88 protein-coding genes, 1 tRNA gene and 3 pseudogenes are annotated in these 110,420 nt (G+C 54.5%); 32 read left to right on the top strand and 60 right to left on the bottom strand.

All coding sequences use genetic code 11. The annotated features are described in order from the left end of the window. From AU511_RS17535 to AU511_RS05460, 9 genes are all read left to right on the top strand, one after another. Positions 1-1,765, top strand: a 1,765-nt coding sequence (locus AU511_RS17535) for a chorismate mutase (RefSeq protein WP_205756426.1), incomplete at its 5' end; no start/stop codon positions are given. Beyond that, positions 1,755-2,939, top strand: coding sequence for an MFS transporter (locus AU511_RS05495; RefSeq protein WP_094109038.1), 1,185 nt, complete (start codon positions 1,755-1,757; stop codon positions 2,937-2,939). The genes AU511_RS17535 and AU511_RS05495, both read left to right, overlap by 11 nt. A 706-nt stretch (positions 2,940-3,645) precedes the next feature. Next, positions 3,646-4,668 carry an NAD-dependent epimerase/dehydratase family protein gene (locus tag AU511_RS05490; protein WP_094109037.1) on the top strand — a complete coding sequence of 341 codons (1,023 nt, stop codon included), beginning with the start codon at positions 3,646-3,648 and terminating at the stop codon, positions 4,666-4,668. 14 nt (positions 4,669-4,682) lie between these two features. Further along, positions 4,683-5,198, top strand: a complete 516-nt coding sequence (locus tag AU511_RS05485; protein WP_094109036.1) for a cupin domain-containing protein — start codon at positions 4,683-4,685, stop codon at positions 5,196-5,198. Beyond that, positions 5,195-5,692 (top strand): SDR family NAD(P)-dependent oxidoreductase, encoded by a 498-nt coding sequence (locus AU511_RS05480; protein WP_094109035.1) that lies wholly within the window; start codon positions 5,195-5,197, stop codon positions 5,690-5,692. The genes AU511_RS05485 and AU511_RS05480 overlap by 4 nt, the downstream gene beginning before the upstream one ends. Further along, positions 5,629-5,901: an SDR family NAD(P)-dependent oxidoreductase gene (locus AU511_RS17980; protein ID WP_176222596.1), complete on the top strand. Its 273-nt coding sequence runs from the start codon at positions 5,629-5,631 to the stop codon at positions 5,899-5,901. The genes AU511_RS05480 and AU511_RS17980 overlap by 64 nt, the downstream gene beginning before the upstream one ends. 234 nt (positions 5,902-6,135) lie before the next feature. After that, complete coding sequence (locus tag AU511_RS05470) at positions 6,136-7,557, top strand: cytochrome ubiquinol oxidase subunit I (RefSeq protein WP_094109034.1); 1,422 nt, start codon at positions 6,136-6,138, stop codon at positions 7,555-7,557. Position 7,558: 1 nt separating this feature from the next. Then, positions 7,559-8,566, top strand: coding sequence for a cytochrome d ubiquinol oxidase subunit II (gene cydB, locus AU511_RS05465; protein ID WP_094109033.1), 1,008 nt, complete (start codon positions 7,559-7,561; stop codon positions 8,564-8,566). Positions 8,567-8,584: 18 nt separating this feature from the next. Next, positions 8,585-8,737, top strand: coding sequence for a DUF2474 domain-containing protein (locus AU511_RS05460; RefSeq protein WP_072000241.1), 153 nt, complete (start codon positions 8,585-8,587; stop codon positions 8,735-8,737). 200 nt (positions 8,738-8,937) lie between these two features. Here the strand turns inward: AU511_RS05460 and AU511_RS05455 are convergent, their stop codons facing one another. Further along, positions 8,938-12,804 (bottom strand): non-ribosomal peptide synthetase, encoded by a 3,867-nt coding sequence (locus AU511_RS05455; RefSeq protein ID WP_094109032.1) that lies wholly within the window; start codon positions 12,802-12,804, stop codon positions 8,938-8,940. Positions 12,805-13,571: 767 nt separating this feature from the next. On the opposite strand from AU511_RS05455, the gene AU511_RS05450 reads away from it, so the two are divergent. From AU511_RS05450 to AU511_RS05435, 4 genes are all read left to right on the top strand, one after another. Further along, positions 13,572-13,757 carry a hypothetical protein gene (locus tag AU511_RS05450; RefSeq protein ID WP_094109031.1) on the top strand — a complete coding sequence of 62 codons (186 nt, stop codon included), beginning with the start codon at positions 13,572-13,574 and terminating at the stop codon, positions 13,755-13,757. A gap of 838 nt (positions 13,758-14,595) precedes the next feature. Next, positions 14,596-15,594 carry an ABC transporter substrate-binding protein gene (locus AU511_RS05445; protein WP_240503768.1) on the top strand — a complete coding sequence of 333 codons (999 nt, stop codon included), beginning with the start codon at positions 14,596-14,598 and terminating at the stop codon, positions 15,592-15,594. Positions 15,595-15,712: 118 nt separating this feature from the next. Continuing rightward, positions 15,713-16,588 carry an ABC transporter ATP-binding protein gene (locus AU511_RS05440; RefSeq protein ID WP_094109029.1) on the top strand — a complete coding sequence of 292 codons (876 nt, stop codon included), beginning with the start codon at positions 15,713-15,715 and terminating at the stop codon, positions 16,586-16,588. 28 nt (positions 16,589-16,616) lie between these two features. Next, positions 16,617-17,483, top strand: coding sequence for an ABC transporter permease (locus tag AU511_RS05435; RefSeq protein ID WP_094109028.1), 867 nt, complete (start codon positions 16,617-16,619; stop codon positions 17,481-17,483). 428 nt (positions 17,484-17,911) lie between these two features. Here AU511_RS05435 and AU511_RS05430 read toward each other — a convergent pair whose 3' ends face one another. Then, positions 17,912-18,472: a helix-turn-helix domain-containing protein gene (locus AU511_RS05430; protein ID WP_094099809.1), complete on the bottom strand. Its 561-nt coding sequence runs from the start codon at positions 18,470-18,472 to the stop codon at positions 17,912-17,914. A 550-nt stretch (positions 18,473-19,022) separates the two neighbouring features. Between AU511_RS05430 and AU511_RS05425 the strand changes: the two genes are divergently transcribed. Further along, positions 19,023-19,099: transfer RNA gene (locus AU511_RS05425), tRNA-Val, on the top strand. Between the two features lie 418 nt (positions 19,100-19,517). Here AU511_RS05425 and AU511_RS05420 read toward each other — a convergent pair. The 6 genes and pseudogenes from AU511_RS05420 to licT all read right to left on the bottom strand — a co-directional run bounded on the left by AU511_RS05420 (position 19,518) and on the right by licT (position 28,540). After that, positions 19,518-20,549, bottom strand: a complete 1,032-nt coding sequence (locus AU511_RS05420) for a nucleoside hydrolase (protein WP_094109027.1) — start codon at positions 20,547-20,549, stop codon at positions 19,518-19,520. A 46-nt stretch (positions 20,550-20,595) separates the two neighbouring features. Beyond that, positions 20,596-22,188 carry a carbohydrate porin gene (locus tag AU511_RS05415; protein WP_094109026.1) on the bottom strand — a complete coding sequence of 531 codons (1,593 nt, stop codon included), beginning with the start codon at positions 22,186-22,188 and terminating at the stop codon, positions 20,596-20,598. Between the two features lie 135 nt (positions 22,189-22,323). Continuing rightward, positions 22,324-24,018, bottom strand: coding sequence for an alpha-L-rhamnosidase-related protein (locus tag AU511_RS05410; RefSeq protein ID WP_205756424.1), 1,695 nt, complete (start codon positions 24,016-24,018; stop codon positions 22,324-22,326). Between the two features lie 95 nt (positions 24,019-24,113). Next, positions 24,114-25,506 (bottom strand): annotated as a pseudogene (locus AU511_RS05405) (glycoside hydrolase family 1 protein). Between the two features lie 27 nt (positions 25,507-25,533). Then, positions 25,534-27,420: a PTS beta-glucoside transporter subunit IIABC gene (gene bglF, locus AU511_RS05400; protein WP_094109025.1), complete on the bottom strand. Its 1,887-nt coding sequence runs from the start codon at positions 27,418-27,420 to the stop codon at positions 25,534-25,536. 265 nt (positions 27,421-27,685) lie between these two features. Beyond that, positions 27,686-28,540: a BglG family transcription antiterminator LicT gene (gene licT, locus AU511_RS05395; RefSeq protein ID WP_094109024.1), complete on the bottom strand. Its 855-nt coding sequence runs from the start codon at positions 28,538-28,540 to the stop codon at positions 27,686-27,688. Between the two features lie 647 nt (positions 28,541-29,187). On the opposite strand from licT, the gene pykF reads away from it, so the two are divergent. Beyond that, positions 29,188-30,600 (top strand): pyruvate kinase PykF, encoded by a 1,413-nt coding sequence (gene pykF, locus AU511_RS05390; protein ID WP_094099804.1) that lies wholly within the window; start codon positions 29,188-29,190, stop codon positions 30,598-30,600. A 334-nt stretch (positions 30,601-30,934) separates the two neighbouring features. After that, a complete protein-coding gene (locus AU511_RS05385) occupies positions 30,935-31,171 on the top strand; it encodes a major outer membrane lipoprotein (protein WP_026740320.1) in 237 nt (78 codons plus the stop codon). A 175-nt stretch (positions 31,172-31,346) separates the two neighbouring features. On the opposite strand, the gene AU511_RS05380 is transcribed toward AU511_RS05385, so the two are convergent. From AU511_RS05380 to sufA, 7 genes are all read right to left on the bottom strand, one after another. Then, positions 31,347-32,348 carry a L,D-transpeptidase family protein gene (locus AU511_RS05380; RefSeq protein WP_094109040.1) on the bottom strand — a complete coding sequence of 334 codons (1,002 nt, stop codon included), beginning with the start codon at positions 32,346-32,348 and terminating at the stop codon, positions 31,347-31,349. 248 nt (positions 32,349-32,596) lie between these two features. Further along, positions 32,597-33,013: a cysteine desulfuration protein SufE gene (gene sufE, locus AU511_RS05375; protein WP_094099803.1), complete on the bottom strand. Its 417-nt coding sequence runs from the start codon at positions 33,011-33,013 to the stop codon at positions 32,597-32,599. Between the two features lie 19 nt (positions 33,014-33,032). Continuing rightward, complete coding sequence (sufS, locus tag AU511_RS05370) at positions 33,033-34,259, bottom strand: cysteine desulfurase SufS (RefSeq protein ID WP_094109023.1); 1,227 nt, start codon at positions 34,257-34,259, stop codon at positions 33,033-33,035. Continuing rightward, positions 34,259-35,551, bottom strand: a complete 1,293-nt coding sequence (sufD, locus tag AU511_RS05365) for a Fe-S cluster assembly protein SufD (RefSeq protein ID WP_094099801.1) — start codon at positions 35,549-35,551, stop codon at positions 34,259-34,261. Before sufD ends, sufS begins: the two co-directional genes overlap by 1 nt. Beyond that, a complete protein-coding gene (sufC, locus tag AU511_RS05360; RefSeq protein ID WP_094109022.1) occupies positions 35,526-36,272 on the bottom strand; it encodes a Fe-S cluster assembly ATPase SufC in 747 nt (248 codons plus the stop codon). The genes sufD and sufC overlap by 26 nt, the downstream gene beginning before the upstream one ends. Before the next feature lie 93 nt (positions 36,273-36,365). Continuing rightward, complete coding sequence (gene sufB / locus AU511_RS05355) at positions 36,366-37,877, bottom strand: Fe-S cluster assembly protein SufB (protein ID WP_094099799.1); 1,512 nt, start codon at positions 37,875-37,877, stop codon at positions 36,366-36,368. Between the two features lie 14 nt (positions 37,878-37,891). Further along, positions 37,892-38,263, bottom strand: a complete 372-nt coding sequence (gene sufA, locus AU511_RS05350; protein WP_026740327.1) for a Fe-S cluster assembly scaffold SufA — start codon at positions 38,261-38,263, stop codon at positions 37,892-37,894. 419 nt (positions 38,264-38,682) lie between these two features. Between sufA and AU511_RS05345 the strand changes: the two genes are divergently transcribed. After that, entirely contained in the window at positions 38,683-39,084 is a 402-nt protein-coding gene (locus AU511_RS05345) for a hypothetical protein (protein WP_094099798.1), read from the top strand. Between the two features lie 15 nt (positions 39,085-39,099). Here the strand turns inward: AU511_RS05345 and AU511_RS05340 are convergent, their stop codons facing one another. Both AU511_RS05340 and ydiJ read right to left on the bottom strand, forming a co-directional pair. Further along, positions 39,100-39,525, bottom strand: coding sequence for a hotdog fold thioesterase (locus tag AU511_RS05340; protein ID WP_094099797.1), 426 nt, complete (start codon positions 39,523-39,525; stop codon positions 39,100-39,102). Continuing rightward, on the bottom strand, positions 39,522-42,575 hold the full coding sequence (ydiJ, locus tag AU511_RS05335; RefSeq protein ID WP_094109021.1) for a D-2-hydroxyglutarate dehydrogenase YdiJ: 3,054 nt from the start codon (positions 42,573-42,575) through the stop codon (positions 39,522-39,524). The genes AU511_RS05340 and ydiJ overlap by 4 nt, the downstream gene beginning before the upstream one ends. Before the next feature lie 300 nt (positions 42,576-42,875). On the opposite strand from ydiJ, the gene ydiK reads away from it, so the two are divergent. Beyond that, on the top strand, positions 42,876-43,982 hold the full coding sequence (gene ydiK / locus AU511_RS05330) for an AI-2E family transporter YdiK (protein ID WP_420843439.1): 1,107 nt from the start codon (positions 42,876-42,878) through the stop codon (positions 43,980-43,982). Positions 43,983-44,495: 513 nt separating this feature from the next. Here the strand turns inward: ydiK and ppsA are convergent. Further along, complete coding sequence (gene ppsA, locus AU511_RS05325; protein WP_094109019.1) at positions 44,496-46,874, bottom strand: phosphoenolpyruvate synthase; 2,379 nt, start codon at positions 46,872-46,874, stop codon at positions 44,496-44,498. A gap of 278 nt (positions 46,875-47,152) precedes the next feature. Here ppsA and ppsR point away from each other — a divergent pair, with 278 nt between their 5' ends. Both ppsR and AU511_RS05315 read left to right on the top strand, forming a co-directional pair. Then, complete coding sequence (gene ppsR, locus AU511_RS05320; RefSeq protein ID WP_094109018.1) at positions 47,153-47,980, top strand: posphoenolpyruvate synthetase regulatory kinase/phosphorylase PpsR; 828 nt, start codon at positions 47,153-47,155, stop codon at positions 47,978-47,980. A 133-nt stretch (positions 47,981-48,113) separates the two neighbouring features. Beyond that, a complete protein-coding gene (locus tag AU511_RS05315) occupies positions 48,114-49,160 on the top strand; it encodes a 3-deoxy-7-phosphoheptulonate synthase (protein WP_094109017.1) in 1,047 nt (348 codons plus the stop codon). A gap of 110 nt (positions 49,161-49,270) precedes the next feature. On the opposite strand, the gene rmf is transcribed toward AU511_RS05315, so the two are convergent. The 8 genes and pseudogenes from rmf to pyrD form a co-directional block, all read right to left on the bottom strand. Next, positions 49,271-49,438: a ribosome modulation factor gene (gene rmf, locus AU511_RS05310; RefSeq protein WP_071999766.1), complete on the bottom strand. Its 168-nt coding sequence runs from the start codon at positions 49,436-49,438 to the stop codon at positions 49,271-49,273. A gap of 254 nt (positions 49,439-49,692) precedes the next feature. Beyond that, positions 49,693-50,256 (bottom strand): membrane integrity-associated transporter subunit PqiC, encoded by a 564-nt coding sequence (pqiC, locus tag AU511_RS05305; protein ID WP_094099791.1) that lies wholly within the window; start codon positions 50,254-50,256, stop codon positions 49,693-49,695. A gap of 3 nt (positions 50,257-50,259) precedes the next feature. After that, a complete protein-coding gene (pqiB, locus tag AU511_RS05300; RefSeq protein ID WP_094109016.1) occupies positions 50,260-51,903 on the bottom strand; it encodes an intermembrane transport protein PqiB in 1,644 nt (547 codons plus the stop codon). 13 nt (positions 51,904-51,916) lie between these two features. Then, positions 51,917-53,157: pseudogene (gene pqiA / locus AU511_RS05295) on the bottom strand (membrane integrity-associated transporter subunit PqiA). 61 nt (positions 53,158-53,218) lie between these two features. Next, positions 53,219-55,138, bottom strand: a complete 1,920-nt coding sequence (locus tag AU511_RS05290) for an ABC transporter ATP-binding protein (protein WP_094109015.1) — start codon at positions 55,136-55,138, stop codon at positions 53,219-53,221. Between the two features lie 4 nt (positions 55,139-55,142). Then, positions 55,143-57,260, bottom strand: a complete 2,118-nt coding sequence (gene rlmKL, locus AU511_RS05285; RefSeq protein WP_094099789.1) for a bifunctional 23S rRNA (guanine(2069)-N(7))-methyltransferase RlmK/23S rRNA (guanine(2445)-N(2))-methyltransferase RlmL — start codon at positions 57,258-57,260, stop codon at positions 55,143-55,145. Positions 57,261-57,772: 512 nt separating this feature from the next. Beyond that, positions 57,773-58,333, bottom strand: a complete 561-nt coding sequence (locus AU511_RS05280) for a cell division protein ZapC (RefSeq protein WP_094109014.1) — start codon at positions 58,331-58,333, stop codon at positions 57,773-57,775. 158 nt (positions 58,334-58,491) lie between these two features. After that, positions 58,492-59,499, bottom strand: coding sequence for a quinone-dependent dihydroorotate dehydrogenase (gene pyrD / locus AU511_RS05275; RefSeq protein ID WP_094099787.1), 1,008 nt, complete (start codon positions 59,497-59,499; stop codon positions 58,492-58,494). A 249-nt stretch (positions 59,500-59,748) separates the two neighbouring features. On the opposite strand from pyrD, the gene ssuE reads away from it, so the two are divergent. Genes ssuE through ssuB form a run of 5 tightly spaced genes read left to right on the top strand, consistent with a single transcriptional unit; the run spans position 59,749 to position 64,029 of the window. Beyond that, entirely contained in the window at positions 59,749-60,306 is a 558-nt protein-coding gene (ssuE, locus tag AU511_RS05270; RefSeq protein ID WP_094109013.1) for an NADPH-dependent FMN reductase, read from the top strand. A gap of 9 nt (positions 60,307-60,315) precedes the next feature. Next, positions 60,316-61,272, top strand: a complete 957-nt coding sequence (locus AU511_RS05265; RefSeq protein ID WP_094109012.1) for a sulfonate ABC transporter substrate-binding protein — start codon at positions 60,316-60,318, stop codon at positions 61,270-61,272. Positions 61,273-61,291: 19 nt separating this feature from the next. Beyond that, entirely contained in the window at positions 61,292-62,437 is a 1,146-nt protein-coding gene (gene ssuD / locus AU511_RS05260) for an FMNH2-dependent alkanesulfonate monooxygenase (RefSeq protein WP_094109011.1), read from the top strand. Between the two features lie 9 nt (positions 62,438-62,446). Next, entirely contained in the window at positions 62,447-63,238 is a 792-nt protein-coding gene (gene ssuC, locus AU511_RS05255; protein ID WP_094109010.1) for an aliphatic sulfonate ABC transporter permease SsuC, read from the top strand. Continuing rightward, positions 63,235-64,029 (top strand): aliphatic sulfonates ABC transporter ATP-binding protein, encoded by a 795-nt coding sequence (ssuB, locus tag AU511_RS05250; protein ID WP_094109009.1) that lies wholly within the window; start codon positions 63,235-63,237, stop codon positions 64,027-64,029. The genes ssuC and ssuB overlap by 4 nt, the downstream gene beginning before the upstream one ends. 224 nt (positions 64,030-64,253) lie before the next feature. Here ssuB and pepN read toward each other — a convergent pair whose 3' ends face one another. Next, on the bottom strand, positions 64,254-66,869 hold the full coding sequence (pepN, locus tag AU511_RS05245; protein ID WP_094109008.1) for an aminopeptidase N: 2,616 nt from the start codon (positions 66,867-66,869) through the stop codon (positions 64,254-64,256). Between the two features lie 573 nt (positions 66,870-67,442). Between pepN and pncB the strand changes: the two genes are divergently transcribed. The 4 genes from pncB to AU511_RS05225 all read left to right on the top strand — a co-directional run bounded on the left by pncB (position 67,443) and on the right by AU511_RS05225 (position 73,022). Beyond that, positions 67,443-68,648 carry a nicotinate phosphoribosyltransferase gene (pncB, locus tag AU511_RS05240; RefSeq protein WP_094109007.1) on the top strand — a complete coding sequence of 402 codons (1,206 nt, stop codon included), beginning with the start codon at positions 67,443-67,445 and terminating at the stop codon, positions 68,646-68,648. A 180-nt stretch (positions 68,649-68,828) separates the two neighbouring features. Continuing rightward, positions 68,829-70,229, top strand: coding sequence for an asparagine--tRNA ligase (gene asnS / locus AU511_RS05235; RefSeq protein ID WP_094109006.1), 1,401 nt, complete (start codon positions 68,829-68,831; stop codon positions 70,227-70,229). Between the two features lie 292 nt (positions 70,230-70,521). Continuing rightward, positions 70,522-71,589: a porin gene (locus AU511_RS05230; RefSeq protein WP_094109005.1), complete on the top strand. Its 1,068-nt coding sequence runs from the start codon at positions 70,522-70,524 to the stop codon at positions 71,587-71,589. 242 nt (positions 71,590-71,831) lie between these two features. Then, complete coding sequence (locus AU511_RS05225; protein ID WP_094109004.1) at positions 71,832-73,022, top strand: amino acid aminotransferase; 1,191 nt, start codon at positions 71,832-71,834, stop codon at positions 73,020-73,022. 94 nt (positions 73,023-73,116) lie between these two features. Here the strand turns inward: AU511_RS05225 and AU511_RS05220 are convergent, their stop codons facing one another. The 11 genes from AU511_RS05220 to lolC form a co-directional block, all read right to left on the bottom strand. After that, positions 73,117-73,761, bottom strand: a complete 645-nt coding sequence (locus AU511_RS05220; protein WP_094109003.1) for an MBL fold metallo-hydrolase — start codon at positions 73,759-73,761, stop codon at positions 73,117-73,119. 64 nt (positions 73,762-73,825) lie between these two features. Next, positions 73,826-74,374: a peptidoglycan L,D-endopeptidase MepK gene (gene mepK, locus AU511_RS05215; RefSeq protein WP_026742703.1), complete on the bottom strand. Its 549-nt coding sequence runs from the start codon at positions 74,372-74,374 to the stop codon at positions 73,826-73,828. Positions 74,375-74,541: 167 nt separating this feature from the next. After that, positions 74,542-76,260 (bottom strand): L,D-transpeptidase, encoded by a 1,719-nt coding sequence (gene ldtD, locus AU511_RS05210; protein ID WP_094109002.1) that lies wholly within the window; start codon positions 76,258-76,260, stop codon positions 74,542-74,544. 344 nt (positions 76,261-76,604) lie between these two features. Beyond that, a complete protein-coding gene (locus AU511_RS05205) occupies positions 76,605-78,056 on the bottom strand; it encodes a protein adenylyltransferase SelO (RefSeq protein ID WP_094109001.1) in 1,452 nt (483 codons plus the stop codon). A 103-nt stretch (positions 78,057-78,159) separates the two neighbouring features. After that, on the bottom strand, positions 78,160-78,894 hold the full coding sequence (locus AU511_RS05200) for an EAL domain-containing protein (RefSeq protein ID WP_094109000.1): 735 nt from the start codon (positions 78,892-78,894) through the stop codon (positions 78,160-78,162). Positions 78,895-79,381: 487 nt separating this feature from the next. Then, entirely contained in the window at positions 79,382-79,858 is a 477-nt protein-coding gene (locus AU511_RS05195) for an NlpC/P60 family protein (protein ID WP_420843438.1), read from the bottom strand. A 426-nt stretch (positions 79,859-80,284) separates the two neighbouring features. After that, a complete protein-coding gene (gene cobB, locus AU511_RS05190; RefSeq protein ID WP_094108999.1) occupies positions 80,285-81,115 on the bottom strand; it encodes a Sir2 family NAD+-dependent deacetylase in 831 nt (276 codons plus the stop codon). Between the two features lie 9 nt (positions 81,116-81,124). Then, positions 81,125-82,039: an N-acetylglucosamine kinase gene (gene nagK / locus AU511_RS05185; protein ID WP_094108998.1), complete on the bottom strand. Its 915-nt coding sequence runs from the start codon at positions 82,037-82,039 to the stop codon at positions 81,125-81,127. Between the two features lie 74 nt (positions 82,040-82,113). After that, entirely contained in the window at positions 82,114-83,361 is a 1,248-nt protein-coding gene (gene lolE / locus AU511_RS05180; protein WP_094108997.1) for a lipoprotein-releasing ABC transporter permease subunit LolE, read from the bottom strand. Beyond that, positions 83,358-84,065, bottom strand: coding sequence for a lipoprotein-releasing ABC transporter ATP-binding protein LolD (gene lolD, locus AU511_RS05175; RefSeq protein WP_094099771.1), 708 nt, complete (start codon positions 84,063-84,065; stop codon positions 83,358-83,360). Before lolD ends, lolE begins: the two co-directional genes overlap by 4 nt. Continuing rightward, a complete protein-coding gene (gene lolC / locus AU511_RS05170) occupies positions 84,058-85,260 on the bottom strand; it encodes a lipoprotein-releasing ABC transporter permease subunit LolC (protein WP_094108996.1) in 1,203 nt (400 codons plus the stop codon). The genes lolD and lolC overlap by 8 nt, the downstream gene beginning before the upstream one ends. A gap of 136 nt (positions 85,261-85,396) precedes the next feature. Here lolC and mfd point away from each other — a divergent pair, with 136 nt between their 5' ends. Then, on the top strand, positions 85,397-88,846 hold the full coding sequence (gene mfd / locus AU511_RS05165) for a transcription-repair coupling factor (RefSeq protein WP_094108995.1): 3,450 nt from the start codon (positions 85,397-85,399) through the stop codon (positions 88,844-88,846). Positions 88,847-89,282: 436 nt separating this feature from the next. Continuing rightward, complete coding sequence (locus tag AU511_RS05160) at positions 89,283-90,185, top strand: glutamate/aspartate ABC transporter substrate-binding protein (protein WP_094108994.1); 903 nt, start codon at positions 89,283-89,285, stop codon at positions 90,183-90,185. 120 nt (positions 90,186-90,305) lie between these two features. Here AU511_RS05160 and AU511_RS05155 read toward each other — a convergent pair whose 3' ends face one another. From AU511_RS05155 to yceD, 21 genes are all read right to left on the bottom strand, one after another. Further along, positions 90,306-90,845, bottom strand: coding sequence for a glycine zipper 2TM domain-containing protein (locus AU511_RS05155; protein WP_036150315.1), 540 nt, complete (start codon positions 90,843-90,845; stop codon positions 90,306-90,308). 335 nt (positions 90,846-91,180) lie between these two features. Further along, a complete protein-coding gene (locus AU511_RS05150; RefSeq protein WP_094099766.1) occupies positions 91,181-92,488 on the bottom strand; it encodes an NAD(P)/FAD-dependent oxidoreductase in 1,308 nt (435 codons plus the stop codon). Positions 92,489-92,838: 350 nt separating this feature from the next. After that, the gene (nagZ, locus tag AU511_RS05145; RefSeq protein WP_094109039.1) at positions 92,839-93,864 is read right to left on the bottom strand and encodes a beta-N-acetylhexosaminidase; all 1,026 of its coding nucleotides are present in this window, start codon (positions 93,862-93,864) and stop codon (positions 92,839-92,841) included. A 38-nt stretch (positions 93,865-93,902) separates the two neighbouring features. Continuing rightward, positions 93,903-94,751: a phosphotransferase gene (locus AU511_RS05140; protein WP_094108993.1), complete on the bottom strand. Its 849-nt coding sequence runs from the start codon at positions 94,749-94,751 to the stop codon at positions 93,903-93,905. Between the two features lie 6 nt (positions 94,752-94,757). Further along, a complete protein-coding gene (gene lpoB, locus AU511_RS05135) occupies positions 94,758-95,342 on the bottom strand; it encodes a penicillin-binding protein activator LpoB (protein WP_094108992.1) in 585 nt (194 codons plus the stop codon). A 90-nt stretch (positions 95,343-95,432) separates the two neighbouring features. Then, a complete protein-coding gene (gene hinT / locus AU511_RS05130) occupies positions 95,433-95,783 on the bottom strand; it encodes a purine nucleoside phosphoramidase (protein WP_094108991.1) in 351 nt (116 codons plus the stop codon). Between the two features lie 108 nt (positions 95,784-95,891). Beyond that, a complete protein-coding gene (locus tag AU511_RS05125) occupies positions 95,892-96,953 on the bottom strand; it encodes a malate/lactate/ureidoglycolate dehydrogenase (protein WP_094108990.1) in 1,062 nt (353 codons plus the stop codon). A gap of 151 nt (positions 96,954-97,104) precedes the next feature. Continuing rightward, positions 97,105-98,538, bottom strand: a complete 1,434-nt coding sequence (gene ptsG, locus AU511_RS05120; protein WP_094099761.1) for a PTS glucose transporter subunit IIBC — start codon at positions 98,536-98,538, stop codon at positions 97,105-97,107. A 309-nt stretch (positions 98,539-98,847) separates the two neighbouring features. Next, the gene (locus AU511_RS05115; RefSeq protein ID WP_094108989.1) at positions 98,848-99,651 is read right to left on the bottom strand and encodes a metal-dependent hydrolase; all 804 of its coding nucleotides are present in this window, start codon (positions 99,649-99,651) and stop codon (positions 98,848-98,850) included. A gap of 18 nt (positions 99,652-99,669) precedes the next feature. Then, positions 99,670-100,683 (bottom strand): DNA polymerase III subunit delta', encoded by a 1,014-nt coding sequence (gene holB, locus AU511_RS05110; protein WP_094108988.1) that lies wholly within the window; start codon positions 100,681-100,683, stop codon positions 99,670-99,672. Then, the gene (gene tmk / locus AU511_RS05105) at positions 100,683-101,336 is read right to left on the bottom strand and encodes a dTMP kinase (RefSeq protein ID WP_094108987.1); all 654 of its coding nucleotides are present in this window, start codon (positions 101,334-101,336) and stop codon (positions 100,683-100,685) included. Before tmk ends, holB begins: the two co-directional genes overlap by 1 nt. Further along, positions 101,326-102,354: an endolytic transglycosylase MltG gene (gene mltG / locus AU511_RS05100; protein ID WP_094108986.1), complete on the bottom strand. Its 1,029-nt coding sequence runs from the start codon at positions 102,352-102,354 to the stop codon at positions 101,326-101,328. Before mltG ends, tmk begins: the two co-directional genes overlap by 11 nt. Positions 102,355-102,363: 9 nt before the next feature. Beyond that, positions 102,364-103,164 (bottom strand): aminodeoxychorismate lyase, encoded by an 801-nt coding sequence (gene pabC, locus AU511_RS05095; RefSeq protein WP_094108985.1) that lies wholly within the window; start codon positions 103,162-103,164, stop codon positions 102,364-102,366. Positions 103,165-103,289: 125 nt separating this feature from the next. Beyond that, complete coding sequence (gene fabF / locus AU511_RS05090; RefSeq protein WP_094099755.1) at positions 103,290-104,531, bottom strand: beta-ketoacyl-ACP synthase II; 1,242 nt, start codon at positions 104,529-104,531, stop codon at positions 103,290-103,292. 78 nt (positions 104,532-104,609) lie between these two features. Beyond that, entirely contained in the window at positions 104,610-104,846 is a 237-nt protein-coding gene (acpP, locus tag AU511_RS05085; RefSeq protein ID WP_012765204.1) for an acyl carrier protein, read from the bottom strand. Positions 104,847-104,999: 153 nt separating this feature from the next. After that, positions 105,000-105,734 (bottom strand): 3-oxoacyl-ACP reductase FabG, encoded by a 735-nt coding sequence (gene fabG / locus AU511_RS05080; protein WP_094099754.1) that lies wholly within the window; start codon positions 105,732-105,734, stop codon positions 105,000-105,002. Between the two features lie 12 nt (positions 105,735-105,746). Beyond that, a complete protein-coding gene (fabD, locus tag AU511_RS05075) occupies positions 105,747-106,676 on the bottom strand; it encodes an ACP S-malonyltransferase (RefSeq protein WP_094108984.1) in 930 nt (309 codons plus the stop codon). A 20-nt stretch (positions 106,677-106,696) separates the two neighbouring features. Beyond that, entirely contained in the window at positions 106,697-107,647 is a 951-nt protein-coding gene (locus tag AU511_RS05070; RefSeq protein ID WP_094108983.1) for a beta-ketoacyl-ACP synthase III, read from the bottom strand. A gap of 6 nt (positions 107,648-107,653) precedes the next feature. Further along, complete coding sequence (gene plsX, locus AU511_RS05065) at positions 107,654-108,697, bottom strand: phosphate acyltransferase PlsX (protein WP_094099751.1); 1,044 nt, start codon at positions 108,695-108,697, stop codon at positions 107,654-107,656. Between the two features lie 26 nt (positions 108,698-108,723). Continuing rightward, complete coding sequence (gene rpmF, locus AU511_RS05060; RefSeq protein WP_026740382.1) at positions 108,724-108,894, bottom strand: 50S ribosomal protein L32; 171 nt, start codon at positions 108,892-108,894, stop codon at positions 108,724-108,726. A gap of 17 nt (positions 108,895-108,911) precedes the next feature. Next, positions 108,912-109,433: a 23S rRNA accumulation protein YceD gene (gene yceD, locus AU511_RS05055; RefSeq protein WP_026740383.1), complete on the bottom strand. Its 522-nt coding sequence runs from the start codon at positions 109,431-109,433 to the stop codon at positions 108,912-108,914. A 138-nt stretch (positions 109,434-109,571) separates the two neighbouring features. On the opposite strand from yceD, the gene AU511_RS05050 reads away from it, so the two are divergent. Beyond that, the gene (locus AU511_RS05050) at positions 109,572-110,159 is read left to right on the top strand and encodes a Maf family protein (protein WP_094108982.1); all 588 of its coding nucleotides are present in this window, start codon (positions 109,572-109,574) and stop codon (positions 110,157-110,159) included. A 46-nt stretch (positions 110,160-110,205) separates the two neighbouring features. Here the strand turns inward: AU511_RS05050 and AU511_RS05045 are convergent. Beyond that, positions 110,206-110,420, bottom strand: a pseudogene (locus tag AU511_RS05045) (23S rRNA pseudouridine(955/2504/2580) synthase); the annotation flags it as partial.

Here is a 110,420-nt window from a genome sequence, read left to right as displayed (position 1 = left end):
GTCTCAGGACGAAGTGAAGGCGGCAAAAACGACGCTGACGGCTTTACTGCCGCGACTCCATCATCCTCATTACCTCAATGGACTTCGTCACGTCCAGCCGCCCCGGGATCCGGCCCATGCCCAGGCGATGGCGCAAAGCTACGCCGCGCCGGACATCGTGCAGAATACCCTACTGGACCCTGACTGTTATCCGCGGGCGGAGGCCTCAGCCGTGGTCAGCCTGCTTGCCGCGCGGGGTCTGACGCAACGTCAGGCCTACTATACTTACGCGCTCTGCCGCCCACCGGGCCACCATGCCGGGAAAGACTTTCTGGGCGGCTACTGTTATCTCAACAACGCGGCCCTCGCCGCACGCACGCTGGCCGACGAAGGACTCGGGCCAGTCAGCGTTATCGATATCGATCATCACGTCGGCAATGGCACAAGCGACGTCCTGTCGGATCATGCGGATATTCGTTTTTACAGTCTGCATGCGGTGAGCGAGAAGACCTTTCCGTATCGTCACGCCATCGCGCCAGCCCATCCTGCGCATCGTTATATCGGATTCGAGACCCCGCCCATGGCATCCGCCTATCTGGCCGCGCTGGACGACGTGCTCAACGACGCCCTCTCGGCGGGATCTCGCTCGCTGGTCGTCAGCGTCGGCTTCGATATCATCGACGGCGATCCTCATGGAATCTGGGGGCTTTCGCCCAAGATCTTCCACGCGATAGGCGAGCGGTTCGCCGCAGCTAACGTGCCGATTTGCTTCGTACAAGAAGGCGGATATCACATGAGCGCCCTGTCCGACTGCGCTTTCGCCCTGGCGGATGGCCTCTGCGGATCCCACACCCAAACCGACGCCTCTCATCCACACGACCCGCTTAAGGGACTGGAGCCTTTCCGCGTCCAAATCAACACGCTGGACGACGCCATTATCAACCTCATCGCCCAGCGTATTGATATCTGCGCACAGGTCGCCGCATACAAACGTACGCACAACATCCCGATGATGCAGCCGGGTCGGGTCGAGGCCGTGAAACAGCGGTGTGCGGAACGCGCGGCGAATCATGGCTCGCCCCTGAGTTTGCGATCGCTCTCTACGAACGCATTATCGACGAGGCCTGCCGGTTGGAAGACAACATCATTAACAATGATCGCGACGCGCAACCGCACTGAGAAGGAGATCTCACACATGTTACGGATTTACACCCTGGGGCCCACCGGCACCTGCCATGAGAACGCCCTGCGGCACTACCTGCGCTTCCAGAACGTGCCGGAGGCGGAGGCCGAGATCATTTTGGTCGATGACCTCGTGGCCGCAGGCCAACAGGCCGTCGATGATGGCGATGCCTACCTGCTGCAGTGCAGCGCCCATCATCAGGTTCACATCGTCACTGAGCGCTACCGCGAACGACTTCCGGTTGTGGATACCTTTATTTTCCCTACCCAGCCTCTGGCATTGCTCAAACGTCGCGACGTCGAACATCCGCGACAACTGGCGCTGCCGGAACCTACGCTGGGCTATATCAATGTCGATGACTGGGATGAAGTTATTTTTGAAACGTCCAAACCGGTCGTGGCGGCGAAACTGCTGGCGGGCGAGTACGATGCGGGACTGGCCTACACCTTCGTCGCCACCGAGAACCCCGATCGCATTGAACTTCTGGAGACCTTCGGCGAAGTCGTCACCACATGGCTGCTGTATGGTCCGCGAGCGCGCTATCGAGGGGAGATCATCGCCATGCCTTATCCCGAGTTGAACGCGCCGCAGCATGTTTCCTGACCCCCATGCGCGCGCCGTCGACGCGCTGCGCGCTCGGTTGATGCCGCTGGCGTTGACCTTCTGTGCGTTCGCCATCGGCCTGGATACCTTTGTCGCCATCGGCGCGCTGCATGACATCGCCGTCGACCTGGCGATCCCTGCCGCTACCGCAGGCAGGCTGGTGTTCGTTTCCGCTCTCTGCTACGCCGCGTTCGCACCGCTGAGCGCCTGGTGGCTTCGCGCGTGGCCGCCTCAATGGGTGCTGCTGCTATCACTGGCCTGCTTTATCGCAGGCAATGGGCTAAGCGCCCTGAGTACGACCTTCAACGTCTTGATGCTCGGGCGCATACTGTCCGCCTTGGGCGCGGCGATGTTCACGCCGACCGCGACCGCGCTGGCCGCTCAGCGCATGCCTTCGGGTCGAAAAGGCGTCGCGCTGGCGCTGATCTTCGGCGGCATGACGATGTCGCAGGCACTGGGCGTGCCGCTGATTGCCTGGATGTCACACGCCATGCACTGGCGCTGGGCGTTTTATAGCCTCGTGTTCGTCGGCACGCTGGCGTTGGCCCTGCTGTTCATGCTATTGGCCCCCACCGATGCCCGACATGGCGCCGCGCCGCGCTTCACGCAGGGATCGCGCCGTTTTCCCGCCGCCGTCTGGGGGCTGTTCTGCGTCACGTTGCTGGTCGTCACGTCGGAGTTTACCGTGTACGCCTACATCAGCGTCCTGCTGGCCCATACCCGTCTGGGCGATATGCCGGTGCTGCCTTTAGTGTTGATGGCCTACGGCATTGGCTCAGTGCTCGGTAACATCGCCACGGGGATATTGACCGATCGCTGGGGGCCGGAGGGCGTGCTTAACAGCGTCATCGCACTGCAAACGGCCGGGCTGGTCGCGCTGGTTGTGATGCGGGACTCGGCTGTCGCAGCGATCGCCCTCGGCGCGGGCTGGGGCATCGTCAGCTATATGTATCTGGTTCCCATCCAACACCGGCTGCTGGGACTGGCGGGCGCCGCGTCCCAGCAGGTGCTGGCGATCAACAGCGCGGTCATCTATATCGGCATCGGCGCCGGTAGCGCGCTGGGCGGTCTCCTCATCACGCAAGGCGGGTTTTCCCTGCTGGCGCTGATAGCGGGCATTATCGGGTTCGTAGCGCTGATCCCAGCAACGCGCGTGATGCGCAAGCCTCCCTAAGGACAGTATTTACGCGGGCGGTCGTAGGATGTTAAATCGCACCCATGCTTCCTGGCGTGAGATGACCGCCCTTGAGGCGGATAAGATGGTGAACAGGCTATGTCGGAGGTGATTCCCCCTCATGCCGTGAGGTCTTATTTTTTCATTCTCAAAAAATCGATCTGTTGAGCATATAATGGGGGCTGTGAAATATAAACAATGGCGGCGCTAATAACCAGGACATGGCGATAACATAACGACAGCGCCACACCAATCTGATGGAAATAAGAAAACCCCTCAACAAAAACGAATCACCTTACTTAGAATGGCAATATTTATTTTTATTATTCATCGCTTAATTACACCTATTTCACATAAGCTTTATCAATTAGCGAATAACAAGATCTTTCGCTCCATTCGCGATTTTCTTATTTCCACCCTATCGGTAATCAACCTCATGCTTAAAAGGGAGAATCCGGTAAGGACATAGCTTTAATGCTCCACCAACGCCCTGCCATACATGGGCTTCCAGCGTTCATTCAGATAAATCTCATACCCACAGAATACGAATCATACATAAGATAAACTTATCAACACATGGGAGACAGGATATCAATCCCTTGTTGCACCATGCATTCATTACGCCTTCATTTTTACCCTCCTGAAATGCGGCCCATTTTAGGAGTTCACTCTCGGCTATCGATAGAGAATTAAATTGAGGTTAAGCATGAATATTTTTGTTACGGGAAGTAGCGGGAATCTTGGTGCAGCCCTCTCCATGAAATGCAGGGAAAGAGGATTTAATGTTATTGGCTTTGACCGGCGACAACCCGAAAATACCAATATCATTGGTGACATCACGGATAAATCATTAATTGACCAATGCATGAAGGACGTGGATATCGTATTTCATACTGCGGCACTTCATAAGCCACATATCGCGACCCACCCCCACAGCGAATTTATCGAAACCAATACATTAGGCACGTACAATTTATTACAAAGCGCTAAAACCCATCGCGTCAAATCGTTCATCTTCTCCAGCACGACGAGCGTGTACGGTGACACGCTGTCACCCGCAGCCAGTTCGCCCGCCAGCTGGATTGATGAAAGCGAGCGCATCTTAAGCAAAAATATTTACGGCGTGACGAAGCTGGGTGGCGAAGAGCTGTGCCGCATTTTTTCGCGGAATTATCGGCTCAACTGCGTTGTACTTAGAGTCTCTCGTTTTTTCTATGAAGAGGACGATAACCCCGACGTCCGCAACACTTATGGCAACGACAACGCCAAAGTCAATGAATTGCTATATCGGCGCATAGATATCGAAAATGCGGTGAATGCCCATCTGGCCGCCGCCCTCGCCTATCAGCCCGAGGCGTACTTCGACACGTTTATCCTGAGCACCAGCACGCCTTTTAATAGAGCGCACTGCCTACGCCTCAATCAGGATGCGGACGCCGTCGTCGGCTCGCTGTTCCCGTATTATCGCGATATCTATGACTCGCTGGGCTGGCGCTTGTTTGATCGTATCGACCGGGTGTACGTCAATCAAAAAGCGGTCCGGCGGCTCAACTGGCAGCCCAGATATACGTTCTCGTATGCACTTGACTGCCTGGCGCACGGGCGCCCATTTCGTAGCGCTTTGGCCGAGAATATCGGGTGGCATCCTTACCACGAACAGGTGTTTGAAAACATGCCCTACCCGCTAGATGCGGCTTCGACCGACACGCGACAGCTACAGGCGCGCTAACCAGGAGAACAGGCATGTCCGCTATTACCACGAAAATGCTTATTAAAACGCTGTCGCTGAAAAAACATGCGGAAGGCGGCTACTACGACGAGACGCATCGCGCTCAGGATCTGATCAAGACCGACCGTGAGCACAACGATGGCCGAAGGCACCTGTCCACCTGCATTTACTATCTTTTGACCAAAGAGAGCCCCATTGGTTACTTCCATAAGAATCTGTCGCCAATCATGCACTTTTATCACTCGGGGGGACCGCTGATTTATCGATTCATCCATCCCGACGGCACGACCGAAGAACATATTCTCGGTCCCGATATTGAACAGGGACATCGGTTGCAACTCATCGCCGACGGCGGCGTATGGAAATCGACCGAACTTTCAGCCGATGCCGAGTTCGGCTTGGTCAGCGAGTTCGTGGTTCCCGGCTGGGAGATTTTTGACTCAGTCATCGCGCAGCAGGACGATTTGCTGACCACATTCCCTCTACTGCCATCTTGGATCCAGCGTTATAGCTACGGAGGCCGTTCATGACTTCATCTATCGTTATCACTGGCGCGTCGCGCGGAATTGGAAAAGCGCTGGCGACCCGATTTATTCAGCAAGGGAAATACGACCTCATCGCGATAGTACGCAACCGCGAAGCCGGTGAGCGCTTACAGCGCGAATGGGAACGTCTGTCTCCGACCTGCCGCATCACGCTGCTCGAGGCGGACTTGGCGAATAGCGAGGAAGTCGCGTCCCTCTGCCGAAAACTGGAGGACGAGCCCAGTATTGAAGTTTTTATCAATAACGCAGGAATATTCCACGGCGGAACCGAGGCGATTACGCCTTTGCCGTTGGCGCAACTGACCGCCGTCAATTTTCTTGCGCCGGTTCAGCTTATTCAAGCCGTACTGCCTGCCATGAAAAAAAACGGGCGGGGTACATCTTCAATATCGTCAGCAACGCAGCGCGAAGAGCCTTGCCCGGCATTGGCGCTTACAGCGCATCTAAGCGTGCGCTGCTCGGATTTTCCGAATCACTGAAGCTGGACCTGCTGTCGCATAACATCAAGGTCTCTAATATCAATCCCGCCTTTGTTGATACTGATATGGCGCGCGACTTTCCGGGCGTTATGGCGGTGGACAAAATTCAGACTGCCGATGTGGTGAATTGTGTCCAGTTCCTGCTCTCTCTCTCGCCTGGCGCCATTGTGCCCAATGTGGATCTGGAATGTTGTCGCTTTCTGCCCTAGTTTCCCACCCGCGTCGGCCAGGGGCTTCCCTCGCGTCCCTGACCGTACGCTTGCTCGCTGCTTGAAGACCCCTGTTTACGTCGAAATTTAAGCCTGTATTTGGACACTTGCCACTCTGGATACACAAATCCGGCCTAAGATTAGGCTATCCCTCTCTTTTGCCTTGCTGTTTGTCTGGGTATTGAGCGGCAAAAGGGGGGAAACGGAGATGTTCATTCAGTAATGAGGCGAGACATGTTTGGATTAGATGCATTTCATCTTGCAAGGATACAGTTCGCGTTCACGGTATCTTTTCATATTATTTTCCCCGCCATCACCATCGGCTTAGCCAGCTTTCTGGCCGTGCTGGAAGCGCTCTGGCTCAAAAGCCGCAACGAGGACTATCGAGATCTTTACCATTTCTGGTCGAAAGTCTTCGCCGTTAATTTTGGTATGGGCGTCGTCTCTGGGTTGGTCATGGCCTATCAGTTCGGCACCAACTGGAGCGGGTTTTCCGAGTATGCGGGTAGTATTACCGGCCCGCTGCTGACCTATGAGGTGCTGACCGCCTTTTTCCTGGAGGCCGGTTTCCTTGGCGTGATGCTGTTCGGCTGGAACCGCGTCGGACCGGGGCTGCACTTTTTCGCCACCTGCATGGTGGCGCTGGGGACGCTGATGTCCACGTTCTGGATACTGGCGTCGAACAGTTGGATGCATACGCCGCAGGGATACCAGATCATCAACAGCGTCGTCGTGCCGGTCGACTGGTTTGCCGTCGTCTTCAACCCTTCCTTCCCTTACCGTCTGCTGCATATGACCACGGCGGCTTTCCTCTCCACCGCCTTTTTCGTCGGCGCTTCGGCCGCATGGCATTTGCTGCGCGGCAACGATACCCCGGCTATCCGCACCATGCTGTCGATGGCGCTGTGGATGGCGCTGATTGTCGCGCCAATTCAGGCGATGCTGGGCGATATGCATGGTCTTAACACGCTGGAATATCAGCCTGCCAAGATCGCCGCCATCGAGGGTCACTGGGAAAATCGGGCAGGTGAAGCCACCCCGCTAATCTTGTTCGGTCTGCCGGACATGAACGAAGAACGGACGAAATATACGCTGGAAATTCCCTATCTGGGTAGCCTGATTTTGACGCACAGTCTGGACAAACAGGTGCCGGCGTTAAAAAGCTTTCCTAAAGCCGACCGCCCCAATTCCACGGTCGTTTTCTGGTCGTTTCGGATCATGGTCGCTCTGGGCCTGCTGATGATTCTGATGGGGCTAATCAGCCTGTGGCTGCGCATCAAACGCCGTCTTTATCAGTCACGTCCTTTTCTATGGTTTACGTTGCTGATGGGGCCCTCCGGATTGCTCGCCATTCTTGCCGGTTGGTTTACCACGGAGATCGGACGTCAGCCGTGGGTGGTCTACGGTCTCCAGCGCACTTCTGCGGCCGTTTCCGCGCACGGCGATCTGCATATGAGCATCAGCCTGCTCGCTTTTATCGCAGTCTATTGCTCCGTCTTCGGCATCGGCTACGTCTACATGATGCACCTGATCAAGAAAGGGCCGCAGACGGGTGAAGGCACCCACACGCCGGAAGGCGGACCAGGCAAACCGCAAACGCCGTCAAGACCGTTGTCGGCAAGTCGTGAACCGTTAACGACCGAAGAGGGGGAATAACGTGACTATCGATCTTCCATTTATCTGGTTCGCCATTATCGTGTTCGCCACCCTCATGTACATCGTGATGGATGGCTTCGATCTTGGCATTGGCATTCTGTTTCCCTTCAATCAGGATGCCGGGGAGCGCGACATGATGGTCAACACGGTCGCCCCGGTGTGGGACGGCAATGAAACCTGGCTGGTGCTGGGCGGGGCGGCGCTGTTCGGCGCATTCCCGCTGGCGTACGCCGTGATTACCGATGCGCTCGCCATCCCGTTGACGGCTATGCTGATCGGACTCATCTTTCGCGGCGTCGCCTTTGAGTTTCGCTTTAAGGCGACCCCCGCGCACCGCCCATTCTGGGATAAATCGTTTATCGCCGGTTCCCTGCTCGCGACCTTCAGTCAAGGGGTGGTCGTCGGCGCGTTTCTCAACGGTTTCGCCGTCACGGAACGCACCTACACCGGTCCGGCATTAGGCTGGCTGTCGCCATTTCCGCTGTTCTGCGGCGTCGGCCTGGTCGTGGCCTATGCGCTGCTGGGCTGCACGTGGCTAATTATGAAAACCGAGCATGAACTGCATCGTAAAATGTCCGCACTGGCGACCCCGCTGGTGGCCGCGCTGCTGGTCATTCTCGCCATCATCAGCTTGTGGACACCGCTTGAGCATCGCGCTATCGCCGAGCGTTGGTTCGTGATGCCGAACCTGCTCTATTTTGCGCCGGTGCCTCTGCTGGTACTGGCTTGTTCGTGGGGAATTGTCCGCGCGGTGAAAGGACATGCGCACTACGCGCCGTTTCTGCTGACGTTGGGGCTGATCTTTCTGGGCTTTAGCGGACTCGGCATCAGTATCTGGCCGCACCTCATTCCCCCGGCCATTACCTTGTGGGATGCCGCCGCTCCCCCACAGAGCCAGCGTTTTATGCTGGTCGGCGCGCTGGTCATCATCCCGATCATTTTGATCTATACCTTCTGGAGCTATTACGTCTTCCGGGGAAAAATCAAACCGGATGCGGGTTACCACTAACAAAAATGCGGAGGCAATATGGCTGAAATCAACACTGCCCCTCCCCGTGCGCCGTTGTGGCAGCGGCTGCTGTGGATGGTGCTTATCTGGTCAGGAAGTATTCTGGCGCTAGGCGTGGTCTCTCTACTGTTTCGCATGATGATGACCGCGGCAGGAATGAAGAGCCACTAATGAGAAAAGCCTCAGGCTCCGGCGGAAATCGTCGGAGCCTGAAGCTTTATTACGGTGCGATAACCTTATTCATTGAATGACGGAGAGGATAGCCGGTCCGTCGTGTTGTGTCTCTTTCCCTGGCGAACGATAAAAATTTCGCCGCTCAGGTCGCCCTGACCTGAACGACGATAACTAAAGTGACGCTTTACCCTAGAAGCTCAGGCGGTACAGTTCTGATGTTTCAACAGTTCCTCGGCGAACTGACGCCCAAATTGTTGTAGATACTGGCGTTGCAGCAAGCATTCATGCGTCGCATCAACGTCATACTGAATCAGTTTTCCCGTAACATAGGGGCGCCAAAGCTCCGGCTGTTGTTCCTGCGATCTCAGAATATCGGTCGAGGCGCGGATAAAGAGCAGATCGCCGTGGAAGGGCTGATATCGACATTTCTCCAGCAGATCCAACATCAGCGTGGAGTCTCCGATGAGACGCGTCAGGAACGTTTCACGAATGTTGCCATTCCCGAGCGCCTCCTCCATCGCACTCTTCAGCCCTTTCATTCCACCACGCGCCGCGCCCGAAATAGCCCGGGTCATCCGCGTGATGATGGTCTCGTCATCCAATCGTAGCGACGCCCTGCCGTGTTGCAGCGGGTAGCTGTCGAACATGGTTAGGAAGCTGACTTCCTCGCCCGCAGCCTGTAGCAGGTTGGCGGCGCGCAGGGCGACATTGCCGCCAACCGACCACCCTGCCAGCTGATACGGGCCGTGCGCCTGGATGGTCCGGATCCGTCGCAGATATTCAACCGCCATTTCATCGATGGAATGAATGACGCGCGTCGGATCCTGGAGGATCGGCGACTGTAATGCGTAGACCGGTTGGTCGTCCGGCAGATAAGGCAGCAGACCCGCAAACGCCCAGCCAATCCCGCCGCCGGGATGGAAGCAAAACAGCGGCGGACGATCGCCCGTCGTGCGCAACGGCAGAATAGGATCGAACGGGTCGGCGGCACAGCCTGCGATTCGGAGGCGTTGCGCCAGCTGTCGCGGCGTGGGCGAAGAGAGAAAATCGGTGATGCCCAACTGCACCCCGAACTCGTCCCGGATCAGGTTAATCAGCTGGAGGCCCAACAGCGAATGTCCCCCAAGCGTGAAGAAGTTCTGGTTGGCGTAGACTTTGTCACACTCAAGGATGGTGGCGAACAGGCGGCACAGCGACTCCTCTTCCTGCGTGCGCGGCGGCGACAGTTCCACTTTATCCTGCATGATTGGCGCAGGCAGTTCGCGAACGGCTAGCTTGCCGTTAGGCGTCAGCGGGAACGATTCGACCACCATAATCACGCTAGGCACCATGTACTGCGGCAGTTGACGGCCGACGGCCAGCTTCAGGGTTTCGCTGTCCAGCTCCAACTGGCTGTTGGCGACGTAGGCGACAATCGCCGGACCATAGGCAAGCTCCTTGAGCATCGCCACCGCATCTTCCACGCCTTGACAACTCAGCAGCGCATTCTTGATTTCATCCAGCTCGATGCGCAGACCGCGTAGTTTGACCTGATTATCTTTTCGGCCCTGATAGTGAATGAGTCCCTGATGATCGAAGAACACGCGGTCACCCGCCCGGTACATTCTGCGTTCGGAGTCCAGCAGGTCGGGGACAAAGCCTTCAGCCGTCAGATCCGGGCGGTTGCGGTAACCTCTGGCGACGCCCGGCCCCGCGATATACAGCTCCCCCCAGGCGCCCGGCGGCAGCAGGCGCTGATTCCGATCCACGACATAGAGACGCGTGTTGGCCGTGGGGGCGCCAATCGAGAGATCGGCGGCGCCGTAATGGGCGTTAATCGAGGTGGCGAACGAGGTTTCCGTCGGACCGTAGACGTTAAGCAAACGACAGTGGGAGAAGCGCGCCAACAGCGCCAACGTACAGGATTCGCCCCCTAGCAACAGCGTCATACCCTGCGGGAAATCCTCCGTCTGGTGATAAGCCAGTAGACTGGGCGTCATGACCAGCGCATGGATGTTTTTGCTTTTGATCAGCGAGGCCAACGCCCGGCCCGGCGTGGCGGATACCTTGTCCGCGATCACCAACGTCGCGCCGGAAAGCAGCGTCATGAAGATTTCCAATACCGACATATCGAAGCCCGCCGCGATAAACTGCAACACTCGAACGCCAGGCTGTAATTTCGCCGCCGCTATCGCCGAACCGGCAATCGACACCAGATTACGATGGGTGACTTCCACGCCTTTCGGTCTGCCGGTGGAGCCGGAGGTATAGATCAGGTAGGCCAGCGTGGACTGGTCGAAACGAGCCAGAGGATGCGTCGCGGGCGGCAGCGCAGCCAGACTCTCCGCCGTCAGGCGCAGCACGATGGACGGGTCGACGCCGGCGTTCAGCGGACTGTCCGAGACGACTATTACGGCGGCGGGTTTCGCATCGTCAAGAATGTAGCGGATACGGCCTTCCGGCAACTCGGGCACGATAGGAATGTAACAGGCCCCCAGTTTGAACAGGGCGGCCATCGTCACCACCCACTCAACGCTACGCGCGACAATAACGGCTACGTCGTCGCCGGAGCGGATGCCCCGCTCCCGCAAATGCGCCGCCAAGCGGTTAGAAGCCTCGTCCAACTCGGCGTAGCTGACCTGACGTTTATCTTGTACCAGCGCAATCTCATTGGCATAAGACCGTACCGACTCGGCAAACGTTGCGGGGAACAGCGGCAACGCATCCGGGCGAGGCGGCAACGGGTAAACACGTTCACGCTCTCCGGGCAATAACAGATCGAAATCCGCCACCCGCGATTCCGGCGCGTCCACAAACTGCTCCAGCAGAGAAATCAGCCGCTGGTAATACAACGCCAATCCGTCCATCGGATACAAATCTGCGTTGGCATCGAACCCGAAGTCCAGGTGACCGTCGCTGTTGCGGTCGAAAATATTGAAGCTTAAATGTTCTACCGGCCCGCAGGCCACATTATCCACCGACATCTCACAGCCGTCGAAGTGGGCGCTCTGGTCGTAGGCAATCACATTGATCAATGTGTTAAACAGTGGTTTGTGTCCGCGCTCGGCGTAAAGATCGCGGATCATCGATTCTGAACGGTAGTTCTGGTGCAACAAGTGGTGGCGCAGCTGCCGCTGGATAGCCGCCGCGACGGAAATTATCGTGGAATCGGCAGAGAAAGAGATGTGTAACGGAAGAATGTTGGCCACCATCGACAGGATGTTGCGCAGCGCTTTCGCTTTTCGCGCGGCGACGGGCATGCCCACAACCAGTTCGTCCTGCCCCGTCATTTTATGCAGGTAGGCGGCACACACTGCGATGAGGATGCTTGATAAACGTAATTCCGGATAGTTGACCGAGGCAAGGGTTCTAAGGCGCTCCAGATTTTCCCCGGAGTAACGCTGACGCAGGCGGTTGAGCTTAGTCAGCGGCACATTGCCCGGCACCAGCTGCGTGACTTCCGGCAAGGCCAGACAATAATCGCGCCAGTAGGCCTGATCCTTTATATAAGAAGGACTTTTACGGTAAACCTGCTCCACTTCATGCACCCGTTTCAACGGCTCCAGCACCAGTGGCGCGGGGGGTTCATTGCGCAGCAGCTGTCCGTAATGCTCCGCCAGCAGTCGGAATAATATCCCATGACTATAACCGTCCAGGATCAAGTGCGTTCCCATCTCTATCAGGCGATGCTGATCGTCAGCTATCTTGACCAGGCAGTAGCGGATTAGCGGTGCATGAGCCAGGTCCATATCTCGCCCCAGGAGCTTATCGAGCCGCGCCTGATAGGCTGGTTCAAAGTCGTGTTCGGCGGAAAGATCAACATACTGCACGTAAGCGTGCGTCTGGCAAGGCACGACATATTGCACGTATTGCCCAGACGCGGGGTCTACTTCAAATTGAGTGTGCGTGGTATCGACTTCGCGGCACACAGTGTTAATCGCTTGAATAAGCAAATCACGATTAAGCTGCCCTTTAAATTCAAGCACGTCACATAAATGATAATTCAGATTATGTTCAGCTTTTGCGATAGCGAAACAAACTTCCTGTTGGGCAGCGCTCAGTGGACAGGGTTCCTTTTCAGGCATAATACATTCCTCTTTCTCATTACCACGCAGATTTCACCCATTAATTTCGTCAAGAAATTAGATTTTAATGGGTCTCAATTTTCGCCACTGACGTAGCTTAATAACTTGGAGTTAAAATCCCGGTGTAATAATTTCACGAGGAAATCTCATAAAAAATAATACCCAAAGGGTAAGAAATAACGTTCATTCATTTTTATTTTTCTATGATAGATATAAAAAATTTATTTAATCAAGCGCAAATAAAATGCCTGACCAAATTATCATCAGATTTTATTTTTGATTGTTTTTAATAAAAGTACAAATTGCAAAACCATTAATTAACGGCGATGGTTCTATTACGAAAACACCTTTTTTTTTATATTGCCCACATCTGATTAATATCCGGATCAGCGTATATACCCGACCACAAGAATTGAAAAATAGACAAACAAATACAATTAGTTACATCAAAACCTCAGGTTTTCCCTCTCTCCCTCCCATCCGCTACAGCAGAGGCAAAAAAAACGCAAGCAACGGGATTAATCATATCCCCATGCATTTTTATTTTCCGAACAGTACATTTTCCTGTTTTCATATTTCATTTTCGCCTCACGCTTCTTATTTATATTGCGTTACACTTTCAAAGTTAGATAACCCTCCGAAACAATCCCCCTTGAGTAAAATAACTCTGTGCGATTTCCCGGCTCCTGTCATATGTCCTCGGGTTAAATTCCTATAAAAAAACGAGTTGGTTTAACTTTCGTTAAACGTGCACGTAGGAATAAAAGATGTTTACACATGGTTATTATTTCACTGTTATCGCTACGGCGGTGAAAAAAACACGAACTTATCCAGCCATGATTACTATTGAATTGTTGGAAGCATTATCTCCCCAGAGAGGGGTTTGGAAGGCGGGTGTTATTTTTTATCTGCAAACAAGGCTAGCGTATAAGGCGATTGCGGTGTCGGAGTAAATATTCGTCTGCATTTTTATTTATTCGCTTTTTCGACGAGTGGGAGGACGCCTATTGAAACAGCAGACAGTAGTCAGGGCGCAGGCGCATAAAGACCCGCGAGGCGGAAATGCATCGTTCAAACCTAAAATCCATTTTCATTATCGACGCTTAATATCTTCGCCTATCCCACCTTCGTTATTTCGCAGCAGACTTCAAGGCCGGTAAGTTTGACGTTGAGAATAGCTAGCTAAGCTCAATTGTATTTTATGGCAATTGTCTATGTCGAAATAGAGATAACTAAAAACAAAATAAGCAAATACCCTTATGACTGTCGATAAAAGTGAAATTAGCGACCGTCGCACAACCAGAATATTGACGCGTTGAGATCCCATAGCCATAAAAAACTTAAATTTCATATAGATACAATCAAATCTAAGGAGGGGGTTATGGATAAGATAGCGGGAGTGGTTCAAATAAAGCAGCGTATTAACGTATAAACACCCCTTTTCCGCAGGAAATAACCATTGCCTCTAGCTTATTACAAAATGCGATTTAGCCAGGAAGAGGCGGTCATTTATGCTGCGCCTTATACCTTAATTAAAACGGGGTATATTAAACTAAAGTAATAAAAAACATTTATTTAAAATCCTCAGATTGGTCAGAATCACAGAGTGAATAAAAAGACGGTCATTGACACGACGACTTAATAATGACTTTCGCCATCGCGATTTTACACCGCCTGTGCCGTTGAAAACGGAGAGATCTGGCCGAAGGGCATACACACTTTTAAGGGAAATTAAGTATGAGACACCAGAAGAGTCCCCCACGTCCCACCAGGCGGTTTCCCCGTATTGTTATGGGCTTGACGACCACTGCCGCGCTGTTGACGTCAGCCCTCACATTCCCAACGCAGGCTCAGGCGGAGGGCCAGCTGCGCATCGCACAGCAATTCGGCATCGTCTACCTGCTGCTGAACGTGGCGCAGGATAAGCAGCTGATAGAGAAACATGCCAAGGCCGAAGGACTGGACGTCAAAGTGGATTATCTTCAGCTCTCGGGCGGCGCGGCGGTGAATGATGCGTTGCTGTCCGGGTCCGTTGATATCGCAGGCGCGGGTATCGCCCCGCTGTTTACCCTGTGGGATCGCACTAAAGGTCGTCAGAATGTGAAGGCCGTGCTTGCCACCGGCAGTTTCCCCTACTATCTCATCAGCACGAATCCCAACGTCAAAACGATCGCCGACTTCACTGATAAAGACCGTATTGCCGTACCGGCCGTTGGCGTCTCGCTGCAATCGCGCTTCCTGCAGGCGGCTTCGGCAGCGCGTTGGGGCGACAAGGCGTTTAACCGTTTGGATAAGCTGCAAGTCGCGGTGCCGCATCCGGACGCCACTGCCGCCATTATCAGCGGCGGTACAGAAATTTCCGCTCACTTCGCCAACGCCCCTTTCCAAGAGCAGGAGCTGGCAGGCAACCCCAAGGCACATATCATCCTGAACTCCTATGACGTGCAGGGCGGCCCAACGTCGCCGGTAGTGCTTTACACCACAGAAAAATTCCGCCAAGAGAACCCCCGGACTTACAAAATCTTCGTCGATGCGCTAGCCGAAGCGGCGGACTTCACCACCAGGAATCCTGAAGCGGCGGCAGATGCCTTTATTCGCATCACCAAGTCGAAAATCGACCGTAAGCTGTTGCTGAGCATTCTCAAGAGTCCTGAATCCAAATTCAGCATCACGCCGCAAAACACGCTGTCGTTGGGCCAGTTCATGCACCGCGTCGGCGCGCTGAAAAACAATCCTGCCTCGGTTAAGGATTACTTCTTCGACGATCCACACGTCGATTCTGGCAGCTGAATGGCGCTGGCACGGAGATCCACGGCCTGCCGACCTTCGGGTTTGGCGGGCGTTCACGCGCCGTCGGAGCGCCATCGTCGTCCTCACTGGTGGTGGACAACAACGAGAGGAAACCAAGATGTCAGTACATGTATCGCACGATCGTGACGCCACGATCCGCCCCGACGTCCCACTGCTACAGGTGGAGGGCGTCGGCCTGGAATACGCCACTCGCGAACGGCGGGTGCGCGCCACCCATGATGTGAGCTTCGATATTTTCCCCGCTGAACGCTTTATCCTGCTCGGCCCTTCCGGCTGCGGAAAATCCAGCCTGTTAAAAGCCGTCGGCGGTTTTCTTCCGCCAGTCGATGGCCGCATTCTGCTGGAAGGCAAGGCCATCTCGCAGCCGGGTCCGGAACGGATGATGGTCTTTCAGGAGTTCGACCAACTGCCGCCATGGAAAACCGTGTTGGAAAATACGCAGTTCCCCCTTCTCGTGACCGGCAAGCTGTCCGCTGCCGAAGCGCGAGATCAGGCGATGTACTATCTGGAGAAAGTCGGACTGGCGGACTTCGCCAATGCCTGGCCGCATACGCTGTCCGGGGGGATGAAGCAGCGGGTCGCCATTGCGCGCGCCTTGGCGATGAAACCGAAGGTACTCCTGATGGACGAACCGTTTGCCGCGCTGGATGCGCTGACACGTCGCAAAATGCAGCAGGAGCTGCTGGAACTATGGGAGGAGGTGCGCTTCACGCTGCTGTTCGTCACGCACTCGATTGAAGAAGCGCTGGTGGTCGGGAACCGCATTCTCCTGCTGTCGCCCCATCCCGGACGCGTGCGCGCGGAGCTCAATTGTCATCAGTTCTCTCACCACGATGAAGGCGGCACAGCGTTTCAGGCAGCGGCGCGACGCATCCACGATCTGCTATTTCCGACGGGTCATCCCGTGGCCCCGGCGCCAACCTCTTCGGCGCCCTCGCCCATTCGTTCGCTGGCTGGACAACATTTGCGCTGAATTTTTCTCTTACATGAAAGGTTTTACGATGAGTCAACTTCCCCCTGTTCGTCCGGAGTACCAGAGAGAACTGGCTCCGCTGACCGATATTAACGTCGCCCAGCCATTACCGCGGCTAAACCGCCTGTGGAATCAGGGCGCCGTCCGCAAGTCACTATTGCTGATCTTGCTGGCATTGCTGTGGGAGGGCGCCGCCCGCTGGCAAAATAATGATTTGCTGCTGCCGACATTTACTCAGGCGGCGACGGCGTTTATTGAGGACATCCGTAACGGCGAACTGCCCGCCAAGATCGCCATCTCCATCAGCACGCTGGTGAAAGGCTATCTGATTGGAACCGCGTTGGCGCTGGCATTCAGCGCACTGGCGGTCTCCACTCGGCTGGGCCGCGATCTGCTGTCCACGCTGACCTCTATGCTAAACCCCCTGCCCGCTATCGCGCTGTTACCGCTGGCGCTGCTGTGGTTTGGGTTGGGCACGCAAAGTTTGATTTTCGTGCTGATTCATTCAGTACTGTGGCCAATGGCGTTAAATACCTATTCAGGCTTTCTCGGGGTTTCAGAGACGCTGAGGATGACCGGGCGGAATTACGGGCTTAAAGGGTTACGCTATGTTTGGCACATTCTGATCCCGGCGGCGCTGCCTTCTATTCTCTCCGGTCTCAAAATCGGCTGGGCATTTGCCTGGCGTACGCTCATCGCCGCCGAGCTGGTCTTTGGCGCGTCCAGCGGACAAGGCGGACTGGGCTGGTACATTTTCCAGAACCGCAACGAACTGTATACCGACCGGGTATTCGCCGGACTGGCTTCGGTCATCATCATTGGACTGCTCGTGGAAACGCTGATCTTCGCCACTATAGAACGGGTCACGATCAAACGCTGGGGAATGCAGCGCTAGCAATACGCAGTAGTGCCGACAAGGATATTTCGTCGGCACTACTGTCCCTTAAGACAGGCAGAAGGGTAAGCACGTTTTTTGTTGCATGAATAAGATGGGGAAGACTGACTGCATCGTCGTCACACCTTATAACCGGGCGTAGCTTTGAGGCTGAGAAGAACCCCTTAATATTGTTATTAGTTGATTATTTCAACATCGCCCATCTATCTTTCTCTCTAAGATAAAGATGAAAAACATCGATTTAAAATAGATAAGACAATATTTAACTCTATTAATATTCACACTTATAAAGATGTTGTAAATAAAATGTCACGTGAGACAAACAACCAGAGTTAACTGACACCCTAAGAAAAAGCACTTTATTTGCGTGTACATGAACATAAACAGTTATCGATTTAAATAATCAACTCTCGCAGCAACATGAATGGTTATCTACGCTGAGACGCTTCCATGATACTTTTGATATTGAGCTTTCTTAGCATGCTTTGCTTATGGCAGCTAATCGTTTTTTCACTCAAACATAAAAGGCCAGACACTTCCTTGTTGCTTTTCCCCTTCAAGAGATACTGAAGCACCAGTTGCTCTCTGGGAGAGAGCTTTTGCAGCTGGACATCCCAGGACGGGCCTGCGTCGTGGTGTGTGACGTCTTGTATTTTGGAGATAATTTCAACGATCGGACTTTTTAAATCGATAATCGCATCGTAATTGATATAGCGAAACATCCGGTCAGGCTGACTGTCTTTGAAGATAACAATCTTGTTGTTGCTATTGATGTATTTTATTACGTCAACCAACGAAGAGATGATGGAGGAGTCATGCAGTACTTCAATAAGAAATACCTGCTCTTTTTCCTGCTGTAGATTGTTAACTAAATCACAGATATCTGCGGCGACAAAACATTTATCGCTATCCGTCATTATTTTACTGATAATGATATTCTGCAAAGAATAAGAAATGATTTCATTCTCAACCAGGAACGCGTAGTCCATTATTTTACCACCCCCATACCGCAAGCAATAGAAGCCAAGTAAAGCCGTTTTAAATGCGGCTAAATCGAACAGTATGAATTTTTATCGTTTAAACAATTCTTATAAACCATAGCACTTAACAAAAATTATGGTAGGTTAAATCTGGTGTTTACTGGTCTGCTCTCTTATTACCCATCAAGTGAACTTTCTGGTCGCATATTAATTGTGCGTTTATCTATTGCTCAATCTGACTTTTATCTCACCCATCGATTCCCCCTTTCTATCAACGTATTGGGCAATGTCACGGGGTTGAAGTTGGTGAGCCCCCCACGCTCGTCCTGCGCCCGGTATGGGATGTCGACATTAGCGCATTTTTTACTCACCCCAGCCCTCTTTATGCGCTCTTAAGCGGAAAGTCGGCCAAACATTCGACACTTGAATAAGAGAAGGAACAAAGGGCTTGCCATCCATGCCGGAGCAGTCCATAATGACGTCCATTCCAGTTACTGGAACGCAAGAAAAAGCATTTTAATCAATGAGTTATCTCTAGATTTTATGCGCAACACCCTGTACGACCGTAGCTCAGTTGGTTAGAGCACCACCTTGACATGGTGGGGGTCGGTGGTTCGAGTCCACTCGGTCGTACCAATTCTTTTCTGCCTTAGGCAGCCCTGGTTCCCAGGCATCCCCACTATCGTTGAGTACCCCCCCATTTTCTGCTCGTGACTTTCTGAGTATTGCTGGTCCTGTCTGTTTGTTTCCCTGCTTTGCTCGCTTTCTAGATGGATCTACTGATGTTGCCGTTCGTCAATGAGCGACACGCCGCAAGTTCCTGCGTAACCACGCCGATAAAGAGCGCTGCCGCCAAAGTTTGAAGCACGCTTACGCGCCGTCTGTGTGATGGTTTGCCCTCCAGCCAGGGCCACATTGCACCACGAAAGGTTCTCTCCAGCCCAACACGTACCTAAACGAAAGCCGCCACATTTTTATGACGGCTTGCGCGTCTTTGCTGATGGTGTTCCAGTCAGGGAGATCAATCCCCACGAGTTAACCCGTTTAACCCGTCTTAATGTGCGTGTGTCCCCTCCCCTCCATACAGCAACGCGAGCTTGGCATAGAAATCCTCCAGCGTGAAACGAGTGTCCACCGCATGGTAAACCCGGATCTGTCGGGGGCTCTTCTGCTGACCATAGCTTAGGTCATCATTAATCCGCGGTGCCTCACGTAGCGTATATTGGTATTCGTGGTCATCCAGCAACAGCGCGACCGACGGATTATCACCCAATACCCACACTTCGCTTTTCGGCCAAGGCACGTCCTTTAAGGCCATCGAGATTTCCCGATTAAAGTCGATCAGCTGCTGCCACAGATACTCGCCGACCTTGCCTTGCGGTTTGACGCGCGCCGCCAGCTCCGCCAAAGACACCCTCACCGACATATAAACGTTATGCGGCACCTGCCATAGCGGAACACTGGACTGGAGCACCACATTCGCCGCCTGCGGATCGTTAAACAGATTGTATTCCCAGCCGCCTGTTGGATAAGGCATGCCGCCGATCCAAATCACGGTCATGTTTTTGGCAATCGTCGGATCCGCCTGTAGCGCAGCGGCAACATCGGTTAATGCGCCGAGCACCAACACAAACAGCGGCTGTGGATCATCCCTCTTGGCCTCGTTGATCAGCTGCTGCGCGCCTTCGCTCAGGGCGGGGTTTCCCTCAAGCGGACCGGTCGCTCCGCGATAAACCGGCACCGCCGTTTTTCCCATCACCTGTGTTAACCGCTGCAATTCACGATAGCTCTCCATCATGCTGTTGGCCCCCTCTCGTTTCATCATCGGCGCCGTACGTGCATAATGCGCGGCAATCAGACCGGTCACCTTCAGCGTGGGCGTCATCAACGCATGCGCCACGGCAAAATCGTCGTCCGCCTCGTTTTTAGCATCGCTGCTGATCATGACTCTGATGTGTTTATGATCTCCGACCTCAAACGGCAGCATGGCCGCCAGAGACGATGCGCTCCACAGGGCCAGGAAAACCAGAGCAATCCCCCGGTTCATCAGCGTCCATCCACGATTCTTGTTTCTACAGTTAATCATTAAAAGCTCCTCGTATGCGCAAAAGCCCAAACATCTCTACGCCGCATTACCACCAGACTTCAGCCTGCACGCCCAGGCTGAACTGGTCGTCTTTGTCGTCTTCGAAACTGAACTGAGAAATGCCGTTTTCCAGCGATTTCAGATAGCTGGCGTAAAAACGAATCTCCGGACGAGAGGTCAGCATGCTAGTGCTGACTTTAAGGGTGTGGAACAGCGTGGTTTTGTATCCCGACTCACGATAGTTGACCCCGCCGGCTTTGTTGGTTTGGCTAAAATAGGCCAGCTCGACGCCGGTCTGGTTGTATTGATCCCAGATATACGCGGGACGGACGACTGCACGGAACGTTTCGAAATCGGTATGCGCGCCGGTCTCATAGCTATACAGATCGTTGCCGCGGCCATAGACCAGCGCGTTGGCCATGATCACGTCGGGATGCAGGTAGGTTTCCCCCTGCGAGATCAGCCGGAAGGCGGTCCCCCCGGTATGTTCGCCATAATAATATCTGCCGTCGCCATAATCCGGATTGGCGTCGGATATCCGCATGAAGCCACTGGCGATCGAGTTACTGGCGTACTGAAGGGCGAATTCATTAAATCCGCCGTTGTCGAGTGTCTGCCGAAGCACGCCGGTTGCCAACCACGCGTCTTTCAATTCGAAATAATTGCTCGAATGCTGGCTGTCGCTTTCATTCGCGGTGTTGTATTTGCCATCAATTTCCAGCGTCGCCTTATCCCAGAGCGGAATTTCCCGGTAGCGAAGGTCAATCGCATTGGTATTCACCTGCGTGGTGGAGGTGTAGGCCTTATTGTAGAGATCCAGATCTTGGCGCAATAACGCCATATCCAGTTTCCCAACGCCCACATCAATATTCTCCAACCCCACGGCGCCAGCCGAATCCGCCTTATGCGCTTTCCAGTCCAGCATCTGGATTTCGTAGTTTTTCAGGTAGTGTTTCCCGACCCAGAACGTCGCCTCAGGTAGAAACGGAATAAAGCCCGTGGTGGTGAGGTACATGTCGGAAAATTGGAGCAAGTTGTCGCTGTTGGAATCAAAGACGCCGTTGCTGTATGACTGCCCCACATTGCCATCGAGCCATACGACGGCATGCGCCGTTTTGCCGTCCTGATCGTAGACGCGTTGGTTCAGGATCAAATCGAACCAACCGCTGTGCTCGTTGCCGAAACGGCCCAGAGACCCTACCGCATAAGACTTGGGTACGCCGCGCGATGAGGTGGCCCAACCAGATCGAAAATACCCCGAGTAGGTAAAGCCGATGTCGTTTTTCACGTAATGGCTAATGTCGCCGAGCGTCATCGACGTTGATGAAACGGTAGCGTTACTGGTGCTGGCGTTGGCCGCAGTGGAGGACGACGCAGGTGTCGCCTTCGCCGTGTTCTGGGCGTTCTTGTTCGCGACCGTCACGTTGACGTCGCGCTGCTTCGGCGCCGTATCTTGTTGGGCCTGACTGGCGGCGATTTTATATTCCTGCAACTCTTTTCGGGTGGCGTTTAATTCCTTTTCAAGCAGTTCGAGACGTTCCTCCACGGTTAATTTCGCGGCCAGCGCGTGATAAGGCACACCGGCGTAGAGCAGAGCCAGCGTGATGACTTTTACGGATACAGAGTTAATTTTTATCATTATGGTGGTTCCAATGTTGATTCGCGGTGGGCGCAAACTCGCCTGTCCGCTATTCCCGGTCAACGTGCGTTGCTCAACGTTTTTATTCGAAGCGGCGATACTCCGCCGCTCACCTTGAACGCTTTTTAAATCTGCTCATCCGCGCACGAAACCGCGGCGGATAAAGTAACTGGGGGTACAGCTCCAGGCATGGCAGTAACTGTCGATTTGTTTGCTGCCATAGGGAGACGACATCGGTTTTTTAGGATCAAACGCTTCCCAGAAGGTATTGGTCCCGATGTTGATCATTGCGCCCCAATACGCCTCCACCAGCGTTCGCGCTTCTTGGCTCAGCCCACAATGAATGAGCGCATCGACCATGTGGTGGTATAGGTAAGGCGTCAGCGGCCGAATGGCCTGGGGTAGCGACATAACGCGGGTCAAGGCTTGCGCCATCTGCGATTCAGGCAGCACGTCGGCCAGCGCCATCCATGCCTGAGATGCCCAGGAGATTTGTCGCTGCTCGCCGCTGACAAACACGCCCTGCTTTTCATCAAACAGCCCGCGTGCCGCCTGCTTCATCCGCGAAACGGTCTCCTCCAGATGCGCGACCTCGGCATCTCTTCCCAGCGATTTCGCCAGTTCGATGCCCTCCTGACAGCTGTAGATCAGTAGCCCCTGGATCGCCGCCTGTTTATCGAGACCGTTTAACGCCGCGCGTTGATCCGATCCCGGATTCCAGTCGATAAAGACATAATCCTTTTCCGGGGAGACAAACAGCCCTTGCGCGTTGACATTCTTCAGCGCCAACGCCAACTGTTGTTTCGCCACCGGCCACAGCTCTTGGGCCGTCGCGGTGTCACGGCTCGCCCGCAGATAGTCGCGCACGATGCTGCCGAACAAAGCGGCATAGTCGATCAGCACGACTTCGCCCCTACGCGGCTCCGGCTGTTCATAGACGCAGGCCGTGATATAACCATCGTCCCGCTGTAGCCCGGCGAACAAATACAGGCAGCGGCGAACCAGGGCGGTGTTGTTGAAGCTCACATAGTTGACCATCGCCTGCAGACGCAGATCGCCGACCCATAACCGCCGATCGCGCTTTGGTCCGTCCTCGAAGACGGTCTGCATACATTCGTGCAATGTCCGAATGCTGACGTGATCGATATTCCGCAGCAGGTCGCTGTCATAGCGCGCCGGCGCCAGCCGATCCTGACCGGCGGAAGAGACCGCCCTCACCTGTAGTTGGCTGAACGTGACGCTGAAATTCGTCGACGTGGAGACGATCTCGATGTTGACGAAGCGGAACGCGTGGCGGCGCTCAATCCTGACCTGCTGCGGCAGAAAATCGACATTCAGAATTTCATCCGGTAACCAGGAAGCGCTGATCCAGCCGTTGTAGGGGTAAAGCGGTTGCGTCACATCCGTGACGACCTCTCCGAAAATCAATCGCAAACGCACCGGCGCGTCACAGGAAATGCCCTGCCATCCCAATGAAAACGTAAGATAGCCGGTATAGTGCTCGCCAAAATCCACGATAAAACTGTCGCCGGTCTTGAAACGCTTGTTTGCTAATTCGCCCACGTCATACTGCTGCGTCATCGCCACGCCCAACAGGTGCTCGGGCGCTTCCCGAGGCGCGACGACGTTCAACGCGGAATAAGACACTTCGGACAGCGACGGTTTCAGCACTTCCGCCATCGCGACCCAATGCTGCTGTCGGGTCAGCGCCGTCGGCCGGTCGCCGCCCGTCTTCGCCGCACCTGGCGTCTTATCCGCCCCGCGTGACGGCGCGATATGGGCGCAGGCCGCGGCGACGGCCGCGTGGATCAACAACTCTCTTCTATTCATGGTTATCAGCCACCTTCTTGGACGGGCCTGCCGCCGCGGCCGCATAGCCCGTAGTCAGAGCTTAAGGCATGACGGACGCCATGCCCGCCCGTCGGTCACTTCAGCGCGTCACCGTTGCTACGAATGACCGATTGATACCAGTAGAAGCTCTTCTTGCGCTTACGCTCCAGCGTGCCCGTCCCCTGATCGTCCCGGTCCACATAAATGAAGCCATAGCGTTTGGACATTTCCGCCTTGGAGGCGCTCACCAGATCGATGGGTCCCCAACTGGTATATCCCAGTACGTCGACGCCGTCGGCGATCGCCTCGCCCACCTGCACCAGATGATCGTTGAGGTACTGAATGCGGTAGTCGTCGTTGATGGTGCCGTCGGCCTCCAGTTGATCTTTCGCTCCCAGCCCGTTTTCCACGATAAACAGCGGTTTCTGATAGCGGTCGTACAGAACGTTAAGCAAGTAGCGCAAACCTTCCGGGTCTATCTGCCAGCCCCATTCGGAGCTTTTCAGATGCGGGTTGGGGATCATGTTCAGGATGTTGCCGCGCGCTTTCTGGATTTCTTCATCGTCCTGAGTGACGCAGCCCGTCATGTAGTAGCTGAATGAAATGAAATCGACCGTTTCCTTCAGCGCCTGGATGTCGTCCTCTTCGATGTGCAGCGCAATTCCCTGCTCTTTGAAAAAGCGTTTCATATAGGCGGGATAGGCCCCGCGAGCCTGAACATCGCCGAAGAACAGCCATTCGCGGTTTTGGCGCAGGCTTTCCATGACGTCGTCCGGTTTGCAGGTCAGCGGGTAGAGCATCGCGCCCAACAACATGTTGCCAATCCGCGCATCGGGAATGATTTCATGGCAGGCTTTAACCGCCTTGGCGCTGGCGACCAGTTGATGATGGATAGCCTGGTAGATAGCGGCTTTGTCGCTGTCCGGCGGCAGACCGACGCCGGTAAACGGCGCATGTAGCGAGACGTTGATTTCGTTGAAGGTCAACCACAGCTTGACCTTGTTACGGTAGCGTTCGAAGACGGTGCGGGCGTAGCGCTCGAAACAGTCGATCGTTGCACGACTGCCCACCCCCGACACGCTTCACCAGTCCATAGGGCATTTCATAATGCGAGAGCGTGACCAGCGGCTGAATATCATGCCTCGCCAGTTCATCGAACAGCTTGTCGTAGTAGGCCAGTCCGGCTTCATTGGGCGTCAGCTCGTCGCCCTGCGGGAAAATACGCGTCCAGGCGATGGACACGCGCAGGCAACGAAACCCCATTTCAGCGAACAGCGCGATGTCCTGCGGATAACGGTGATAGAAGTCGATGGCGACATCCTTGATGCTGCTGTCGCCGGGTTGTCGCTCAACAATATCGCCGAAGATCCCGCGAGGCTGCAGATCCGACGTTGAGAGTCCTTTGCCATCGTCCTGATAGGCGCCTTCCACCTGATTGGCGGCAATTGCGCCGCCCCATAAAAAGTCTTTCGGAAAACGAGCGTTCATTAAGTTTCTCCTGTACACGAGTGTGAGTTAATGCACCAACGACAGCAGCGGCGCGCGTGCAACGACTGCGCCGCGGGCTAACGGCAGCACATCCAGATAGCTGTCGCTGTTGGAAATAATGACGGGGGTCGTCAGGTCATATCCGGCAGCCGCGATCGCCTCGGCGTCGAATGTCAGCAACAGATCGCCCTGCTTGACGATGTCGCCGATAGCGACATGCGGCGTGAAATGTAGACCGTCCAGTTTCACCGTATCCACACCAACGTGGATCAGCACTTCCGCCCCGTTATCTGCGGTCAGGCCGATGGCGTGATGCGTTTTGAATAGCGATGCTACCGTGCCGTCTACCGGCGCATATAGCTTGCCTTCTTCAGGCACAATCGCGATGCCTTTCCCCAGCAGCCCACTGGCGAAGGTGCTGTCGTTAACTTTTTCCAACGGGATTACCTGCCCCGTCAAAGGGCTGGCCAGCGTTTCCGTGCGGACGCCCGGCGCAGGGTCGACTGTCGCAACTGTCGGTGCATCTTCTTTGGGTGACAACGCTGCGGCCGGGATACCAAACAACCAGCTGGCTACAGCGGCAAAGAGGAAGGCCAACGCCGTGCCGACAATGGCCGCCCACACGCTGCTGTTGAAGCCTTCGGGGGGAATAATCAGAGTGAAAGTGAAGATACTGGGCAAGCCAAAGGAGTAAATGGCGGAGTGGAAATAGCCCATAATGCCCGCGCCGATGGCGCCGCCGATGCAGCCGAAGATGAACGGACGACGCAGCGGGAGCGTAACGCCGTACACGGCCGGTTCGGTGATCCCGAAGATCGACGCCGAAAAAGCAGAACCGGCAATACCTTTGAGTCTGGCATCCCGGGTACGCAGCAGCACGCCTAGCGTTGCCCCCGCCTGCGCCAGCACGGCCGGCGTCAACAGCGGCAGCAGCGTATCGTGTCCCAACACGCTGAGATTGTTCAACATCAGCGGCACCAGCCCCCAGTGCAGGCCGAAAATCACACAGATCTGCCAAATCGCCCCCATCACCGCGCCTGCAACGACCGAATTGAGGCTATAAAGCCACTGATAGCCGCTGGCCAGCAGCTCGCTGAGCCAGGTTGCGCAAGGGCCGATCACCAGAAAAGTCAGCGGCACCGTAATGCAGAGGCACAGCAGCGGCGTCAGAAAATTACGGACATTGGCATGCAGCAGCGCGTTGCATTTTTTTTCCAGTTTGGACGATACCCAGCAGGCGAAAATAATCGGGATGACCGACGAGCTGTAATTTAAAAACGTGATGGGGATGCCCAGAAATGTCATCGGCTGATAATCGACTGACTGCATGGCGTTAAATGCAGTGATCATCAAGGGATGCACCAGCGTTCCCCCAATAACCATCGTCGTGTACGGATTGCCGCCGAACTTTTTACCCGCGGTGTAGCCCAGAATCACCGGGAAGAAATAAAACAGCGCATCGCTGGCCGCGAACAAAATTTGATACGTGCCATGACTTGATTCCAGCCACCCCAGCGCCTGACATAACGCCAGCAGGCCTTTGAGTATGCCTGATGCTGCCATCACACCGATAAATGGCGTGAAAATACCCGCGATAAGGTCAATGAAACGGGAAAACAAACTGTCTGATCTGTTCTCTTCCTGCGAGGCGGCGCTTTCGCCGTTGTCCATTCCCGCCGCGGCCGCAACGTCGCGATAAACGTCGCTGACATGATTGCCGATGACGACCTGAAACTGACCGCCGCTTTCCACCACCATAATCACGCCGGGGTTGTTTTTCAGCGTAGCGGCATCAGCTTTGGCACTATCCTTGAGTTTAAAACGCAGGCGAGTGGCGCAATGCAGGACGCTGCTGATATTGTCCCGGCCACCAACACCCTCAACGATCTCACTGGCTAACATCTTATATTCCATAGGACATTCCTTAATGCGGGTCACACAGACAGAATAAATCCGACATGACTGGCGAGGCTGTTTTCAAGACGAAAAAAAACCTGAATCACTTCCCCGGCGGTCTCATGACCACTTAGGAAGCGATTCAGGTTTCGCCTGCATAGCCCAAAGGCAAATGCAGTAACAATCCAAATCTTGCGGGTCAGCTTGCGGGGTTTTGATCACCCAGGCAAGCGACTTTAATTAGCTGACAATGAATTTGTGATGCACGACACTCCTTTGTTTTTTACTCCTCGGGCTCTTGTCCGGAGATATCCGCACGCACTCTTTCAATATGAATAGTCAGGAACATCAGCTCCTCCTTCGTCAAAACATAATTATACTGCCGATGGATGTGTGTCTGGATCTTTTCCGCGCAGGCATAGGACTGAGCATACTTCTCTTTCACGACATCATGCAGCGACTCGTCATCGCTGGAGACCGGATCATGCCCAACCAGCCGCTGCGCAAAAAATTTGAGGTGAGTGACAAACCGGTGATAACTGAGCGCCTGCTCATTGTAGTCCACATCCAGGTGGTATTTGACGATATTGAGTATCTCCTGCATCACCTTGGTGATCTGAATCACCTCCGGCATCTGGCTGTCCAGCTGCGCGTTGACCAGATGCAGCGCGATAAACCCGGCTTCGTCTTCCGGCAGACGAACGCCAAGGCGGCGATGGATGATCTCCAGCGCCTCCAGCCCTACCGAAAACTCTTTTTGATATAACCGTTTGATTTCCCATAGCAGCACATTGCGAATATCCACGCCCTGTCGATGACGCTCAATGGCGAAGTGACAGTGGTCGGTCAGCGATACATAAATGCTGTTTTGCAGCTTCCCCGGGAGTTGTTCCCTTGCTAGCGCGATAATTTTGTCCGCGGTGGTGAACACCTCAAGCGGTATTCCCTGCAAAATCTCGCTCAGCCGCGAAGTGAGTTCGCTGCTGCGCAGTTCAAATACTTTCTCTACCAGCGCCTTATCGAGGCGATCGCCAATCTGTTTTTTGAAACCTAGCCCTCGCCCCATAACGACCTGTTCGTTATGGCGCTCATCCAAGACGGTTACGACATTATTATTGAGTATTTTGGCTATTTTCATTTTTTACGTACCCTGGAAACAAAAAGACCAGACACCCACTCTTCTACGAGCGAACATCTGGTCTTGCCTGCCGTCAGCAGTAACAACCCTGGTCCTCATCATCAACCTCCCCTCAGACTCTCTCAATATGCATCACCAAGAAACGTGACGGAGATCGACTCAAAGATTAAAATTTACACATTATTTGCTTCAATACCCACAGAGATAGCGAAATATGGCGCAGAATCATCGCATTGCATGATTTATATCTGCTAGAAAATATGATTGCAGAGAGATTGCGCAACACCAGTGCGCAAAAGTGAAAAATCACTTATTTTTTTGCGTAAACGCACTAAAATGTAGGTTATCATACTGCCTCACCGCTTGTTTCTCATCACTCAGCAACTATAATACGGGCGTTGTCTTATTGAATGGTTTCAGCAAACTACCGTGCCAAGATTAATAACAAGTTTTAAAACGGTATTACCTCGTTTCATCCACTCTTTTAGGATGATATCTGACCCTGAGTGCCTTCAAAATTTCGGTTGCTGTCACTCTCTGCACTCAACATGTTCTGTCTCTTTTTTCAGCAAATCCCTATCGGGGGTTAGCACCCTTAACCGCCGGTTCCCATTTTTATCCATCACAACTTGTAGAAATTAACCGTTATGAAAAAGACCAAAATCGTTTGTACTATCGGCCCTAAAACTGAGTCCGAGGAAATGCTGGCCAAGCTGTTGGACGCAGGCATGAACGTTATGCGCCTGAACTTTTCTCACGGTGACTACGCCGAACACGGTCAACGCATCACCAATCTGCGCGCCATCATGCAGAAAACCGGCCAGAAAGCCGCCATCCTGCTGGATACCAAAGGTCCGGAAATCCGTACCATGAAGCTGGAAAACGGCGCCGACGTTTCTCTGTCTGCCGGACAGACCTTCACCTTCACCACCGATCAGAGCGTCATCGGTAACAAAGATCGCGTAGCGGTCACCTATGCAGGGTTCCCAGAAGATCTGAGCGTCGGCAACACGGTGCTAGTAGATGACGGTCTGATTGGTATGGAAGTCACTGCCATCAACGGTAACGAAGTGGTTTGTAACGTACTGAACAACGGTGACCTGGGCGAAAACAAAGGCGTTAACCTACCGGGCGTTTCCATCCAGCTGCCGGCTCTGGCAGAAAAAGACAAACGCGACCTGGTCTTCGGTTGCGAGCAGGGTGTTGATTTCGTTGCCGCATCCTTTATCCGTAAACGTTCCGACGTTGAAGACATCCGTGCGCATCTGAAACAGCACGGCGGCGAACACATTCAGATCATCTCCAAAATCGAAAACCAGGAAGGTCTGAATAACTTCGACGAAATCCTGGAAGCTTCCGACGGCATCATGGTTGCTCGTGGCGATCTGGGCGTGGAAATCCCGGTTGAAGAAGTTATTTTCGCTCAGAAAATGATGATCGAAAAATGTAATCAGGCGCGCAAAGTCGTTATCACCGCGACGCAGATGCTGGATTCCATGATTAAAAACCCGCGTCCGACCCGTGCGGAAGCCGGTGACGTCGCCAACGCCATCATCGACGGCACCGACGCCGTTATGCTGTCTGGCGAAAGCGCCAAGGGTAAATACCCGCTGGAAGCGGTCAGCATCATGGCCACTATCTGTGAACGTACTGACAAAGTCATGAAACCGCGTCTGGAACGTGCAGCGAACACCGGTCGCCTGCGCATTACCGAGGCTGTATGCCGCGGCGCGGTAGAAACTGCCGAGAAACTGGAAGCGCCGCTGATCGTAGTAGCCACCAGCGGTGGTAAATCTGCCAAGTCCATCCGTAAATACTTCCCGGATGCACGTATCCTGGCGCTGACCACCAATGAAGTTACCGCGCGTCAGTTGATTCTGACCAAAGGCGTAGAAACGCAGCTGGTGAAAGAAATCGCTTCTACCGACGATTTCTACCGTATTGGTAAAGAAGCCGCGTTGGAAAGCGGTTTTGCCAAATCCGGCGACGTTGTCGTGATGGTTTCCGGCGCACTGGTACCGAGCGGCACCACCAACACCGCTTCCGTACACCGCCTGTAATACTCCACGGCGAAAAGTCACCAATGAGTAATAAGCGCCCCTCGGGGCGCTTTTTTTATGGGTGACTTTATTTTACTTTTTTCTGCATTTCGGGCAGGGAGCCCGCTAGTCAGTTATGCTGAAAATACACATCAGATAATGCCTATTCAGAGCAATCTGATAAAAATAAGCTGTTTTCCTTACTTATTTTTCCTCTTAAGTCAAAGGCGCTGCTTCTTTGAGCGAACAATCCAAATTAAGCATGTTCTCATCAAAAATTTATTCTCATTAGAAAAAAGTTTGTGTAATACTTGTATTGCTACATGGAGATTAACTCAATTAGAGGGTATTAATAATGAATCGTACTAAACTGGTACTGGGCGCGGTAATTCTGGGTTCTACTCTGCTGGCTGGCTGTTCTAGCAATGCTAAAATCGATCAACTGTCTTCTGACGTTCAGACTCTGAACAGCAAAGTTGATCAGCTGTCCAACGATGTAACTGCAATCCGCTCTGACGTACAGGCTGCTAAAGACGACGCAGCTCGTGCTAACCAGCGTCTGGACAACCAGGTTCGCACTTACAAAAAGTAATCGAATCTGTTGAATGAAAAATGGCGCACATTGTGCGCCATTTTTTTATCTGTAAAAAGACTACCGCTGACTTATTCTCGCCACTCCCTACTCTCCTTAACGCCGCCGCCTAAAAAGGCTCCCTTTTCGGCTTAGACAGCGCGACGCCCTAATATTGATTGCCCCTACGCCAATGTTACGGCTGATGCGACGTCGAATCAGTAATACTCGTCACTGGGGCTGCATCATTAGCCGTTTGCTGAGCCGGGATCGGTTCACCGGTATTTACCAGCACAGGCATGCCAGAGCGACGCTCAATGGCGCTTTCGACAACCGCCTTATTGGTCTCTTCGTTGTTGATAAAACCTTTCACTTTCTTGCTGAGCGCGATAGGCATCGTCTGCGGGTCATCTTTATCCGTGCGGGACAATGGCTGATGAACTTCGATATAGCGCTTACCATCAGGTTCCACGGCTACTTTAATCGGCTCGTTAACGACTTGTACCCGGGTTCCAGGTTCAACCGCGTTGAACAACGCTTCAATATCATCCGCCCGCAAGCGGATACAGCCGGAGCTGACGCGCATACCAATACCGAAATTTGCGTTAGTGCCGTGAATCAGATAGACCCCACCGCTCTTCGCCATACGCATCGCAAACAGTCCCATTGGATTATCCGGCCCCGCAGGCACGACGGCAGGCAGGTCGATGCCCTGCTCTTTATAGTGCTTACGGATATTCGGCGTCGGCGTCCAGGTCGGGTTTGGATGTTTAGAGATGATGGTAGTGGTCATCACCGGCGTATTGCGCCCCAGCTGGCCGATACCAATAGGATAAACGATCACCTTATTTTGACCTTTGGGGTAATAGAACATCCGAAGTTCAGCCAGGTTGATGACGATGCCCTCACGTGGTGTATCCGGCAGCAAGATTTGGGTGGGAATGGTGAGCGTCGTTTCAGGTTTGGGAAGATAGGGGTCGGTGCCGGGATTCGCTTCCAGCATCCCCAATAAACCTATCTTATAGTCGGCTGCAATCGCCTCCAGGGAACGACCATCGTGTGGAACGACATAGGTGGTGTTTTCACCGACTAGGCGGCTATCTGGCGGAGGCAGCGGATACTCGGTAGCTTGGCCTGCTGGCATACCGCTGATGTACGACACCAGAAGCAGCCCTATAAACGTCAACGCGCGTTTCATCATCAGTACCCTTTCCTTACGGCTTGAATATTGTGATCTATAAGGTGGTGGAAGAAACTCTCGTACAGCCCTATAGACCGCTTAATCGACTATTATCGATTGAATTGTTTAACATTCAGTTCGTTGCGAAGCTAATATTAAGAATAAGAGCAGATCCCCCGCAGATCCACGGGCGAACTCTTAAAGCATGAAGGGAAAGAGAAGAACAACGGCGTCAGCATGGCGCTAACGCCGTTCAAGAGAAGCGATCAGGCCAGCTCGGCGGCCCGGCTGCGAATCGAGCGCAGCATCGCTTCCAGCCCTTGCGAACGTGAAGGGGTGAGATGCTGGGTCAACGCCAGCTCCTGGAAAAACGGCCGGACATCCAGCGAGACGATATCCTGCGGCGTCAGCTGCTGATAAAGGCTGAAAACAACGGCGATAAGTCCTTTGACGATAGCAGCGTCACTGTCGCCCTGCAGCACGACTCGACCCTGCTCATCCCGCGTCACCACGATCCATACCTGACTCTGACAGCCATTCACGCGATTGTCTTCCTGACGCAGGTCGTCGCTTAGCGGCTCCAGACGGGATCCCAGCTCCATGATGTAAAGATACTTTTCTTCCCAGTTATGACAGCGAGAAAAATTGCGTACCAGTTTCTGCGGCTCCGGCAGACTTGCCATAATATCCTCCGCGGTTAACTTAACCGCCTAATAAACCATGAATACGTTGTAGCCCGGCGACCAGCCGGTCGATATCTTCACGCTGGGTATAAACCGCCAAAGACGCACGGCACATGCTGGAAACCCCGTAGTGTTCCATTAACGGCATGGCGCAGTGGTGGCCGGTTCGGATGGCGATGCCGTACTGATCGAGGAAACTCCCCACGTCGTAGGCATGGTGCTGACCGAGGTTGAAGGCAATCACGCCTTGACGCTGTTCCGGACCGTACATGATGAGCGTCGGCACCGTCTTGAGCGCGGATACCGCATACTGCATCAAGTCGGTTTCGTAACGGTGGATCGCTTCGCGTCCTATCGCAGAAACGTAATCCAAGGCAGCACCTAATCCCATGATCCCAGCGGTGTTGGGAGAACCCGCTTCGAAGCGCCAGGGCGCATCGGCGTAAGTCGTTCCTTTGGTGAGGCTAACTTCGCGAATCATCGAGCCCCCGCCTTCCCACGGCGGCATTGACTGTAACAACGCATGTTTGGCATACAACACGCCAATCCCCGAAGGACCATAAATCTTATGGCCGGAGAATGCGTAAAAGTCACAGTTCAACGCCTGAACGTCGACAGGCTCATGCATGATCGCCTGCGCACCGTCCAGCAACACCTTCGCGCCGACGCTATGAGCCAGGCGAACGATATCCTGCACCGGGTTGACGGTTCCCAGCACGTTCGAAATGTGGGTAACAGAGACTAAGCGAGTCCGTTCATCCAACAATTCTGGCAACAAAGCAACATCCAACTCACCGTCGGCCGTCAATGGTACAACGCGAATTTCGATACCATGCGTTTGGGCCAGCATCTGCCAGGGAACGATGTTCGCATGGTGCTCCATGCCGGTAATCACCACGTTGTCGCCGGGCTGCATGAAGGTCCGCCCGTAGCTGTTGGCGACCAGGTTGATTGCTTCTGTGGTACCGCGTACGAATACGATCTCTTCCGCAGACTCCGCGTTAATGAATGACGCCGTCAATGTACGCACATCTTCCATCGCCGTTGTCGCCCGGGCGCTTAACGTGTGAATGCCGCGGTGAACCGCGGCATATTCGTTGCGATAAAAATCCAGCTCACGGTCGATGACCGACTGCGGCTTTTGCGAACTGGCCGCGCTGTCCAGATAGACCAGCGACTGACCGTTGACTTCCTGTTTCAGGACGGGGAAATCTGCCCGGACGCGTTCTATCGGGTAATCACTCATTACTGACCTCCCGCGGCGCCGATGAGGCGTTCCGCTATGCGTTTGATCACGACGTCGCGCAGGGCGTCGTCAGAGATCGCTTCCGTCAGTTCGGCGGCAAAAGCGAAGATGATCATTTGTTGCGCGTCTTCACCACTGATGCCGCGGGCGCGCAGGTAAAACAGCTGCTCTTCATCGATACGGCCGACCGTCGCGCCATGGCTGCATTTGACGTCGTCGGCGTAGATTTCCAACTGCGGCTTGGTGTCGACTTCCGCCAGACGGCCCAACAGCAGGTTGTTGTTGGTCATCTTACCATCGGTTTTCAGCGCATGAGGCGCCACCTTGATCATGCCATTGAAGACCGCCTTGGCGCGATCGCGGACGATCGTTTTATGCAACTGACGACTTTCGCCATTGCCCTGATTATGTTCCAGATAGGTTCGCGTATCGCAAACCTCGCTGCCACGCGGCAGGATCAGGCTATTGATGGTCAGATTGGCCCCTTCGCCGTTCATCTGCGCGCTGGTCTGATGTCGGGTCAGCCCCGCCCCCAACAGGAAACTGTGGCTGGAAACGCGCGCAGCGCGCGCCATCCGCACATCATTATGGGCGAAGTGGTAACCCGCCGCCGCTTCGAACGCCAGCTTATAATGCGTCACGTCGCAGTTTTCACCCGCGTCGACGGTCAGACGAGCACCGCTGAAATGTGCGCTCTCATCCAGACTGACATAGTGTTCAACCACCGTGGCGGCGGCGTTCGCGCCGACCTGCAGATCGTGACGATGGTGAACCGTGTTCAGTACCGCGCCGTCCCCGGAGCTGATATGCAGCAGATACAGCGGCTTTTCGGCCTGTACGCCAGCGGCAAGACGAATCTGCGTGCGCTCGGCGGCCAGACTCTCGGTAAGATGCAAAAAGACATCCGGCTGAATCGGTGCGGCCATCGGCAGCGACGCGGGGGATGCGGCTACTTCCACCTGGTAAGGCCCCAAGTCGGCGTCGCTGAGCTCAGGACTCAGGCGTCCATCGACGAACACCATGCGCCACGCATCCAGCGGCAGTGACAGCGCATCGCGCTGCACCGCATTTACCGTCCGCGCGGCGGGTTCGGTAAATTCATGGCTGAGCAAGCCGTCCAGCGGCGTGTATTTCCAGTGCTCCTGACGGCGGTTTGGCACGCCCAGCTGCAACACCTGCTGCCAGTGTTCGCCCGCTTCTTCAGAACGCGCTCCGGCGCTGTCGAACAACCGCTGCCACTGCTGCAGCGCCTGCGACGCTTTCGTATTACTGTTGGTCGGTAAGCCAGCCATAGCCCTGCTCCTCCAACTGTTTAACCAAACTGAAGTCGCCGGATTTTACAATGCGGCCCTGATACAGCACGTGAACGAAGTCCGGCTTGATATAGTCCAGAATTCGCTGGTAGTGGGTGACGATGATGAACGAGCGCTTTTCGTTACGCAGCGTGTTGACGCCGTTAGACACGATTTTCAGCGCATCAATATCCAGACCGGAGTCGGTTTCATCCAAGATGCACAGGTCGGGTTCCAACGCAGCCATCTGCAGGATATCGTTACGTTTCTTCTCACCGCCGGAGAAACCCACGTTGACCGAGCGGGTCAGCAGGTCCGCCGGCATGTTCAGCAGCTTAATCTTTTCTTCGATAAAGTCTTCAAAATCGAAGCGATCTAGCAGCTCCTGCTGGCGATATTGACGAACGGCGTTGACCGCGGTCTGTAAAAAGAACTGGTTGCTGACGCCCGGGATTTCAACCGGGTACTGGAACGCCATGAAAATGCCTTCGCCTGCGCGATCTTCCGGCGACAGTTCGAGCAAATCTTTACCTTTAAACGTGACGGAACCGGAAGTCACTTCGTAATCTTCGCGCCCAGCCAACGTGGCGGACAACGTGCTTTTACCGGAGCCGTTCGGCCCCATGATGGCATGGACTTCGCCAGGTTTGATTTGAAGATTCAGCCCTTTGATAATTTCTTTTTCTTCGACACTGACTCTTAAATTTTCAATATTCAACATACTTTATCCTTCAGACGCCTTTGCCGCAGGCGCTCGTCTTATAGGCACCGGAGTGCGTGTGTTCAATAGGTGACATTGTCACTTTCACAGCTATTAGCCCACGCTGTGCTCAAGGCTTATGGCCAGGAGCTTCTGGGCTTCCACCGCAAACTCCAGCGGCAGTTCGGAGAAGACATCCTTGCAGAACCCGTTCACGATCATTGAAATCGCATCGTCTTCGCTGATACCGCGCTGCAAACAGTAGAACAGCTGGTCTTCACCGATTCGAGACGTCGTTGCTTCGTGCTCCAGCTGCGCCGTATTGTTTTTTACTTCCACGTAAGGAAATGTGTGCGCGCCGCACTCGCTACCGATCAACATTGAGTCGCACTGGGTGAAGTTACGGGCGTTCGTCGCGGTCGGCATAATTTTTACCAATCCACGATAGGTGTTCTCGCTGCTGCCCGCCGAAATCCCTTTCGAAATAATGGTGGACCGCGTGTTTTTCCCAATGTGGATCATCTTGGTGCCGGTATCCGCCTGCTGATGGCCGCTGGTCAGCGCCACAGAGAAGAACTCGCCGACCGAGTTGTCTCCGCGCAGCACCACGCTGGGATATTTCCAGGTGATGGCGGAGCCTGTCTCAGACTGCGTCCAGGACATTTTCGAACTTTCCCCAGCGCACAGCGCGCGCTTGGTCACAAAGTTCAGAATCCCGCCTTCGCTGTCTTTACCCGCGAACCAGTTCTGGACCGTGGAATACTTCACTTCCGCTCGGTTATTAATGATCACTTCCACGACGGCGGCATGCAGCTGATAGCTGTCACGCACCGGGGCTGAACACCCTTCGATATAGCTGACGTAGCTGTCATCGTCCGCGATTAGGATGGTACGTTCAAACTGACCGGTTTTGGCGGCATTGATGCGGAAATAGGTCGACAGCTCCATCGGACAGCGTACCCCTTTCGGGATGTAGACGAACGTGCCGTCGGAAGCCACAGCGGCGTTCAACGCGGCAAAGAAGTTATCGTTGGATGGCACCACGGTGCCCAAATATTTGCGCACCAGCTCCGGATGTTCCTGAATCGCTTCGCTGAACGAACAGAAAATCACGCCATGTTTAGCCAGCTCATGACGATAGGTCGTGGCGACGGATACGGAGTCGAAGATCGCATCCACGGCCACCTCTTTACCTTCACGTACCGGCACACCAAGCTGCTCGAACGCCTTTTCGACCTCGGTCGTCAGGTAATTCTGTTCGTGCAACGTGCTGGCGCCGTCTTCACCGGACTGCTGCACCGCGCCGGGCTGCGACCCGCAGGTGTCGTCGCATTGGCCGCAGGATGGCGCGGAATAATAGCTGTAGTCCTGATAATCAAGCTTGTCGTAATGCGCCTTCAGCCAGTGCGGTTCTTCCATTTCCAGCCACGCTCGGAAGGCGTTGAGACGAAACTCAAGCATCCACTCAGGTTCGTTTCGCTTGGCGGAAATCGCACGCACCACTTGTTCATTGATACCCCTGGCCAGCTCATCCGTCGCCAGTTCGGTGAAGAAGCCCTCTTTGTAGCGGCCGTCGCCGAGCCAGATCTGTACATCATCGGATACATCTACGTTACTACGCGCCATAATAGTGTCGCCGCTTAGAGCCCAAAGCTCTCACCACACCCGCAGGCGTGTTGAGCTTTAGGGTTGTTGAATTTAAACACCTGATTCAAGCCTTCATGGACATAGTCCACTTCAGTGCCGTCGATAAAAGGCATCGCCTTGAGAGGAACGTAAAGACGGGCGCCGTCGCGCTGAAACACTTGCTCGTCAGCATCAGGCTGTTTGATCATATCCAACACGTAACCAAAGCCCGCACACCCAGACTGCTTCACACTCAGTCGTAGCCCCTGAACTTCGGGGTCCTGTTGCATTAGTCGAACAATATGGGCGGCTGCGCTTTCAGTCAGCGTGAGTCCCTGCCAGACATTTTCATCCAGTGAAAATGTCTCTACATTTTGCGATTGCATGGGAATTACCTCGTCTCTCTAAATTTTCCGCTTTCAGCGGATCTGCCCTAATGGTAGTGATAATAGTGAGGGGGCTTCAACCTCGTGATTTCTAGGGCTATAGGGCACTCCGGCCCGAAACACCGGTTTTTTTAACCTCCCCGAAAACGTCCGGGGCCGATTCACGGGTCGCCGCTCACTCTAACCGCATGAAATAAAAGAAAAATAATTGGAACTGAAGTGTTCGCGCCGGTGGATTATTCAACATTTTATTATCATAAGTATAACATCTATCGCTGGAACCTATTTTATAAACAGGAGGAACCAGCAGATATTTTCCCCCAGTTTTAGGCTTTTTGCTGCTATTTACATCTCAACCGTTGCATGTGACTTTGAGGGAAAATATGATAACGATTATCATTTAACAAAGGATTGACCCCATGTTTCCTTTCAATGCCTGGCTGCAATCCCATATCGATGACTATCGTGCGACATTGCGTGACGCCACGATGGACATGTATATGGCAGAAGTGAATCTGGATAATCCCGATAGCGATATCACCCACGTGCGCAGTTACTATCTGTCCGGTATGAGGATGGTGGAGCTGAGCCAACGTTACGGCGACGACGACAGCTATCTGCTGGCGCTAATCAAAATGCACCATCGGCTCATTCGAGAAATTAACAATCCGCGACGCTGCCATCTGTGCCGCCTGCAGAGCTACCACTTCGGCCGACAGACGCTACAGCTAATCTGCAATCAGTTCAGCCAACAAGGCTGCTGGCAAAAGGTCACGGCATTCCAAGCCGACTTCGCGCAACGCGTCGCGTTTATGCCCTGAGGCGAACGCTAAGCGTTATCCATCGGGTGTGATGACCGCCGTCGTCAGACGCGAGGTGCAACACAGGCGACTGTCGGTATCGTAGATGTCGATTTGCCACACCTGATGCCGTCGACCAACATACAACGCGCGGCAGACGCCTCGAACTTCGCCTTCGCCGACGCCCCGCAGGTGATTGGCGTTAATTTCCACCCCCACCACCTGCTGATCGTCCTGCGAGCACAGATAGCCCGCGACGGATCCCAATGATTCCGCCAGCGTGACGGACGCCCCGCCATGCAGTCGACCGAACGGTTGCCGCGTCCGTTCATCCACCGGCATGACCCCTTCCAGCGTATCGTCGGTCATGCGGGTAAACCGAATACCGAGATGACCCACCATGCAGTGGGCCGCCCGCTGATTAAGCTGTTCCAGCTCGCACTCTCGTTTCCACAATCTCATACGAGCTCCAGCAATGCCTGTAGCGGATGTTTGAAGGACCGCCCTTCTATCCGTTTCATCTGACTGCGACAGGAATATCCGGTTGTCAGACAACGCTGTGGCGGCAATTTTTGCAAAGCAGGCTGCCAGGACAGCGCATAGATCTTTTTAGAGTTATCCAGGTTGGGCGCTTCATGTCCATACGTTCCGGCCATCCCACAGCAACCAACGCTGACATTTTCCAATTTAGCGCCGAATCGCGCGAAGATGTGGCTCCATTGCTGAGTGCTCGTTGGCAGCGCGGTCGCTTCCGTACAGTGACCAAACAAATACCACGGTTCTCCCGCCTCGCCTCTGTCCGTGCCGTCCGGCAAGGCGCTCACCAGCCACTCGTGCACCAGTTGTACCTTGAAGTCGCCGCGTCGGTCTCCCAGCGCTTCCTGATATTCATCGCGATAACACAGCACCAACGCCGGATCGACGCCGACCATCGGTAGCCCGAGAGCCGCCACGCGGTTGAGAAAGTCCGCGGTTTTACTCGCGGTCCGGGCGAAACGAGTCAGAAATCCTTTGATATGCTGCGCCTTACCATTCGGCGAGAACGGCACCAGCACCGGTTTAAAATGCAGCTTTTCCACCAGCTTGACGAAATCCGCCACGACTTTCGCGTCGTAATAGCTGGTGAACGGATCCTGCACAATCAGCACATAGTCGGCGCGCGCTTGTGGTGACAGCTGTTCCAGTTGTTCCAACGTGGTCGTCATCGCGGGATGTCCCGCAAACTGTTGCCGCAACGACGGGGAGGATAACAGCGGCAGATCGACCATGCCGATACATTTGCGGCTCAACTCGCCGACCCACGGCTGTTTGAGGAAAAAGTTAAAGGTTTTCGGCGCTCTCGCCATCAGCGGCGCATAGCTCTCCACTCCCGCGACCAGATAGTCCCGCGCCGGTCGCAGGTAGCGCGTGTGGTAAAGCTGTAGGAAACGCGAGCGGAAACTCGGCACGTCGATTTTAATCGGGCACTGCGTCGAGCAGGCCTTACAGGCCAGACAGCCCGACATCGCCTCTTTCACTTCGTGCGAAAAATCATAGTCGCCCTTGCGCGCCTGCCAGGTATTGCGTGTCTTCTGCACCAAGGTGCGAAAACTGATGCGCTGCTCCGACAGACTGTTTTCCAGCGCCAGCGGATCCACGCCCTGCTCCGTCAAGAGCCGCAGCCACTCGCGGACCAGCGACGCGCGGCCTTTGGGAGAATGGATGCGATTGCCGGTCACCTTCATCGACGGACACATTGGGCTGCGTGCATCGAAGTTAAAACACAAACCGTTGCCGTTACACTCCATCGCGCCGCGAAAAGAGGTGCGAACCGCCAGTGGAATGCGGCGATCGTAGGTCCCGCGTTTCGCCGCATCGACCTTCATCATCGGCGTGTCGACATCGATGGGCGTACAGATTTTTCCGGGATTGAGACGGTTTTGCGGATCAAAGGCGCTTTTGACGCGCCGCAGCTCCTCATACAATTCCGGGCCGAAGAAGGCCGGGCTATACTCGGCGCGAAAACCCTTGCCATGTTCTCCCCAGAGTAGACCGCCGTATTTGGCAGTTAACGCCACAATCTGATCCGACAGCTGCTTCATCAGCATCTCCTGCTGCGGATCGCACATATCCAGCGCCGGACGGACGTGCAGTACCCCGGCATCCACATGGCCGAACATGCCGTAGCGTAAATGATGGCTATCCAGCAGCGCGCGGAACTCCGCAATGTAGTCCGCCAGATGCTGGGGAGGAACACAGGTATCCTCGGCAAACGGGATGGGTTTGGCCTGCCCTTTGCTGTTGCCCAGCAAACCAACCGCCTTTTTACGCATGGCATAAATCCGCTCGATACCCGCGAGGTCGTGGCAGAGCTGATACCCGATCACGCCTTTCTCCCGCTTCGCCAACAGAGCGTCAAGCCGCTGGCACAATGACCCGACACGCTCATCGATCAGCGCTTCATCATCCCCGGCAAATTCGACGATATTCAGCCCCAGCATTTCCTGACCAGAAACGTCGGTAATCAGTTCGCTGACCGAATGCCAGACGATATCCTCTCGCGCCAGATTCAGCACGTTGGAGTCCACCGTCTCCACGGACAAGGCTTTCGCGTCCACCAAAAACGGCGCGTTGCGCAGCGCGGAATCGAATGAGTCGTACTTGATATTCACTAGCCGCCGAATTTTCGGCAACGGCGTGATATCCAGTTTGGCTTCCGTGATGAAGGCCAGTGATCCTTCCGACCCGGTCAAAATACGCGTCAGATCGAAAGTCTGCAGGTCGTCGCTGAAGACATGACGCAAATCGTACCCGGTGAGGAATCGATTCAGCTTGGGAAACTTGTCGACGATGAGGTGGCGCTGCTGGCGGCAGCGGTTGAGTACCGTGCGGTATATCCGCCCGACCGGTGACGGCTCCTCAGCCAGTTGTTCGGCCAGCGTCACCGGCATGGGCTGCGTGTCCAGCATTTCGCCACCCAATAGCACGGCCCGCACGCCGAGTACGTGGTCAGACGTTTTGCCGTACATCAGAGAGCCCTGACCGGAAGCGTCCGTGTTAATCATCCCGCCCAGTGTGGCGCGGTTGCTGGTTGACAGCTCCGGCGCAAAAAAATAGCCGAACGGTTTGAGATATTGGTTAAGCTGGTCTTTGATCACGCCGGCTTCAACACGTACCCACCCCTGCTCGGGATTGATTTCCAGAATCCGATTCATATAGCGCGACATATCGACCACGATGCCCCGATTCAGGGCCTGTCCGTTGGTACCGGTGCCGCCGCCGCGCGGCGTGAACGTAAGTGATGAGAATGCCGCTTCGCCCGCCAACCGCGCCAACAGCGCTACGTCGGCGGTCGAACGAGGAAAAACCACGGCATCCGGTAACAGTTGATAAATGCTGTTGTCGGTCGCCATGGTCAGTCGGTCTGCATAGTGGGTGGCGGTATCGCCGGTGAATCCGTGTTGCTTTAACGCTTCCAAAAAGTCGAGCACCGGCTGAACGAGGCCAGGCGCCTGAGTGATCTGTGGGATCATTGTGGTTGACCCTGTCTGTAGAATAGTGTTTGCAAAACAGTGATAGAATTATAGGCGTGACGCTTCTTTATCCCGGCGCCGCACGATTTTTGTTTTATCACATTTCATGCCGGGGCGCGCCTACGGAACGATAAAAACTTAGGGAGAGCACGCCCTGTTTGGCACAAGGCGTGCGATCAAGACTCACCACTCGGTCCGCAGTAAATGCAGCACCTTGGCTTTTTTACCGCTATTATCTTTCCCGCTGACAAGGTCTATCGTCAGTCGATAAGACATTCGCTCAAGAGGTAATAATCGTTGATGGAACACTCTCAGTCACCCCGTTTCGACCTTGCTACAATGCTGTTCACGCTTATGTTCATTGCCATAATGATCATTGCCTGTTTCTGGGTCATCCAGCCCTTTATTCTGGGTTTTGCCTGGGCGAGCATGGTGGTTATCGCCACTTGGCCACTGTTGATCCGCCTGCAGAAACTGCTCTGGGGCCGCCGGTCGCTGGCGGTCGTCGCCATGACGCTGCTCCTAGTTCTGCTCTTTGTTATCCCCACGTCTATTCTGGTGAGCAGCGTGATCGATAACTCTTCGGCGTTGATCGGCTGGGCGTCTTCTCAGGAGCACATGGCGCCGCCCACGTTGGAATGGCTGAAGTCCGTTCCTATGGTGGGTAGCAAACTGTATAACAGCTGGCAGACGCTCATTCACAGTGGCGGCAGCGCCCTGATGTCGCAAGTGCAGCCTTATGTCGGGAAAACGGCAACCTGGGTCGTGGCGCAGGCCGCTCACGTCGGTCGCTTCTTGATGCATTGCGCCCTGATGGTGCTGTTCAGCGTATTACTGTACAGCAGAGGCGATCGGGTAGCCTTTGGCGTACGTCGACTTGCCATACGTTTAGGGCAGGAGCGCGGTGATGCGGCGGTGATCCTGGCCGCGCAAGCCATCCGCGCCGTAGCGCTGGGCGTGGTCGTCACGGCGATCGTTCAATCCGTGCTCGGCGGGATCGGCCTGACGATCGCCGGCATCCCCTATACGACGCTGCTCACCGTTCTGATGTTCCTGAGCTGCGTCGCACAGCTCGGTCCGCTGCCGGTGCTGGTCCCTGCCATCATCTGGTTGTACTGGACGGGCGATACGACCTGGGGAACCGTGCTATTGGTATGGAGCGGCGTCGTCGCTACGCTAGATAACGTCATCAGACCGATCCTGATCCGTATGGGTGCGGATCTGCCGCTACTGCTGATCCTGTCTGGGGTCATCGGCGGCCTGCTGGCCTTCGGCATGATCGGACTCTTCATCGGGCCGGTTGTGTTGGCCGTCTCTTACCGTCTGCTCTCTGCCTGGATGCAGGACACCCCGGAACCGCCATCACTGTCAGACGTGCATGTCGATCCTAAAAGCACCCGGTTATAACCAGCCGGCGTTTCCTCATCCAACGACATTCTCCAAGGCAGCCTCTGCCTTGGAGAATAGGAAACAATTAAGAGAATCTTACCTATTTAAGACAACTCCGATTTAATCCAAATGACTGGCATTCTGTAAATCCTTACGCATAGGGAAATATCAGCAAAAGAACTGTGTAACTAAAAAAAATCGTTAAAAAACAATTAACCATTAGGATGATTCTTAATGACGGATTCGGCACGAGTTCATACTATGAATGCCGAAGCTAGTGTTGAAGTAACATCGGTCCGGAGGTTTCTCCTCCTCTGAGCCAGTAACGAATTGCTGTGTGTAGTCTTTGCCCATCCCCTGTGATGGGCTTTTTTTTTGCTTATGAATTATTTCTAATGCTAGGGCCCACCATCCCCACAAAAAACGCTCGTGGCAACTAAAGTTGATCACGAGCGTTTGCTCTATCGGTATGCTATAGGGGACAAAACATAAGAGACAGTATCGCGATTAACATATCGGACTGACTCTCTGTCAGCGTATCTCCGCCAGACTCAGCCAGGTTTGCACCACGGTATCCGGATTCAACGACAGGCTATCGATGCCCTGCGCCATCAACCAGGCGGCGAAATCTTCATGATCCGACGGCCCTTGTCCGCAGATGCCAACGTATTTACCTTGCGCTTTAGCGGCTTTAATCGCCATCGCCAGCAGCATTTTGACCGACTCATTGCGTTCATCGAATAACGCCGATACCACGCCAGAGTCACGATCCAAGCCCAATGTCAGCTGGGTCATATCGTTCGAGCCGATGGAAAATCCATCAAAGTGCTGTAGGAACGCTTCAGCCTGCAACGCGTTGGACGGAATTTCGCACATCATGATGATTTTCAGCCCTTTTTCTCCGCGACGTAATCCCTGGGCCGCCAACTCCGCCACCACTGCTTCCGCCTGTTCAACGGTGCGGACAAACGGGATCATGATTTCGACGTTAGTGAGCCCCATCACATCGCGCACCCGTTTGACGGCTTCACATTCCAGCGCAAAACAGTCGCGAAAGTCAGGGGACACATAACGGCCCGCGCCACGGAATCCCAACATAGGGTTCTCTTCATCCGGTTCGTAGCGGTCTCCACCAACCAGATTGGCATACTCGTTGGACTTGAAGTCAGACAGCCGAACGATAACGCGCTTCGGCCAGAAGGCGCTGGCGAGCGTGGCAATGCCCTCTTTGAGACGTTCGATGTAAAATTCGACCGGATCGTCGTAGCCCTGCATCAAACGTTTAATCTCTTGCTGTAGTTGCGGCGTCTGCTGGTCAAACTCCAGCAGCGCACGCGGATGTACACCGATCATGCGATTAATGATGAATTCGAGCCGCGCCAACCCTACGCCGTCATTCGGCAAACAGGCGAAGTCAAAGGCACGATCCGGGTTGCCAACGTTCATCATGATTTTGAGCGGCAAAGTCGGCATGGCGTCTACCGGCGAGCTTTTCACCGTGAAGTCCAGCAGATCCTGGTAAACGTAACCGGTATCGCCCTCCGCACAGGAGACGGTCACCTTCTGTCCATTACTCAGCTGCTCCGTCGCATCACCGCAGCCTACGACGGCCGGAATACCGAGCTCACGGGCGATAATCGCCGCATGACAGGTACGTCCGCCCCGGTTGGTCACGATAGCCGCAGCCTTTTTCATAATCGGTTCCCAATCGGGATCGGTCATGTCCGTCACTAACACATCGCCCGCATTAACCCGATGCATTTCACTAATGTCGTTGATATTTTTAACTTCGCCCGCGCCAATACGATGCCCGATAGCCCGGCCTTCAACCAGTACGTTGCCGCTGGCGGGGAGGTGATAGCGCTCCATGACCTGGCCATTCGAGCGAACGGTTTCAGGGCGTGCTTGCACGATGTAGAGGCGACCTGTGTGGCCATCTTTCGCCCACTCGATATCCATCGGTCTGGCGTAGTGTTTTTCAATCAGCAGCGCCTGATGCGCCAGAGCCTGTACTTCTTCGTCGGTTAAGCAGAAACGGTCACGCTGCGTCCCAGGGACGTCCTCGATGCTAACCTGCTTGCCATGCTCCTGACTGGGGGCGTACACCATACGGATCTTCTTAGACCCCATGTTGCGGCGCACTATTGCTGGATTACCCTTCAGCAGCGTCGGTTTGTGGACGTAAAATTCATCCGGGTTGACCGCGCCCTGTACCACCATTTCACCCAGTCCCCAAGCCGCGGTGATGAAGACCACCTGGTCGAACCCGGATTCGGTGTCTAACGTAAACATGACGCCGGACGCCGCCAGATCGGAACGCACCATACGCTGGATCCCGGCGGACAGCGCGACTCCGCGGTGATCGTAGCCCTGATGTACACGGTAAGAAATGGCGCGGTCGTTGAACAGCGAGGCGAAGACATGTTTGACCGCCGTCAGCACGGCGTCGAAGCCCTGTACGTTGAGGAACGTCTCTTGCTGACCGGCGAAGGAGGCGTCGGGCATGTCTTCGGCGGTAGCCGACGAACGGACGGCGAAGGAGGCGTCTGGGTCATCCTCTGAGAGCTGCTGATAGGCATCGCGTATTGCCTGTTCCAACGTCGGCTGGAATGGCGTGTCCACAATCCATTGCCGAATTTGGGCGCCGGCTTTGGCAAGCTGGTTGACATCGTCAATGTCGGTTTTATCCAGCAGCGCGTAGATCCGCTGGTTGATGCCGCTTTGGGTCAAAAAATCATTGAACGCCTGAGCGGTTGTCGCGAAGCCATTAGGGACTTCCACGCCCAGCGATGACAGGTTGGTGATCATCTCACCCAGAGAGGCGTTCTTGCCGCCTACCCGCTCCACGTCATGCATACCAAGTTGGTCGTACCACAAGACATTAGGCTTATCTGTACCGTTGTTGGACATCGAAATTATCCTTCTGCATACAATGTAGGGTATGGAAGCACTGCTGATGAAACCTCAGCTTTTTCGAGCGTAGCATAGCGTTTTGTAAAGCTGGGAAAGGTGAATCGATCAACCCAGTGAAAAAATATTGTCGCTTCTGATTCACATTGCGCGGCTGGGGAAAAACATCAATAGTGAGTGGGTTTGCCTACTTAATCAGAAAGATATGCTCCGCCTTGGCCAGGGAGGCCGATACTACGTATGGACCGCTCCGGAGCCTATCGCCTTGAGGAGTCTTTGTGGAACGAAGCGTCTTTTATGTCTCCGACGGTACCGCCATCACAGCCCAGGTGTTGGGGCATGCCGTGCTCTCGCAGTTTCCCGTCGATTTCACCAGCTATACCTTGCCGTTTGTCGAGAGTGCCAGCCGTGCCAACGCCGTCCGGGAGCAGATCAACGCGATTTACCAACAGAGCGGCGTTCGCCCGCTGGTGTTCTACTCTATCGTGACGCCGGCGGTCCGAGACATCATCGTCAGCAGCGAAGGCTTCTGCCAGGATATCGTTCAAGCCTTGGTCGCGCCGCTGCAGCAGGAGTTAGATATCGAGCCGAGCCCGGTGGCGAACCGTACCCACGGACTCACGGCCAATAACCTGATCAAATACGATGCCCGCATTGCCGCTATCGATTACACGCTTGCGCATGACGATGGCATCTCGCTGCGCAATCTCGATCAGGCTCAGGTCATTCTGCTGGGCGTTTCACGCTGCGGAAAAACCCCCACCAGCCTGTATCTGGCGATGCAGTTCGGCATCCGCGCCGCCAACTACCCTTTCATCGCCGAAGATCTGGACAATCTCAATCTGCGGTTGCCTGAGGCGCTGCGGCCGTACCACGACAAATTGTTCGGGCTGACCATTGATCCAGAACGGCTGGCCGCCATTCGCGAAGAGCGCCGCGGCAATAGTCATTATGCGTCGTTACGGCAGTGTCGGCTGGAGCTGCGGGAGGTCGAGGCGCTTTACCGGCGTTATCAGATCAAATACATCAATACGACCAACTACTCCGTGGAAGAGATTTCCGCTCGGATTATCGATATTTTGGGCATGAGTAGGCGCATGTACTAGTACGCAAATACATCAAGTGGTAGACTTTCCCGCATCGTGCTGAATGGATACCAGCGAGAGCATAGCGCACAAGTTCATATGCTCCGCTTGAACCTGTCAGCGCCTCCTGTTTCCTTTTACTGAGAATGCTTTCATGCTCCAAACTGACGAACTCCGCAGCTCGCGCCTTGATACGCTGATGACGCCGGACCAACTGATCTGCGCTCTTCCCATGACGCCCGACATCGCCGAAACGGTGACGACGGCGAGAGCCCGCATTGAAAATATTCTATCCGGACGCGACCCGCGCCTGCTTGTCATCATCGGTCCCTGCTCCCTACATGATCCGGAAAGTGCTCTGGCGTACGCACGACGATTAGCCGAACTTCGCACGCGCTACCAACACCGGTTGGAAATCGTAATGCGCGCTTATTTTGAAAAACCGCGCACGGTGGTGGGATGGAAGGGATTAATCGCAGACCCGGATCTGAACGGCACTTTTCAGGTCAACAAAGGCTTAACACTCGCTCGTCAACTGCTGCTGGAGATCAACACGCTGGGCCTGCCGACCGCCACCGAATTTCTGGATATCGTCACCGGCCAATATATTGCCGATCTGATTAGCTGGGGCGCCATCGGCGCACGCACGACGGAGAGCCAGACTCATCGGGAAATGGCGTCGGCGCTATCTTGCCCGGTCGGATTCAAGAACGGCACCAATGGCAATATTCGCATCGCGATTGATGCAATCCGGTCCGCTCAGGCGCCTCACATGTTTCTGTCGCCGGATAAACAAGGCCGAATGTCGGTCTACCATTCATCAGGAAATCCGTACGGCCACATTATTCTGCGCGGCGGGGAAACCCCCAACTACCATGCCGACGATGTGGCGCAAGCCTGCCAGCAGTTGGCGTCGTTCTCTCTGACGCCGCGGCTTATCATCGACTTCAGCCACGGCAACTGTCAGAAGCAACACCGGCGTCAGAAAGAAGTCGCGCTCTCGATCTGTAGGCAAATCGCAGAGGGAACCACGGCTATCGCGGGGGTAATGATTGAAAGTTTTCTGGTGGAGGGCACTCAGCCGTCGCTCAATCCGGCCACGTTGACGTTCGGCCAGTCTATTACGGATCCTTGTTTGGGCTGGGAAGATAGCGAGCGCGTAGTGGCTCAGTTGGCGGAGGCGGTGAGCCGCCGTTTGTGATTCGTCGGCGGAAGCGACGTAAAATCATTATGCTGTACGGCCACCACGTCACCGCCATAAAAACCTCCGCAGCAAGGCGGAGGTGGTTCCTTTCTATAGATAAGACAGCACTAAGCCGCTACTGCCCTATCTTCCATGGCTTGTCGCCACCCTCCCAACCAGTAAGACCGAGCATTGATCGATTGATAGGGGCAAAGCTCCTTGGGTCGACCAGAAATACCTGCTTGATAACCGCGTGAATGCGCCCGTTCAAGGCGATCTCGTTTCTGTCTCTTCATGCCTCATTTCCCTCATACGAGTCTGGTGGAAAGAATGGTGATTACTTTGCGAGCAACCACTCTTAAGGAATAGCGATTCCTGGTATGAAGATCAAGCCGCAATATTCACGCCATTGTCATATTTGTGAGCCAATATCGGAATCTTTTACCTAGCGGCGGGGAGGGTTCACGGTAAGCGTTTGAGAAAGAAACGAAACCGCTGAATGCCTATATTTTATGAAAAATCGACATTCAGCGGTCTTTTTTAGAACCTATCAGGAGAGAGCGGCAGCCTGACGAACGATGGACTGAGCCACCTGCTGCCAACCTTCGGCCAGTGTTTTCACCAGCGCATCGTAACCGTCTTCAGACTGCGGCAGTGTGACGTTGAACGGCTGAGTAATGATGCGATCCTGATAACGCAGCGTCCAGGCTCCGCGAATCACCGCACTACCGTCGTAGCGGCCCTGGAAGGCCGATACGGTGATATCCAGCGTCGCCCGATCGCCATCCGGCTCACGGTTCACGACACCCCATGCAGGTAGTCCTTGCTGCAGCGACGCTATCAGCGACTGTTGCAACTGCTGATCCAGCGGGCTGGCCCAGAGGTTGTTGCTGGCGATGGTGTACCGTACGTCGGACGTCTGATACACAATCCCGCTGTTCGACAGCGAGTCGGCCAGCGCGACCCCGCGCACCCACAGGTGGGGCGCGGAGGCCGGCGTCACGGAAGCCGTGGCTTTATCAGCCTCTGACGGCAGCTGATAGTAGACCTTCTGCGAATCGCTGCTGCATGCCCCAAGCAGCAGCACCAATGCCAATGTCCATCGTTTCATCATGATTTATTTCGCCTTCTTCGGTTGCGGATCCTGACCACCCGATGCTTCGAACACCAGCGCATTACTCTTGCCGTTCAGGGTGCGCAGCAACGGCTGCAGTTCACGCAACACCTGATCCAACCGCTGCATATCGTTCACCATCTTGTTGTAGGCTGGAGAACCGGGCTGGAAGCCTTGCATGCTTCGATTCAGCTCACGCAGCGTACGCTGCATATCCTGAGGCAGCGCCTGCATCGACTTGTTGCCTGTGATCTGGTTCAACGACGCCAGCGTTTTCTGAAGCTCGCGCAACGTCGCCTGACTTTCGGCCAGGGTTTGCGTGGCCTGCGATACCATCGGCGTCAACGGCAGACCGTTAACCTTATCCAATATCGCCATCAACTTCTGCTGGATTTGCGCCAGCCCGCCGGTGACCGTCGGCAAGACCTCGTAGCCATCGACCTTGACCATCGACACCGGACGCCCCTTCAACTGCGGGTAAAAGTCCAGATCGATATACAGCGCGCCGGTCAGGATGTTGGCCGTCTTCATGGAGGCACGCAACCCCTGCGCCGGCGCTTCCTTGATTTCCTGTTCCAGATTCAACTGATCCCAGACGTGCGCCTGCAAACGGTCCGGTTCAATGCGGATCATGACCGGAATGCGGTAGTCGTTAGTCAGACTCTGCTTGATCTCATGAGGGAAGAACGGAACCTGTGACACGGTGCCCAAACGGATCCCGCGGAACTCAACCGGCGCCCCTGGCTGCAGTCCGCGAACGGACTCGTCGAAGAACAGCAGATACTCTTTGAATCGGGTATACAACGTGTCCTGACTGCTGCGCTGGCTCTCATACAGCTGGTATTCGGCGTGTTCTTTCGCCGGGTCGCCCAGTTCCCAGCCGCTTGGCACGTCGAAGCTCACGCCGCCGTTCAGCAACGTCGTCAGCGACCCCATTTCGACACGCATCCCCTGCGCAGAAAGATCGAGTGCGACGCCGCTATCTTTCCAGAAGCGAACATTGCTGGTCACCAGCGAGTTATAGGGTGCGTTAATGAACAGCTGATAGCTCATTTTTCGTTCCGCCGGATCAAAATGGCTGGTTTCCACCGAGCCAACGCGATAACCGCGGAACAGCACCGGGTCGCCCGCATTCAACTGGCCAGCACGTTCGCTGGTCAGCGACACGCGGACCCCTTTGGCATCCGGAGACGCCAGCGGCGGGCTGTCCAATAGTTTGAAATCTCGGCTTTCATCCGTGTTGGAGCCGGGCTGCAGCTGAATAAACGACCCTGACAGCAGCGTCCCAAGACCGGAAATACCCTCTCGTCCAACCTGAGCCTTGACTACCCAGAACACCGAGTCGGTGCTCAGCAGATGATCCATGTCATTATTTAAACGCGCTTTGATTTCAACCTGATGGAGGTCTTTGCTCAGCACCACGCTTTCCACCACGCCGACGTTAACGCTGCGGCTCTTGATGGGCGTTTTCCCTGCCTCAATGCCATCTGCAGTCTGTGCCGTCAGTGTGATTTCCGGCCCTTGATGGCTGAAGTGATAAAACAAGATCCAGGCGCCGATCAACAACGTGACGATGGGCACAATCCAGACCGGAGACCAGCGCTTAAGCGATTCAATCTCCGCGGCGCTGTGGTTATTTTTCGTCAATGGAAAACTCCTCTCACTCACGGTTGTAACGATCCCACAACAGGCGGGGATCAAACATAATAGCGGCAAGCATGGTCAGAATAACCACCGCGGCAAACAGCACTGCGCCGATTTCAGGATACACGCTCATAAAACGGCCGACGCGAACTAACGCTGACAGCACGGCAATCACGAACACATCAATCATGGACCAACGCCCCACGAATTCCACTACTTCGTAGACCAGATGCATACGCTCGGTATCGTGACGGCTTTTGCCCTGCGTACACCAGCAAAGCCAGCCGAGCGCGATCATCTTCAGTGTCGGCACCATGATGCTGGCGACAAAAATCACCAGGCAACCGGGTAGGAACCGGAGCCCCACAGCAAGACAACGCCGGACATAATCGTCGAATCCATTCTATTGCCCAGCGCTTCCGTCACCATGATGGGCAACATATTGGCCGGGATGTACAACATGAGCGAGGTGACCAGCAGCGCCAGCGTCCACTGTAGGCTATGCCGCCGACGCAGATGTCCATGCGTGTGGCAACGCGGACACACCTGCACATCCGCCGGGAGCACCGCCGTACAACAGCTGCACGAGCGCACGCCCTGCGCAATCCCGCTGCGCCCAGTTTTCAGCGTATCCGGCACTGCCGGCGCGGGCGTAACATCGTGCCATAAACGCCGGCGGTCCAGACTTTGGAAAGCCAGCAGTTGCAGAAGACAAAACAGGACATAGGGAATAAAGCTGATGCCGATGCCGATGCTGCCGTAGGCCATCAGTTTGACGAAACTCACCAGCACACCGGCCAGAAAGATTTCCGGCATACCCCAGCTTTTCAGTTGGAACAGAATTCGCGCCAGCAGCCGGGTAAGCCCAAGATTCATCCGGATATGCCCGCACAGCCCAATAATGATGAGCATGCAGCTGGCGGGAATACACTGCACAAACAGCATGAACAGCGTCGCGACGCTGGCATAGTTCTCATCCACCATGACTTTGGGGATTTCCAGCAAAGTGACTTCACTGGTGATCCCCGCCACTTGCATGGAGACGAAGGGGAACAGCGCAGACAGGAACAGCATCACCAGCGCGCTGATGGCGAAACTCACCGAACGCCAGCGCGCTTCAGGACGATGGCTCGTCAGTAGCGTATTGCATCGCGGGCATACCGCCCGCTGCCCTGGCCGTAAGTCAGGAAGTTCGACCAGCAGGTCGCACTGCGGGCACAGCATCTTACCCTCCGCAGAGTGGGTGTGGGTGCACATCAATAACCTCCTGTTGCCAGCCAACCAGGCAGCCGCGACGCGGGCATGCCTGACGTAAAAGCTATGCGTTGCCGTTTTGCAAAGACTCAAGCTCTTCCCAGCGGGCAAAGCTGGTTTCCAGACGCTGTTCCGCCAACGCTAACGCGTCCAGCACCGGCTGCGTTTCCTCATGAGGTCGTGAGAAAAACGACGGGTCGTTCATCTGCGCCTGGAGCGAAGCGATTTCACGCTCAAACTCTTCCAACTGCTGAGGCAACTGAGCCAGTTCACGCTGTTGGTTGTAGCTGAGCTTCACCGTGGCGGCCGGTTTGGCCGGTCGCGATGCGGCGGGCGCAGACTTGGACTCGACGGGAGCAGACGTCGCCGTCGTGCGCAGCGGGGTAGCCACTGAACGTTGCTGCTGTGCATCATAGTAACCGCCGACGTACTGGCCAATAACGCCGTTGCCTTCGAAAATCCAGCATTCCGTTACCGAGTTGTCGACGAACTGCCGGTCATGGCTTACCAGCAATACCGTGCCCTGATAGCTGTCGAGCAGCTCTTCAAGGAGCTCCAGCGTTTCCACATCCAGGTCGTTGGTCGGCTCATCGAGAATCAACAAGTTGCTGGGCTTCAAAAATAGCCGCGCCAACAGCAGGCGATTTCGCTCTCCGCCGGATAACGCCTTCACCGGCGTCATCGCCCGTTTAGGGTGGAACAGGAAGTCCTGCAAATAGCCGAGCACATGACGAGAGCGACCGTTGACCATAACTTCCTGTTTGCCTTCGGCTAGGTTGTCCATCACCGTCCGCTCCGGATCCAATTCGGCTCGATGCTGATCGAAGTAGGCAACTTCCAGCTTTGTGCCGCAATGGATGCGGCCACTATCTGCCTTCAACTGGTCCAGCATCAGCTTCAACAGCGTGGTTTTACCGCAGCCGTTAGGCCCGACCAACGCGATTTTATCGCCGCGCTGAACCTGAGCGGAGAAGTTGTTCAGCAAGACTTTGCCGCCGACCTGATAGCTCGCGTTTTCCAGTTCAAAGACGATTTTGCCGGAGCGCGCCGCCTCTTCCACCTGCATTTGGGCCGACCCCATGACTTCGCGACGTTGTGTACGCTCCTGACGCAAAGCCTTCAACGCCCGCACACGGCCTTCGTTACGGGTGCGGCGCGCCTTGATGCCCTGACGGATCCAAACCTCTTCCTGCGCCAGTTTGCGGTCGAATTCCGCGTTCTGTAGTTCTTCCACTCGCAGGGCCTCTTCCTTGCCCGCCAGATACTTATCATAGTCGCCTGGCCAGGAAACGAGTTTGCCGCGGTCCAAATCAACGATTCGAGTCGCCATATTGCGAATGAAAGAACGGTCATGGGAAATGAAAATGATGCTGCCCTGAAACGATTTCAGGAACCCTTCCAGCCAGTCGATGGTTTCGATGTCCAGATGGTTGGTCGGTTCATCCAGCAGCAATACCCGGGGAGCGCTCACCAGCGCCCGGCCCAAAGCCGCCTTGCGCAGCCAACCGCCGGACAGGGACGACAGCGGCGTATCCGCGGTCAGACCCAGCTGTTCCAGCACGGCGCTAATGCGATCTTCCAGTTTCCAGAGACCCTGATGGTCCAGCACTTCCTGGACTTTGGACAATTGATTCAGATTCCGCTCGCTGGGATCCGTTTCAACCAGCCGCAGCGCGGCGTGATATGCCTTGAGATGCTCTGCCTGCTCCGCGACGCCCTCCGCCACAAAGTCGAAAACGCTGCCGGCCACGTTGCGCGGCGGGTCCTGCTGCAAGCGGGCGACAATCAGATCCTGCTCAAAGATAAGACGCCCATCATCCAGAGGGATCTCCTTGGCAAGGATTTTCAACAGGGTGGATTTCCCGGCACCGTTACGGCCAACCAGACAGACACGCTCATTGTCTTCGATATGCAGCTCGGTATTGTCCAGCAGCGGCGCATCGCTGAATGACAGCCAGGCGCCCGATAAACTCATTAATGACATGTAATTACTTTTCCTCTCCGGCGTGCTTCAGCAGCCAGCAGTTGTGAATCTGACGATTGCGGGCGAAATCCTGCGATTGGGTGCGTGCAGTAATGTCCTGCGCGTCCAGACCCAGCTCGGCGAGGCCTTCCATATCCATCTGGAAGCCCCGTTTGTTGTTGGAAAACATGATAGTACCGCCGCGTTTCAACAGACGCTTCAACTCTTTCATCAGCATCAGATGATCCCGCTGCACGTCAAACGTGGCTTCCATCCGTTTAGAGTTGGAGAATGTCGGCGGATCGATGAAGATCACATCGAACTGTTCGTTAGACTGGCTCAGCCAGCTCAGGCAATCCGCCTGGATCAATCGGTGCTGACGGCCGGTGAGACCGTTGGCGCGGAGGTTTTTCTCCGCCCATTCCAGATAGGTGCGCGACATGTCCACCGTCGTCGTGCTGCGTGCGCCGCCAATGCCCGCGTGAACGCTGGCAGTACCGGTGTAGGCGAACAGGTTGAGGAAATCTTTTCCCTGACTTAGCTCGCCCAGCATTTTACGCGCGACGCGGTGGTCCAGGAACAGCCCGGTATCCAGGTAGTCGGTTAAATTGACCCACAGTCGAGCATTGTACTCGTCCACCAGCAGGTACTCGCCTTTCTGGGCCAGCTTCTCATACTGATTTTTCCCTTTTTGCCGTTCACGCGTCTTGAGGACCAACTGATTGGTCGGCACACCCAGCACGCTCAGCGTGGCATTGATTACGTCGAACAAACGCTGGCGGGCTTTCTGGGCATCGACCGTCTTCGGCGGCGCATATTCCTGCACCACCACCCAACTGCCGTAGCGGTCGACGGCGACGTTATATTCCGGCAAATCAGCGTCGTAGACGCGATAGCACTCAATCCCCTGCTGTTTGGCCCATTTGTCCAGCTTACGCAGATTTTTCTTCAGTCGGTTGGCGAAATCATCCGCCGGCGCGCTGACGTTTTCAGCGCTGTTCGCCGCCAGCTGATAATTTTTCTGCACACAGTCCAGCGGGCCGTTTTTGGCTTTGAATTGGCGGTCGGCGCGCAGTTGTAAACAGCTCAGCAGCTCCGGCGAGGCGCTGAACAGGGACAGCTGCCAGCCGCCGAATGCGGCTTTCATAATCCGCCCCAGCATGTTGTGCAGCGCAATCAGAGCAGGCTCGCTTTCCAGACGTTCGCCGTAAGGCGGGTTGCTGAGCACCGTTCCGGTAGGGCCTTCCGGCAGCGGATTTTTGAGTTGTACGGCATCGCAGACATCAAAACGGATCAGTTCACTGACCCCAGCGCGGCGCGCGTTGGCGCGAGCGATGTCGATCACCCGACGATCGTTATCCGAGCCGAAGAAACGTGATGCGGTGGCCTGCACTCCGGCGCGGGCGCGCTGCTGAGCGTCAGTGGTCACCTCTTTCCACAGCGTCGGATTAAACTGCTCCCAGGCCAGGAATCCCCAATGATGGCGGTGCAACCCCGGTGCCCGGTCGGCAGCGATCATCGCCGCTTCGATCAATAACGTCCCGGATCCGCACATCGGATCGACCATGGGTGTTCCATCTTCCCAGCCGGAACGCAGCACGATCGCGGCCGCCAGGTTCTCTTTGAGGGGCGCCTGACCGGCCAGTTCGCGGTAGCCGCGCATGTGTAGTCCATCGCCGCTGAGGTCGATCGCCACGCTGGCTTTCTCTCGCTGCAGAAAAACGTTGATGCGAATATCTGGCTGCTGTTTAGCGACGTCGGGACGCTGGCCGGTACGGCGGGTGAAGCTGTCGACGATGGCGTCTTTCACTTTCAATGCGCCGTACTGGCTATTGCGGATTTCGTCATTGGTGCCGCTGAAATGGACGGCGAAGGTTTTGTCGACGCTGAAAATCGTCGACCAGTCTACGGCCTGAACGCCCAGATAGAGGTCCAAATCGCTGTAGACGTTGAATTCGTTGAGCGGAAGCAGGATGCGGGATGCCAGGCGGCTCCACATCAGACTTTGGTACACCAGGCGATCGTCTCCCTGAAAATGCACGCCCCCCTGCACGACCGCGCAATCCTGGGCGCCCAGCGCCTCTAGTTCGCTTTTTAATAATTCTTCCAAACCACGCGCCGTGCTGGCAAACAGAGAGTTCATAGAGCAGATATCACCTTAAAGAAAATTGACGCGCATTATAGCTAATCCCCACCGGTTGTCATAATGCACCGCGGCCGATCGAGGTCGTTGTGGTCTTTGCCAAGTCGGGTTTGGCGGATACGATCCTTGAGCATCAGGATGCCCGGTTGTCAGATGACGCCGCCGCGCCCCCTGCGCCCACGGCCGAATGTGGCGTGAGCAATGGATTGTCAGTGAAGGGAACTTCCGCTTGCCGGTGGCCAGAATAGCCCGAAACGAGCCGCACAAAACGTATATAAAGCAGCGATACCCGGTCAGCGTTGACGTCTAAACCGTCGTCATAATGGCTATATCGACGAATTGGCCAACGTTAAACGCGCAACAGACCTAGAAAGTAGGGGAAGAACATGATGAGGACAAACAAAACTTGCCGTTAGCGACGCGGGGGAATGTGGAGGTCAGAACCGATAAGCATGCGAAAGAGCCGCACGGTCAACGCCGGACTTAAGTAGCCGACCCCGTACCTGGCGGAATCAGCCTACGCAGGCATACTGCGACGAATCATTGTCGATATCGTTAACCGTCGCCGTCGGCGACAGCCGATCATGCATAATTTTGATGGGATCGCCCAGTTGCAGCGTTTTGGTATTCAGCGTCAGTTGGCTTTGCGCCAACAAACACAGGCTGGCTTTCTCACCCTCTTCTACCACCAGGAGACTGGCGTTTTCATCGCGATCCACGAGTTGAACGTTGACGATGTCCCCTGTCGTCGGGCGATACCCCTCACCTGATTGCGGCGTGAAATGCCAGCTTTTAGGCATTAGCGGTTTCATAAAGCGATTCGCGACCAGCGCGTTTAATATCAGTTCAGCTTTTTCGGCCTGTGGAAGGGTTATTTTCTGGCACTTTTCCTGATAGGTAAAAAATAACGCGGCATCTTCGACGCAAAACGCGCTTTCGATAAAAGCATCCGGGGTTAACATCGACATAGGATAACGGGAACGGAATAACATCCCATCCGCCAGATCCAACATCAGGCGCTGCTGTTCGTTGTCAAAATACCAACGCCAATTATCGTCAGGTTTTAATTTCATCGTGATACCTTCATTCTTCCTTTTGCACTGCCTGCGATATTTAACGCCTACAAAATTAACCCGTGGAGAACTCTGATGCGTTATTTTTATACAGAACAAAAAATATAGACTAGCCGGGAGCAGAAATAAACCCCCGGCTATAAATGAAGATGAAAAAATTAGATGTGATTGACGATATCTTTAATTAGACCCGGCCCACGGAAAATAAACCCGCTGTAAATTTGCACCAGCGTCGCGCCCGCCGCCATTTTTTCCCGGGCAGCCATCAGAGAGTCAATACCGCCAACTCCGATAATAGGGAGACGACCGTTCAATTCCTGAGATAAACGACGAATCACTTCGGTGCTAAGCAGTTGTAAAGGACGACCGCTCAATCCCCCGGTCTGACCGCTATGATTCAATCCTTGGATCAATTGACGATCCAGCGTGGTATTCGTTGCAATCACGCCATCAATATTATGCCGTACCAGACTATCGGCAATTTGGATCAATTCTTCCTCTGAAAGATCCGGCGCTATTTTCACCGCCACAGGAACATATTTTTGATGTTTGGCTTCCAGCTCCGCCTGTTTATTTTTTACCGCTTGTAACAAATCATCCAGAGCTTCACCGTACTGAAGGGTACGTAATCCTGGCGTATTCGGTGAAGAAATATTAATGGCGATATAACCCGCATGGGCATAGGTCTTCTCCATACAGATCAGATAGTCGTCCTTTCCATTTTCTACCGGCGTATCTTTATTCTTGCCGATATTAATGCCCAATATGCCGCCGAAATGAGATTTCTTAACATTCTCCACCAGATTATCCACCCCAAGATTATTAAATCCCATGCGGTTAATTAATCCTTCGGCTTCGACCAAACGAAATAAGCGCGGCTTATCATTTCCTGGCTGAGGACGTGGCGTCACGGTCCCGACTTCAATGAAGCCAAATCCCATGGCCCCCAACGCATCCACGCACTCACCGTCTTTATCCAGCCCGGCCGCAAGCCCCAGCGGATTTTTAAACGACAGCCCCATGCAAGTCACGGGCTTGGTGGGAACAGACTGACGGACGAGAAATTCTAACGGGGTATGGCTGATACGACGCAACTGCTGAAAGGTAAACTCATGCGCGCGCTCTGGGTCGAGCTGGAATAACGCTTTACGAATAAGGGGGTACATGGACTCTCCTGGATTCCCGGTTGCAGACCGGGGCAGTATTATCGGCCATCCGTTCCGGAAAGGGAATTGACCTGTGACAAAAAAGGCCTCGGCGGTCCCGACAAGCGGGTTATAACGCCGGCGATGTTATGCACTTTCAGTCTTTCGATTACACAATAAATCATTTAATGGAATAAGTCGGTGTCTGCCAGACTGACTGCACATTGCTCAATGGTAAGAGTTACTAACAATACGTTAGAAGGAGTACCTATGCGCGTTATCACTTTAGCAGGAAGTCCTCGCTACCCATCACGCTCCACCGCGCTGCTGCAGCATGCGAGCAAGTGGCTGACGGCCAAAGGCGTGGAAGTCCTCCCCTGGCATCTACACAATTTCCCCCCGGAAGATCTCCTCAATGCCCGCTTCGACAGTCCGGCCTTAAAAATGCTCAACGAGCAGTTGTCCACCGCCGATGGCGTGATTATCGCCACTCCAATTTACAAGGCTTCGTTTACCGGCGGTCTGAAATCCCTACTGGATGTCCTGCCCGAACGAGCGCTGGCGCACAAGGCAATATTGCCGATCGCCACCGGCGGATCGCTTGCACACATGCTCGCGGTCGACTACAGCCTACTTCCGGTACTCAACGCTTTGAAGGCTCAAGAGATCCTTCAAAGCGTGTTCGCCGACGACAGCCAGATCCGTAATTACGACCGCACTCCCGAATTCTCCAGCGCGCTGCACGAACGGCTACAGGAAGCGTTAGAGAACCTGTTTCAGGCGCTGCTGAGACGTCAACACTATCCCCAACTGCAACACATCGCATAGGAATTCCGCATGTTTTCATGGTTGAAACGTCAATCGCCCTGGCTGATGATCGGCTCGCTGGGGCTGGCTTCCGTCACCTTCGCGGCCGAGAGTCCGCCGCAGCTGCGTATCGGTTACCAAAAGGGCTCCGTCAGTCTGCTGCTCACGAAAACGCATCAGCTGCTGGAAAAAAGGTTTCCGCATACCGCCATTCGCTGGATCGAGTTCCCCGCCGGACCGCAACTGCTGGAAGCGTTAAACGTCGGCAGCATCGATGTGGGCAGCACTGGCGATACGCCCCCGATATTCGCTCAGGCCGCCGGCGCGGACCTGCTCTACATCGGCGTCGAGCCCCCAAAGCCCAAAGCTGAAGTCATCCTGGTCGCCGCCAACAGTCCGGTGAAAAGCGTCGCAGACCTGAAAGGGAAAAGAGTGGCGCTTCAGAAGGGATCCAGTTCGCACAATCTGGTACTGCGCGCCCTTCAACAGGCGGGGCTATCGTTCAGCGATATTCATCCTGCCTACCTGACACCAGCCGATGCTCGCGCCGCATTTCAACGGGGAAATGTCGACGCCTGGGCCATCTGGGATCCCTACTATTCCGCCGCCCTGCTGCAGGGCGACGTTCGCGTGTTGACCGACGGCAGCCATCTGAATCAGACAGGTGCGTTTTATCTGGCGTCCCGTCACTACGCGGAGCGCAATGGCGCTTTTATCCGGCAGGTGCTGGAGACGCTGACGGAAGCTGAAAAATTTACGGTCAGCGAACGTACGCAGAGCACCGATCTGCTGGTCAACGCAATAGGGCTTCCACATGCGGTGATTGCAAGCTATCTGGATCATCGCCCGGTGACCGTGATCCGCCCTTTGGATCAACACGTCATCAGAGCGCAACAGGAGACCGCGGATCTGTTCTATCAAAATCGCCTGATCCCGGTGCCGATCACGATCTCATCTCAGGTCTGGAACGCCCCGTCCGAACAATAAAATCGACTGGAGACACGTCATGAGCCTCAATATTTTCTGGTTTCTCCCCACACACGGCGACGGTCACTATCTCGGTAGCGGTGAGTCGGCACGTCCGGTGGATTACCGCTACCTGCAACAAATCGCCCAGGCGACGGATCAACTTGGTTTCGGGGGCGTGTTGATCCCGACCGGGCGTTCCTGCGAGGACTCCTGGCTAGTCGCGTCATCGCTCGTCCCTGTGACTCAGCGGCTGCGTTTCCTGGTCGCGCTACGCCCCGGCATCATTTCGCCTACCCTGGCCGCGCGCCAGGCGGCGACGCTGGACCGCCTATCCAACGGCCGCGCATTGTTTAATCTGGTGACCGGCGGCGATCCTGACGAGCTGGCCGCCGAAGGTCTGTTCCTTAACCACGAGGAGCGATATGAAGCGTCCGCCGAATTTACCCACATCTGGCGACGGGTGCTGGAAGGAGAAACTGTCGATTTCGACGGCAAGCACATCCAGGTCAAAGGCGCGCGGCTGATCTTCCCGCCCGTGCAGCAGCCTCGACCGCCGTTGTACTTCGGCGGATCGTCCGACGCCGCACAAGACCTGGCGGCGGAGCAGGTGGAACTGTACCTCACTTGGGGAGAGCCTCCGGCACAGGTCAAAGAGAAAATCGAGCAGGTGCGCGCCAAAGCGGCCGCGCGAGGGCGCACAGTGCGTTTCGGCATTCGCCTACACGTGATTGTGCGGGAAACCACTCCAGAGGCCTGGCAGGCGGCGGATCGACTCATCTCTCAACTGGACGACGACACTATCGCCAAGGCGCAGCAGGCGCTGGGACGTTACGATTCTGTTGGCCAGCAACGCATGCTCGCCTTGCACGGCGGGAAACGAGACAAACTGGAGATCAGCCCCAATCTCTGGGCAGGCGTGGGATTGGTACGCGGCGGCGCGGGCACAGCGCTGGTAGGCGACCCCGCGACGGTCGCAGAGCGGATTCATGAGTATGCGGACCTCGGCATTGACACGTTTGTTCTGTCCGGCTATCCGCATCTGGAAGAGGCGTATCGTGTGGCGGAACTGCTGTTTCCCCATCTGGACGTCGCCGTTCCCGACGTGCCAACGCCTAGACCGCTACCCGCGCTGGGTGAAGTCATCGGCAATAACTATGTGCCGCTTCAGGCCGCGCAAAGCTAAGGAGCGTCCATGAAATCGCTATGGCGACATACGGCTTATCGACTTACGCCTTGGGCGCTGCCGCTCCTGCTGGTGGTCGTCTGGCAGATGGCATCGCAAACCGGCTGGCTATCCACCCGCATTCTGCCCTCTCCCGAAGCCATTGTCGCAGCATTTTGGCGGCTGACCGTCAGCGGCGAGCTATGGCAACATCTGGCGATCAGCACCTGGCGCGCGCTGCTCGGCTTCGCTATCGGCGGCTCGCTGGGGCTGCTGCTCGGTTTTATTTCCGGGCTTTCCCATACGGGCGAGCGTCTACTCGATACCTCCGTACAGATGCTGCGCAATATTCCTCATTTAGCGCTGATCCCATTGGTGATTCTGTGGTTTGGGATCGAAGAAAGCGCCAAGATCTTTTTAGTCGCCCTAGGCACCCTATTCCCTATTTATCTCAACACCTATCACGGCATCCGTAATCTTGATCGCGGTTTGCTGGAAATGGCGCGCAGCTATGGATTGTCGGGATTCAGTCTGTTTCGGCAGGTCGTGCTGCCCGGCGCGCTCCCCTCCATCATGGTGGGCGTCCGGTTCGCGCTGGGGCTGATGTGGCTGACGCTGATTGTGGCGGAAACCATTTCGGCCAGTTCGGGCATTGGTTATCTGGCGATGAACGCGCGGGAGTTTCTCCAGACCGATGTCGTCGTGGTCGCCATTATTCTTTATGCCTGCCTGGGCAAACTGGCCGATGTCAGCACTGTGTTGCTGGAGCGCATATGGCTACGCTGGCACCCCGCCTATCAACCTAAGGAGAAACCCGCATGAATCTTACCTCGCTCTCCTCGCCGTCGCGTCTTAACGCGGGTATGCCGCTATTGATCAATGGCATAAGCAAACGTTACGGTCGGCGTTCAATCCTGCGGGACATTCAGCTGCATATCCCCGCGGGTCAGTTTGTCGCCGTCGTGGGCCGCAGCGGCTGCGGTAAAAGCACTCTGCTGCGCCTGCTCGCCGGACTGGAAACGGTGTCGTCCGGGGAATTGCTGGCAGGCAGCGCACCGTTAAGCCAGTTTCGCGCGGATACCCGGCTGATGTTTCAGGAGGCACGCCTGCTCCCCTGGAAAAAAGTGATTGATAATGTGGGGCTGGGGCTGCGCGGTGAATGGCGATCTGCCGCGCAGGATGCGCTGGCTGCCGTCGGACTGGCCTCGCGTGCAAACGAATGGCCAGCCGCGTTGTCCGGTGGACAAAAGCAACGTGTGGCGCTGGCCCGCGCATTGATTCATCGCCCCGGTTTGCTGCTACTGGATGAACCGCTGGGCGCGCTGGATGCGTTAACGCGCATCGAGATGCAGGGGCTGATCGAGTCGCTCTGGCTGCAACAAGGTTTCACGGTGCTATTGGTTACCCATGACGTCAGCGAAGCAGTCGCATTGGCGGATCGCGTTATTTTGATTGAAGAAGGTCAAATCGGTCTGGATATTTTGGTCGATCATCCCCGACCACGTCGACGCGGCTCGGCAAGATTGGCCGAATTGGAGGCCAGCGTGTTGGAACGGATTCTGACGCCCACTCAGCATGAACAACCGGCGTCGGTAACGCGGGCGACGTTGTAATTTCTATACATTAAAACAAAAAAACAGCCGCTGCCTTGGACAGGCGAGCGGCTGCGAGACCTGAAGTAAATAAGCCGCGACGAGGCCTTTTTCACCATATCAACCATCGGTCCGTTGAGGCCCTGTTTGAAGACCTCAACATCACCGCGACGGCTCTGCGAAGACTCGCTCCGTTCCTGTGAGGCCGGCGCCACCTGAAGCCTGGGACGAATCTACGAAGACGATCAGGCTTCCAGTGCCTTCCCAATCTTCTCGAACAAGTCTCCCGACAGATTGGGCAACGCTTTAAGTGTTTCCAACGCCTTGCGCATCTGCTCCTGTCGCGATTGATCGTAACGCTTCAAACGGATCAACGGTTCGATCAACCGGGCGGCAACCTGCGGGTTACGCGTGTTGAGGTCCACCAACATTTCGGTCAGGAATCGGTAGCCGCTACCGTCAGCGGCATGGAATGCCGCCGGGTTGCCTGACGTGAAGGCACCAACCAGCGACCGCAGACGGTTCGGGTTGTTCAGACTGAACGAGCGGTGTTTCAACAGTGCCCGTACGCGATCCAGCACATCGGTTTCTGGGCTGGTGGCCTGTAACGTAAACCACTTATCCATCACCAGGCCGTCCTGATGCCAACGTTCGTCGAACGAGGCCAGCAGCGCATCGCGACACGGCAGCAACGCACTCACCCCAGCCGCCAACGCCGCCAGTGAGTCCGTCATGTTGTCGGCTTGCTCGAATTGACGACTCACCAACGTATCCGCCTGATGTTCGTCGCCGAAGGCCAGATAATGCAGGCAAACATTACGCAGCGCGCGTTTACCCATGTCTTCCTGATCGATGCGGTAGGCGGGAGTCTGATTATCACGATACACCGCCAGCAGCTCGTCAGCCATCTCCTGCGCCAGCGTTTGAGTCAACGCGTGACGTACGGCGGAAATCGCTTCCGGGTCGATAATATCGAACAGTTCGGCAATCTCATTTTCACTGGGCAGTGACAAGATCTGTGATGCCAGCATCGGGTCCAGAGAGTCATCCAGCAAAACGCCGCGGAAAGCGTCAACCACATGCAGCGGTAACGATAACGGCTGTTTCTGCTGATAGCGCGCCACGTTCAGACGAATATGGCTCGCCAGCAGGCTTTGCGCCGCATCCCAGCGGGAGAATGCGTTGCGGGCGTGGCGCATTAGGAAGGTCAGTTGTTCATCGCCCCAGCTGTAGTTGACTTTCACCGGCGCGGAAAACTCTCTTAATAGAGAAGGAACCGGCTGACAAGGGACCTGCTCGAATACAAACGTTTGTTCGGGTTCAGTCACGCTCAACACGGATCCTACCGACTGGCCGTTCTGCACCAGCGGGATCGGCTGACCCTCGCTGTCGTACAGCTCGATATCCAGCGGGATATGCAGCGGCTGTTTACGTCGTTTGTCATGACCGATAGGCGTGTTCTGCGTCACCTGCAGGCGATATTGTTCATTCGCCGCATCGTAATCATCCTGAATGGTCAGCACCGGCGTTCCCGCCTGGCTGTACCAGCGACGGAACTGCGTCAGGTCGATTCCTGATGCGTCCTCCATCGCTTGAACAAAGTCGTCACACGTGGCGGCGCTGCCGTCGTGGCGGTCGAAATAGAGCCGCATCCCAGCCTGGAATTTTTCTTCGCCCAACAGCGTATGCATCATGCGAATGACTTCGGCACCCTTTTCGTAAACCGTCAGGGTATAGAAGTTATTCATCTCAATGACCTGATCCGGACGAATCGGATGAGACATCGGACTGGCATCTTCGGCGAACTGCGCGCCGCGCATTACGCGGACGTTGTCGATCCGGTTAGCGGGACGTGACCCGCGATCGGAGCTGAACTCCTGATCGCGGAATACCGTCAGGCCTTCTTTGAGGCTAAGTTGGAACCAGTCTCGGCACGTGACGCGGTTGCCGGTCCAGTTGTGGAAATACTCGTGACCGATCACCGCTTCGATATTGAGATAATCCTTATCGGTCGCGGTCTCCGCTTTTGCCAGGACATACTTGGAGTTAAAGACGTTCAGCCCTTTGTTTTCCATCGCGCCCATGTTGAAGAAGTCGACGGCGACGATCATGTAGATGTCGAGATCGTATTCCAGACCAAAGCGTGTTTCGTCCCATTTCATCGCATTTTTCAACGACGTCATCGCCCAGTCGGCGCGGTCGAGATTACCGCGGTCCACGTAAAGTTCCAGCGCCACTTCTCTGCCGGTACGCGTGGTGAACGTATCGCGTAATACGTCAAAATCTCCTGCAACCAAGGCAAAGAGGTAGCAAGGTTTGGGGAAGGGGTCCTGCCATTCCACCCAGTGACGGTGATCGGCAAGCTCGCCCTGCCCCACGCGGTTGCCGTTAGACAACAGGTAGGGATAGCGGGTTTTGTCGGCCGTAATCCGGGTGGTGAAACGGGCCAGTACGTCGGGTCGGTCAAGGTAGTAAGTGATATGACGGAAACCCTCGGCCTCACATTGGGTGCACAGAGCATCGCCGGACTGATACAAGCCTTCCAGCGCGCTGTTAGCCGCGGGGTTGATTTCCGTTTCGATCTGCAACGCGAATTTTTGCGGCAGTCCGTTGAGTTCAAGACCATCGGGGAGCTGCTGGTACTCCGTCCAACGCTGACCCTCCACCAGAATGTCGATCAGGTGCAATCCTTCGCCGTCCAACCGCAAAGGTGCCCCGATCTCGCCCTGCAATACCACCTGACTAGTGGCGACCACCCGTGTTTTGTCCGGGCCCAGGTCAAAATCCAATGCGATATCGGTGATGGTGTAGTCCGGCGCGCGATAGTCGTGCCGATATTTTACTTGGGGTTGCTGGCTCATAAATCGTTACCTTAGTGACGGACAATAATGGCGACAGGTCATGCAATCAGCCCGCCGGGTTAAGAAGGGCCATTCCAGACAGGGCGCTTATTTTTCGCGGCGAGCGCCTGCGTCGTTCCACGGCGCGTAAATTGAGTTAAACCACCGAGTCTCTCAATATAGACGTATCTGGGGGGTGAACTTCGTGTCCAATCTCCCCATCAACTCTCTGAATAACACATCAAAATGCGTTTTTTTTACCCACAGATTCTTTATTGAACAAGCTGTTACCTCTATTAAAGGGATCTCGGTGACGGAATGCAAACATTCCCTCTTTTCTACTTTTGAATCGAACACAACGCGTTTTTTTTGAATTTTTTGTTTAGTATAAAAAACATTTGGTTTCAAACACTAATGTTAAAAATGGCAAAAAAACAGACACTTTATTTTCACAATCGCACATTTGAATCTCGCCTAAACACGCCCATTATGGTGATATAGCGCGAACAAACAGACGATTTTGGGAAGGTTCCGAGCCCTTCCGTCATCGTTTTAACCGCTTAACTGCGTTGAACGAGGATGCTGTAACGCATTATGACTTCTTCCCTTTCCCCGATTATGACCTCGTTGCTGGATACCGACGCCTACAAGCTGCATATGCAGCAGGCTGTCTATCATCAGTACTACGATGTTGAGGTGGCGGCGGAGTTCCGCTGCCGCGGTGATGAAAAACTAGGTATCTATGCGGAGGAGATCTCCGCGCAGGTGGAAGCGATGGGCAGCCTGGCGCTCAGCGACGACGAGTTTGACTATCTTTCAGCACTGCCTTTCTTTAAAACAGATTACCTGAATTGGCTGAAGACATTTCGCTTCAATCCCCGACAGGTTCAGATCAGCGCCCATCAGGGGCGACTGGATATTCGCATTGCTGGCCCGTGGCGGGAAGTGATTCTGTGGGAGGTCCCGTTACTGTCCGTGGTGAGCGAAGTCGTACACCGCGACCGCTCACCGCACGTCGGTGTAAATGAGGCTATCGCTCAACTGCGTCAAACATTGAGCCAGTTCGAAACCGCGACCGCGGGTACGGATTTGTCGCATTTCAAGTTGATGGATTTCGGCACACGTCGCCGATTCTCCCGCGACGTGCAATTCAACATCGTGCGCACGCTGAAAAAAGAGTTCCCTTATCTGATCGGCACCAGCAACTATGATCTGGCCCGGAGACTCAAGTTGACGCCGGTGGGGACTCAGGCCCACGAATGGTTTCAGGCGCATCAACAAATCAGTCCGACGCTCGGAAACAGCCAACGGGCGGCCCTGGAAGTCTGGTTGCAGGAATATCCCGACCAACTTGGTATTGCACTGACTGACTGCATCACCATGGATGCTTTCCTCAGGGATTTCGACCATCGCTTTGCGGAAAAGTATCAGGGCTTGCGGCATGACTCCGGGGACCCAATCCAGTGGGGCGAAAAAGCGATTGCTCACTACCTCTCGTTGGGAATAAATCCGATGGAGAAAACGTTGGTGTTCTCCGACAGCCTGAATATGGAAAAAGCCATCGCGCTTTATCGCCACTTCTGGCAGCGCATTAATCTCGTTTTCGGCATTGGTACACGTTTGACCTGCGATATTCCCGGAGTCACACCGCTCAACATCGTCATTAAGTTGGTGGAGTGTAATGGACGGCCGGTGGCGAAGTTATCCGACAGCCCAGGAAAAACAATTTGCCACGACCCGGCGTTCGTCAGCGCCTTACGAGAAGCCTTCGACCTGCCGCAGGTACGCAAGGCCAGCTGAAACGCCTGTTCCCACTCACCAGCGCCTAATCTTTAATCCAGCGACACCGGAATGCGCAAAACTTATTGCATTCCGGTGATTTCTACTTGTGTCCTGCATACCGGCAAGTAACATAGCGATGCTGCCCCGAGCTGGGGCGTTTACTGTTTTTAAACATATTTTATTCAAAGAGAGAATGTTATGAGCGTAGTGCCTGTAGTCGACGTACTGCAAGGCCGTGTCGCCGTTGACAGCGAAGTCACCGTGCGCGGCTGGGTACGTACCCGGAGAGATTCTAAAGCCGGTATTTCTTTTATTGCCGTCTATGACGGTTCCTGCTTTGATTCACTACAGGCCGTGGTTAATAATAATCTTGATAATTATCAGAGCGATGTGCTGCGCCTGACTACCGGCTGTTCCGTCGCGGTCACGGGTAAGGTCGTCGCATCGCCCGGTCAGGGCCAAAGCTTCGAGCTGCAGGCGACCCACGTCAGCGTAGTGGGATGGGTTGACGATCCGGATACGTATCCTATGGCGGCTAAACGTCACAGCATCGAATACCTGCGTGAAGTCGCGCATCTGCGTCCACGCACCAACCTGATCGGCGCGGTCGCCCGTGTACGCAACACGCTGGCGCAAGCTACCCACCGTTTTTTCCATCAGCAGGGTTTCAACTGGGTTTCAACCCCTTTGATTACGGCTTCGGATACCGAGGGTGCCGGTGAAATGTTCCGTGTATCCACGTTGGATCTGGAAAACCTGCCGCGTACCGAAGAGGGAAAAGTCGATTTCAGCGAAGATTTCTTTGGTAAAGAAGCTTTTCTGACCGTATCCGGCCAGCTAAATGGCGAAGCTTACGCGTGCGCGTTATCCAAAATCTATACCTTCGGGCCTACCTTCCGCGCTGAAAACTCTAACACCAGCCGCCATCTGGCTGAATTCTGGATGATCGAACCGGAAGTTGCCTTCGCCGATTTGGAAGATACGGCGAAACTGGCCGAAGACCTGCTGAAGTTCGTGTTCAAAGCCGTTCTGGAAGAACGCGCGGACGATATGGCATTTTTCGCTCAGCGCGTAGATAAAGAGGCATTGACGCGTCTGGAGAAATTTATCCATGCTGATTTCTCTCAGGTGGATTACACCGACGCAATCACCATTCTGGAAAACTGCGGCGAAAAATTCGAAAACCCGGTGTCTTGGGGGATCGATCTGTCTTCAGAGCATGAGCGTTATTTGGCTGAAAAACATTTCAAAGCGCCTGTGGTCGTTAAAAATTACCCGAAAGACATCAAAGCATTTTATATGCGCATGAATGATGACGGTAAAACGGTTGCCGCGATGGATGTTCTGGCGCCAGGTATCGGTGAAATCATCGGGGGTTCTCAGCGTGAAGAGCGTCTTGATCGTCTTGACCTTCGCCTGGAAGAAATGGGGCTGAATAAAGAAGACTACGGTTGGTACCGTGATCTGCGCCGTTATGGCACGGTTCCCCACTCCGGCTTCGGTCTCGGTTTCGAACGTCTGGTCGCTTATGTGACCGGCGTTCAAAACGTGCGAGATGTCATTCCGTTCCCACGCACTCCGCGTAACGCGAGCTTTTAATAAAAAATTAATATAAGCAAAACAAATATCTAGAATAACGAAGGGGCCGTTAATAACGGCCCCTTCGTTTATTTTGCATTCTTGTAAAAAGTTCAGTGGTTTTTACATTTTGTAATGCATATTTTCCAATGGTTACCTGATTGCGAAGTTAGTATCATTTTTAGGGTGGCTTAACGACCTAGTGAATGGAAAACTGCGTGCAGACACAGGAAGACATCACAATTGCCATTAAAGTTCCGTAAGAAATTTTTGAGGCAAATGTAGGTGTCAAATAACACCAATGAGGGTAACAATGATGAAGCGCAATTTTCTTGCAGTGGTAATCCCGGCTTTGTTGGCTGCAGGCGCAGCAAATGCAGCTGAAGTCTACAATAAAGACGGCAACAAGCTGGATCTTTACGGCAAAGTTGTTGGCCTGCACTACTTCTCTGACGACGACAGTAGTGACGGTGACAAAACTTATGCTCGTCTTGGCTTCAAAGGTGAAACTCAGATCACTAACGAACTGACCGGTTATGGTCGTTTCGAGTATGAATTCAATGCGTCAGGTGCTGAAAACCAGAATGCTTCCGCTAGCAAAACTCGCTTTGCTTACGCTGGTTTTAAATTCGCCGACTACGGTTCATTTGACTATGGTCGCAACCTGGGTATCGCCTACGACGGTATCTCTTACACCGACGTTCTGCCGGAATTCGGCAGTGACAGCCAGTACACCGATAGCATCACGGGCCGTAGCTCTGGCGTAGCAACCTACCGCAACAAAAACTTCTTCGGTCTGGTTGATGGCTGGGACTTCGCCGTACAGTATCAGGGCAAAAACGAAGGTACTCGTGCTGTAGAACGCCAGAATGGCGACGGCTGGGGCGTATCTTCTTCCTATACCTCCCCGATTGGCGTGGGCGTAATCGGTTCTTATGAATCCGTTGACCGTACTACTGCTCAATCAAACGACGGACACGGCGATCGCGCTGAAGCATGGGCTACCGGTCTGAAATATGACGCTAACAGCGTTTATCTGGCCGCAACCTACGGTGAATACCACAACCTGACCTACATCGACAGCGGTGTAACGGCTCTGACCAGCACAGCAGACAAAACCAAAGTCTTCGAAGCTGTCGCTCAGTACACCTTTGACTTCGGTCTGACCCCGTCTCTGGGTTACGTTTCCGCGAAAGCAAAAGACGACTCTAACGGTAACAACGACTACGTCTCCAAATACGTCAGCTTGGGTGCTAACTACGCGTTCAACAAAAACATGTCTGTCTACACTGAATACGACATCAACCTGCTGGACGACAATAATGCATATGGTCTCGCTAACGATGACCGCGTAGCACTGGGTGTTGTTTACCAGTTCTAATCTGCTTAAAGCTTATCTGCCTTATTTGGTAGTTTAGTTTATAAACCAGGTCAAGATTGCACGCCAGTTGGTATATTCAACTGGCGTTTTAGTTTGCGTAAAAGCAAACATTATGTTTGCCGGCTCGTGTTCTTCCTTTCCTAATAATTGTCATTTCTTTGGTGCAAACGGTTGGCAAAGCCTGATGCTAGCGTTAACCTGCTAGCTCACTTGCTTAAATTCAGTCACGGAACTACTGCGCAATGTTTGAAAAAATCTCTGCTGCTCCAGCCGACCCGATTCTTGGGTTGGCCGACCTCTTTCGCGCTGACGAGCGTCTCCATAAAATTAATCTGGGAATCGGTGTTTATAAGGACGAGACCGGCAAAACACCTGTATTAACCAGCGTAAAAAAAGCAGAACAATATCTGCTTGAAAACGAAGTCAGCAAAAACTATCTCAGCATCGACGGTTTACCGGAGTTTGCACTCCGCACCCAAGAGTTGCTGTTCGGTAAAGATAACGACATCATCACGACTAAACGAGCTCGGACAGCCCAAACCCCTGGTGGTACAGGTGCGCTCCGGGTCGCGGCAGATTTTATTGCGCATAACACGACGGCGAAACGGATTTGGATCAGTAATCCAACCTGGCCTAACCACAGGAACGTATTTGCCGCTGTCGGGCTGGAAGTTTGTGACTACGATTACTACGACGCCGACGCTCATAAGCTGGACTTTGACGGCATGGTGGCAAGCCTGAACGCCGCTCAGGCAGGAGATATTGTTTTATTTCACGGCTGCTGCCACAACCCTACTGGGATTGACCCTACGACAGAGCAGTGGGCTCAGTTAGCGTCACTATCACAGCAGAAAGGCTGGTTACCTTTGTTCGATTTCGCCTATCAGGGATTTGCGAATGGTTTGGATGAAGATGCTCAGGGCCTGCGGACTTTCGCCGCTAACCATCAGGAACTGTTGGTCGCCAGCTCTTACTCCAAAAATTTCGGCCTGTATAATGAACGTGTGGGCGCCTGCACATTGGTTGCAGCAGAGAGTACCATTGCCGACACCGCATTTAGCCAGATAAAAGCGGCGATTCGCGCAAACTACTCTAACCCGCCATCTCACGGCGCAGCCGTAGTCGCGACCATTCTTTCTAACGATGTTCTGCGCGGGATCTGGGAACAGGAACTCACGGCGATGCGTGAACGTATCCAGCGGATGCGTCAGCTTTTCGTGAACACCCTTCAGGAGAAAGGCGCACAACAAGACTTCTCTTTCATTATCCAGCAGAACGGTATGTTCTCATTTAGTGGACTTAGCAAGGATCAGGTCATCCGCCTTCGTGATGAATTCGGCGTTTACGCCGTTAATTCCGGGCGAGTCAACGTAGCAGGGATGACCCCAGAAAACATGGCTCCGCTGTGTGAGGCGATCGTCGCCGTGTTATAAACACGCAAATGTGTGAGCAAGAAAAAAGCCAGTTCGATTAACGCCGAACTGGCTTTTTTTCAACTCGCCTGAGTTTGAATCAGCAACCGGCGCATTACCCGACGGTAATCCCCTGCAAGAAAGGGTTAGTTAGACGTTCTTCACCCAAGGTCGACATCGGACCATGCCCGGGGATAAAAGCGACATCATCACCCAGCGGCAACAGTTTTGCAGTAATCGACTGAATCAGCGCTTCGTGATTGCCCTGGGGGAAATCACTGCGGCCCACGCCCCCTTTGAAGATGACATCGCCTGAAATAGCCAGCCGGTCAGACTCAATGAAAAAGACAATGTGCCCCGGCGTATGTCCCGGGCAATGCAGAACAGAAAGATGTACGTCACCAATAGTAACCGTGTCACCCTCATCCAGCCACTCATCCGGCGTCAGTGGCTGACAATCATCAAGACCGAACATCCGACTTTGTGCCGGTAGCCCGTCAAGCCAGAAAGCATCGTCACGCTGCGGACCTTTGATAGCCACCTGAAAATAGTCAGCAAGTTCTGCCGCGGCGCCAACATGATCCAAATGACCGTGAGTTAAAAGAATTTGCTTAACTGTCACACCGGCTTGAGCCACGGCTTGTTTGATCTTTTCTGCTTCACCGCCGGGGTCGACTAAAGCCGCGTCGCCGCTTGCCTCAGACCACAGCAAAGTACAATTCTGGCTAAATGCCGTCACAGGAATAGTTTGATATTTCATATCGCTCCGCTTTCGTCCTCACAGCCTGCGTCCCATAACATCATTGCAGACTGTTTTCTCTGTCTTACCAGGTACGCGCAGGACCTGTATCAATATGTACGAAGTTGCTGCGTGGATAGTATCCGACGCCACCCGCCCGCATTTTGACTGCCGCTTTGCGGATATTCGCTAGTTGCACGCCTTCAATATGAAAATCCATCGCTTTACCCTGCGTATGGTAGCTCTGTTTCGCCACGCCACGGCTGTGAGAGCGGAGGTCTTCATTAGTACCACGCGACCGGTAACCCGAAATCAGCTGCACCGGCTTGTTGTTGCCCAACATGACCTGTAATCGATATAGCTGATCGAAAAGTTGCGGATCAATGCTTTTAATTTTATTAGCGCGATAATCGCGGAAGAAATAATCTAATCGGGTAAGTTCTTCTTTTATGTAGCGGCGTCCATCGAAAAACTCTGCTTTTAGACGTTCGCCTGTATTGAGATTATTGAGTGTCAAGATTCGAGGACGTGCAGTAGATAATGAAGCGAGTGACTGACCAGGAAGCAAGGCTATGCCCAAAGCAGCCCCTCCGAGCGTCAACCATTTGCGACGATGGTTATCGATGTGTTCCATATAGCAATATTACCCAGGCTAATAATCGGTGTGAGGGCACAAAACGCGCACCGTTTTGAACCTTAACCGTCGAAACAGGCGGAGTCAACCCGCCTCGCCGCAAGCGGGGATAAGCGCCCTCGCCCGCGGCATCGGCCGACTCCGCCGTAACTTACGGAAATCCTTGCTTACTGTAATAATAATCCTACTTTGGACAGCATGGATTCACCGGTTTTGGAACGACCATCGTAATTGTAAATATCTGTACGATATTGGGCTTTTCCATCCTCTGCGACCCAGGCTGTCAGGTAATAAAAATTGACCGGGATACGCTTACGCATGGTGACGTACGTCGTATTGCCCTCTTCCAAGGTAGAGGAAACCCGCGCACTGTTCCAACCGGCATCCTGCAACAGCAGCCCGGCGAGCTCAGCCGCCTTATTGACTCGCACACAACCCGAACTCAATGCCCGAATATCTTTATGGAAAAGATTATGGTTCGGCGTGTCATGCAAATAGATGGCTTCAGAATTCGGCATATTGAATTTATAACGCCCCAGCGAATTGGTGGTTCCCGGTGCCTGGCGCAGACGATAAGGGAATCGGTCAGCTGACACCTGAGACCAATCGATCAGGGTAGGGTCAATCGGCTGCGCGTTCTCACTCCAATCAGACAACAGCGTGTAACCATGACGCTGTAAATATCCCGGGTCCATAATCACCTTGGGAATGATGTCCTGACGGGTCAGCGTTGTCGGCACGTTCCAGGGCGGATTGACAACCACATTAACCAACGCGCTGCTCATCAACGGAGTTTTACGTTTGGGCTGCCCGACAATCACTCGAGAAGATAAAATTTCGGCGCCGTTCTGATAATAGGTCAGCGAAAAGTTGGGAATGTTGACCAAAATGCCGTTCGACACATTGTCGGGAATCAAACGCAACCGCTGAATGTTCAGCGCCAGCAACGTCGCCCGCATTTGCGATGACACATTCAGCCAGTCTTTTGTCCGCTTCCCTATCGCACCATCGTCTTGTAAGCCGTGCCAATGTTGGAAGCGCTTAACGGCGTCCACCAGTTCTCCCGTGTAGACGTTCGTTGCCCCCGACGGCGCTGTGGCCCCGCTGCCATCAGTCGAAGGGGAGTCATTGAACAGCGGCAAGGTAGTCGCATTCGAGGCCAACATGCCGGTGCGTTGCAAAATCTCCCGCAGAGCCGGTAACTCGCTGCTCTGATCGCCGGGTCGCAGGGTGCCGCCAAGCTGCAATTTGGGCCACGGACGTTTGTCCAACAGGCTCGCTTTCAACGCTTCATGCATCTTCACATACTGGGAGTGCCGCGGAGCCAGGGAGGCGACGAATTCCGCGCTACGGCCTTCTTTCACCGCATTTTGCCATTCCGCAATCCGCCCTGAGGGCGGTAAAGATAGCGTATAGGGCACATTGGCGTATAACCAGTTGCTTCCATTTTTGTCCACGCCTGAGACGTATTGCAGGTAGCCCAACATAGCATCGGATAGCACCCGGTCCCTCGCAAATCCAGTCAGTTTGGGGTCGGTCAACCAGGAAACCCATGTCGTGAATTGTGGCTGAATGCCTGCGAGCGCCAACTCGGCTAATTGTTGTTGGAAAGCAGTAACGGCTCGACTATCTGACCATATGGGCTGCTCAGCCGTTTGCGCATACAGCCCGCGCAGCGCAGAGTCATAATGCAGTGTCATGCCCGCAGGCAATTGCCCGCGCAAACTGGTAGCCGCTGATGCGGCGGTGGATATTGGCGTAGTCGTCCCTGACAGCATGGTTTGCGTGTCCGCCTGAGCTGAAAACGCAATTAGGCTGCCAAGCCAAAGCGTGCCTCCCGTTATGCCCAGTCGCAGACCTTGCATTTTTCTTTTTGCTAACAACATCCAATAATCCCCTGTTTTTACCTTACCGAATTCAGTACTCGCCTTCGCCGCATGATGGAAAGAGATTTTCATTTGCGGAAAGTCACGGTGCTTTATGGAAAAGAAACCGGCCTGATGAGGAACGGGTATGAATTCAAATTGCTTTAAACGCTAGTATATAAACAGAAAATAATTTTTGCTTCAGGCGGAGTGAACTTATTTTGTAGAAACTTGTCGCTCAAGGAGGGCTTTGTTTACTAAATAACCTGATTCTAATTGAATCAGGCATCTTCCCAAGCAAACAAGCGGCCATAAGAATGACTCGGCCTCGACAAACCTAATCATTGCGGTAATGGCCTGATTGTTTAGCTGGAGCAGGATATCTCGAGATGCTTTCCCCATTCGGGGGGAGGCGCTGAAAGTTCAGCCAATCCCGGCTGTGCCTCGAAAGGATGACTGATGGCCCGATGTAGACGCGTCAACGCACTGACATCATCTTGCTCGGCGCCTTCGATGGCCCGCTGAGCCAAATAGTTACGTAATACGTACGTCGGATTTGCTTTGTGCATGCTCTCGCGTCGCGCAGTATCGTCGGTAGGCTCCAAGCGTAAGCGACGGCGATATACGCCAAACCAACGATCAAAGGCTTCGCGGTCGATAAATTCGTCACGAAGCGGCGAACGCTCATTTTGCACTTCCGTCTCGGACAACAGCCGGAAAGTCCGATGGTAGTCGCCTTTTTCCTGTTGCAACAGCCGGAACAATCCCGACAGGATATCATTGTCCGCGTGATCTGATGATGAGAAACCAAGTTTAGCGCGCATCAGGTCGCCATAGTGCTGCATTAAAACCGGCGCGTAACGATCCAGCGCTGATTGCAATGTCTCAGGCGGCATGAGACCTGAAAGCGACTGGGCCAGCCGATGCAGATTCCACTGGGCCGCGGCCGGCTGGTTATCAAAAGAGTAGCGCCCTTGGTAGTCAGAGTGGTTACAGACGAAATGGGGATCGTAATCGTCCAGAAAACCAAAAGGGCCGAAATCAATCGTCATCCCAAGAATAGACATGTTGTCCGTATTCATTACGCCATGCGCAAAGCCTACCGACTGCCAATGTGCGATGAGACGTGCGGTGCGCTCTACCACGTCGGTAAACCACAAACGGTATTTATCCGATTCCTGGTGCCACTGCGGCCAGTGATGTTCAATGACATAATCGGCCAGCTGACGCACTTTGTCCGGTTCACGGCCATAATAGAAGTGTTCAAAGTGACCAAAGCGCACATGGCTTTCCGCGACTCGCAGTAGCATTGCGCCCCGCTCCACCGTTTCACGTTGAACCCCTTGTTCACTTGTGGCGATAGTCAAAGCGCGGGTCGTCGGTATCCCCAACGCATGTAATGCCTCGGAGGCCAAAAACTCTCGGATCACAGAACGGAGCACGGCACGCCCATCCCCCTGACGTGAATAAGGCGTTTTCCCCGCGCCCTTGAGATGCCAGTCGACGTGGCGTCCATCGGCTAACTGCTGCTCGCCTAATAAAATCCCGCGACCATCGCCTAATTGTCCGGCCCAAACGCCAAATTGATGTCCGCTATAAACTTGCGCAATAGGCTGCATTCCCGGCAAACTTTTTTCACCGCACCAAATAGGACTGTTCTCGGGAGTGAACCAGTCAGCGGACAATCCTAGCTCGTGGGCTAGCGCCTCACTGTGATAAAGCAGCCTCGCCCCCTGCAACGGGGAAGGTTCCAGTTGGCTATAAAAGCCGGGCAGCTGCTGATAGTAACGATTATTGAATTTGGGGGGGTAAGGCATGGCCGGGTCCTCTCTTTACCGCAGTGTAGAGCGGAGTTCAAGGAATTAACACCGATCAAAGATAAGGGTATTCGTGGCCGACAAACGGTGATCGCCGATAAATTTAGCCGTAACACACCGCAGCAGGCAGTTTCTGATCCAGCTGTTCTAACGGCACCGCAGGCCACAGCTGACCCTGTACGCCACTGATGTCCAAATCATACGACCGTTCAAGCAGTGCTGGGCTGTCAATGCCTTGAGCAATTACCATCATACCGGGGTTGTGCTTTTTGATAACGCTCAGCATGGGGTTCATCATGGACACTTCTGTCGGACGCAATAATAAGCGTTGAACGAAACGGGGGTCCAATTTCACATGGCGAAATAAACCATCATAGAATGGTTTCAAATTGGTTTTTCCCGAGCCGAAATTATCCAGCCACAAATTGAATGATTTACTCAATGCCAAAACATTAGGATTATCCTTACCTTCGTCCAGGTTGGGAAAATTCTCATTAATTTCGAGTTGGATAAAAGGAAGTGCATTAAGTGTCTGTTTAATTTTTTCATCGCGAATCACTAATTCAGACAATGCACGGTCAATCTTAAGCAAAACCATTACTTGATTATCTCGAAACCAAGGCGCTTTGCTTTTAATAATAAGAAGTTGTTCTTTAAATAAAGCGACTTTCTGAGATCTATCGAGCAGGCTCATCAAGATACTCTGAGGCATGGCCAGGTTGCCGGCGGCGCTGTGGTAGCGGCCAGTCATTTCCACGGCCAGTAGCCGAGCATCCAGGCTATAGACCGGTGAAAAGAGGTAGTTGCTGATATACTCCACATCAAGCTGGATACGCATAGTGTTTTACCAGAATTAAATAATGTGAACATTCACCGAAAAGAGACGCAAGAGATGACACGCTTCTATTCGCCACAACTCAATCAGTCATTATTCATCTATTGATTATTTGTAATATATTAATCATAAGTCTAATAGATTGAGACATTTAAAGTCACGAGAATGCGGTGCCCGTAATAAAAAAACTACGCAGGGGAAAAGCCGAATAAAGAACATTCTCGAGACACTCTATAATGTGTCGCCAAGAGAACACAATTCGTTTTTCACTTTTCAGACAAACCCCCAATAAGCGTTGCAGTTTATTAACAAACATTTCAATTTCCAAACGTTATTCATAAATCGCCCACGACGCATCACAAATATTCAACCGCCGTTGCAACATGTTTAATTCACATTTTGATCCTGGATTGAATCCATTGAATGGCCTCTAACCGTCTTCAGCCCAATCCGCTTGCTGAGGATAGAGGCTGACATTGCACGGCAGCCTTCAGATTCTCCGCGCCTGCCAATAGGCTCGTTTCCAGTAAACGTTGTTCAGCGATGAACGAATGACGCCTTTGCTGGTAGAGGCATGGATGAACTGTTCATTGGCATCATAAATACCCACATGCATACCGCTGTTGCCGCTACCAGTTTTAAAAAAAACCAGATCGCCCGGCAACAGGTCCTCCTTGTCGATACGCGTACCGACTTCCACCTGGTCTTCAGTGGACCGAGGTAACTGCAGGCCGAACTTGTCACGGAATGTCACAAAAACAAAGCCTGAACAATCCACGCCACGACGATCAACGCCCCCATAGCGATAGGGTGTACCCCGCCATTCGGCCAGCTGCTGGTGTAACTGTGCCTTGACTCCCCGAGAGTCGCTCAAGCGGCCGTTGAGCTGCGGCGCATGATGGCTGCAACCCGCAAGGATCATAAAGACCGCTGCCAACACGACAAATTTCCAACGCAACACGTACATACGCTCACTCACGTTCGGGAAGGTAAATGACCTGCCATACCGGATTTCAATGGCCTTAGTCAGAACATTATAATGCTTATTATTTTAAGCAATGGCTGAAATACCCATCGTTTTTTGCATTTGCCCTATGATGACACCTGTGATGCAACAACAACTAAACAAAACAGTATCTCTGCCCTGCCTATCACAATAAAAAGCGCGTTGCATTTGACCTGTAATGGAGGGGATAACCTGGAAAGTTCTCCCCGCATCGAGTAGTTGCGTGGCACCAACTCATCAGAAACCCACCGACTTGCTGGAATAAAAGCAAAAAAAAGGTCCATGCGCTGCATGAACCCCCACATTAACTTCATTGAGTCTCCGCGCCCACGATCACGCGAAGGGCTCATCAGACGCTCGCCTTAACCCCCTAGAACGATGACCGGCTTAAAACGAGATGCTGATATGCGCTAACAGCCAGCGGCGAACGAAATCCGGCACCACCCGGCTGGCTGGGCCATAAATCTTCTCATCAAAATGGCTTTCGACCTGACTCGGCTCCAGATTGAGCTCAACCGTATGGGCGCCGTGCTGATGCGCTTCATAAACAAATCCGGCAGCCGGATAGACGTTGCCCGATGTGCCGACGGCAACGAAGAAATCCGCTTCGGTTAACGCCTGATAAATACGGTCCATCTCCAGCGGCATTTCGCCAAACCAGACAATGTGAGGACGCAGCCGCGCCGGTATCTCACAGCACGTACACCGTTCGTCCTCACCGACGTCTCCCTCCCGTTCGAACACCTGCCCACTCCGGTCGCAACGCACCTTATGCAATTCGCCATGCATATGCACAACGCGCCGGCTGCCAGCCCGTTCATGCAAATCATCGATGTTCTGTGTTACCAGCAGAAAGTCGTCGCCCAGAACCTCTTCCCACTGCGCCAGCGCACGATGAGCGTCATTCGGGGCAATCTCCGGCAGCGTTAGCTGACGGCGTCGGTCATTGTAAAAACGTTGAACCAGCGCAGGATCCCGCGAGAATCCCTCTGGGGTCGCCACATCTTCGACACGATGCGCTTCCCATAACCCATCGGCGGCGCGAAAAGTTTGAATGCCGGACTCCGCAGAAATACCCGCGCCGGTGAGCACTACCACACGAGGTTTCTTCACGTGTTTAACCGCCAGATAATCGATGTGAAAAATACGCGCGCGCAAACGCTGATGACGCATACGCTTCCCCTGACGAAAACGGCCTAAACGCCGATGCGAAAGCATGTTTGCTCCTTAAAGCTTCAGTAAGTGTAGCAATGCCGCTCCCCGGACACCGCCTGCGTCCCCATAGCGCGCCTTTTCGATCGCAGGCAAACGTGCCGTGGGTAGCAGGAAGTCAGGGAGATAATGCGGCAAGTATGAATAAATGGCGTCGAAATTAGATAGGCCTCCGCCCAGCACCAGCAGATCCGGGTCAAGCAACGTCAGCAGGCTACCCAGACAGGCAGCAAGAAGCTTCACGTAACGCTCAACATGGATTTTCGCATCCCTATCGCCGGCGTAATAGCGCTGAATAATCGCGGGGGCAGGCAGCGTCTGTAAATAGTCATGCTGGTAGAGCCTCTCGAAGCCCCGGCCTGAAATATAGTTTTCCACGCACCCTTTTCGTCCACATCCGCAGGGCGCGCGGCACAACTCCCATCCCAGAATATCCAACGCATCCACCGGTAAACGGGTATGGCCAAACTCCCCGGTGATGCCGTTCGCGCCATTGACCGGGTAGCCGTTGACGATTAGCCCCCCGCCGACCCCGGTCCCTAAAATGAGGCCGACAATGACCGGATAATGGCGAAAATCAGCGTGATGCGCTTCTGAAAGGGCAAAACAGTTGGCGTCGTTGCTGATGCGGATGTCGCGTTGCAACAGACGGGTAAGATCCTGCCGCAACGGTCGTCCCATCGCGGAGGGCAGATTAGCGGTGAACAACGTCCCGGCGTCCTGATCATACAACCCTGGCACGCCGATACCGAGGGTTCCCGGGGTTCCGGCTACGGTATCGGCCTCATCGGTCAGCAGTTTCAGCGTCGTCAGCAGTTGACCATAGTCATCGCGCGGCGTCGCCACGCGTTTTTGCCACACCGGTCGCCAGTCGGCGTCGAACACACCGATCTCTATTTTGGTGCCGCCGATGTCGAACCCGTAATACATACCCTACTCCCGTCGCTACGGCTGGCTCAAGATTCGACGCTATCGCGCCTGAGCCGTTAACGTTAAGCGCCCGCTTACTGACCGCTCAGCACCCTGGCGGGGTCGATGCGGCTGGCCCGACGTGCGGGATACCAGCTGGCAATTAGGCTGAGAGCCAATGCCGTGACTAACACCAGGACGACGTCGGCGGCATGCAGTTCCGACGGCAAGAAATCGATAAAGTAGATGTCGCCGGAGAGAAAGCGATGACCGGTTATCGTCTCAATACCGCGTATCAGCGGCGTGAGCTGCAGCGTCGCGATAATCCCGACGATGGCCCCCAGCACGCTGCCCAGCAGTCCTGCCAGCAGACCATACCAGACGAAAATGGCGCGAATAAGTCCGTCGCCTGCGCCCAGCGTTCGTAACACGGCGATATCGCTGCTTTTGTCTTTAACCGCCATCACCAGCGTGGACACGATATTAAAACTGGCGACGCCGATCACCAGCACCATCGCCAGATACATAATCGTGCGGATCATCTGAATATCGCGGTACATATAACCGTAAGTGCCAATCCAACTGCGGATGTAAACGTACTCCTCCGTGACCTTACCCGCGTCGCGCACCAGCTGATTGGCGGCGAACACGTCATCCATCTTCAGCGCCAGACCGGTCACCGCATCGCCCATATCCAGATAGCCCTGTGCGTCTTTCAGCGGGACTAACGCCAGACTGTGATCGAGCTGTCCGCTCAGTTGGAGAATCCCGGTGACGTGTAGACGGATGCGCTTCGGTTGTAGCAGCTTCATCTGCGGGTCGCTGTTGGGGATCATCACCGTCACCCACTCGCCTTCCTTCACCCCTAAAGCGTCGGCCACGCCTTTTCCCAGCACCACCTGCTGTTCGCCGGCTTGGAAGCGGCTCCAGGCGTCGTTCAGAACAAAGTGCGGCAGCGCGCTTAACCGGAGTTCCTGCTGCGGGTCGACCCCTTTAAACTGGATCGCCCTCAGATTGGCGCCATGTTCCAGCAATCCTGTGAAGTTGATGTAAGGCGCTACCGCCGCAATGCCCGGCACCGCTTCGACCTTCGGGATCAGCCCCTGCCATCCATTGAAAGGGGGATTGACCGCCTCGATCTCTCCGTGCGGCACCACGGCCAAAATACGATTTTTCAGTTCACGCTCAAAGCCATTCATCGCGCTCAACCCGACGATCAGCACCGCCACGCCTAGCGCAATACCGATCGTGGAAATCGCCGAGATCAGCGACACCATTCCGCTGCGTCTCCGTCCCCGGCTGAACCGCAATCCCACCCGGAGTGAAAGTGGAGGAAAACTCATTGTGGCGCCCCCACCAGAGTCAGTTCCTGCTGCAGCTGGCCGTCGCGCATTTCCAACTGTCGGCTGAGACGATGCGCCAGCTGTAAATCATGGGTTACCACTAGAAAGGCCGTGCCCTGACGCACGTTGAGTTCGCCCAACAGTTCAAAGATGGTATCTGCCGTCCGCTGATCGAGGTTACCGGTCGGTTCATCGGCCAACACCAATGACGGGTTGTTGACCAGCGCACGGGCGATCGCGACGCGCTGACGTTCACCGCCGGAAAGCTCTGCCGAACGATGGTGACTACGCTTTTCCAGCCCGACGGCCGCCAGCATGTCACGCGCCTGCTCTTTAGCGGCTTTAGGCGGCGTCTTACCAATCAACAGCGGCATAGCCACGTTTTCCAACGCGGTAAAATCCGGAAGCAGGTGATGGAACTGGTAGATAAATCCCAGCTCGCGGTTGCGCAGCGCCGCTTTGGCCGCGGGCGAAAGCGTATTCAGGGGTTTGTCTTTGAAAATGACTTCGCCGGATGTCGGCGTATCCAGACCGCCCAGCAAATGCAACAGCGTACTTTTGCCGGAACCCGAACTCCCGACAATCGCCATCATTTCGCCCGGCGCCATTTCAAACGAGACGTCCTTCAACACATCGGTCGATACCTTCCCGTCCTGGTAGCGCTTGCACAAATGGCGGCACTGTAACAGTAAAGTTTTATTCATAACGTAAAGCCTCAGCAGGATGGGCGGCGGCGGCGCGCCAGGAAGGGTAAAGCGTGGAGAGTAGCGCCAGCAGCATCGCCACGAGGGCGATAACGGTCACCTGCAGCGGCTCGATCACCACCGGCAACGATCCGCCCTCGATGAGCAGCCCCAGCAACGGCAGCAGCGTATTCAGCTGGCTGGCCAACAGCACGCCGAGCAATGCCCCGACCAACGAGCCGAACACACCAGCGCCGCCGCCCTGCACCATAAACAGCGCCATGATTTGACGCTGCGTCAATCCCTGCGTCTGCAAAATCGCCACTTCTCCCTGTTTCTCCATCACCAGCAATCCCAAAGATGTGATGATGTTAAAGGCCGCCACGGCCACGATGAGACTCAACAACAGCCCCATCATATTTTTCTCCATTCGTACCGCCTGGAACAACTCGCCCTTGCGCTCGCGCCAGTCTTTCCATACGGTCCCGGCGGGTAAGGATTGCTGACTGAGCGCATCTACCGCCAGCGGCTCCTGCAACCAGAGCCGCCAACCGGTGATGTTGCCAAGCGGGTAGCGCAGCAGTCGAGAGGCGTCCTGCTGATTGACCAACAACTGGTAGCCGTCCACCTCGCTCTGGGCGGCGAAAGTGCCCGCTACGGTGAACAAACGTTGACTGGGGATTCGGCCCATCGGCGTCAGCTGGCTGGCGCTGGTCACCATCAGGCGCAGCTGATCGCCGCGCTTGACGCCCAGCTGACTTGCCAACTGTTCGCCCAGAATCACCTGATAGGCCCCCGGCTGCAGCTGCTGCTGGCGAGTGTTGACCAGATAGCGCGACAACGGCTCGTCTTCATCCGGGTTAACGCCGAGCATGACGCCCACCGCGACACCGCGGGCGCTTTGCAACACCACGTCGCCGGTCGTCAGGGGCGCGACACGCGTTACCCCTTCGAGATTTTGCAGACCGGCGGCGGGGACATGGTCAGGATTCAGCGATCCCTGGGGCGTGGTGATTAACGCCTGAGGCATTAATCCCAAAATGCTTTTTTCCAGTTCTCGCTCAAATCCGTTCATCACGGAAAGGACGGTGACCAGCGCCATCACACCGAGGGTGATGCCGATAGCCGACAGCCAGGAGACAAACCGCCCAAAGCGGTCCGAGGCACGCCCACGCATGTAGCGAAGGCCGATAAATAACGCGACAGGTTGATACATGAAATCCGTCTGGATGAGGTTGCTAAAGCAAAGTGATCAAGGATAATAAAGGGTAGTACCGCTTTATGGAACCCTAACTATCTCTCTCTCCGGCTTTTTCTTAGAGGGGCCGAGATTAAGACCTGATAATCAGACTATGCCTGAACAATACCGTTATACCTTGCCACGCAAAGCGGGAGAACAGCGCCTGCTGGGCGAATTGACCGGTGCCGCATGCGCCGTGGAATGCGCAGAAATCATTGAACGTCATGCTGGACTGGTGGTGCTGATCGCCCCGGATATGCAAAACGCGCTGCGTCTTCGTGACGAAATTCAACAGTTCACGGATCAGCCGGTCACCACCTTGCCGGACTGGGAAACCTTGCCCTACGACACTTTCTCGCCCCATCAGGAAATCATCTCGGCCCGACTCGCGACGTTGTATCAACTGCCGTTGATGGAGCGCGGCGTTCTGATCCTGCCGGTTAACACCTTGATGCAAAAAGTCTGCCCGCATACCTTCCTGCATGGGCATGCGCTGATGCTGAAGAAAGGGCAACACTTGTCCCGCAACAAACTGCGCGACCAGTTGGAACAGGCGGGGTATCGCAGCGTGGATCAGGTGATGGAGCATGGGGAGTTCGCCACACGTGGCGCTTTGCTTGATCTGTTCCCGATGGGCAGCGAAGAGCCGTTCCGCATCGACTTTTTCGACGATGATATCGACAGTCTGCGGCTGTTCGATGTGGATACCCAGCGAACGCTGAATGAGGTCGACCACATCAGCCTGCTGCCCGCTCACGAGTTCCCGACGGACAAAGACGCTATCGAGCTGTTCCGCAGTCAATGGCGCGAGCAGTTCGACGTGCGCCGCGATCCGGAGCATGTCTACCAGCAAGTCAGCAAGAACACCTGGCCCGCCGGTATTGAGTACTGGCAGCCGCTGTTTTTCAGCCAGCCCCTGCCCTCGCTATTCAGCTACTTCCCGGAAGGCACGCTGCTGGTCAACAGCGGCGATTTACAGCACAGCGCCGAACGTTTCTGGCAGGACATTCAGCAGCGCTATGACAGCCGCAGCGTCGATCCGATGCGTCCGCTGCTAGCGCCTCCCGTGCTATGGCTAGCGGTCGACTCGCTCCTCAGCGAAATCAAGCAGTGGCCGCGCGTGCAGCTACGCACGGAGTCTTTGCCGTCGAAAGCGGCCAACGTCAATCTGGGCTACCAGACGCTGCCGGCACTGACCGTCGAACATCAGCAAAAATCTCCGCTTGATGCGTTGCGCCGCTTTGTGGAGCAGTTCAGCGGCCGCATCATGTTCTCGGTAGAAAGCGAAGGCCGACGGGAAACGCTGCAGGAACTGTTGTCACGAATCAAACTGGCGCCAAAGCCGATTGCCCGTCTGGATCAAGCGCAGGAACCCGGCTGTTATCTGCAAGTCGGGGCGAGCGAACATGGATTCGTGGACACCCTGCGACACTGGGCGCTGATATGCGAAAGCGACCTGCTGGGTGAGCGCGTCAGCCGACCGCGTCAGGACAACCGCCGCGCCATCAACACTGAAACGCTCATCCGCAACCTGGCGGAGCTGCGCGCCGGGCAACCGGTCGTGCACCTGGAACACGGCGTGGGGCGCTATGCCGGGCTGACCACCCTTGAAGCAGGCGGTATCACGGCGGAGTACCTGATCCTGCATTACGCCGGCAACGACAAACTCTATGTGCCGGTCTCCTCATTGCATCTGATCAGCCGTTATGCGGGCGGCAGCGACGAAAACGCGCCGTTGCACAAGCTGGGCGGCGACGCCTGGGTTCGCGCCCGTCAAAAAGCCGCGGAGAAAGTCCGCGATGTCGCCGCCGAGCTGCTGGATGTGTATGCTCAGCGCGAGGCTAAGCGCGGTTTCGCCTTCAAGCACGACAAAGCCCAATACCAGTTGTTCTGCGAAGGGTTCCCGTTTGAAACCACGCCGGATCAGGCTCAGGCTATCAACGCCGTGCTGAGTGACATGTGCCAGCCGCTGGCGATGGATCGCCTGGTGTGCGGCGATGTCGGCTTCGGCAAAACCGAAGTCGCCATGCGCGCCGCCTACCTGGCGGTCGAAAACCACAAGCAGGTCGCCGTTTTGGTCCCCACAACGCTACTGGCGCAGCAGCACTTTGATAATTTCCGTGACCGCTTCGCCAACTGGCCCGTTCGTATCGAGATGATTTCCCGCTTCCGTAGTCAGCGCGAGCAATCACAGGTGCTGGAACAAACGCGCGAGGGGAAAGTCGATATTCTCATCGGCACCCATAAACTTTTACAGAGCGATGTGCACTGGCACGATCTCGGACTGCTGATTGTGGATGAAGAGCACCGTTTTGGCGTACGTCACAAAGAACGCATCAAAGCCATGCGCGCCAATGTCGATATTCTGACACTGACCGCGACGCCCATCCCGCGAACGCTGAATATGGCGATGAGCGGGATGCGCGATTTGTCGATCATCGCCACTCCGCCGGCACGCCGTCTGGCGGTCAAAACCTTTGTACGTGAGTATGACAGTCTGGTGGTGCGGGAAGCGATTCTGCGCGAAACGCTGCGCGGCGGTCAGGTGTATTACCTGTATAACGATGTCGAAAATATCGAAAAGGCGGCGCAGCGGCTCAGCGAGCTGGTGCCGGAAGCGCGGATCACCATCGGCCACGGGCAGATGCGCGAGCGCGATCTCGAACGAGTCATGAACGACTTCCATCACCAACGTTTCAACGTGCTGGTGTGTACGACGATTATTGAAACCGGCATCGATATTCCAAGCGCCAATACCATCATCATAGAGCGCGCCGACCATTTTGGTCTTGCACAGCTCCACCAGCTTCGCGGGCGCGTAGGCCGCTCTCACCACCAGGCTTACGCCTATCTGTTGACCCCGAATCCAAAAGCGATGAGCACGGACGCGCACAAACGTCTGGAGGCTATCGCGTCGCTGGAAGATCTCGGCGCAGGCTTCGCGCTGGCAACCCACGATCTGGAGATCCGTGGCGCAGGCGAGCTACTGGGCGAAGGGCAAAGCGGACAAATGGAAAGCGTCGGCTTCTCGCTCTATATGGAGTTGCTGGAAAGCGCGGTCGAATCGCTCAAGGAAGGTCGGGAACCCTCGCTGGAGGATCTGATCAGCAATCAGACCGACGTCGAACTGCGACTCCCTTCCCTGCTGCCGGAAGACTTTATTCCAGATGTGAATACCCGGTTGTCGTTCTACAAACGCATCGCCAGCGCCCACGTAGAGGGTGAGTTGACGGATCTCAGGGCCGAACTGATCGACCGATTCGGTCCGCTACCGGACGCCGCGCGCAACCTGTTGCAGATTGCCGCGCTACGCCAGCAGGCGCAGGCATTGGGCATCAAGCGGATTGAAGGTCACGACAAGGGCGGTTTCATCGAATTCAGCCAGAATAACCGCGTCGAGCCGAGCCACCTGATTGGCCTGCTGCAACGAGAACCCAGCGTGTACCGCTTGGATGGTCCAACCCGTCTCAAGTTCATTACCGATCTGAGCGATCGCCCTGCGCGATTGACCTTCATCCGCGGGCTGTTGACCGCGATGGCGCAGCATACCTGCCCGGTCTGAGGCGCGTAACCGCGCGTGACGTCCTCGCCCATCTGACTGACAGGCCCCGGTTCAAATCGGGGCCCTGCCAGTTCACGCCCTGTTTCACCGCTTGTTCCCGCGCGACAAGACTCCGCTCGGCATGTCAGGCTTTCCTGCCGATGCCCTCCACCTTTAGACGCACGCTCTCGTCGGTACGCACTATCAAGGTGCAGCCAATGGTTGTCCGATGGGCACTGCGTTGACTGTTGACTTCTTTTCACTCTCAGGCGCCTTGCCCAGCGAGGGCTCGCCTTCCGTCAGATTTGGCTGCATGCATCATGGCATCAATTTTGCCTGATGATGCAGCCCGCCGGACAGCCGTGCTCGACGCATAAGCCGGCGGCTCCGTGCAAGCGAAGGATACAGGGAAGCGTTCTACGCTTAAGCGGCCACCACATTAACCACGGAGTACATAATGAGAAGAACGATATGGGTCTCGGCTATTCTGGCCGGGATCGCTTGCCACGCAGCCTACGCCGCAGACACCCGCCCCTCGTCCACCGACACCTTGCAGAAGATCAAAACACGTGGGTTAATTGTTGTCGGGCACCGCGAATCCTCCGTCCCCTTTTCCTATCTGGACAACGATCAGAAAGTCGTCGGCTATTCGCAGGAGTATTCGACTGCGATTGTCGATGCCGTCAAAAAACAGCTGGGTCTGCCTAACCTGACGGTGAAAATGGTGCCCATTACCTCATCCACACGCATTCCCCTGCTACAGAACGGATCGATAGATTTTGAATGTGGGTCTACCACCAACAACGCGGAGCGTCAGCAACAGGCGGCATTTTCCAACTCTATTTTTATTGTGGGTGGGAAACTTCTGGTCAGGAAAGAGTCTGGAATCAGTGACTTTAACGATCTCGCCGGTAAACCGGTCGTGACCACGGCGGGGACGACCAACGAAATCCTGCTCAACCAGCTGAATGACAAGAACGCTATGAAGATGCGCATCATTTCGGCCAAAGACCACAGCGATGCATTCAGAACGCTAGAGAGCGGACGTGCGGTGGCTTTCTATATGGACGATCCGCTGCTGGCCGGAGAGCGCGCCAAAGCCAAGCGACCTGACCAATGGGTCATCGTCGGCACGCCGCAATCCCATGAAGCGTATGGCTGTATGCTGCGTAAGGACGATCCGGCATTCAAGCAGTTGATGGACTCGACGATTGCTCAGGCGCAAACGCAAGGTGAAGCGGAGAAGTGGTATCAGCGCTGGTTTACCCAGCCTATTCCACCGAAAAACATCAACATGAACTTTGAGATGTCCGAGGATATGAAAGCCCTGTTCAAAGCGCCGAACGACCATATTCTGTGATGCATGACTTTCCCTCCGCTCCGGGCGTCGCGGAAAAAATATAACCGGTTAAGCGCACAGGTTCGCCCAAATAACATCTGGGCGAACCTGTTTGGACAACAAATGGTTTGGAGGCGAGGCTCAAATCTGCTCGCTCAGCACCAGCTGACCATTGCGGTCTAGCGGAATTTTCGTTCCGGGGTCACGTTCCATACGCACTTTACCTTCCTGTTCGCCTATCTTGTAGGTAACGTCGTAACCCAGCACTTTTTGCGATTTGTCATACACCGTCTGACAACGCTGCTGAGTGGAAGAATACGTATCACGTTCCTGCATCTTGCCCTGCACCTGATTACCCGCGTATCCGCCCGCTAAAGCACCGGCTACCGTCGCGACGTCACGGCCCCTGCCGCCGCCGAACTGATGGCCTAACACGCCCCCGGCAACCGCGCCGAGCACAGAACCGGTAATACGGTTTTCATCTTGCACAGGCTGTCTGTGGGCCACCGTGACATTACGGCACTCCTGCCGCGGCGTCTTGACGGTTTCTTTTATCGGTGTTGCGGCTAACACCTGGGCATACTGCGGCTTCGGCGAGAAGACATCCATGCTGGCGACCGCCGCCACACCCAGTGCGGCGGCAACGCCAATCCCCACGCCTGCTAACATTGACTTGTTCACAGGAAACCTCCTGAATAAATATTCACGCATTCTCCATCTCGCCCCAACGCCATCCTTTTGCAACAGACCTGTGAAGAGCGGTGATGATTCTGCCGAAAGCGCCAACTTTCGGGTGATGTGACGTGCGCGCAACGCCGTTCGTAAACAGAGGGAAGTCTGCACAAAGTGATTTTGGGGGACAATAGGATTAATGAACCAAACGCCGATCGACATCCACAAACATGACGATTTGGGATTTTTCTTATTAATTTCAGCAAGAAAGATTAAGCGGAACTATTTACAAAACAATTAATTAATGCCGCCGGTCACAGGGACCGGCGGCCAGGTTCAGACTATCAGTGCAGTTTCAGCTTGGGTCGGATCACCCGATTGATGCGTCCGACCAACATCATCAAACCGGTTCTCACGTAGCCATGCAGCGCAATCTGGTGCATACGATATAGCGAGATGTAAACGAAACGCGCAATCCGCCCTTCAACCATCACGGAGCCACGCATTAGGTTGCCCATCAGGTTCCCAACGGTGCTGTAATTGGAAAGCGAGACCAGCGAACCGTGGTCTTTGTAGACGTAAGATTTCAGCGGTTTACCGTTTATCAGCGCCATGATGTTATTGAAGCACAGCGACGCCATCTGATGCGCGGCCTGAGCGCGAGGAGGCACGAAACCGCCGCCTTCCTGAGGGCAGGAAGCGCAGTCGCCCAGCGCGAAGATACTGGTATCGCGGGTGGTTTGCAGCGTGGGTTCCACCACCAGTTGGTTGATGCGGTTGGTTTCCAGACCGGCGATATCCTTCATCGCGTCTGGCGCTTTGATGCCCGCGGCCCAGACCATCAAATCGGCATCAATAAATTCACCGTCTTTGGTATGCAGACCTTGGGTCTCCGCACTGGTCACCATAGTTTTCGTCAACACTCGCACGCCGATATTGGTCAGTTCCTGATGCACCGCCGAAGAAATACGCGGCGGCAGCGCAGGCAGAATACGTTCGCCCGCTTCAACCAATGTGACGTTCAGCGTCTGATTGTCCAACGCGTTAAAACCGTAGCTATTCAACTGTTTGACGGCATTGTACAACTCGGCGGACAGCTCGACGCCCGTCGCACCGCCGCCGACGATCGCAATATTGACGCGCTCTTTGCGGTTGGGATCAGCGTTGAATTTGAGGAACAGATCCAGCATTTCGTTGTGGAATCGACGCGCCTGTTTAGGGTTGTCCAGGAAGATGCAATGCTCTTTAACGCCGGCAGTCCCGAAATCATTGGAGGTACTGCCCAGAGCCACGACCAGAATATCGTAGGGCAGCGTGCGCGCGGCGACCAGCTGCTCGCCAGCTTCGTTACGAATTTCAGCCAGCTCGATCTCTTTTTGCTCGCGATTAATGCCCGTCAAGGTCCCCATCTGGAACTGGTAGTGATGATTGCTGGCGTGAGCCAGATAGCTCAGGGAGTCCATATCATCATCCAGAGAGCCGGTTGCCACTTCGTGCAGCAACGGTTTCCACAAATGGCTCGAATTGCGATCGACCAGCGTAATTTCGGCTTTATTTTTACGACCTAATTTGTGCCCAAGGCTTGTTGCGAGTTCTAATCCGCCAGCGCCACCGCCGACAATCACAATTTTTTTGATTGGCAAAGATGTCAAAATGACCCCCTGAAAATAGGTAAGCCCACGGTTAACAAAGGAAAGTCAGAATATCCTTATATAACATGTGGTTCTATGAAGTTAGTCGGTATCTACGGGCAGGATATCATGGTGGGTCATATGGTCATACCAAAATTGATATATATCAATTCTTTTTGATATTTCTTAATCAAAAGATTAAAAATAGTTGTTGATAAACAGCCAGTTAAAAAACTGAAACGATTCGTAAAACAGCCGAAAGATAGACCGATCTATGCGCGGATAAAACCGGGGAGAAAGGACGATAGCATCAAGGCGTCCCAAGGAAATGGAACGCCTCGCGCTGCCCTTTGAGATAGTCAGGCGGTCAGCTACTTCGTCGTTTTAAAAGCCTGCCAGCGTTCGTTGAGCGTGGTCAATTGCTGACTCACTCGTTTCCAACGCGGGGAATCCAGCAGTTCACCGCGCGTGAAATGCCCCTTGTGCAATAACCGCTCAAGGCCCGACACCTCGCGATGAGGTAAATGATCCAATACGCTGACGGCCCCTTCGCGATGATTACAGACCAGAATCATGTCGCAACCAGCTGACAAAGAGGCTTCAGCACGTTCGGGATAGCTCCCCATGACCGCAGCGCCTTCCATCGACAAATCGTCGGAAAAGATGATGCCGTCGAATTTCAATTCCTGCCGCAAAACGTTTTTCAGCCAATAGGGAGAGCCGCTGGCAGGTAACGAGTCGCCTTCGGTATAAATCACATGCGCCGGCATAATCGCGTCCAGTTGTCCGCGATTCATCAATTCACGGAACACCGACATGTCCCGTTCCCGAATCTGGGCTAGCGGACGAGGGTCTCGCGGGGTCTCTTTGTGCGAGTCCGCGCTCACCGCGCCATGACCAGGGAAGTGTTTGCCCGTCGCTTTCATTCCCGCCGAGTGCATGCCGGTGATGAATCGATCCGCCACCGCCAATACAGTTTGAGGATCGCTATGAAACGCGCGCTCTCCGATCGCGGCGCTCTGGTGGCCGACATCCAGCACCGGAGCGAAGCTGATGTCGATATCCATGGCGATCATTTCCGCCGCCATCAGCCACCCGCCCTCTTCCGCCAGTGCTTCCGCCTGCGCTAAATCGTTGAGTGCCGCGAAAGACTGCGCCGCTGGCAAAGGAGTGAAGCCGTCGCGGAAACGCTGAACTCGCCCCCCTTCCTGATCGACGGCAATGACCAGCGGCTGTCGCGCCGCCTGACGGATCTGGCGCACCAGCTCGCTGAGCTGCTCCGCATCATGAAAATTTCGGCTGAACAGAATTAAGCCGCCGACCAGCGGATGTGCCAGCACTTCACGGTCTTCGGCATCCAGCTCGTAGCTGGCCACATCTAACATTAACGGACCCACAACAACCTCATTCATCTGTTTTCATTTGCCCGCCGAGCCTACCAGGGCAAGCCTAATTTCAACCGCAACGGCGTTGCGGCCTGCAAAAATGTCGTCTGGCGCGTCTGCTGCCAGCGAACTTCGTACCACATCAGCATCAGGAAATCGACCCAGGGCAGCCACTGCGCTATCCGCTCGCTCAGCGATCGCGAGGACATGCCGGACCAATGGCGGCAATAATCATTCAGAAATCGTTGCTGTCGTTCAGGCGCCAGCGCATTGGCACGAAACAGCGCCGCCAGCTCCAGAGCGACATCGCCATCGGCCGCATATTCCCAATCAATCAGACGCCAGGTTTGCGCATGATGGACGAGGTTGCCCGGATGTACGTCCAGATGCAATGGCGCGAGCATCAACGTCGGCGGCAAAGAACGGCCGAGCAACCGTTTGAGATGTCGCAGCAGGTTTGGCGTCCGCCTGGCGGGCGCCATATTTTGCCAGTGGCGAATGAACAACGCTTTCAACGGCAATGGAAATCCGTAAACAGGTTGATGATGCAGCGCCGCCAGCCGTGCCGCCAGCGCGCCCTTTTGCAGCAGTTCATCAAACTGGGCATCCGTGGCGACGGTCCCGTCCAGCCACTCTACCAGCAGCCACTCGCTACGCAGACCGACGGGGCGAGGCGCCAGTCCAACCAGGGAGAGCTGGCGCAAAATGCGGAACTCACGTCGACGATTGCCGCCCAGCTGCGCGCCATCACGCGATTGCTCGCGCGCAAGCCGGTCTCCTTCCGGCGTATGCACCCGCCAGCTTGCTGAACTGAGTCCCCGCACCTCAGACAAACAAAAACCGGCGGTCGACGCCGGTTTTTGTCGTTCAAGCAGCGCGAGGAGCGCTGATTGAGTCATAGAGCCTTACTCATGAATCGTGCCAGTGCCGGACCAGACAATTTCGCCGGTCTGAACCAGCATCAATTGCAGCTCCAGTTCAGGGGATTTCACGTCGCCGCTCGCGTCGCTGTATAGCACATACTGCGCCCCGACGTAGCGAGCCAGTCCAATCGCTTTGCTGCGCGACCCCAGACTATCTTCTGCGGAAAGGCCCAGCGTCTGACGCGCCGCGCCCAGTTGCTGGCGCGACACCAAAGTAAACACCGGATTGGAACCCAAAGCGTTATACAGCGCCGAGGTCGCTTTCCCAGTCTGCAGTGAACCGTTAGTGCTATTTTTGACATTATCGAGCAACAGTAAGCTGCCTTTGGTGACCCCGTCTGCCTTCAACATTTGATCCACCAGCGGGGAAACGCTCGCCTGCCAGTCCAGAGGAGACTGAAGTTTAGGCGGTGAAGGTACCGGCTCAGACTGGGGGGGCAGCGGCTGCGAAGGCGCCGTCGGCTCAGCCGGTTGAACGGGAGCAGGCGGCTGCTCTGGTTGTTGCTGACGGCTGGTACAGCCTGCGGCGATCAGCGCTAGCAGCAATACGCCCAGATATTTCTTCATGATTTTCCTCTCAACGGACCCAAGCAGAAATGACGACACGCTAATGCGCCGCAACGGCGTAGCGATATCTTTATGTGACAACGTCACAAATTAAATGGCGAGCAACGGCCCTAGCGCACACCCGCCCAGTAGATGCATGTGCACGTGGTAGACTTCCTGCCCGCCATGACGGTTACAGTTGATGACTAAACGATAGCCATCCTCGGCGATCCCTTCCTGCCGAGCGATTTTGCCCGCCACCGTAATCATACGACCCAGCGCGGCTTCATGCTCGACCGTCGCGTCGTTCACGGTAGGAATCAGCACATTCGGTATGATGAGAATGTGGGTGGGAGTGCGTGGTGCGATGTCACGAAACGCGGTGACCAGATCGTCCTGATAAACCACATCCGCTGGAATTTCCCGGCGAATAATTTTACTGAAAATCGTTTCCTCAGCCATGATAACTATCCTTTGTATAGCCGCGCCCTCTGGCGCATCGTAGTGAAGTATGAGCGATAAATCTGATGGTTTTCAACCATCTTCGTTTTTTATCACCGCACTGTTGAATTAAAGAGCAAACGCGGTTTCCGGCATACCCAGTGAACGCCCCGCCTCGACGATTTTGCCCCACTCTTGTTCGGATAGAGTGATTCCATCAGCCATGCGCTCGCGACAAGCAATGATTTCCGGTTCGCCCGCCATTAAGATAGGCGCATCAGGATCGGGCGTCCGCGAAGAGCGCGCGTAATCCAGCATGGCGTCATATTCCCGGCGCAACCACGCCATTCCAACCAGCTGGGCTGGGTCGATCACGATGGTCGTCATATTATTGACGATAGCCCCGGCGCGTTCGTTTTCCGGCTGGATAGTGCCGCCACCGGACAGAATTCCCGCCAGCAGTTCTGCCGCCATGATCAATCCGCCGCCCTTATGTCTGGCAATGGGCCGTAGCGCGCCGGGATGCGTCTCATCCCACATCACGCTGGGATCGTTGGTCAGACGACCTTCATTATCGAACATCACCTCTTCGTCAAAGGTTTTTCCCGCCAGATAAGCTACACGCGTTTTCCCCAAGGCGACCATGCTGGTTGCAAAATCAAGAATGAATGGCGGATTCTCGCTGCTGCCGGGGAAAGCAATACAGATGGGATTGGTGCCGAAGCGGCTTTCGCTGCCGCTAAACGGTGCAACGATGGGCGGAAGATCGTTCACATTGACGAAGTGAATGGCGATCAGGCCCTCTTCGGCCGCCATCTCGCCATAGGTTCCAATGCGCCCGAGATGGCAGGTCGTCGATAGCGTCATCAGACAGACGCCCGTGGTTTTAACGCGGTCGATAGCCGCCTGCATGGCCTCTTTGCCCGTACGCTGACCGAATCCACGGTCGCCGCTGAACTGCAACACGGCCCCCGCGTCTTTGATCAGCCGTGCAGGTGTATTGGGATGCATAGCCCCTTTCCCGATAAAACGGACGTACTCCGGCAGCATTCCGACGCCGTGGCTATCATGCCCTTTCAAATTAGCGCCAACCAAATGCGCCGCCACGCAGTCTGCTTCACTTTCATCACATCCAAGCTGCTGCAATAACTGCTGCGCCACCTGCGTTAAACGCTGTGCTGATATCTGCATGGTCATTTTCCCAAGTGTAAGTGATGGGATTATCCTACTGCCGAACCTCACCTCAGGGGAATGCTCTTGTGACGCCGTGGAATCCACGAAGGGATGGCGGACATAAAAAAAGGGGCTTGCGCCCCTTAGTTTGATATGTGTGAAGCTGGTATCAGCTATTACGGATAAAGTCGTCCATGTCCGTTTTCAGGTTGTCAGACTTGGTGCCGAAAATAGCCTGCACGCCTGAACCTGCGACCACAACGCCCGCAGCTCCCAGGCTTTTCAGACCCGCCTGGTCTACTTTAGCTACATCCGCCACGCTCACACGCAGACGCGTAATACAGGCATCCAGGTTAGTGATGTTGTCTTTACCGCCGAACGCAGTGACCAGCGCCGCAGCCATTTCACCGCCGCCGGCAACTGATTTACCTTCTGACGCCACTTCACGACCCGGCGTTTTCAGATTCAGTTTGGCAATCAGTACGCGGAAGAGCGTGTAGTACACCAGCGCGTAGCCCAGACCGACGATCGGGAACAGCCATAGTTTGCTTCCATTACCGCTCAGGACGATAAAGTCGATGAGGCCATGCGAGAAACTGGTGCCGTCGCGCATCCCCAGCAGGATACAGATCGGGAACGCCAGTCCAGCCAGAATGGCGTGGATCGCATACAGTAACGGCGCGACAAACATGAAGGAGAATTCAATCGGCTCTGTAATCCCGGTCAGGAATGCCGTCAGCGCGGCTGAGATCATGATACCCGCGACTTTGGCGCGGTTTTCCGGCCTTGCAGAATGCCAAATGGCAATCGCTGCCGCCGGCAGACCATACATTTTGAACAGGAAGCCGCCGGACAGTTTACCCGCCGTCGGGTCGCCCGCCATGTAACGAGGAATATCGCCGTGGAAAACCTGGCCCGCCGCGTTAGTGTATTCGCCGATCTGCATTTGGAAAGGTACGTTCCAGATGTGGTGCAGACCGAACGGCACCAGAGAACGTTCAATCAGACCATACAAACCGAACGCCACCACCGGGTTCTGGTATGCGGCCCACTGAGAGAACTCCTGAATCGCCGTACCAACCGGCGGCCAAATGAAGGAAAGCACTACGCCCAGCAGGATAGCGCACAGGCCAGAGATGATCGGCACAAAGCGTTTACCGGCAAAGAAGCCCAGATATTCCGGCAGTTTAATGCGGTAGAAACGGTTGAACATGTAGGCCGCGATGGAACCGGCGATGATCCCGCCAAGAACCCCGGTATCCGCCAGATGCTTCGCCGTAATCTCTTCCGCAGGCATGTGCAGGACAAGCGGTGCAACCACGGACAGCGTTTTCACCATGATGCCATAGGCCACCACGGCGGCCAGAGCGGAAACCCCATCGTTATTAGTGAACCCCAGCGCTACGCCGATCGCGAAGATTAACGGCATATTGGCAAAGACAGATCCACCCGCTTCCGCCATGACATGGGAAACAACTGCGGGCAACCAGCTAAAATTGGCCGCACCGACGCCCAGCAGAATACCTGCGATGGGCAGCACGGATACCGGCAGCATTAGCGATTTACCTACTTTTTGCAGGTTTGCGAATGCATTCTTGAACATAATTGAGTGTGCTCCTGAGTGATAGTGCTTTGCTTCTGATACGTGATGCGAAGGTGGGAGGATATCCTTCAGAGTGCAAGGATGTCGCAGCATCCTTTTATTTTTTACGCAGACTAAAATAAATACTGCGCCCAATGTTTGATAGCTGTCACGTTTCAACACAACAACACGCTGTAAATATTGCGGAAGTTGCATTTTTTGTGATCAACATCTAAAAATAACAACAAACTCCAGGATTTTTTCTGGAGACAGGCTGCCCACCCGCACAATTAATTACGAAGCCCGAAAAAATTCAACCATTCTTATTCACTAACTGGCAGGGGTCAACCGCGCAGGATCAATGTGGAACAGGTCCGCAAAGTTGGCGCTGGTCGTTTCCGCCAACGTGTCGAGACTGACATTTTTAAGCACCGCCAGATACTCCGCTACGTCGCGGACGTAGGCCGGTTGGTTTTCTTTTCCTCGGTACGGCACCGGCGCCAACCAGGGAGAATCCGTTTCGATCAGCATGCGATCCAACGGTATGTACCGCGCCACCTCTCTCAACGCTTCCGCCGTACGGAAGGTCACGATACCGGAAAATGAGATATAGAAACCCATATCCAGCAGTTTTTCAGCGGTGTCCTTATCTTCGGTGAAGCAGTGTAAAACCCCGCGGCACTCGTTGGCTTTTTCTTCCGCCAAAATCGCCAGCGTATCGGCACGCGCTGAACGCGTGTGAACGATAATCGGCTTATTCAGCTCACGGCCGATGCGAATATGTTCGCGGAACGAGGCCTGCTGGCGGCCAATCGCGGCCGGGTCCTGTTCATAGTGGTAATCCAACCCCGTTTCACCCAGCGCGACGACCTCAGGCAATGCGGCCAGCTCACGCAGCTCAGCGTAATCATAAGGCTCTTCCATGCTGAGGGGATGCACGCCGCAGGAAAAGGCAACATTGTCCCTTTCGCCGATCAACGTTTTCATCGAACGGAATCCCGGCAGGGTGGTGGCGACGGCCAGGAGGAAACGCACATCCCGCGCCTCGGCTTTCGTCAGTACATCAGAGACGTCTCGGTGCAGAGACTGATAATCAAGACCATCGAGATGGCAGTGGGAATCAACAAGCAACATAGTGGCTATCCGATAGTTTTAGACAGTAAATGGATGAGGTAATCGAGGTGACGGCACAGATAGACTCTGTTCCCAATCGAGCAACAGCGAGGTGAGCAGCAATTCGCGATTGGCTCCCGTGATGGTGCGCAGTTGGTGGCGACACTGCAACCAACGACGCAGCGCGAACAGCAACTGGTCGGGCGTCAGCGCCCTCGCCAGCTGTTCAACCAGCGTAAGCTGATCCTGATTGACCAGATGTGAACTTGCGCTCTGGTGACATTTCAACGCGTCCAAAAATAGAGAAGCAACCCAGTGAATGCGCTCATCGGTGTCATCCCCATTAAGCGGCGTCACCAGAGACAACATGTCCCGTTGCGCCAGACAGCCCGAAAGCGCCTGACACAGCGTGAGACGCGGTTTCCATTGTCCCGGTTGCAGCAGATGCTCCGCCGCCAGCGGCGCGCCCGCATAAAGTCGCAGCGCCGTCTGTAACGCCGGCTCGTCGGTATGTCCGCGCTGACGCAACCAGTGCATGGCATGCGTCTCTTCGGGGACAGGCAAGTAGTAATAAGAGCACCGGCTGCGCAGCGTCGCCAATAATCGCGACGGCTCGCGGCACCCCAGAATGAAATAGGTGTCCTGAGGCGGCTCTTCCAGCGTTTTTAATAAGGCATTGGCCGCCGCTTCGGTCAATAATTCAGCCTGAGGCAGGCTAACGACTTTCGCCCCTCCCTGCCGCGAGCGCTGATAGACTTTTTCGAGCACCGCCCGCACGGCATCCACCCCCAAACTCAGTTTGCCTTTTTCTAAGGTGAGAGTGTGCCAGTCCGGGTGCGTACCTGCGCTCATCAACTGGCAAGCGTGGCAATGCCCGCAGCTTTTCATGCCCTCCGGCTGCTGGCACATCAGCCAGCGGCTCAAAGCATAGCTCAAGGAAGCTTCGCCCATTCCCGACAGCGCATGGATAAGCAGCGCATGGTGACCTCGCCCAGCCTGATGTTGGGTCAGTAGTTGGCGGTAGGGAGCATTCAGCCACGGGTACCACTCCATCAGCTCGCTTCTCCGCACGTCAGGCCAAGATGCGTCAGCCACTCGGCAAGCGCCTGATGGATGTCGTGACTCACATTTTCCAGCGTTTGACCGGCATCTATCGTCACAATACTTGGGTCGGCAGCGGCCAGCGCCTGATAGCGTGCTCGGGTACGATCGAAGAATGCCAGCGACTCCTGCTCGATACGGTCAAGAGCGCCACGCTGACGCGCACGCTGTAAGCCGACGGCAGGGGGAAGATCGAGATACAACGTCATATCGGGACGAAAATCGCCCAGCACGGTGTCACGCAGAGACGTCATCAATGTTTGATCAATCCCGCGACCGCCGCCCTGATAGGCCTGAGAGGACAGATCGTGACGGTCTCCAACCACCCACGCGCCCCGCTGCAACGCGGGCTTGATGACGTTTTCCACCAATTGCACTCGCGCTGCGTAGAGCATCAACAGTTCGGCCTTATCCGTCAGTTTTTCGCCCTCGACGCCCTGTTTAATCAGAGTACGCAATTGCTCGGCCAGCGGGGTGCCGCCCGGCTCACGGGTGAAGACAACCTCTTCAATGCCAAACTGGCGCAAGGTTGCCACCACCACGTTGCGAGCGCTGGTTTTTCCGGCCCCTTCTAGCCCTTCAATGACGATGAATTTACTGTGCATGCTTTTCCTTTACGGCTACCGACGCGTTACGGTATGCCCGCACCGCGCGATTGTGGTCGGATAAATTGGTGGTGAACGTGTGTCCCCCCTTTCCATCCGCGACAAAATAGAGATAGTTGGTTTTTTCGGGATGCGCCGCCGCTTCCAGCGACGCTCTGCCCGGCATGGCTATCGGCGTCGGCGGCAAGCCGCTAATGACGTAAGTGTTGTATGCTGTCGGCGCATCCAGTGCGCTGCGCGTGATGGCGCCATTATAGCGTTCTCCCATGCCGTAAATCACCGTGGGATCCGTCTGCAAGCGCATTCCCACGCGCAGGCGGTTGATAAAGACGGAGGCAATCAGTGCCCTTTCACTGCCGATAGCCGTTTCCTTTTCGATAATCGACGCCATCGTCAGCAGCTGTTCTTTATTCTTGTACGGCAGACCGTCCTCGCGCCCCTGCCAGACTTCGTCGACGATTTTATCCATCCGCTGGAAAGCACGCGTCAGTACCGTTTTATCCGTCATACCCGCGGTGTGAAGATAAGTGTCCGGATAAAACCAACCTTCGGGATTGGGCTGATCCTTGATACCCAGCGCTTCGGCAATCTCCTGCGGGCTCTTTCCGGCCAGCGTCTTTTTAAGATACGGCGACTGCTGTAGGGTTTCCAGCCAGTCCCGCAGTCGCGAACCCTCCACAAACCGAATGGCGAACTGCACTTCTTTACCGCTGTCCAGTAAAGCCAGCATCTGCCGAACCGTCATTCCGGGTTGAAAGCGGTAGGTGCCAGCTTTGAAATTGGCCAGCGCCGGTTCCAGCCGCAATAATACGGGAAAGCGCCAGCTGGCTGGCAGAATCTTCTGTTCCGCCAGTTGTTGTTCAAGCGCTTCATGGCCGGCTCCCGCCGGGAGAGTAAAAAGGGTTTCCTGAGTGATCTTGAGCGGTGAGGCGGCGAACTGCTGCACCTGTTTCCACAGGATGAAGGCCCCTACGACCACAAGACCGATGCAGCCAATCCCGATTTTCATTCTCTTCATAACATTCCATTACTCACAGTTAGGGCTCAAGAAGTCATACAGATCTCGTGAGCGATAACACCAGGCTTCGGCCTGGTTCACAGAAATCAATGGCATCAAAGCGTTACAAATAAGCACTTCGTCAGCCGTCGCCAGGACATCCAGTGGGGCAGCGACCACTTGTAGCTGATAGTCTGATTGTTCCAGCGACTTCATAATATGGCGTCGCGTCAGACCATCGACGCCGGACTGCGACAGATCCGGGGTAAAAACCTGTTTGCCGCGCCGCCAGAATAAATTAGCCGCACAGCATTCCACTAGCCTGTCGTGGGTGTCAAGCACTAGGGCCTCGTCAGCGCCCTGCTGGTCAAGGTGACGACGGATCATCACCTGCTCCAGACGATTAAGATGTTTTATGCCGGCAAGGAGTGGGCTTCTTGCTAATTTTATCGGGCTAAGCGCCAACGTGATGCCATCCCGACGCCAGCTGTCGTAATGTGCAGGGTAATCAGTGTGCATGACCATCCGGACCGGGGCGATACACCCCTTGGGGCTATACCCCCTTCCCCCCACGCCGCGAGTCACGACGGCTTTCACCACACCGCTCGTCTTCCCCTCAGCAGCCTGTTGCATCTCCGTCGACAATAAGTCCCAGTCGATATCTGGAAGCATCAACACCCGTGCCGCGCGCTGCAGTCGCTGAATATGACGTTCGAGCCATACCACCCGTCCGTTGAGTATCCGAGCCGTGGTAAAACAGCCGTCGCCGTACTGTACACTACGATCAGAAGCGGGCAAACTCTGGTCTAATACCCCATTAATCAACCACATAGATTCAATTCCACTTTATGATGAAAAAAGTGAGTTCAACTCACGACCAAGGAAAACTAACCTTAGCCTATTTTATTCAGGCAAAAAAAAGCCCGGAAGATCCGGGCTTTCATCAAGCACTCACGTCAGACTTTGCGGAAGACCAATGAACCATTGGTGCCACCGAATCCGAATGAGTTACACAGTACGTATTCCATACCTGAAACCTGACGAGCTTCATGAGGCACGAAATCCAGGTCGCAACCCTCATCCGGGTTATCAAGGTTGATCGTCGGCGGAATCGCCTGATCGCGCAGCGCAAGAACACACATAATGGATTCCACTGCGCCAGCGGCACCCAGCAGGTGACCTGTCATTGATTTGGTCGAGCTGACCATTACGCGTGATGCGCTGTCGCCAAAGACGGATTTCACCGCCTGAGTTTCAGCTTTATCGCCAACTGGAGTCGACGTGCCGTGCGCGTTGATATAGCCCACTTGTTCTGCAGTGATATTCGCATCGCGGAACGCATTGAGCATTGCCTTCGCGGCACCAGCACCATCTGACGGCGGTGACGTCATATGGTACGCATCGCTGCTCATACCAAAGCCAGTGATTTCAGCATAAATTTTGGCGCCTCGGCGTTTAGCATGCTCATACTCTTCAAGCACCATAATGCCAGCGCCGTCGCCCAGAACGAACCCATCACGGTCTTTGTCCCACGGACGGCTAGCCGCCTGCGGATCGTCGTTGCGGGTTGACAGGGCTCGGGCTGCGCCGAATCCACCTACGCCCAGAGGACTACTGGCTTTTTCGGCGCCACCGGCCAGCATCGCGTCAGCATCGCCATAAGCAATGATACGGGCTGCATGTCCGATGTTATGTACACCAGAAGTACAAGCGGTCGCGATGGAGATACTGGGTCCCTGCAGACCAAACATGATGCTCAAATGACCGGCAACCATGTTGACGATGGTGGAAGGGACAAAGAAGGGACTGATTTTACGAGGTCCGCCACGAACCAGAGCCGCGTGGTTTTCCTCAATCAGTCCCAGACCGCCAATACCCGAACCAATGGCAGCACCAATACGTCCGGCATTGGCTTCTGTGACTTCGAGGCCCGAGTCTTTCATAGCCTGAATACCGGCCACGACGCCGTACTGAATAAAAGCGTCCATCTTGCGAGCATCTTTGCGCGAGATGAATTCTTCACAATTAAAATTGTCAACTAAGCCAGCAAAACGTGTTGCATAGGCACTAGTATCGAAATGATCAATGGGTTTGATACCACTCTGACCGGCAAGCAAAGCCTTCCAAGTTGACTCAACTGTGTTGCCGACAGGAGATAACATGCCCAGACCAGTCACAACTACACGACGCTTAGACACGCTGATCCTCCAGGGAGGGAAAATACTGAGGTATTAAAGGGAACTTAGGCGGTCGAATGACCGCCTAGATATGTTCATTTACTGCTGGTTTGCCTGGATGAAATCAATTGCTGCCTGAACAGTAGTGATTTTTTCGGCTTCTTCGTCTGGAATCTCGGTATCAAACTCTTCTTCCAGAGCCATTACCAGCTCAACGGTGTCAAGAGAATCAGCGCCGAGGTCATCAACGAAGGAAGCATTGTTCACGACTTCTTCCGGTTTAACACCCAGCTGTTCAACGATGATTTTCTTAACGCGTTCTTCGATAGTGCTCATACTCTTAAATTTCCTATCAAAACTCGCTTTCGCGATGGTTTTCGTAGTGTATAAAATGTTGAAAAAGATGCAACAAAATCAGTACTGGTCGAGCCAGGATTTTGTGCTTTTTGCAGATTTCGCTGCAAATTCAAGCAAATATGATCTGACTTATCAGATCATATACATGCCGCCATTAACATGCAATGTTTCACCAGTGATGTAACCCGCTTCTTCAGAAGCTAAGAACGTAACAGCACTGGCAATTTCTTTCGCATCACCCAAGCGCCCAGCAGGAACACCAGCCAAAATGCCCGCACGCTGCTCATCTGTCAATGCTCGCGTCATATCGGTTTCAATAAAACCCGGAGCTACAACGTTGACGGTGACGCCACGAGAGGCCACTTCCTGCGCGAGAGATTTGCTGAACCCTACCAGCCCGGCTTTAGCGGCCGAATAGTTGGACTGCCCAGGGTTACCGCTGGTGCCGACCACAGAGCCGATAGTGATGATACGGCCGAAACGCTTTTTCATCATGGAACGCAGCACGGCTTTGGACAAGCGAAATACGGAACGCAAGTTCGTATCCAGCACATCCTGCCACTCTTCGTCCTTCATGCGAATAAGCAGATTATCTCGTGTGATACCTGCGTTATTCACCAGAATGTCAATGTCGCCGAATTCTGACTTGATAGCAGCCAAAGTCGATTCAATCGAGGACATATCCGCGACATTCAGGACATAACCTTTACCATTTTCACCCAGCCACGCGCTGATATCAGCGGCACCTTTTTCGCTCGTCGCCGTCCCCATGACCTTCGCGCCACGCGCGACCAGTGATTCAGCGATAGCGCGACCGATGCCACGGCTGGCGCCGGTAACAAGAACAATTTTTCCGTCAAAGCTCATCATCTATTCCGTTTATTGATCAAGGGCTGTTGATAAGGAAGCAGAATCATTGACTGCCGATGCAGTCAGCGTATCTACGATTCGTTTGGTTAGTCCGGTAAGTACTTTACCCGGGCCAACTTCTAAAAGCTTCTGCACGTCCTGAGCGGCGATGTACTCGACGCACTCCGTCCAGCGGACAGGGTTGGAAAGCTGGCGCACCAGCGCACTGCGGATAGCTTCCGGCGAAGTTTCAGTCCGGACATCCACGTTGTTCACAACCGGAATTTGTGGCGCGTTGAAAGTGACGCCTTCCAGCGCTTCCGCCAGCTTACGTGCAGCAGGCTCCATCAGAGCACAATGAGAGGGGACGCTGACCGGCAGCGGCAGCGCGCGTTTCGCCCCGGCTGCCTTACAGGCTGCGCCAGCGCGTTCAACCGCCTCTTTATTACCCGCAATGACGACCTGTCCCGGAGAGTTGAAGTTCACCGGCGAGACAACCTGTCCCTGAGCGGCTTCCGCACAGGCAGCAGCTATAGTGTCGTTATCGAGGCCGATGATGGCATACATAGCGCCTGTATTTTCCGGCACAGCTTCCTGCATCAGCTTGCCGCGTAACTCCACCAGACTGACCGCCTGTTTGAAGTCCATAACGCCTGCGCAAACTAAAGCGGAATATTCACCCAGACTGTGGCCTGCCATCAGTGCAGGTGCTTTACCGCCCTGCTGTTGCCATGCACGCCAAATGGCGACTGATGCGCTTAACAGCGCTGGCTGCGTCTGCCAGGTTTTGTTTAACTCTTCCGCCGGGCCCTGTTGAGTCAGTTCCCACAGGTCATAACCTAAAACGGAGGAAGCTTCATCGAATGTGTCCTTGACTATCGGATTCGTCTCCGCCAGCTCAGCCAGCATACCGACTGATTGGGAACCTTGTCCCGGGAACACCATTGCAAAATGAGTCATAATCAGAAAGTCCTGTTTTATCAAAAACGTACCAGAGCAGAACCCCAGGTAAATCCACCGCCGAACGCTTCAAGTAATACCAGCTGCCCACGTTTGATACGTCCGTCGCGCACGGCTTCGTCCAACGCCGCAGGTACTGAAGCTGCAGAAGTATTTCCATGGCGATCGAGCGTGATCACCACTTTATCCATGCCCATGCCCAGCTTTTTGGCCGTCGCGTTGATAATACGAAGGTTCGCCTGATGCGGAACCAGCCAATCCAGCTCGGCTTTGTCCAGTTTTGCAGCCGCCAGCGTTTCTTCAACGATGTGAGCCAGTTCCTTAACGGCGACTTTGAATACTTCGTTGCCGGCCATTGTCAGATATTCCGGCGTTTTGTTGGTGCGTGCCTGGTATGGCAAAGACAAAAGCTGACCATAGCGGCCATCGGCATGTAGATGTGTAGAAATGAGGCCCGGCTCTTCAGAGCGGGATAAGACAACCGCGCCGGCACCATCGCCAAACAGAATCAGCGTTCCGCGATCTTCCGGGTCCAGCGTGCGTGTCAGTGCGTCAGAGCCGATCACCAGCGCGTAATCTACAGCGCCATTCTTGACATACTGGTCAGCCACGCTCAAAGCGTAGGTGAAGCCTGCGCAGGCAGCCGCTAAATCGAAAGCGATGGTGTCCTGGATATCCAGCATCTGCTGAATCTGGCAGGCCGAACTCGGGAATGCATGACTGGAAGACGTCGTTGCGACGATCAGCAAACCGACTTTGTTTTTATCGACATCGGCCATCTCGAGCGCTTTTTGCGCCGCGCGGAACCCCATGGTGGCCACATTTTCGTCCGGCCCTGCGATGCGACGTTCGCGGATACCGGTGCGAGTGACAATCCACTCGTCTGACGTATCCACCATTTTCTCTAAATCAGAATTAGACCTGATCTGTCCGGGCAAATAGCTTCCCGTTCCTAAAATTTTTGTATACATGTAAGCTCAATCACTCTTGGGTAATACAGACGTGAGTCGCGCAGCGATCCTTTCAGGAATCTGCCGTTGTACTGTCTGCACTGCCTGTTCAATCGCTACCGCAAACGCATTCGAGTTTGCAGCTCCATGGCTCTTTATCACTGTCCCGCGTAATCCTAGCAGACAAGCCCCGTTATAGTGGTCAGGGTTCAGGTGGCCAAAGCGCCGGGAAAGACGTTTTTGCAACCAGCGTCCCAATAATTTCAGCCACCAAGACTGTTTTTGTCTACGATCTGAACCTGAGGAGGATTTCAGAAGAGACAGAAACATTCTAACGACGCCTTCCATCGTCTTGAGCGTGACGTTGCCTACGAACCCATCACACACCATGACATCTGTTTTGCCGGTTAGTAACTCGTTGCCTTCCAGATAACCGATGTAGTTGATAGACGATGTCGCTTTCAAACGCGCGGCAGCTTCGCGGATGTTGTTCAGCCCTTTACTTTCTTCTTCGCCAATATTTAACAGCGCCACTCGAGGGTTGCTGAGTCCGAGAACCTCTTCTGCCATGACCGCGCCCATCACGGCGAACTGCACGAGCATGGTGCTATCGCACTCGACGTTCGCGCCGAGATCCAGCACAACCGTCTTACCATGCTGTTGATGCGGCAACACCGTCACCAGCGCAGGACGTTCAATACCATCAACCGGCTTCAGCAGCAATTTGGCTAGCCCCATCAGCGCTCCGGTATTTCCAGCACTCACGCAAGCCTGAGCACGCCCTTCCTTGATCAACTCCAATGCAATGCGCATGGAAGAGCCACGGCTAGCGCGTATAGCTTGAGATGGTCTGGCATCGCCCGCGATTACCGTTTCAGCCGGTACGATTTCCAAACGGGAAGACAGGGAGGAATCGACTTTGCTAAGTAATGGAGTGAGCGTTGTAGGATCGCCAACCAGCAGCAGATAAAGATTTGGATTAGAAGCCAGTGCCTGCAATGCAGCAGGCACTGTTACGCAGGGGCCAAAGTCCCCGCCCATTGCATCTAACGCCAGAGTCAGGCGTGTCAAAGCATTTCCTTGCGATTAAGCAGGAATTACTTAGCAATGACCTTGCGACCGCGGTAGTAGCCATCCGCAGTTACGTGGTGACGCAGATGAGTTTCGCCAGAAACTTTATCTACGGATACGGCAGTTGTGGTCAGAGCATCGTGAGCACGACGCATACCACGTTTGGAACGGGTTGGTTTATTCTGTTGTACGGCCATGGACCTTACTCCTTCAATTACTTACGCTTTAAACTAGCTAATACGGCAAATGGATTTGGTTTCTCCGCCTCTTCAGGCAGTTTGCCAAACACCATGTCCGCTTCGGACACTTCACAGTGTTCAGAATCATGCACCGGTGCGATGGGCAATGAAAGAATAATTTCATCTTCTATCATCGCCAGTAAGTCGACCTCACCGAACTCGTTGACCTGGATCGGTTCGTACGCTTCCGGCAGAGCTTCGGCCTGCTCATCACTGATGACCGGGCTAAAACATAACGTGGCGTGGACCTGATGTTCGAAAGGCTTGCCACAGCGCTGGCACCGTAAGGTTACCGCCACATCGGCACGTCCATCGATTACAGCTAAACGCTGATTATCAATGTTGAACGATAAAGCCGCTTCGACATCGCTATCCACACTAACCACTGATTCGGCAACACGCATCACCTGTTCAGCTGTATAGACACCAACATAATCTAAACGCTTTTGAGCAGTGCGAGCCGCGTCGAGGGTTAAGGGTAATTTTACCTTTTGCATAGGGCGCGCATATTAGCGTCGTAACGACATAGAGTCAAAGGAAAAGGTGGGGTTTGGAAACTTTCGCCAGGGTTCGCATCGGAAGCTAATCGCAGTTTAGAATGAGCTGTATGTTCAAGCCACAATTTTACAATCACTATGCCTAAAATCGTTCTCGCATCTACCTCACCTTACCGCCGCGCACTGCTCGAAAAGCTGAACATCGCCTTCGAATGTGCTTCCCCACAGGTCGACGAAACGCCCTTCCCTAACGAAGACGCTCCCGCACTGGTGAAACGGTTGGCCATGGCCAAAGCAAGATCGTTGGCAAACGACTATCCGAGTCATCTCATTATAGGCTCTGATCAAGTCTGTGTGCTTAACGGCCAGATAACCGGTAAACCTCACGATCACCCACGTGCTGTTGCCCAATTGCGTCAGGCCAGTGGCAGTCACGTCATTTTTTATACCGGACTGGCGCTTTACAATAGCCAAAGCGCACGCATGCACTGTTTGGTTGAACCCTACGAGGTTCATTTTCGAACGCTAACGAATAAAGAGATTGATAACTATATAAAGAAGGAACGTCCTTTTGACTGTGCGGGAAGTTTCAAGAGCGAGGGACTTGGCATTACGTTATTTGATCGACTGTCGGGGAGGGATCCCAATACGCTGATTGGGCTGCCGCTTATCGCTCTATTGGACCTGCTGCGACAAGAAGACGTGAATCCTCTTTTGATTTCCTGATTCGCATGTTAATTGCACCTGACTCATCGACAGGTGCGATACTCGATTACGACTTTTGGTTGCGCAAGACTTGCAGACAACGGCGAAGTTCATTATCTAAAGGCGCCTCGACCCGTAAAGTCTCGCCGGTGTTGGGATGCTCGAATTTTAGAGCCTGAGCATGCAGGAACAGCCGCTTCAGACCGGTGCCTGCCAATTGTCCATCAAAATCCCGGTCGCCATAACGATCGTCAAAAGCAATAGGATGGCCAGCATGAAGGG

It is taken from the genome of Lonsdalea iberica (assembly GCF_002111585.1).
Lineage (GTDB): Bacteria > Pseudomonadota > Gammaproteobacteria > Enterobacterales > Enterobacteriaceae > Lonsdalea > Lonsdalea iberica.
The sequence above is the reverse complement of the archived record's forward strand: the minus strand, read 5'-3'. Positions and strand labels throughout refer to the sequence as shown.

Excerpts from the sequence above, each read along its gene's own strand:
- pqiC (WP_094099791.1), bottom strand. The coding sequence starts at position 50,256 with ATGATGAAACGATGGACATTGGCATTGGTGCTGCTGCTTGGGGCATGC.
- AU511_RS05385 (WP_026740320.1), top strand. The coding sequence starts at position 30,935 with ATGAATCGTACTAAACTGGTACTGGGCGCGGTAATTCTGGGTTCTACT.
- cobB (WP_094108999.1), bottom strand. The coding sequence starts at position 81,115 with ATGCTTTCGCATCGGCGTTTAGGCCGTTTTCGTCAGGGGAAGCGTATG.
- pyrD (WP_094099787.1), bottom strand. The coding sequence starts at position 59,499 with ATGTACCCCCTTATTCGTAAAGCGTTATTCCAGCTCGACCCAGAGCGC.
- mltG (WP_094108986.1), bottom strand. The coding sequence starts at position 102,354 with ATGAAGAGAATGAAAATCGGGATTGGCTGCATCGGTCTTGTGGTCGTA.
- AU511_RS05280 (WP_094109014.1), bottom strand. The coding sequence starts at position 58,333 with ATGAAATTAAAACCTGACGATAATTGGCGTTGGTATTTTGACAACGAA.
- AU511_RS05315 (WP_094109017.1), top strand. The coding sequence starts at position 48,114 with ATGCTCCAAACTGACGAACTCCGCAGCTCGCGCCTTGATACGCTGATG.
- AU511_RS05470 (WP_094109034.1), top strand. The coding sequence starts at position 6,136 with ATGTTTGGATTAGATGCATTTCATCTTGCAAGGATACAGTTCGCGTTC.
- licT (WP_094109024.1), bottom strand. The coding sequence starts at position 28,540 with ATGAAAATAGCCAAAATACTCAATAATAATGTCGTAACCGTCTTGGAT.
- AU511_RS05200 (WP_094109000.1), bottom strand. The coding sequence starts at position 78,894 with ATGCGTATCCAGCTTGATGTGGAGTATATCAGCAACTACCTCTTTTCA.
- tmk (WP_094108987.1), bottom strand. The coding sequence starts at position 101,336 with ATGCACAGTAAATTCATCGTCATTGAAGGGCTAGAAGGGGCCGGAAAA.
- ssuE (WP_094109013.1), top strand. The coding sequence starts at position 59,749 with ATGCGCGTTATCACTTTAGCAGGAAGTCCTCGCTACCCATCACGCTCC.
- mfd (WP_094108995.1), top strand. The coding sequence starts at position 85,397 with ATGCCTGAACAATACCGTTATACCTTGCCACGCAAAGCGGGAGAACAG.
- AU511_RS05430 (WP_094099809.1), bottom strand. The coding sequence starts at position 18,472 with ATGGACTACGCGTTCCTGGTTGAGAATGAAATCATTTCTTATTCTTTG.
- fabG (WP_094099754.1), bottom strand. The coding sequence starts at position 105,734 with ATGAGCTTTGACGGAAAAATTGTTCTTGTTACCGGCGCCAGCCGTGGC.
- AU511_RS05205 (WP_094109001.1), bottom strand. The coding sequence starts at position 78,056 with ATGCCTTACCCCCCCAAATTCAATAATCGTTACTATCAGCAGCTGCCC.
- AU511_RS05160 (WP_094108994.1), top strand. The coding sequence starts at position 89,283 with ATGAGAAGAACGATATGGGTCTCGGCTATTCTGGCCGGGATCGCTTGC.
- fabD (WP_094108984.1), bottom strand. The coding sequence starts at position 106,676 with ATGACTCATTTTGCAATGGTGTTCCCGGGACAAGGTTCCCAATCAGTC.
- nagK (WP_094108998.1), bottom strand. The coding sequence starts at position 82,039 with ATGTATTACGGGTTCGACATCGGCGGCACCAAAATAGAGATCGGTGTG.
- AU511_RS05440 (WP_094109029.1), top strand. The coding sequence starts at position 15,713 with ATGTCAGTACATGTATCGCACGATCGTGACGCCACGATCCGCCCCGAC.
- AU511_RS05230 (WP_094109005.1), top strand. The coding sequence starts at position 70,522 with ATGATGAAGCGCAATTTTCTTGCAGTGGTAATCCCGGCTTTGTTGGCT.
- AU511_RS05070 (WP_094108983.1), bottom strand. The coding sequence starts at position 107,647 with ATGTATACAAAAATTTTAGGAACGGGAAGCTATTTGCCCGGACAGATC.
- AU511_RS05450 (WP_094109031.1), top strand. The coding sequence starts at position 13,572 with ATGTTTACACATGGTTATTATTTCACTGTTATCGCTACGGCGGTGAAA.
- hinT (WP_094108991.1), bottom strand. The coding sequence starts at position 95,783 with ATGGCTGAGGAAACGATTTTCAGTAAAATTATTCGCCGGGAAATTCCA.
- AU511_RS05480 (WP_094109035.1), top strand. The coding sequence starts at position 5,195 with ATGACTTCATCTATCGTTATCACTGGCGCGTCGCGCGGAATTGGAAAA.
- AU511_RS05265 (WP_094109012.1), top strand. The coding sequence starts at position 60,316 with ATGTTTTCATGGTTGAAACGTCAATCGCCCTGGCTGATGATCGGCTCG.
- pabC (WP_094108985.1), bottom strand. The coding sequence starts at position 103,164 with ATGTGGTTGATTAATGGGGTATTAGACCAGAGTTTGCCCGCTTCTGAT.
- AU511_RS05340 (WP_094099797.1), bottom strand. The coding sequence starts at position 39,525 with ATGAGATTGTGGAAACGAGAGTGCGAGCTGGAACAGCTTAATCAGCGG.
- ydiK (WP_420843439.1), top strand. The coding sequence starts at position 42,876 with ATGGAACACTCTCAGTCACCCCGTTTCGACCTTGCTACAATGCTGTTC.
- lolC (WP_094108996.1), bottom strand. The coding sequence starts at position 85,260 with ATGTATCAACCTGTCGCGTTATTTATCGGCCTTCGCTACATGCGTGGG.
- sufS (WP_094109023.1), bottom strand. The coding sequence starts at position 34,259 with ATGAGTGATTACCCGATAGAACGCGTCCGGGCAGATTTCCCCGTCCTG.
- AU511_RS05380 (WP_094109040.1), bottom strand. The coding sequence starts at position 32,348 with ATGAAACGCGCGTTGACGTTTATAGGGCTGCTTCTGGTGTCGTACATC.
- acpP (WP_012765204.1), bottom strand. The coding sequence starts at position 104,846 with ATGAGCACTATCGAAGAACGCGTTAAGAAAATCATCGTTGAACAGCTG.
- AU511_RS05495 (WP_094109038.1), top strand. The coding sequence starts at position 1,755 with ATGTTTCCTGACCCCCATGCGCGCGCCGTCGACGCGCTGCGCGCTCGG.
- holB (WP_094108988.1), bottom strand. The coding sequence starts at position 100,683 with ATGGAGTGGTACCCGTGGCTGAATGCTCCCTACCGCCAACTACTGACC.
- pncB (WP_094109007.1), top strand. The coding sequence starts at position 67,443 with ATGACTTCTTCCCTTTCCCCGATTATGACCTCGTTGCTGGATACCGAC.
- AU511_RS05290 (WP_094109015.1), bottom strand. The coding sequence starts at position 55,138 with ATGTCATTAATGAGTTTATCGGGCGCCTGGCTGTCATTCAGCGATGCG.
- sufC (WP_094109022.1), bottom strand. The coding sequence starts at position 36,272 with ATGTTGAATATTGAAAATTTAAGAGTCAGTGTCGAAGAAAAAGAAATT.
- AU511_RS05410 (WP_205756424.1), bottom strand. The coding sequence starts at position 24,018 with ATGAATAGAAGAGAGTTGTTGATCCACGCGGCCGTCGCCGCGGCCTGC.
- pykF (WP_094099804.1), top strand. The coding sequence starts at position 29,188 with ATGAAAAAGACCAAAATCGTTTGTACTATCGGCCCTAAAACTGAGTCC.
- ptsG (WP_094099761.1), bottom strand. The coding sequence starts at position 98,538 with ATGTTCAAGAATGCATTCGCAAACCTGCAAAAAGTAGGTAAATCGCTA.
- AU511_RS05345 (WP_094099798.1), top strand. The coding sequence starts at position 38,683 with ATGTTTCCTTTCAATGCCTGGCTGCAATCCCATATCGATGACTATCGT.
- ldtD (WP_094109002.1), bottom strand. The coding sequence starts at position 76,260 with ATGTTGTTAGCAAAAAGAAAAATGCAAGGTCTGCGACTGGGCATAACG.
- pepN (WP_094109008.1), bottom strand. The coding sequence starts at position 66,869 with ATGAGCCAGCAACCCCAAGTAAAATATCGGCACGACTATCGCGCGCCG.
- sufA (WP_026740327.1), bottom strand. The coding sequence starts at position 38,263 with ATGCAATCGCAAAATGTAGAGACATTTTCACTGGATGAAAATGTCTGG.
- rlmKL (WP_094099789.1), bottom strand. The coding sequence starts at position 57,260 with ATGAACTCTCTGTTTGCCAGCACGGCGCGTGGTTTGGAAGAATTATTA.
- bglF (WP_094109025.1), bottom strand. The coding sequence starts at position 27,420 with ATGGAATATAAGATGTTAGCCAGTGAGATCGTTGAGGGTGTTGGTGGC.
- lpoB (WP_094108992.1), bottom strand. The coding sequence starts at position 95,342 with ATGAAGAAATATCTGGGCGTATTGCTGCTAGCGCTGATCGCCGCAGGC.
- AU511_RS05455 (WP_094109032.1), bottom strand. The coding sequence starts at position 12,804 with ATGCCTGAAAAGGAACCCTGTCCACTGAGCGCTGCCCAACAGGAAGTT.
- sufE (WP_094099803.1), bottom strand. The coding sequence starts at position 33,013 with ATGGCAAGTCTGCCGGAGCCGCAGAAACTGGTACGCAATTTTTCTCGC.
- lolD (WP_094099771.1), bottom strand. The coding sequence starts at position 84,065 with ATGAATAAAACTTTACTGTTACAGTGCCGCCATTTGTGCAAGCGCTAC.
- AU511_RS05050 (WP_094108982.1), top strand. The coding sequence starts at position 109,572 with ATGCCTAAAATCGTTCTCGCATCTACCTCACCTTACCGCCGCGCACTG.
- AU511_RS05195 (WP_420843438.1), bottom strand. The coding sequence starts at position 79,858 with ATGTACGTGTTGCGTTGGAAATTTGTCGTGTTGGCAGCGGTCTTTATG.
- AU511_RS05485 (WP_094109036.1), top strand. The coding sequence starts at position 4,683 with ATGTCCGCTATTACCACGAAAATGCTTATTAAAACGCTGTCGCTGAAA.
- ppsA (WP_094109019.1), bottom strand. The coding sequence starts at position 46,874 with ATGTCCAACAACGGTACAGATAAGCCTAATGTCTTGTGGTACGACCAA.
- AU511_RS05445 (WP_240503768.1), top strand. The coding sequence starts at position 14,596 with ATGGGCTTGACGACCACTGCCGCGCTGTTGACGTCAGCCCTCACATTC.
- asnS (WP_094109006.1), top strand. The coding sequence starts at position 68,829 with ATGAGCGTAGTGCCTGTAGTCGACGTACTGCAAGGCCGTGTCGCCGTT.
- yceD (WP_026740383.1), bottom strand. The coding sequence starts at position 109,433 with ATGCAAAAGGTAAAATTACCCTTAACCCTCGACGCGGCTCGCACTGCT.
- AU511_RS05140 (WP_094108993.1), bottom strand. The coding sequence starts at position 94,751 with ATGACTCAATCAGCGCTCCTCGCGCTGCTTGAACGACAAAAACCGGCG.
- sufD (WP_094099801.1), bottom strand. The coding sequence starts at position 35,551 with ATGGCTGGCTTACCGACCAACAGTAATACGAAAGCGTCGCAGGCGCTG.
- AU511_RS05415 (WP_094109026.1), bottom strand. The coding sequence starts at position 22,188 with ATGATAAAAATTAACTCTGTATCCGTAAAAGTCATCACGCTGGCTCTG.
- ssuC (WP_094109010.1), top strand. The coding sequence starts at position 62,447 with ATGAAATCGCTATGGCGACATACGGCTTATCGACTTACGCCTTGGGCG.
- rmf (WP_071999766.1), bottom strand. The coding sequence starts at position 49,438 with ATGAAGAGACAGAAACGAGATCGCCTTGAACGGGCGCATTCACGCGGT.
- rpmF (WP_026740382.1), bottom strand. The coding sequence starts at position 108,894 with ATGGCCGTACAACAGAATAAACCAACCCGTTCCAAACGTGGTATGCGT.
- mepK (WP_026742703.1), bottom strand. The coding sequence starts at position 74,374 with ATGGAACACATCGATAACCATCGTCGCAAATGGTTGACGCTCGGAGGG.
- AU511_RS05125 (WP_094108990.1), bottom strand. The coding sequence starts at position 96,953 with ATGCAGATATCAGCACAGCGTTTAACGCAGGTGGCGCAGCAGTTATTG.
- AU511_RS05220 (WP_094109003.1), bottom strand. The coding sequence starts at position 73,761 with ATGAAATATCAAACTATTCCTGTGACGGCATTTAGCCAGAATTGTACT.
- ssuB (WP_094109009.1), top strand. The coding sequence starts at position 63,235 with ATGAATCTTACCTCGCTCTCCTCGCCGTCGCGTCTTAACGCGGGTATG.
- AU511_RS05435 (WP_094109028.1), top strand. The coding sequence starts at position 16,617 with ATGAGTCAACTTCCCCCTGTTCGTCCGGAGTACCAGAGAGAACTGGCT.
- AU511_RS05490 (WP_094109037.1), top strand. The coding sequence starts at position 3,646 with ATGAATATTTTTGTTACGGGAAGTAGCGGGAATCTTGGTGCAGCCCTC.
- ydiJ (WP_094109021.1), bottom strand. The coding sequence starts at position 42,575 with ATGATCCCACAGATCACTCAGGCGCCTGGCCTCGTTCAGCCGGTGCTC.
- sufB (WP_094099799.1), bottom strand. The coding sequence starts at position 37,877 with ATGGCGCGTAGTAACGTAGATGTATCCGATGATGTACAGATCTGGCTC.
- AU511_RS05420 (WP_094109027.1), bottom strand. The coding sequence starts at position 20,549 with ATGATTAACTGTAGAAACAAGAATCGTGGATGGACGCTGATGAACCGG.
- AU511_RS05460 (WP_072000241.1), top strand. The coding sequence starts at position 8,585 with ATGGCTGAAATCAACACTGCCCCTCCCCGTGCGCCGTTGTGGCAGCGG.
- AU511_RS05225 (WP_094109004.1), top strand. The coding sequence starts at position 71,832 with ATGTTTGAAAAAATCTCTGCTGCTCCAGCCGACCCGATTCTTGGGTTG.
- AU511_RS05115 (WP_094108989.1), bottom strand. The coding sequence starts at position 99,651 with ATGTTGCTTGTTGATTCCCACTGCCATCTCGATGGTCTTGATTATCAG.
- ssuD (WP_094109011.1), top strand. The coding sequence starts at position 61,292 with ATGAGCCTCAATATTTTCTGGTTTCTCCCCACACACGGCGACGGTCAC.
- lolE (WP_094108997.1), bottom strand. The coding sequence starts at position 83,361 with ATGAGTTTTCCTCCACTTTCACTCCGGGTGGGATTGCGGTTCAGCCGG.